Annotated in this window: 92 protein-coding genes, 1 tRNA gene and 1 pseudogene (1 of these 94 running past the window's edge); 43 read left to right on the plus strand and 51 right to left on the minus strand. The window is 61.8% G+C overall.

Annotated features, from left to right (window positions below; all coding sequences use genetic code 11):
* Positions 1-115 precede the first annotated feature (115 nt).
* Positions 116-556, minus strand: coding sequence for a hotdog fold domain-containing protein (locus tag HX786_RS00145; protein WP_008435232.1), 441 nt, complete (start codon positions 554-556; stop codon positions 116-118).
* A 145-nt stretch (positions 557-701) separates the two neighbouring features.
* Between HX786_RS00145 and HX786_RS00150 the strand changes: the two genes are divergently transcribed.
* A complete protein-coding gene (locus tag HX786_RS00150) occupies positions 702-1,319 on the plus strand; it encodes a TetR/AcrR family transcriptional regulator (protein ID WP_032899370.1) in 618 nt (205 codons plus the stop codon).
* Positions 1,320-1,332: 13 nt separating this feature from the next.
* Here the strand turns inward: HX786_RS00150 and HX786_RS00155 are convergent, their stop codons facing one another.
* Positions 1,333-1,782, minus strand: a complete 450-nt coding sequence (locus HX786_RS00155) for an Rrf2 family transcriptional regulator (protein ID WP_178911510.1) — start codon at positions 1,780-1,782, stop codon at positions 1,333-1,335.
* 144 nt (positions 1,783-1,926) lie between these two features.
* Between HX786_RS00155 and HX786_RS00160 the strand changes: the two genes are divergently transcribed.
* Positions 1,927-2,814 (plus strand): NAD(P)/FAD-dependent oxidoreductase, encoded by an 888-nt coding sequence (locus HX786_RS00160; RefSeq protein WP_178911511.1) that lies wholly within the window; start codon positions 1,927-1,929, stop codon positions 2,812-2,814.
* Between the two features lie 2 nt (positions 2,815-2,816).
* Here HX786_RS00160 and gudD read toward each other — a convergent pair whose 3' ends face one another.
* Positions 2,817-4,166 carry a glucarate dehydratase gene (gene gudD / locus HX786_RS00165; RefSeq protein ID WP_003207434.1) on the minus strand — a complete coding sequence of 450 codons (1,350 nt, stop codon included), beginning with the start codon at positions 4,164-4,166 and terminating at the stop codon, positions 2,817-2,819.
* A gap of 10 nt (positions 4,167-4,176) precedes the next feature.
* Positions 4,177-5,526, minus strand: coding sequence for an MFS transporter (locus tag HX786_RS00170; protein WP_008435222.1), 1,350 nt, complete (start codon positions 5,524-5,526; stop codon positions 4,177-4,179).
* Positions 5,527-5,814: 288 nt separating this feature from the next.
* On the opposite strand from HX786_RS00170, the gene HX786_RS00175 reads away from it, so the two are divergent.
* A complete protein-coding gene (locus HX786_RS00175; protein WP_003207438.1) occupies positions 5,815-6,525 on the plus strand; it encodes a FadR/GntR family transcriptional regulator in 711 nt (236 codons plus the stop codon).
* A gap of 6 nt (positions 6,526-6,531) precedes the next feature.
* On the opposite strand, the gene HX786_RS00180 is transcribed toward HX786_RS00175, so the two are convergent.
* Positions 6,532-7,374, minus strand: coding sequence for an alpha/beta fold hydrolase (locus HX786_RS00180; protein ID WP_003207440.1), 843 nt, complete (start codon positions 7,372-7,374; stop codon positions 6,532-6,534).
* 288 nt (positions 7,375-7,662) lie between these two features.
* Here HX786_RS00180 and HX786_RS00185 point away from each other — a divergent pair, with 288 nt between their 5' ends.
* Positions 7,663-8,250, plus strand: coding sequence for a LysE family translocator (locus HX786_RS00185; RefSeq protein ID WP_177044788.1), 588 nt, complete (start codon positions 7,663-7,665; stop codon positions 8,248-8,250).
* 1 nt (position 8,251) lies between these two features.
* Here the strand turns inward: HX786_RS00185 and HX786_RS00190 are convergent, their stop codons facing one another.
* The 6 genes from HX786_RS00190 to HX786_RS00215 all read right to left on the minus strand — a co-directional run bounded on the left by HX786_RS00190 (position 8,252) and on the right by HX786_RS00215 (position 17,799).
* On the minus strand, positions 8,252-9,076 hold the full coding sequence (locus tag HX786_RS00190) for an AraC family transcriptional regulator (protein WP_003207444.1): 825 nt from the start codon (positions 9,074-9,076) through the stop codon (positions 8,252-8,254).
* A gap of 63 nt (positions 9,077-9,139) precedes the next feature.
* Positions 9,140-12,583: a hypothetical protein gene (locus tag HX786_RS00195; RefSeq protein WP_178911512.1), complete on the minus strand. Its 3,444-nt coding sequence runs from the start codon at positions 12,581-12,583 to the stop codon at positions 9,140-9,142.
* Between the two features lie 156 nt (positions 12,584-12,739).
* Positions 12,740-15,208 (minus strand): TonB-dependent receptor, encoded by a 2,469-nt coding sequence (locus HX786_RS00200; protein ID WP_177081472.1) that lies wholly within the window; start codon positions 15,206-15,208, stop codon positions 12,740-12,742.
* A 96-nt stretch (positions 15,209-15,304) separates the two neighbouring features.
* Positions 15,305-16,264 (minus strand): FecR domain-containing protein, encoded by a 960-nt coding sequence (locus HX786_RS00205; protein ID WP_178911514.1) that lies wholly within the window; start codon positions 16,262-16,264, stop codon positions 15,305-15,307.
* Positions 16,261-16,791: a sigma-70 family RNA polymerase sigma factor gene (locus tag HX786_RS00210; protein ID WP_134326409.1), complete on the minus strand. Its 531-nt coding sequence runs from the start codon at positions 16,789-16,791 to the stop codon at positions 16,261-16,263. Before HX786_RS00210 ends, HX786_RS00205 begins: the two co-directional genes overlap by 4 nt.
* 96 nt (positions 16,792-16,887) lie before the next feature.
* Complete coding sequence (locus HX786_RS00215) at positions 16,888-17,799, minus strand: LysR family transcriptional regulator (RefSeq protein ID WP_177021972.1); 912 nt, start codon at positions 17,797-17,799, stop codon at positions 16,888-16,890.
* A 110-nt stretch (positions 17,800-17,909) separates the two neighbouring features.
* On the opposite strand from HX786_RS00215, the gene HX786_RS00220 reads away from it, so the two are divergent.
* Entirely contained in the window at positions 17,910-18,755 is an 846-nt protein-coding gene (locus HX786_RS00220) for an oxidoreductase (RefSeq protein WP_178911515.1), read from the plus strand.
* A 71-nt stretch (positions 18,756-18,826) separates the two neighbouring features.
* Here the strand turns inward: HX786_RS00220 and HX786_RS00225 are convergent, their stop codons facing one another.
* The 7 genes from HX786_RS00225 to gloB all read right to left on the minus strand — a co-directional run bounded on the left by HX786_RS00225 (position 18,827) and on the right by gloB (position 28,640).
* Entirely contained in the window at positions 18,827-20,431 is a 1,605-nt protein-coding gene (locus HX786_RS00225; RefSeq protein WP_087692395.1) for an ABC transporter ATP-binding protein, read from the minus strand.
* A gap of 1 nt (position 20,432) precedes the next feature.
* Positions 20,433-21,452: an ABC transporter permease gene (locus tag HX786_RS00230; protein WP_178911516.1), complete on the minus strand. Its 1,020-nt coding sequence runs from the start codon at positions 21,450-21,452 to the stop codon at positions 20,433-20,435.
* A 1-nt stretch (position 21,453) separates the two neighbouring features.
* A complete protein-coding gene (locus HX786_RS00235) occupies positions 21,454-22,527 on the minus strand; it encodes a microcin C ABC transporter permease YejB (protein WP_177008574.1) in 1,074 nt (357 codons plus the stop codon).
* 1 nt (position 22,528) lies between these two features.
* Positions 22,529-24,367, minus strand: a complete 1,839-nt coding sequence (locus tag HX786_RS00240; protein WP_102605660.1) for an extracellular solute-binding protein — start codon at positions 24,365-24,367, stop codon at positions 22,529-22,531.
* Positions 24,364-26,193 carry an extracellular solute-binding protein gene (locus HX786_RS00245; RefSeq protein ID WP_008435204.1) on the minus strand — a complete coding sequence of 610 codons (1,830 nt, stop codon included), beginning with the start codon at positions 26,191-26,193 and terminating at the stop codon, positions 24,364-24,366. The genes HX786_RS00240 and HX786_RS00245 overlap by 4 nt, the downstream gene beginning before the upstream one ends.
* A 168-nt stretch (positions 26,194-26,361) precedes the next feature.
* Positions 26,362-27,774 (minus strand): lytic transglycosylase domain-containing protein, encoded by a 1,413-nt coding sequence (locus HX786_RS00250; protein ID WP_008435202.1) that lies wholly within the window; start codon positions 27,772-27,774, stop codon positions 26,362-26,364.
* 98 nt (positions 27,775-27,872) lie between these two features.
* Positions 27,873-28,640 (minus strand): hydroxyacylglutathione hydrolase, encoded by a 768-nt coding sequence (gene gloB / locus HX786_RS00255; RefSeq protein ID WP_003207471.1) that lies wholly within the window; start codon positions 28,638-28,640, stop codon positions 27,873-27,875.
* Between the two features lie 65 nt (positions 28,641-28,705).
* On the opposite strand from gloB, the gene HX786_RS00260 reads away from it, so the two are divergent.
* The 3 genes from HX786_RS00260 to dnaQ all read left to right on the plus strand — a co-directional run bounded on the left by HX786_RS00260 (position 28,706) and on the right by dnaQ (position 30,829).
* Entirely contained in the window at positions 28,706-29,464 is a 759-nt protein-coding gene (locus HX786_RS00260; protein WP_008435200.1) for a class I SAM-dependent methyltransferase, read from the plus strand.
* Between the two features lie 101 nt (positions 29,465-29,565).
* The gene (gene rnhA, locus HX786_RS00265; protein WP_003207474.1) at positions 29,566-30,018 is read left to right on the plus strand and encodes a ribonuclease HI; all 453 of its coding nucleotides are present in this window, start codon (positions 29,566-29,568) and stop codon (positions 30,016-30,018) included.
* A 70-nt stretch (positions 30,019-30,088) separates the two neighbouring features.
* Positions 30,089-30,829 carry a DNA polymerase III subunit epsilon gene (gene dnaQ, locus HX786_RS00270; protein WP_162835175.1) on the plus strand — a complete coding sequence of 247 codons (741 nt, stop codon included), beginning with the start codon at positions 30,089-30,091 and terminating at the stop codon, positions 30,827-30,829.
* Between the two features lie 3 nt (positions 30,830-30,832).
* Here dnaQ and HX786_RS00275 read toward each other — a convergent pair whose 3' ends face one another.
* Positions 30,833-31,693: a LysR substrate-binding domain-containing protein gene (locus HX786_RS00275; RefSeq protein WP_003207477.1), complete on the minus strand. Its 861-nt coding sequence runs from the start codon at positions 31,691-31,693 to the stop codon at positions 30,833-30,835.
* A gap of 239 nt (positions 31,694-31,932) precedes the next feature.
* On the opposite strand from HX786_RS00275, the gene HX786_RS00280 reads away from it, so the two are divergent.
* The 17 genes from HX786_RS00280 to HX786_RS00360 all read left to right on the plus strand — a co-directional run bounded on the left by HX786_RS00280 (position 31,933) and on the right by HX786_RS00360 (position 55,575).
* Positions 31,933-32,769, plus strand: coding sequence for a transporter substrate-binding domain-containing protein (locus HX786_RS00280; protein ID WP_177068285.1), 837 nt, complete (start codon positions 31,933-31,935; stop codon positions 32,767-32,769).
* Between the two features lie 3 nt (positions 32,770-32,772).
* Positions 32,773-33,579, plus strand: a complete 807-nt coding sequence (locus tag HX786_RS00285; RefSeq protein WP_177117094.1) for a transporter substrate-binding domain-containing protein — start codon at positions 32,773-32,775, stop codon at positions 33,577-33,579.
* Positions 33,572-34,993: an FAD-binding oxidoreductase gene (locus tag HX786_RS00290; protein WP_178911517.1), complete on the plus strand. Its 1,422-nt coding sequence runs from the start codon at positions 33,572-33,574 to the stop codon at positions 34,991-34,993. The genes HX786_RS00285 and HX786_RS00290 overlap by 8 nt, the downstream gene beginning before the upstream one ends.
* Positions 34,990-36,201: an aminotransferase class I/II-fold pyridoxal phosphate-dependent enzyme gene (locus HX786_RS00295; protein WP_178911518.1), complete on the plus strand. Its 1,212-nt coding sequence runs from the start codon at positions 34,990-34,992 to the stop codon at positions 36,199-36,201. Before HX786_RS00290 ends, HX786_RS00295 begins: the two co-directional genes overlap by 4 nt.
* Entirely contained in the window at positions 36,198-36,932 is a 735-nt protein-coding gene (locus HX786_RS00300) for an amino acid ABC transporter permease (RefSeq protein WP_003207485.1), read from the plus strand. Before HX786_RS00295 ends, HX786_RS00300 begins: the two co-directional genes overlap by 4 nt.
* Positions 36,922-37,614, plus strand: coding sequence for an amino acid ABC transporter permease (locus HX786_RS00305; RefSeq protein WP_003207487.1), 693 nt, complete (start codon positions 36,922-36,924; stop codon positions 37,612-37,614). The genes HX786_RS00300 and HX786_RS00305 overlap by 11 nt, the downstream gene beginning before the upstream one ends.
* Entirely contained in the window at positions 37,601-38,425 is an 825-nt protein-coding gene (locus HX786_RS00310) for an amino acid ABC transporter ATP-binding protein (protein ID WP_003207489.1), read from the plus strand. The genes HX786_RS00305 and HX786_RS00310 overlap by 14 nt, the downstream gene beginning before the upstream one ends.
* Before the next feature lie 16 nt (positions 38,426-38,441).
* The gene (locus HX786_RS00315; protein WP_102368879.1) at positions 38,442-39,038 is read left to right on the plus strand and encodes a cysteine dioxygenase; all 597 of its coding nucleotides are present in this window, start codon (positions 38,442-38,444) and stop codon (positions 39,036-39,038) included.
* Positions 39,039-39,173: 135 nt separating this feature from the next.
* Complete coding sequence (locus tag HX786_RS00320) at positions 39,174-39,821, plus strand: glutathione S-transferase family protein (protein WP_032899376.1); 648 nt, start codon at positions 39,174-39,176, stop codon at positions 39,819-39,821.
* Between the two features lie 25 nt (positions 39,822-39,846).
* Positions 39,847-42,561 carry a cystathionine beta-lyase gene (gene metC, locus HX786_RS00325; protein WP_178911519.1) on the plus strand — a complete coding sequence of 905 codons (2,715 nt, stop codon included), beginning with the start codon at positions 39,847-39,849 and terminating at the stop codon, positions 42,559-42,561.
* 108 nt (positions 42,562-42,669) lie between these two features.
* The gene (gene tpx, locus HX786_RS00330; protein ID WP_178911520.1) at positions 42,670-43,170 is read left to right on the plus strand and encodes a thiol peroxidase; all 501 of its coding nucleotides are present in this window, start codon (positions 42,670-42,672) and stop codon (positions 43,168-43,170) included.
* A 230-nt stretch (positions 43,171-43,400) separates the two neighbouring features.
* Complete coding sequence (locus HX786_RS00335) at positions 43,401-44,711, plus strand: MdtA/MuxA family multidrug efflux RND transporter periplasmic adaptor subunit (RefSeq protein WP_178911521.1); 1,311 nt, start codon at positions 43,401-43,403, stop codon at positions 44,709-44,711.
* On the plus strand, positions 44,708-47,809 hold the full coding sequence (locus tag HX786_RS00340) for an MdtB/MuxB family multidrug efflux RND transporter permease subunit (protein WP_177019994.1): 3,102 nt from the start codon (positions 44,708-44,710) through the stop codon (positions 47,807-47,809). The genes HX786_RS00335 and HX786_RS00340 overlap by 4 nt, the downstream gene beginning before the upstream one ends.
* A complete protein-coding gene (locus HX786_RS00345; RefSeq protein ID WP_102605669.1) occupies positions 47,806-50,913 on the plus strand; it encodes an efflux RND transporter permease subunit in 3,108 nt (1,035 codons plus the stop codon). Before HX786_RS00340 ends, HX786_RS00345 begins: the two co-directional genes overlap by 4 nt.
* Entirely contained in the window at positions 50,910-52,388 is a 1,479-nt protein-coding gene (locus HX786_RS00350) for an efflux transporter outer membrane subunit (protein ID WP_003207503.1), read from the plus strand. The genes HX786_RS00345 and HX786_RS00350 overlap by 4 nt, the downstream gene beginning before the upstream one ends.
* A 274-nt stretch (positions 52,389-52,662) precedes the next feature.
* Positions 52,663-54,756 (plus strand): bifunctional diguanylate cyclase/phosphodiesterase, encoded by a 2,094-nt coding sequence (locus HX786_RS00355; RefSeq protein WP_178911522.1) that lies wholly within the window; start codon positions 52,663-52,665, stop codon positions 54,754-54,756.
* Between the two features lie 72 nt (positions 54,757-54,828).
* Entirely contained in the window at positions 54,829-55,575 is a 747-nt protein-coding gene (locus HX786_RS00360; protein WP_178911523.1) for an SDR family oxidoreductase, read from the plus strand.
* Positions 55,576-55,624: 49 nt separating this feature from the next.
* Here the strand turns inward: HX786_RS00360 and HX786_RS00365 are convergent, their stop codons facing one another.
* The 4 genes from HX786_RS00365 to HX786_RS00380 form a co-directional block, all read right to left on the minus strand.
* Positions 55,625-55,996, minus strand: a complete 372-nt coding sequence (locus HX786_RS00365; RefSeq protein WP_178911524.1) for a hypothetical protein — start codon at positions 55,994-55,996, stop codon at positions 55,625-55,627.
* 188 nt (positions 55,997-56,184) lie between these two features.
* Complete coding sequence (gene mapR, locus HX786_RS00370; protein WP_178911525.1) at positions 56,185-57,594, minus strand: GntR family transcriptional regulator MpaR; 1,410 nt, start codon at positions 57,592-57,594, stop codon at positions 56,185-56,187.
* 169 nt (positions 57,595-57,763) lie between these two features.
* Positions 57,764-59,179 carry a cytochrome c oxidase accessory protein CcoG gene (ccoG, locus tag HX786_RS00375; protein WP_178911526.1) on the minus strand — a complete coding sequence of 472 codons (1,416 nt, stop codon included), beginning with the start codon at positions 59,177-59,179 and terminating at the stop codon, positions 57,764-57,766.
* Between the two features lie 184 nt (positions 59,180-59,363).
* On the minus strand, positions 59,364-59,603 hold the full coding sequence (locus HX786_RS00380; protein ID WP_003207514.1) for a DUF3203 family protein: 240 nt from the start codon (positions 59,601-59,603) through the stop codon (positions 59,364-59,366).
* A 120-nt stretch (positions 59,604-59,723) separates the two neighbouring features.
* Between HX786_RS00380 and HX786_RS00385 the strand changes: the two genes are divergently transcribed.
* Complete coding sequence (locus tag HX786_RS00385; protein ID WP_087692384.1) at positions 59,724-60,218, plus strand: MgtC/SapB family protein; 495 nt, start codon at positions 59,724-59,726, stop codon at positions 60,216-60,218.
* A gap of 86 nt (positions 60,219-60,304) precedes the next feature.
* Here the strand turns inward: HX786_RS00385 and HX786_RS00390 are convergent, their stop codons facing one another.
* Positions 60,305-61,141: a hypothetical protein gene (locus HX786_RS00390; RefSeq protein ID WP_178911527.1), complete on the minus strand. Its 837-nt coding sequence runs from the start codon at positions 61,139-61,141 to the stop codon at positions 60,305-60,307.
* 195 nt (positions 61,142-61,336) lie between these two features.
* Positions 61,337-61,495: a hypothetical protein gene (locus HX786_RS00395; RefSeq protein ID WP_166742161.1), complete on the minus strand. Its 159-nt coding sequence runs from the start codon at positions 61,493-61,495 to the stop codon at positions 61,337-61,339.
* Between the two features lie 205 nt (positions 61,496-61,700).
* Between HX786_RS00395 and HX786_RS00400 the strand changes: the two genes are divergently transcribed.
* The 3 genes from HX786_RS00400 (at position 61,701) to glgB (ending at position 69,450) form a co-directional block, all read left to right on the plus strand.
* Entirely contained in the window at positions 61,701-63,698 is a 1,998-nt protein-coding gene (locus tag HX786_RS00400; RefSeq protein WP_178911528.1) for an alpha-1,4-glucan--maltose-1-phosphate maltosyltransferase, read from the plus strand.
* 173 nt (positions 63,699-63,871) lie between these two features.
* A complete protein-coding gene (gene treS, locus HX786_RS00405; RefSeq protein WP_178911529.1) occupies positions 63,872-67,219 on the plus strand; it encodes a maltose alpha-D-glucosyltransferase in 3,348 nt (1,115 codons plus the stop codon).
* On the plus strand, positions 67,216-69,450 hold the full coding sequence (glgB, locus tag HX786_RS00410; RefSeq protein WP_003207521.1) for a 1,4-alpha-glucan branching protein GlgB: 2,235 nt from the start codon (positions 67,216-67,218) through the stop codon (positions 69,448-69,450). The genes treS and glgB overlap by 4 nt, the downstream gene beginning before the upstream one ends.
* 129 nt (positions 69,451-69,579) lie before the next feature.
* On the opposite strand, the gene HX786_RS00415 is transcribed toward glgB, so the two are convergent.
* The 19 genes from HX786_RS00415 to HX786_RS00505 all read right to left on the minus strand — a co-directional run bounded on the left by HX786_RS00415 (position 69,580) and on the right by HX786_RS00505 (position 94,189).
* Positions 69,580-72,165 (minus strand): autotransporter outer membrane beta-barrel domain-containing protein, encoded by a 2,586-nt coding sequence (locus HX786_RS00415; protein ID WP_178911530.1) that lies wholly within the window; start codon positions 72,163-72,165, stop codon positions 69,580-69,582.
* Positions 72,166-72,260: 95 nt separating this feature from the next.
* Positions 72,261-73,022, minus strand: a complete 762-nt coding sequence (locus tag HX786_RS00420; protein WP_003207524.1) for a PIG-L deacetylase family protein — start codon at positions 73,020-73,022, stop codon at positions 72,261-72,263.
* Between the two features lie 187 nt (positions 73,023-73,209).
* Entirely contained in the window at positions 73,210-73,869 is a 660-nt protein-coding gene (locus tag HX786_RS00425; protein ID WP_003207526.1) for a glycosyltransferase family 2 protein, read from the minus strand.
* Positions 73,866-74,465 carry an SAM-dependent methyltransferase gene (locus tag HX786_RS00430; RefSeq protein WP_177039914.1) on the minus strand — a complete coding sequence of 200 codons (600 nt, stop codon included), beginning with the start codon at positions 74,463-74,465 and terminating at the stop codon, positions 73,866-73,868. Before HX786_RS00430 ends, HX786_RS00425 begins: the two co-directional genes overlap by 4 nt.
* Entirely contained in the window at positions 74,462-75,220 is a 759-nt protein-coding gene (locus tag HX786_RS00435) for a PIG-L deacetylase family protein (protein WP_076013886.1), read from the minus strand. Before HX786_RS00435 ends, HX786_RS00430 begins: the two co-directional genes overlap by 4 nt.
* Positions 75,217-76,215 carry an acyl-CoA dehydrogenase family protein gene (locus tag HX786_RS00440; RefSeq protein WP_177035482.1) on the minus strand — a complete coding sequence of 333 codons (999 nt, stop codon included), beginning with the start codon at positions 76,213-76,215 and terminating at the stop codon, positions 75,217-75,219. Before HX786_RS00440 ends, HX786_RS00435 begins: the two co-directional genes overlap by 4 nt.
* Position 76,216: 1 nt before the next feature.
* A complete protein-coding gene (glgX, locus tag HX786_RS00445) occupies positions 76,217-78,376 on the minus strand; it encodes a glycogen debranching protein GlgX (protein ID WP_003207536.1) in 2,160 nt (719 codons plus the stop codon).
* Between the two features lie 123 nt (positions 78,377-78,499).
* Positions 78,500-78,766: a DUF2934 domain-containing protein gene (locus HX786_RS00450; protein ID WP_003207537.1), complete on the minus strand. Its 267-nt coding sequence runs from the start codon at positions 78,764-78,766 to the stop codon at positions 78,500-78,502.
* 23 nt (positions 78,767-78,789) lie between these two features.
* Complete coding sequence (locus tag HX786_RS00455) at positions 78,790-81,546, minus strand: malto-oligosyltrehalose synthase (RefSeq protein ID WP_178911531.1); 2,757 nt, start codon at positions 81,544-81,546, stop codon at positions 78,790-78,792.
* Positions 81,543-83,627 (minus strand): 4-alpha-glucanotransferase, encoded by a 2,085-nt coding sequence (gene malQ, locus HX786_RS00460; RefSeq protein ID WP_178911532.1) that lies wholly within the window; start codon positions 83,625-83,627, stop codon positions 81,543-81,545. The genes HX786_RS00455 and malQ overlap by 4 nt, the downstream gene beginning before the upstream one ends.
* The gene (gene treZ, locus HX786_RS00465) at positions 83,624-85,375 is read right to left on the minus strand and encodes a malto-oligosyltrehalose trehalohydrolase (protein WP_178911533.1); all 1,752 of its coding nucleotides are present in this window, start codon (positions 85,373-85,375) and stop codon (positions 83,624-83,626) included. The genes malQ and treZ overlap by 4 nt, the downstream gene beginning before the upstream one ends.
* A gap of 16 nt (positions 85,376-85,391) precedes the next feature.
* Positions 85,392-86,951, minus strand: coding sequence for a glycogen synthase GlgA (gene glgA, locus HX786_RS00470; RefSeq protein WP_177020003.1), 1,560 nt, complete (start codon positions 86,949-86,951; stop codon positions 85,392-85,394).
* A 460-nt stretch (positions 86,952-87,411) separates the two neighbouring features.
* A complete protein-coding gene (locus HX786_RS00475) occupies positions 87,412-88,365 on the minus strand; it encodes a D-2-hydroxyacid dehydrogenase family protein (protein WP_178911534.1) in 954 nt (317 codons plus the stop codon).
* 26 nt (positions 88,366-88,391) lie between these two features.
* Positions 88,392-89,405, minus strand: coding sequence for an alpha/beta fold hydrolase (locus tag HX786_RS00480; protein ID WP_178911535.1), 1,014 nt, complete (start codon positions 89,403-89,405; stop codon positions 88,392-88,394).
* 55 nt (positions 89,406-89,460) lie between these two features.
* Entirely contained in the window at positions 89,461-89,892 is a 432-nt protein-coding gene (locus HX786_RS00485) for a YqaA family protein (RefSeq protein ID WP_178911536.1), read from the minus strand.
* A 3-nt stretch (positions 89,893-89,895) separates the two neighbouring features.
* Positions 89,896-90,342: a DUF411 domain-containing protein gene (locus HX786_RS00490; RefSeq protein ID WP_003207550.1), complete on the minus strand. Its 447-nt coding sequence runs from the start codon at positions 90,340-90,342 to the stop codon at positions 89,896-89,898.
* A gap of 154 nt (positions 90,343-90,496) precedes the next feature.
* Positions 90,497-90,952 (minus strand): SRPBCC family protein, encoded by a 456-nt coding sequence (locus tag HX786_RS00495; RefSeq protein WP_003207553.1) that lies wholly within the window; start codon positions 90,950-90,952, stop codon positions 90,497-90,499.
* A gap of 81 nt (positions 90,953-91,033) precedes the next feature.
* On the minus strand, positions 91,034-93,028 hold the full coding sequence (locus HX786_RS00500; RefSeq protein ID WP_087692367.1) for a methyl-accepting chemotaxis protein: 1,995 nt from the start codon (positions 93,026-93,028) through the stop codon (positions 91,034-91,036).
* A gap of 165 nt (positions 93,029-93,193) precedes the next feature.
* Positions 93,194-94,189: an aldo/keto reductase gene (locus HX786_RS00505; protein WP_177044730.1), complete on the minus strand. Its 996-nt coding sequence runs from the start codon at positions 94,187-94,189 to the stop codon at positions 93,194-93,196.
* A gap of 118 nt (positions 94,190-94,307) precedes the next feature.
* Between HX786_RS00505 and HX786_RS00510 the strand changes: the two genes are divergently transcribed.
* Entirely contained in the window at positions 94,308-95,225 is a 918-nt protein-coding gene (locus HX786_RS00510; protein ID WP_177067445.1) for a LysR family transcriptional regulator, read from the plus strand.
* On the opposite strand, the gene HX786_RS00515 is transcribed toward HX786_RS00510, so the two are convergent.
* Positions 95,216-96,121: an AraC family transcriptional regulator gene (locus HX786_RS00515; protein WP_087692364.1), complete on the minus strand. Its 906-nt coding sequence runs from the start codon at positions 96,119-96,121 to the stop codon at positions 95,216-95,218. The genes HX786_RS00510 and HX786_RS00515 overlap by 10 nt on opposite strands.
* 102 nt (positions 96,122-96,223) lie before the next feature.
* Here HX786_RS00515 and HX786_RS00520 point away from each other — a divergent pair, with 102 nt between their 5' ends.
* From HX786_RS00520 to HX786_RS00540, 5 genes are read left to right on the plus strand one after another with little or no spacing between them, the layout of a single operon-like run.
* On the plus strand, positions 96,224-96,784 hold the full coding sequence (locus HX786_RS00520) for a carboxymuconolactone decarboxylase family protein (protein ID WP_178911537.1): 561 nt from the start codon (positions 96,224-96,226) through the stop codon (positions 96,782-96,784).
* A 52-nt stretch (positions 96,785-96,836) separates the two neighbouring features.
* Complete coding sequence (locus tag HX786_RS00525) at positions 96,837-97,898, plus strand: acyl-CoA dehydrogenase family protein (protein ID WP_003207563.1); 1,062 nt, start codon at positions 96,837-96,839, stop codon at positions 97,896-97,898.
* A complete protein-coding gene (locus HX786_RS00530; RefSeq protein ID WP_003207565.1) occupies positions 97,895-98,698 on the plus strand; it encodes an ABC transporter ATP-binding protein in 804 nt (267 codons plus the stop codon). The genes HX786_RS00525 and HX786_RS00530 overlap by 4 nt, the downstream gene beginning before the upstream one ends.
* The gene (locus tag HX786_RS00535) at positions 98,685-99,884 is read left to right on the plus strand and encodes an ABC transporter substrate-binding protein (protein ID WP_010171568.1); all 1,200 of its coding nucleotides are present in this window, start codon (positions 98,685-98,687) and stop codon (positions 99,882-99,884) included. The genes HX786_RS00530 and HX786_RS00535 overlap by 14 nt, the downstream gene beginning before the upstream one ends.
* Positions 99,885-99,898: 14 nt before the next feature.
* On the plus strand, positions 99,899-100,651 hold the full coding sequence (locus HX786_RS00540; protein ID WP_172834573.1) for an ABC transporter permease: 753 nt from the start codon (positions 99,899-99,901) through the stop codon (positions 100,649-100,651).
* A 47-nt stretch (positions 100,652-100,698) separates the two neighbouring features.
* Here the strand turns inward: HX786_RS00540 and HX786_RS00545 are convergent, their stop codons facing one another.
* Positions 100,699-104,061 carry a membrane-targeted effector domain-containing toxin gene (locus tag HX786_RS00545; protein ID WP_256734766.1) on the minus strand — a complete coding sequence of 1,121 codons (3,363 nt, stop codon included), beginning with the start codon at positions 104,059-104,061 and terminating at the stop codon, positions 100,699-100,701.
* 313 nt (positions 104,062-104,374) lie between these two features.
* On the minus strand, positions 104,375-104,512 hold the full coding sequence (locus HX786_RS00550; RefSeq protein ID WP_003207572.1) for a hypothetical protein: 138 nt from the start codon (positions 104,510-104,512) through the stop codon (positions 104,375-104,377).
* Between the two features lie 173 nt (positions 104,513-104,685).
* Here HX786_RS00550 and HX786_RS00555 point away from each other — a divergent pair, with 173 nt between their 5' ends.
* On the plus strand, positions 104,686-104,880 hold the full coding sequence (locus HX786_RS00555) for a hypothetical protein (protein WP_003207574.1): 195 nt from the start codon (positions 104,686-104,688) through the stop codon (positions 104,878-104,880).
* A gap of 1 nt (position 104,881) precedes the next feature.
* Here HX786_RS00555 and HX786_RS00560 read toward each other — a convergent pair whose 3' ends face one another.
* The gene (locus tag HX786_RS00560) at positions 104,882-105,259 is read right to left on the minus strand and encodes a hypothetical protein (protein ID WP_032899365.1); all 378 of its coding nucleotides are present in this window, start codon (positions 105,257-105,259) and stop codon (positions 104,882-104,884) included.
* Positions 105,260-105,502: 243 nt separating this feature from the next.
* Between HX786_RS00560 and HX786_RS00565 the strand changes: the two genes are divergently transcribed.
* The 5 genes from HX786_RS00565 to HX786_RS00585 all read left to right on the plus strand — a co-directional run bounded on the left by HX786_RS00565 (position 105,503) and on the right by HX786_RS00585 (position 112,233).
* Positions 105,503-107,800 carry an acylase gene (locus HX786_RS00565; protein ID WP_178911539.1) on the plus strand — a complete coding sequence of 766 codons (2,298 nt, stop codon included), beginning with the start codon at positions 105,503-105,505 and terminating at the stop codon, positions 107,798-107,800.
* Positions 107,801-108,014: 214 nt separating this feature from the next.
* Positions 108,015-108,088: transfer RNA gene (locus HX786_RS00570), tRNA-Cys, on the plus strand.
* Between the two features lie 642 nt (positions 108,089-108,730).
* Positions 108,731-110,833: a TonB-dependent siderophore receptor gene (locus HX786_RS00575; protein WP_003207678.1), complete on the plus strand. Its 2,103-nt coding sequence runs from the start codon at positions 108,731-108,733 to the stop codon at positions 110,831-110,833.
* A gap of 69 nt (positions 110,834-110,902) precedes the next feature.
* Entirely contained in the window at positions 110,903-112,054 is a 1,152-nt protein-coding gene (locus HX786_RS00580; protein WP_177044639.1) for a PepSY domain-containing protein, read from the plus strand.
* Positions 112,051-112,233, plus strand: a complete 183-nt coding sequence (locus HX786_RS00585; protein ID WP_023658797.1) for a hypothetical protein — start codon at positions 112,051-112,053, stop codon at positions 112,231-112,233. The genes HX786_RS00580 and HX786_RS00585 overlap by 4 nt, the downstream gene beginning before the upstream one ends.
* A 25-nt stretch (positions 112,234-112,258) precedes the next feature.
* Here the strand turns inward: HX786_RS00585 and HX786_RS31780 are convergent.
* The 3 genes and pseudogenes from HX786_RS31780 to HX786_RS00595 form a co-directional block, all read right to left on the minus strand.
* A pseudogene (locus HX786_RS31780) lies at positions 112,259-112,397 on the minus strand (DUF159 family protein); the annotation flags it as partial.
* Positions 112,398-112,425: 28 nt separating this feature from the next.
* Positions 112,426-112,764, minus strand: a complete 339-nt coding sequence (locus tag HX786_RS00590; protein WP_178911540.1) for a hypothetical protein — start codon at positions 112,762-112,764, stop codon at positions 112,426-112,428.
* 121 nt (positions 112,765-112,885) lie between these two features.
* Positions 112,886-113,818 carry an alpha/beta fold hydrolase gene (locus tag HX786_RS00595; RefSeq protein WP_256734767.1) on the minus strand — a complete coding sequence of 311 codons (933 nt, stop codon included), beginning with the start codon at positions 113,816-113,818 and terminating at the stop codon, positions 112,886-112,888.
* A 173-nt stretch (positions 113,819-113,991) separates the two neighbouring features.
* Between HX786_RS00595 and HX786_RS00600 the strand changes: the two genes are divergently transcribed.
* Together HX786_RS00600 and HX786_RS00605 are read left to right on the plus strand one after the other, a co-directional pair.
* Complete coding sequence (locus HX786_RS00600; protein WP_218647688.1) at positions 113,992-114,948, plus strand: GlxA family transcriptional regulator; 957 nt, start codon at positions 113,992-113,994, stop codon at positions 114,946-114,948.
* Between the two features lie 263 nt (positions 114,949-115,211).
* Positions 115,212-115,343: the start of a spore coat protein U domain-containing protein gene (locus tag HX786_RS00605; RefSeq protein ID WP_178911541.1), read on the plus strand. It continues 405 nt past the right edge of the window; only the first 132 of its 537 coding nucleotides appear in the window; its start codon is at positions 115,212-115,214; its stop codon lies beyond the right edge, outside the window.

Below are 115,343 nucleotides of genomic sequence, written 5' to 3' on the forward strand. Positions count from 1 at the left end.
TGTCCGCCTTTGATTTTGCGGTTGCTTCACCCCACTCAAGTCGGCTGGTAGGCCGCTGTGAGAGCGCAACCCGATAGCGGCCATAACCGCAGCAACGGATATGCCCCCAACCCCATCACCCCAATTTCACATTCATAATAATCCGCGCGGTAAACACCAATTTCCCCTCCGCATCCAGCATCTCCACCGGCACCACCTTGTCACCCGCCGTTTGCCAGTCGATACCTTCGCCATTGGCCGTCGCCGTCACGCTGCTCTTGGCCTTGGCCAGATACTCCACCGTCATCCCCTTGGGAATCCACCGCGCACCCGCCGGCACGGAAACGTCCGTCATGGTTCCCGCCGCCAACTCCGCAGCGTTGCACATGGCAATGGCGTGCACCGTGCCCAGGTGGTTGGTGATGGCCTTGCTGAACGGCACTTCCACCGAGGCAAACCCCGGACGCAACTGGGTCATCAACGGATTGATGGTGCTGAAGTAGGGCGCCATCTGGCACGCCAGTTTGCTGAACGCTTCGGGGCCAACGCTGTTGAACATGCTCAGGGCCTGACTCATGGTGCTGCCTCGCTGATTAAATGAATTTTACGGAATATTGTTCCGTTACAGAATAATGTTCTGTAACGGAACAGTATTCTGCCCATGGGAAATCTGTCAAGCTGCCCGGGCTTGTTCTTCTTCACTGACTGAGTTCCTGTTCAGCATGCAAACCCCGGATCTGCTTCAGCGTTGCTTCCCTGGCCGAAGGGCCGAATTGAAGCGCGATATCTTCAAGGCAGCCCTGGACCTGTTCAACGAGCAGGGCCTTGAAGCCACCACCATCGAGATGATCCGCGCGCGCTGCGATACCAGCGTCGGCGCCATTTATCATCACTTCGGCAACAAGGAAGGCCTGGTCGCCGCGCTGTTTTTTACCGCGCTGGAGGATCAGGCCGAATTGCGTGGGCGCTACCTTGAATCGGCCAAAACGGCGAAGGAGGGGGTGTACGCACTGGTCCACAGCTATGTCGATTGGGTAGACAGCGAACCGCAGTGGGCGCGCTTCCAGTACCACGCGCATTTCGCGGTGACCAAGGGCCCGTTCGCCGCTGAACTGGAAAGCCGCAACCAGGCGCGCAATGCGTTGCTGAAGGAGTGGATGGTGCTGCCTGGACGGGGTGATCAGCTCAGCCAGGTGCCCGCCGAACTCTTGCCATCACTGATCATCGGCCAGGCCGACAGCTACTGCCGTGCCTGGCTGGCCGGGCGCTCGGCCAGCAGCCCTCGGGTGTACCGGGAAACCCTGGCCGAGGCAGCGTGGCGCTCGGTGGGCGGCGCTTAGGGCGTCGCGTGCATCACGCACAGGGTGCGGGCGTCATCGCCACCCGATAGCGCTCGTCAAAATCATCCGCCAACTGTGCCAGCGTCACCTCTCCCAAACGCTGCAGCAGCAACACCTGGGCATCGTCAAACGCCTGGTTCAGCGCCGCATTGACGGCCTGTTCCACCAGGCATTGCGGATGATCGGTGGACAGGCCGACGGCAAAGATCGACGACGTGCCAAGGGCATTGTGGATGTCCAGCAGGGTGATTTCACTCAGCGGCTTGCCCAGCATCCAGCCGCCCTGATGGCCTTTTTCCGAACGCACATAACCTTTCTCCTTGAGCAGGCCCAGAGTGCGGCGTACCACCACCGCGTTGGTACCAAGCATCTGCCCGATGGTCTCCGAGGTGGCGCGTTCCTCGTGGCGGCCCATGTGGATCAGCACATGGAGCATGCGCGAAAGCCGGGTGTCGTTTCTCATCTGCAAGCCTCTGGATTTCCTTCCCGAAAGTATCGTTCGTAACGATTGGAGTTGCGAGACGCTTGACGAGGTATTTTTATGTAACTTATGGTGTGTCGTGAGTGCCCGGCAACCGATGCAAGGGCCACCAGAGAGGTCATCTTCATGGTTTACGACGTGATTATCGTGGGCGGCAGCTACGCCGGAATGTCTGCCGGGCTGCAACTGGCGCGGGCTCGGCGCAAGGTGCTGGTGATTGACGCCGGGCAGCGGCGCAACCGGTTTGCGGCCACGTCCCACGGTTTCCTCAGCCAGGATGGCCAGCCGCCGGAGCTGATCGCTGCCGAAGGGCGAGGGCAGTTGATGGAATATCCGACGGTGACCTGGGTGCAGGACACCGCCGTTGAAGCGACTCGAAACCAGGATGGCTTCGTGGTGCGAACCCGTTGCAAGGGTGAGTTCAACGCTAAACGCTTGATTCTCGCTACCGGCGTGGTGGATGAGTTACCCGAGGTCGAGGGGTTGAAGGAGCGCTGGGGCAAGCATGTGTTCCATTGCCCGTATTGCCACGGCTATGAACTGGATCAAGGCCGCATCGGCGTGCTGGCGACGTCGCCGCTGGCCATGCATCACGCGATGCTGCTGCCGGACTGGGGCACCACCACGCTCTTTACCAACGGCGCATTTGTGCCGGATGCCGAGCAGCAGGCGCAACTGGATCGGCGCGGGGTCAGCGTCGAAAGCTCGGCGGTGCGGCGGATTGTCGGTGAGCGGGCGGATGTGGAATTGGCAGACGGGCGGATGATCGCGCTGGACTGTATTTTCACCCTGTCCCGTACGCGCATGGCCAGCCCATTGGCCGAGCAGTTGGGCTGTGAGTTTGTCGAAGGGCCGACCGGGCCCTACCTGCTGACCAACGAGACGCGCCAGACCACCGTGCCCGGTGTGTTTGCCTGCGGCGATGCCAACCTGGCCGGCGGCTCGGTGGCGCTGGCGGTCGGCGAGGGTGTGCGCGCCGGGGTGGGCGCGCACTTTTCGATGATCTTCAGCTGAGGTCAGCGCACCAGGCACGGCCGCTTGTTATCGAACGTCCAGCCCGGAATCATGAACTGCATCGCCACGCTGTCATTGCGCGCACCCAGGCCCATGCCTTTGTACAGTTCATGGGCGTGGGCCACGGCGTCCATGTCGATGTCCACGCCCAGGCCCGGTTTGGCCGGCACCTTGATGTGGCCGTCGACAATCTTCAGCGGAGCCTTGGTCAACCGCTGGCCGTCCTGCCAGATCCAGTGGGTGTCGATGGCCGTGATTTCCCCCGGCGCGGCGGCGGCCACCTGGGTGAACATCGCCAGGGAAATATCGAAGTGATTATTGGAGTGCGAGCCCCAGGTCAGGCCCCATTCGTGGCACATCTGCGCCACGCGCACCGAGCCCTGCATGGTCCAGAAGTGCGGGTCGGCCAGGGGAATATCCACGGATTGCAACTGGATCGCATGCCCCATTTCACGCCAGTCGGTGGCGATCATGTTGGTGGCGGTGGGCAGCCCGGTGGCACGGCGGAATTCGGCCATGACTTCGCGCCCGGAGTAACCGTTTTCCGCGCCGCAAGGATCTTCGGCATAGGCCAGCACATGATGCTGGTCGCGGCACAGGGCGATGGCTTCTTTCAGTGACCAGGCGCCGTTGGGGTCCAGGGTGATGCGCGCATCGGGGAAGCGTTCGGCCAGTGCAGTCACCGCCTCGATTTCGTCGCCGCCGCGCAGTACGCCGCCTTTGAGCTTGAAGTCATTGAAGCCGTATTGCGCCTTGGCCGCCTCTGCCAGACGCACGATGGCTTCGGGCGTCATGGCCTGTTCATGACGCAGGCGGAACCAGTCTTCGGCATCGTCTTCACTGCGATAGGCCAGGTCGGTTTGCTGGCGATCACCGATGTAGAACAGGTAGCCGAGCATCTTCACCGCGTCGCGCTGCTGGCCTTCGCCGAGAAGGGCCGCCACCGGGACTTCGAGGAATTGGCCGAGCAAATCCAGCAGTGCGGCTTCCATCGCCGTGACGGCATGGATGGTGATGCGCAGGTCAAACGTCTGCAAACCCCGGCCCGCCGAATCCCGCGCGGCGAAGGTCTGGCGCATGGCATTGAGAATGCTCTGGTACTGGCCGATGGGCTTGCCGATCACCAGGCTGCGGGCGTCTTCCAGGGTCTCGCGGATGCGTTCGCCGCCGGGTACCTCACCGACGCCGGTACGGCCGGCGCTGTCGGTAAGGATCACGATGTTGCGCGTGAAAAACGGCCCGTGGGCACCGCTGAGGTTGAGCAGCATGCTGTCGTGACCGGCCACCGGGATGACTTGCAGGCCGGTCACGACCGGGGCGCTGTTGGCGTGGTGCTGGTGTTCTGTGTTCATCGTGTAGTCCTTATTTGCTCAAGACGGGGGCGGGTTGCAGCACGCTGCTGGTGGTCGGGCCGGGCAGTGTCCTGGCGAAAAACACCAGGATGGCCGCAAGGATCGAAGTGCCCGCCAGGCCATACAAACCGCCCTGGATCGAGCCGGTGGTCTGTTCCAGGAAACCAAAGGTGGTGGGCGCGACAAACCCGCCGAGGTTGCCGATGGAGTTGATCAATGCGATCACCGCCGCGGCGATGCGTGCATCCAGGTAACCCTGGGGAATCGGCCAGAACAGCGAGGACGCCGACTTGAAGCCGATCGCCGCGAAGCAGATGGCGATAAAGGCAAAGATCGGCCCGCCGGTAGTGGAGAGGAACATGCCGACGGCGGCGATCAACAGCGCCGCAGCGACCCAGGCTTGCTGGAACTTGAATTTGCCCGCCAGTGCCGCGAAGGCGTACATCGCGATGATCGAGATCAACCACGGGATGGAGTTGTAGAAACCCACCTGGATGTCGCTCAGGTCGCCCATCTTTTTAATGATGCTCGGCAACCAGAAAGTGGCGGCATAGATCGTCAGTTGGATGCAGAAATACAGGGCGCAGAACAGCATGATCTGACGGTCCTTGAGCAGCTTGCCCAGGGTCGGCTTGACCGTGGTCGCGGCGTCACGCTCGCGCTGTTCGCGGTCGATCTCGCCCACCAGCGCATCCTTTTCTTCAAGGCTGAGCCACTTGGCGTCGTGGGGTTTGGAGTCCAGCCAGAACCACACGAAAAAGCACAGCAGCACCGACGCCATGCCTTCGATGATGTACATCCACTGCCAGCCATGCAGGCCCAGCCCGGTGATTTGCAGCAGCACGCCGGACAAGGGGCCGGAGATCAGCGAGGCGAGGGCCGAGCCGCTGAGGAAGATTGCAATCGCCTTGCCGCGTTCGACGCCGGGCAACCAGCGGGTGAAGTAGTAGATCACCCCGGGAAAGAAGCCCGCTTCGGCCACGCCCAGCAGAAAGCGCAGGATGTAGAAGTGGGTTTCGTTCTGGATAAAGGCCATCAATGTGGCGGTGATGCCCCAGGTGAACATGATGCGAGTCAGCCAGATGCGCGCGCCGACTTTTTGCAGGAGCATGTTGGACGGCACTTCGAACAGCGCGTAGCCGATGAAAAACAACCCGGCGCCGAAGCCGTAGGCGGCCGCACCAATGCCCAGGTCGTGCTCCATATGGGTACGCACAAAGCCGATGTTGACGCGGTCGATGTAGTTAACGATGAACATGATCACGAACAGTGGGAGCACATGGCTCTTCACCTTCTTGATCGCGCGGGCCAGGACCGGGTCGGTGGCAGGCGCAGCTGTCGCAGGGCTGGAAGGGGTCACGAGGTCAAACTCCCACTGATTATTGTTGTGCGGGGACGTATTTGGGTTGCCAGAGATGTCAGACAACTTGATAGACATCATACAACTGCATTTTCAAAGATGGCAACCCTCTGTAGGAGCGAGCTTGCTCGCGAAAATCGTCAACGATTGCGCGGTTTTGTGCAATGTTTGCGCTGCGACGGGGTTTTTCGCGGGCAGGTTCGCTCCTACAGGTATTTGTTTGTTGTCATACAAGTTGGCTCGTCTAAGAATGCTAGTATTGCCAAGCGCCCCAGAACGGAATTCCTGATGCAAAACCCCAGCTCGGCACCTCATCGCAAGCGCTCCCCGGGCCTTGCCCACGACATCGTCACCGCGCTGACCCAGCAGATTCTCCTGGGGCAGATGGCGCCGGGTGAAAAGCTGCCGTCGGAGTCGGCCATCGTGGGCGAGTACGGCGTCAGCCGCACGGTGGTGCGCGAAGCGCTTTCCAAATTGCAGGCCGCCGGGCTGGTGGAAACCCGCCACGGTGTCGGCACCTTTGTGCTGGAGCGCGACGAGCGCCACGGCCTGCACCTGACCCACGACACCGCCGCCAGCGTGCGCGGCATTCTTGAACTGCGCATGGGCCTGGAAACCCAGGCAGCCGCCCTGGCAGCCTTGCGCCGTACCGATGAACAACTGCAGCAGATGCGCCAGGCACTGGATGATTACCAGGACTCGCTGGCCAACAACGACAGTGCCGTTGAGCCTGACGTGCGCTTCCATCGCCTGATCGCCCAGGCCACTGGCAATACCTATTTCACCGACGTGATTTATCACCTGGGCCACTCGGTAATCCCACGCACCCGGATCAATGCCGAGGAACGCGGCGACGCGGACCTGATGGCGCTGGGGCGCCTGGCGAACCTTGAGCACGAGGCGATCCTGAAAGCCATCCGCCGCCAGGACCCGGACGCGGCCCGGGCCGCCATGCTGTTGCACTTGAGCAACAGCCTGGAGCGGATGACAGGAGAGTAGGCGGGGCTATTTGCTGTCCAGGAAGTCCAGCAGCGCGGCATTGAACAGCGTCGGGTCCTGCAGGAATGCGAAGTGGCTGGTGTTCGGCAGAATCAGCAGGCCCGCTCCCGGAATGGTCGCCGCGATGTATTCGGTGTGTTCTCGCTTGATCGCCTCATCGTGGTCGCCGTCGACAATCAGGATCGGAGTCTTGATGGACGCCAGTTGCGCGTCGGTCCAGTTGGGTTGGCTGGCCCACATATGGCTGATCTGCTCGACGAAGGCGTCGTACTCTTTTGGCGTCGGCGAGTGCCTGGCGTACTCCTTGCCGGCGCGCTCGATGAAGGCGGCGAAGGTCGGGTTTTTCTCTACGCCATCCTTGACCCCGGAGGTCTGGGTGTTGGCGGCAAAGGCAAACACCTTGCCGATACGGTCGGGATGGCGCAGGGCAAGATCGATACCGATGATTGCGCCGTCGCTCCAGCCGACGATATCGGCGCGGGGGATTTTCAGGCTGTCGAGTACGGCGACCACATCATCGGCCATCAAGTCGTAACCGAAGGGGTTCTCGTCCCGGGAACTGCGCCCGTGGCCACGGCTGTCGAGGCTGATGACCGTGTGTTTGGCGGCCAGCGCCTTGACCTGGTTGCCCCAGTAATCGGAATTGGACAGGCCGCCGTGCAGCAGGATCACCGGCGAACCATGTCCGGTCTTGGTGTAGTAGACCTTGATGCCGTTGACGGCGGCATAGCCGGTCTTGGCCCCCGCAATCGGCGCTGGGGTGGGCGGAAGGGTTTCCCAGCGTTCCGCGGCCTGAACCCCGGAGAGGGACAGCAACAGGCAGGCAGCTGCCAATAAGCGACGTGACATGGCGATTCCTTTTTTGTGAGCAGGTTGAGGTCATCCGGCCAGATGTGCGCTCGACTCTAGCACCGTGCCTACCTTGGGAAACACGCATTTTTTCCTATCAAAAACGCCCTTTGGAAAGAGAAAAATACAGTTATATCAATGGAATAAATTTGTCTTTTGCAGCGGGTGGGCTAAGGGTTTCAACTGGTGGTTTTTTCGGTCATTCCCGGCAGGGGCATTTTCTTCAATACCGCGATCCGTCTTCTCCTTAAGGTTCAGCTCATACCCGCACAACAAAAAGGAATTGCAATGAGCTTGATCATTTCCATGGCCGCTTTCGCTTTGGCCACCTCAATCACGCCGGGACCGGTGAATGTGGTGGCCATCAGTTCGGGGGCGCGCTTTGGGTTTGCCGCCAGTCAAAAGCACGTGGCTGGAGCCGCGTTGGGATTCACCTTGCTGCTGGTGCTGATTGGCCTGGGGCTGCATGAGGTGCTGGTGCGCTGGCCGCTGCTGACCCAACTGATTCAATGGGGCGGGGTGGCGTTCCTGTTGTACATGGCCTGGAAGCTGGCAGTGGACGATGGGCGCCTGGACGCTGAAGGCACGGCCGCGGCGCCGTCGATGCTCTATGGGGCGATCATGCAATGGCTCAACCCCAAGGCCTGGTTGGCGTGCGTGGCAGGCATGGGGCTGTTTGTCGCCGATGGCGATGCGCAGCAAGTCTGGCTGTTTGCGACGATCTACCTGGTGATTTGCTACTTGTCGGTGGCGTGCTGGGCGTACGCCGGGACGTTCCTGCGCCGCTACCTGAGCAACCCCCGGGGCATGCGCCTGTTCAATCGCTCGATGGCCGCCTTGTTGGTGGCCAGCGTGGGGTATCTGCTGCTGGCCTGAGTCAGCCGCGATATTGCCCGGGCGTCGCCGCCAGGTGCTGTTTGAACGTGCGCTGGAAATGCGCCTGATCAGAAAAGCCGGCCGCCAGTGCGACGTCGGCGATCAACTGGCCGCTGCGCAACTGGGTGCGGGCAAACTGAATACGGCGATTGACCAGGAATGCGTGGGGCGTCATGCCGTAATACTGCTTGAACGCACGAATCAGGTACGACGGTGATAGTTCAGCCGCCTGGCAAATGTCTTCGAGCTTCAAGGCCTCGGTGCAATGTTCGCGGATATAGTCGGCGGCCCGCTCCAGCTTGTGATTGACCTCGCGCACCGGGGTCTCCGACGGGTTGAGGCGTTGTTGCACCTCGGTGAAAAAACTCACCACCGCACTCTGCTTGTGCAGGTGTTCGGCGTGGTTGTCCACCAGCACCTCATACAGCTCGTTCAGCCCGCGGTACAGCGCGACATCCGTGGTGTGGGTGGCGGTGAACGGACGAAAGTCCTGGTCCTTGCTGAAACCCAACTGATGCTGCAGGTCGGTCAGCCAGGCCGTATCGATATACAGCATGTGATAGGACCAGGGCAGATCATCAATGGGGTTGCAGGCGTGGACATCCCCGGGATTCATCAAGACCACGGTGCCGGTGCTGATCTTGAAGGTCGATGCCCCATGGATGTACAGGCTCTGCCCGGCCGTGATCGCGCCGATGGAAAAGTGCTCGTGGGCGTGGCGGGTGTAGCAGACCTTCCGCCCGTCGGCGATGGTGCGAGCCTCAATGAACGGCAGGCGTTCGTCGCGCCAGAAGGACGGGGCAGTCGGTTCGAGGGGCGATCGCATCACTACAAGTCTCACCGGGAAACAATCCAGTGAATGATTACACAGAAACCGGCCTGCAACGTTTCATTTCATGGTTTCGGGTTCCATTCTGCGCAGGAAGCCGATCCGCGGATCTACGCCGTTGATGGCGTCTGCCAGGGAAAGGGGTTGCTTCGCCGCCGCTCGCGCCTCATCGGCGCCTACCAGCAAGTGCTGGTCAATCACGATGCTGGCAATGGCCAGGCTGCGTGGCGAGGTGAAGGTGTTGGGTACCACAGGGCCCGGCCCATAGACGGCAGGCAGCTCGGCAAAACGTTGGGCAATGACCGTCGCGTGTTGCTGCCCGTTGGGAATGGTGCCGCGCGCGTACGCTGACCAATCGATCGGCAGCGGGCTGCCTTGGGTATTGCCGGTGCGCAGGGCCTGTTCGAATATTTGCAGGGTCAGGCCCGGTAATGGGGCAACCTTCAGTTGCTTTGGGAGAAATTCGTAGAAGCGCTTGTCGCCGGCGTACCTGCACAACACCAGCACCCCGAATCTCCCGATGCCCGATGTCTGCCCGCCAGCACTGGTGCGTGACGTTTGCAGGCGATGGAATTCCAGGCTGCCATATTCCATGCCTTTACGGCTAAGCAGGGGCAGTTGTGACATCCAATACACGATCGACTGTAGCAGCGCGGCGCGCACCGCCGTGTAGCGCTTCTCGAACTCGGCCGCGAAAGTGGAATGGATTGACCCCAACTCATCGAACCGTGACGCCATGCTGGCGAAATCAACGTCCTTGAGGGGCGAGCGCCATTGCGTTGTGCCTTTGGTCAGCTTGCCTGCCATGTGCAACTGAACCAGGGAAACGGCGGTATTGGCGGCGATACCCGGCTCCGAGCGGTTACCAGTCCTGGCCTGCCATTGTATGACCATTCGCTCCAGATCGGTGCTACCGGCAAACACCCGCTGAAGATCCTGCAAGGCTATCTCATACAGGCTGGTATGCCCGTTCTTCTTCAACTCGGAACTGATCTGCAACTGGTTGAGCTGCTCGTTCAACGCGGCAATGGCGCGATTCTTCTGCGTGGTACTGTGCCCATCAACGTTTTTGGCCAGTACTCCGTTGGCCACGGCCCAGTCGACGATCGGCAGACTGCCTCGGCGAACCCGGCGGGAGGGCATGATGAAGTAGATCACCGCCATGAAGTCGGTGAAGCGCATGGCCCGTGATGCACCCGGTGTTTCAGCTTCGATCAGGTCCACGTATTGCTTGAAATGTACCCAGGTATGGGAACTCATGTACGACACCTCATCAGGGATGTCCCGCACCAGGAATTCCGGGGCGATGCCCGCCAGCAACAGGTGCGCGGCCATGGGTACGGCGCTGGTGCGCAGGACCTTGAACTGGACCATGGCTTCTACGGCGTTACGGACTTCATGGAAGGTCAGGCCCCAGTTGTAGGAATCGGTCAGGTCATAGCCGGCGACAGTGGCCCGCTGCTTACCAGCATTCGCGTCCAGGCTGAGAATCAGTGCGGCAAACAACAGTGCGTTTCTGCTGGCACGGGTGTTTGCAGCGCTGGCGTGTTCACCGTACCAGCCCACGGTTTCCGATAGCCGCGCGGCCAGTGCCTGGGCCGGGGGCGATGCCAATAGTTGGTGCAGCAGCAGATCAGCCTCGGCGCGCACCTGGTCACGGTTTTTTTCGCCGACGATTGTTTCGCTCAGGTAGTCGAACAGTTTTACGTCCTGGTTGGGCAGGAAGGCGGCGACGGTCTGCAGCACCTGTTTGCGTTGCGCCGCCAGCAGTGGCATCACCTGCAATGCCCGCCAGTAGTTGCCGTGGCGTGGCTGTTTGGTTGTCGGGATGCGCAGGATGCGTGCCGTGGCATGGGCTTCGTCACGGGTAGCCGGTAGCGCCATCTGGTAGAGGTTGAGTAACTGGCGCAAGCTGACCTGGCCATTGGTGCTGATGCGCCCGCCGGATTGGCGGGCCAGTTCCAACAGGGGTTCGGCCATCGAGGTCAGGCTTGAAAGCGGTGTGTCCGCACGGGTGAGTACCTTGGGCGCATCGTCCAGCGCGTAACCACTGAGTTCGCCGTCCGCGTTCAGTACATACACCCGGGCAAGGTTAAATTGGCGGGTGGCGCTCACGCGTTGAAAGGCCGATTCCTGGCGCAAACCTGCGAGCAGTTGCGCCCCTTTGTCCACCAGCATGGCAAAGGGCGAGTCAGCCGCCAGGTTGAACGTCATGTCCAGGGTGCTAGTGAGCTGCGTATCGAGGGTGATCGACTTGAGTGCTGCTTGCATGGTGTAACGGTCATTGAGGACCGCGATATGGCGCATGTGTTTGCTGACGGCCACCAACGAGTGGGCGGCCGAGCTGACATAGGGAAACGTCGCTGCGCTGGTGGCGCGCAGTTGTTCCACCAGGACCTGAACGTCCCCTGCACTGGCAGGACGGGGTAGCCGATACGCCGTCATCAGCGCGGCCAGGCTGAGGCTGGCGTCCGGCAATATGTCGGTATGGGCGAGATTGGCCAGGCGCTCCAGCTCATCCCATTGCTGATTCAGCGCTGAGTTGTTGGAGCGATCCAGAGGTGAGGTATTGGCCTCGCGGCCGTCGGTCACGGCGATCACTACTTTTTGGTCGACGGAATAGCGGTAAGTGGGGGCAGCGCCTTGACTGGCAGGGTTGAGGCTCGCGAACTCTTCGCCCTGCGTCACGGCGTAAAGCAGCTGTGCCGCGTACTTTAAGGTGCTCGACAACATTGAGTCCGAGTCCAGCGTGCATCGTTGCAGGTAGAGCTGCAGCCAATCGAAAGGCGGGCTGCCGTTTGTACTTTGTTCCAGGAGCGTCTGCAGCGCATCGGCCAGTTGTTGGTAATCCCGCTGCTCTTCGGTCAAGCGCTTGCGCAGGGTGGATTTGAGCCGCCCGCTTTCATCGACACCGGGCAGCGTGTCGAGGGTATGGATCTCTTCGAGAATCACCTGAGCCTGCAAATGATTGGTCGGTAACGGGTAGCCATAGAAGGGCAATACCAGGTTCAGAGGCAGTGTCCTCGAATGAGGTTCGACGAGGTTTTCCATGAATGGCAAGCCGGCGTTGACCGTATCGATAATCTGCACCACCTCCAGGATCGGATTCGCGACGCGCCACCAATCAGAGTCTTTGTCCAGGGTGAAGGTGTACGGTGTTTTGACCGTGCCTTCCAGGATCGTGGCCTGCAGATCGCCGCCCCGAAACACCAGGCTCGCCAGTTCCAGGTCATGGCGTGAGGCCCACTCACGGAAGGCCGGGCGGCCGATGGCGTCACAGAAGAGCCGCACCCAGCGACCGAGCATGGTATTTTCCGGCACGCTGATCAAGATGGGTTCGGTTGCCGGGGTGGTGCCTTGGGCAACCAGTCTGATCAAACCGGCGATCAGTTCGGCGATCAGCACTTGATCGTCCTTGAGGCGCAATGCCTGGTGCTTGATCAGGTCCAGGGCGGAGGGAGAAATATTCTTCAACAGGTGGGACAGAAAGGGTAAGTCATCCATGGCGTTCAGGCTCTGTGCAAGGTCGCCCACGTGCTATGGGCGACCGGAGCCTGCATCGTCGGATGGGCCGGGCCAGAACAAAAGACGTACCTTCCTGACGGGGTGTAGCCCGAGTCGACTGCCGTTGCGGGCGCTACGGCAGTCTGGCGTTTGGGCTCAAAAATCCCAGCGGGTCGCCAATTGCAGGCTGCGCGGCTCGCCGTAGAAACCGGTACCGAAGTTGCCCAAGCCGGTGTAGTACTTTTTGTCGAACAGGTTTTTCACGTTCAACGTGGTGCTCAGGTGCTCGTTGAAGCGGTAGCGCGCCATGACGTCCACCAGGAAGTAGCTGTCCTGGGTAATGCGTGAGTTGTGGCCGAAATTCACCGAGTCGTTGGGATCGGGCTGGAACACATTGCCGAAGAACTCGCTCTGCCAATTCACGCCGCCACCCACGGTCAGGTTCTCCAGGGCGCCGGGCAGGCGATAGGTGTTGAACAACCGCACCACTTGCTGGGGCGTGGTGGTTTGCAGCACGGAGCCGTAGACGTAATCGCCGTTGGCGTCACGGCTGTGCTGGTAGGTGTAGCCCGCCGATACGTTCCAGCCGTCCAGCACTTCACCGGCCAGTTCGACTTCAAAGCCCTTGGTGGTGGCGCCGGCAATCGGGCGATACACCGAGTCGGTCTCAAACCCGGAAACGTACTGCGCAACGTTGTCCTGTTCGATGCGGAATGCGGCGAAGCTGGCGTTCAGGCGGCCGTCGAAGAAAGCGGCCTTGAGCCCGGCTTCGTAGGTGTCGCCTTCAATCGGATCGAGCAACTTGCGGTCGGCGTCCTTGCTGTTTTGCGGTTTGTAGATCTTGGTGTAGCTGGTGTACACCGACCAGATGTCATTCAGGTCGTAGACGATACCGGCATAGGGCGTGACGACGCCGGTCTGGCGGTAGGTGAAACGGTTGTCGGCCTTGGTCGGGTCGTAGAAGTCGGTGTTGTCGGTGCCGCTGAAGTTGCTGACGCGGGTGCCAAGGATCACCGACAGGTCATCGGTGGGTCTCAAGCGCGTGGCCAGGTACGCGCCGGTCTGGCGTTGCACGATGTCGTTCTGGCCGCTGCGGGGAATGTCAGGCTTCGGGTATTCGCCGCGCCAGTCGTAAATGCTGCCGCCCACGGGCGGGTAGATCGAGCCGTACACCGGCACGTCCTGTTTCGAGCGGGTGGCCATGAAGCCCATGATCAACTCATGCTCGCGCCCGAACAGGCTGAAGGGGCCATTGAGGTTGATGTCCAGGGTGTTTTGCACCTGGTCACCCTTGTATTTGCCCATGAACATGTACATCCCGCCGCCCGTGGCCGGGTCCGGGTTGCCGCCGCTGGCGGAGGCGAGCAGGGTGTCGTGTTGGCTGCGCTTGCGGTCGAGGCTGACTTTCAGCGACCAGTCGTTCGCGAGCTTTTGTTGCACCGAGGCAAACAGGGTCTGGTTCTGGAAGTCGCGGCGGCTCCAGTCGGCGGCCGGGTTGAAGGACCGCGAGAAGTCGGTGCGTGAACCGTTGCTGAAGTACATCGGGAAGCCGGTCCAGCTGGCGCCACGGGAGCGGGTGTCCTGCTGGTCGATGCCGAAGGTCAGCAGGGTGTCCGGCGTCAGGTCGGCTTCGAGGATGCCGTAGGCAATGTCCTTGGTGTTCTGGTAGTGGTCCAGGTACGACTGGCGATCCTGATACACGCCGACGAAGCGCCCGCGCACGTTGCCGGAGTCGGTCAAAGGCCCGGAAATATCGCCTTCGGTGCGGTAGTTGTCCCACGAGCCGAAGGTCTGCGTGACCGAGGCCTTGAAGTCCCGGGTGGGCTTTTTGCGAATCAGGTTGACCGTGGCCGAAGGGTCGCCCGAACCGGACATCAGGCCGGCTGAGCCCTTGATGATTTCCAGGCGGTCATACACCGCCATGTCGGTGCTGGTGGTGCCGTAGTCATACACGCCGTCGTAGGTGGAGTTGACCCCGTCGTACTGGAAGTTGGTGATCGGCAGGCCGCGGCTGGAAAACTCCCAGCGTTCGCTGTCGTAGTTCTGCACGCTCACACCGGGCGCACGGCGCAGGGTGTCGGCGATGCTGGTAGAGCCTTGGTCGTCCATTTGTTGGCGGGTGATCACTGTTACCGACTGCGGCGTCTCGCGCATCGACAGCGCCAGGCCGGTGGCCGAAGCCATGGCGCCGGTGGTGTAGGAGTGCGTATCTTCGGTGGTGGCGCCCAGGCCTTCGCCGGAGATGGTGGTGGCGCCCAGTTCCAGGGCGCCGGTGTTGGCCGGGACCAACTCCAGCACGTAGCCGTTGTTGCCCTGGGGCACGGCCTGCAAGCCGCTGCCTTGCAACAGCCGTTGCAAACCGCTGGCTGGGGTGTAGCTGCCGTTGAGGCCCGGGCTGGTTTTGCCGCTGGCCAGGCTGTTGTGGCCGGCGAAAAAGATCCCGGACTGCTCGGCGAAGCTGTTCAGCACGTTGACCAACGAACCCGCGGCGATGGTGTAGTGGCGGGCCGTTTCCTGAGTAGACGGTGACTCGGCGGCTTGCGCGTCGAGCGCGCCCAGGCACAACAGGGTAGCAGTAACGGCCAGCGCCAGCGGGCGCAAAGTGAAGCGAACGGGTTGCGACATGAACATTCCCTTTGGATCAAATCGATCGGCGAATTGAAAGCATCTGCAGGGTTTACCGAACGAGTTTTGGAAAAGGGAACTGACGGCTGAAAGTTTTTATGTGCCTGGGTGTTTGGGCCTGACCGTGACCCACCACGGCATGAGCGTGTCGACCTGAATCGGCAGCGCGGCCTGTAGCAGGCGCAATGCGTGGTCGCTGTCTTTGAGGGGGAACGAACCCATTACCGGCAATTGCGCCACGGCTGGATCACAACCCAGGTGGCCGGGGCGAAAACGATTGAGTTCGGCGACCAGTTGGCCAAGCGGCAGGTTGTCGGCCAGCAGTACGCCACGGCTCCAGGCCTCACGGGTGGCGGATGCGGGTGAATGGAGATTGAACCCATCGCGGGTGAAGGCCACTTGTTGCCCGGCCTCGATGATTCGTTGTTGCCGGCTGGCGGCGGTGCGCACTTCAACCCTGCCTTCAAACACATTGAGCAAAGTGCTGTCGCCGTCCTGCAACACGCTGAAGCGGGTGCCGAGTGCCCGCAGGCGACCCTGCTCAGTCTCCACCAGAAACGGGCGGTTCGGGTCCTTTGCGGTCTCGATCAGCACTTCGCCGAAACGCAGGTGCAGCAAGCGCTGGACCCGGTCAAAACGTACATCCAGGGCGCTCAAGGCGTTCAGCCACAGGCGGCTGCCATCGTCCAGCAGCGCTTCGCGGGTTTCACCGCCGGAGGTTGCGTAATCCGCACTCCAGCCTCCCACCAACCGGGGCAGGGCGGTGTTGCGCCAGGTGCCCCAGGCCAGCGTTGAACCGGCACACAGCACCAGCAGGGTCTTGAGCGTCTGGCGCCGAGAGCTGCGCAACGCACGGCTGGCGCTGTGGGATTGCTCGGCCAACGGCGCAAAGCGTTGGCTGACCCGTTCTACATAGCCCCAGGCGGCCTGGTGTTCCGGACTTTGCCCGAGCCATGCCTGCCAGTGCTGGGCAGCCTCTGGCTGATCCTGCAGGCGTATGTACCATTGGGCCGCTTGCTCAAGGCTGGCATGGCTGAGCTTTCCGGGTCTGTTCACTCCACGAGCATCCCGTCCAGTTCGGCTTCCAGCACCGCACAATGCAGCAGCGCCTGGGCCAGGTATTTTTTCACCATCCGTTCGCCTACCCCGAGCTGTTCGCCGATCTGCTTGTAGGGCGTACCGTGCAACTGCGCCAGCAGGAACGCTTCGCGCACCTTGTGGGGCAGCCGCGCGAGCATGGCGTCCACTTCGTACAGGGTTTCGACAATGATTGCCCGCTGCTCCGGCGACGGTTGCAGGGCTTGCGGCCGGTCCGCGAGGCTTTGCAGCCACGCTTGTTCCAGTTGGCGCCGACGCCAGTGATCAATGCACAACCCCCGGGCGATGGTGGCCAGGTAGGAGCGCTCCCGCGTCTCATCGGCGCCGGCCGGCGGGCGCTTGAGTACCCGGATGAAGGTGTCATGGGCCAGGTCCGCCGCATCCCAGCGATTGCTCAGGCGCCGGCGCAGCAGCCCCAGCAGCCAGGAATGGTGATTGCCGTAGAGGTCGCTGAACGAGGTGGACGGGGTCGACACAGTATCCATGTGGCGCAGAAGCCTTGGCGTAAATAAGAATTGGTCGCGATTAAACCAAAGGGCCGGGCACTGCGCAAATGATATTGGTTTGCTTTTGCGGCGTTGTCAGAGCCCACGCTTTTCGGCAATCCATGCGGTGGCCAGGTCGATAAAGGCCCGCAGTTTCGGTTGGCTCTGGGTTCGGGCGGGGAAATACAGGTACAGCCCGCTGCTTGGCGGTACGAAAGATTGCAGCACGGGCTCCAGTGCGCCTGAAGCCAGGTCCTCCATGACCTCGAAATCACTCACGTACGCCAGGCCCTGGCCGGCCCGCGCGGCGGCGATCATCAGGTTGCGGTCATTGACGATCAACCCGCCTTGAACGCCGACCGTAAATTCCCGGCCCGCCCGCTCGAATTCCCAGCGGTGTGCCATGCCCGAGGTCAGGAAGCGATAACCGATGGTTTGATGGGCCGTGAGCGCTTCCGGCGTTGTCGGCTTGCCGGCCTTGGCAAAGTAGGCGGGAGAGCCCACTACCGACCAGTTCAGGTCCGGGGTCAGGCGCACGGCAACCATGTCTTTGTCGATGGATTCCCCCAGGCGAATACCGGCGTCGAAGCCCTCGGTCACCAGGTCCACCGTGGCATCATCGAGGGAAATATCCAGCACCACATCGGGAAAGGCCTCGCGAAAACGCGGGATCAACGGCTCGATCAGCAACTTGCCCGACAACCTTGGCACCGTCAGCCGCAGAGTGCCCATGGGCCGGTCGCGGTAGCCACTGAGGGCCGCCAGCGCATCGTCAATCTCCCCGGCGGCGGGGCGCAGGCGGCTGTAAAGCGTCATGCCGGCCTCGGTCAGCGCTACCCGGCGCGTGGTGCGCTGGAACAGCACCACACCCGTGCGCTTCTCCAGGGTCTTCACCGCATGGCTGACCGCCGTCGGTGTTACGCCGAGGCGTGCAGCGGCCTGGGTGAAGCTCTTCAGTTCGGCCACGGCGAGAAATTCGGTCAAGCCATTGAAGGGATCAAGGTTCATCAGTCAGCCATTATGAAATTCTGTTTCAGAGTGCTTGTAGCACGAGACGGTTTTTCAGGCTAATGCCTCAGCGTACCTTGGCTCCACATTCACTCCATCAGGTACGGATCATGACAACGGCACATTCCTTCAAGCGTGTTTGGCTGGTAACCGGGGCTTCCCGGGGCATCGGCGCGAAAATCGTCGCGGCAGCTCTGGCCCACGGTGATGCGGTGGTGGCGACGGCCCGCAACGCCCATACCGTTACCGAACGCTTCGGTGAGCAACCCGGGCTGCTGGCGGTGCAACTGGACGTGACCGACGAATCCCAGGCTGCCGACGTTGCCCGTGCCGCCATTGAGCACTTCGGGCACATTGATGTGTTGGTCAACAATGCCGGTTTTGGCCTGCTGGGCGCGGTGGAGGAGGCGTCTGCCGATGAGGTTCGCCGCTTGTATGAAACCAACGTGTTCGGGCTGCTCAATGTCACTCGCGGTGTATTGCCGTTCATGCGCCAGGCGCGCAGCGGGCACGTGATCAATATTTCGTCGGTGGGCGGCTTCCGTTCGGGTGCGGGATTCGGCACGTACTGCTCGACCAAGTTTGCCGTTGAAGGGTTGAGCGAGGCGCTGCACGCAGAGCTGGCACCCTTGGGCGTCAAGGTGACGGTGGTGGAGCCGGGTTATTTCCGTACCGACTTCCTGGATGGCAACTCCCTGGTGGAGTCGCCCTTGATCATCGACGATTACGCCGCCACGTCCGGCGAGGTGCGCAAGCTGGCCAAGGTCTACAACCAGCAGCAACCGGGTAACCCGGAGCTGCTGGCAGTGGCCATGATCAAGCTGGTGGAAGCGCTGCATCCGCCGATGCGCCTGGCCCTGGGCACCGACACGTTGCAGGCGATTGAGGACAAGCTGGCCTACGTCAAGGAAGAGACCGCTGCCTGGCGTGAATTGTCGGCCTCAACCGATTTCTGACACCCAATGGCGTAGCAGCTGTCGAGCCGCAGCCTCGCTGGGGCTCGACAGCTGCTACGGTGGTTCTACTGCTAGGGGCCGGGCACCAAAAACGCCGCCTCCAGCAGTTGCCGGGTGTAGGCATGCTGGGGGTTGGCGAAGATCGCGGGTGCATCTCCCTGTTCAACCGCCTGCCCGTGTTTTACTACCATCAGTTGGTGACTCAAGGCCTTGACCACCGCCAGGTCGTGGCTGATGAACAGGTAGGTCAGGTTGTACTTGGCCTGCAGGTTGCGCAGCAGGTCCACCACCTGGCGCTGCACGGTACGGTCGAGGGCCGAGGTCGGCTCATCCAGCAAAATCAGCCGGGGCTTGAGCACCAGGGCGCGGGCAATAGCGATGCGCTGGCGTTGGCCGCCGGAAAATTCGTGAGGGTAGCGATTGCGGGTTTCCGGGTCCAGGCCCACTTCCTTCAGCGCGGCGATAATCGCCGCTTCCTGCTCGGCGGCAGTGCCCATCTTGTGAATACGCAGGCCTTCGCCGACGATCTCGCTCACGCACATGCGCGGGCTCAGGCTGCCAAACGGATCCTGGAACACCACCTGCATTTCCCGGCGCAGCGGGCGCACCTGTTGCTGGCTGAGCTTGTCCATCTGATGGCCTTCGAAGCGAATGCCACCCTTGCTCGCAATCAGCCGCAAAATTGCCAGGCCCAGGGTGGATTTGCCCGAGCCGCTTTCACCGACGATGCCCAGCGTCTGGCCCTGGGGCAGGCTGAAGTTGATGCCATCCACCGCCTTGACGTAATCGACGGTATTGCGCAGGAAGCCTTTCTTGATTGGGAACCAGACCTTCAGGTCATCGACTTCCAGCAACGGTGGGCCGACTTCATTGGTGGCGGGGCCGCCGCTGGGTTCCGCTGCCAGCAGCTCCTGGGTGTAAGGGTGCTGCGGCGCCTGGAACAGGCTTTCGCATTCGGCCTGCTCGACGATGCAGCCTTTTTGCATCACGCATACCCGGTGGGCAATGCGCCTTACCAGGTTCAAGTCATGGCTGATCAACAGCAAGGCCATGCCCAGGCGCGCCTGCAATTCCTTGAGCAGCTCCAGGATCTTCAGCTGCACGGTGACGTCGAGTGCCGTGGTCGGTTCGTCGGCAATCAACAGCTCCGGCTCATTGGCCAGGGCCATGGCGATCATCACCCGCTGGCGCTGGCCGCCGGACAGCTCGTGGGGCAGGGCCTTGAGGCGTTTATGGGGCTCGGGGATGCCTACCAGTTCCAGCAGCTCCAGGGTGCGTTTGGTGGCCACCTTGCCGGTAAGCCCCTTGTGCAGGCCGAGCACTTCGTTGATCTGCTTCTCGATGGAGTGCAGCGGGTTCAACGAGGTCATCGGTTCCTGGAAAATCATCGCAATCCGGTTGCCGCGGATATGCCGGATGGTCTTTTCCTTCAGGGTCAGCAAATCGTGGTTGGCGTACTGGATCGTGCCCGACGGGTGACGTGCCAGCGGGTAGGGCAACAGGCGCAGGATCGAGTGCGCCGTGACCGACTTGCCCGAGCCGCTTTCGCCCACCAATGCCAGCGTTTCGCCGCGCTTGATATCGAAGCTGACGTTGTTCACCACCCGCTGGTGGCTGTTGCCTACGACGAACTCGACGGAGAGGTCGCGGACTTCGATCAGATTGTCCTGATTCATCTCATTTCCTCGGGTCGAAGGCATCGCGAGCGGACTCGCCGATAAACACCAGCAGACTCAACATGATCGCCAGCACGGCAAACGCACTCATGCCCAGCCACGGCGCCTGCAGGTTGGATTTGCCCTGGGCCACCAGTTCACCCAGGGACGGCGAGCCGGCCGGCAGGCCAAAACCCAGGAAGTCCAGCGCAGTGAGGGTGCCGATCGCCCCGGTCAGGATGAACGGCATGAAGGTCAAGGTGGAGACCATGGCGTTGGGCAGGATATGGCGGAACATGATCGCGCCGTTCTGCATCCCCAGCGCCCGGGCCGCCCGCACATATTCCAGGTTACGCCCACGCAGGAACTCGGCGCGCACCACGTCCACCAGGCTCATCCAGGAAAACAGCAGCATGATCCCCAGCAGCCACCAGAAGTTGGGTTGCACGAAGCTGGCGAGGATGATCAGCAGATACAGCACCGGCAAGCCGGACCAGATTTCCAGGAAACGCTGGCCGGCCAGGTCGACCCAACCACCGTAGAAGCCCTGCAACGCGCCGGCGATCACGCCGATGATCGAGCTGAGCACGGTGAGCGTCAGGGCAAACAGCACGGAAATCCTGAAGCCGTAGATCACCCGCGCCAGCACATCGCGGCCCTGGTCGTCGGTGCCCAGCAGGTTGTCCCGTGACGGCGGTGCGGGGGCCGGAACTTTCAGGTCGTAGTTGATGCTCTGGTAGCTGTACGGAATCGGCGCCCACAAGGTCCAGGCATTCTTGGCCTTGAGCAGCTCCTGGATATACGGGCTCTTGTAGTTGGCTTCCAGCGGGAATTCGCCGCCGAAGGTGGTCTCGGGGTAGCGCTTGAGCGCCGGGAAATACCAGTCGCCGTCGTAGTGCACCGCCAGCGGCTTGTCGTTGGCGATCAGCTCGGCGCCCAGGCTCAGGCCGAACAGGATCAAAAACAGCCACAGCGACCACCAGCCACGCTTGTTGGCCTTGAAACGCTCGAACCGGCGACGATTGAGGGGGGATAGATTCATCTCAATGCTCCCGGCTGGCGAAGTCGATGCGCGGATCGACCAGGGTGTAGGTGAGGTCGCCGATCAGCTTCACCACCAATCCCAGCAGGGTGAAGATAAACAGGGTGCCGAACACCACCGGGTAGTCGCGGTTGATCGCCGCTTCAAAGCTCATCAGGCCCAGGCCGTCGAGGGAGAAGATCACTTCCACCAGCAACGAGCCGGTGAAGAAAATGCCGATGAAGGCCGACGGGAAGCCGGCAATCACCAGCAGCATCGCGTTGCGAAACACATGGCCGTACAGCACGCGGTGGTTGGTCAGGCCCTTGGCCTTGGCGGTGACCACGTACTGCTTGTTGATCTCGTCGAGGAAGCTGTTTTTGGTCAGCAGGGTCATGGTGGCGAAGTTGCCGATCACCAGGGCGGTCACCGGCAGGGCAAGGTGCCAGAAGTAATCGAGGATCTTGCCGCCCCAGCTCAATTCATCAAAGTTGTTGGACGTGAGTCCGCGTAACGGAAACCAGTCGAAGTAACTGCCGCCGGCGAACACCACGATCAGCAGGATCGCAAACAGGAACGCCGGGATCGCGTAGCCGACGATGATCGCCGAGCTGGTCCAGACGTCGAAGTGGCTGCCGTGCCGCGTAGCCTTGGCGATTCCCAGGGGGATCGACACCAGGTACATGATCAGGGTGCTCCACAACCCGAGGGAGATGGACACCGGCATCTTTTCCTTGATCAGGTCGATGACCTTCGCATCGCGAAAGAAGCTGTCGCCAAAATCCAGCCGGGCGTAGTTCTTGACCATGATCCACAAGCGTTCCGGCGCCGACTTGTCGAAGCCGTACATCTTCTCGATTTCCTTCACCAGCGCCGGGTCCAGGCCCTGGGCGCCGCGGTAGCTGGAACCGGCCACCGAGACTTCGGCACCGCCCCCGGCAATCCGGCTGGTGGCGCCTTCAAAGCCTTCGAGCTTGGCGATCATCTGCTCCACCGGGCCACCCGGGGCGGCCTGGATGATCACAAAGTTGATCAGCAAAATGCCGAACAGGGTCGGGATGATCAGCAGCAGTCGACGAAAAATATAGGCCAGCATCTCAGTCGCCCCCGCTCGCCGGATCGGCGCTCTGGTTGGTGTCCACGGTTATCGCAGGTTTCACGTCGGGTTTGCTCCACCAGGTGGCGGTGCCGACGTCATACCGTGGCGAGACCTTCGGATGGCCGAGGTGGTCCCAATACGCCACGCGGAAGGTCTTGATGTGCCAGTTGGGGATCACGTAGTAGCCGAACTGCAGCACGCGGTCCAGGGCCTTGGCGTGGGCCACCAGGCTCTTGCGCGAGTCGGAGTCGATGAGTTCTTCCACCAACTGGTCGATGGCCGGGTCTTTCAGGCCGATGTAGTTGCGGCTGCCGGGCTTGTCGGCGCTGGATGACTTCCAGTACTCGCGCTGCTCGTTACCGGGCGATGAGGATTGCGGGAAGCTGCCCACCACCATGTCGAAATCCCGCGAACGGATGCGGTTGATGTACTGCGAGATGTCGACCCGGCGAATCACCAGGTCGATCCCCAGGTCTGCCAGGTTGCGCTTGAACGGCAACAGGATGCGTTCGAACTCGGTCTGTGCCAGCAGGAACTCGATGGTCACGGGCTTGCCGGTGGTGTCGACCATCTTGTCGTCGACGATCTTCCAGCCGGCCTCTTGCAGCAGTTGATAGGCCTCGCGCTGCTGGGTGCGGATCATGCCGCTGGCGTCGGTCTTCGATGGCTCGAAGGCTTCGGTAAACACCTGGGGCGGGATCTTGTCCCGCAGCGGTTCAAGAATCGCCAGCTCATCCGGGCCGGGCAGGCCGGTGGCGGCCATCTCGGAGTTTTCGAAATAGCTGCGGCTGCGGGTGTAGGCGCCGTTGAACAGTTGCTTGTTGCTCCATTCAAAGTCCAGCAACAGGCTGATGGCCTTGCGCACCCGCACATCCTGGAACATCGGTTTGCGGGTGTTGAACACGAAGCCCTGCATGCCGGTGGGGTTGCCGTTGGGGATTTCTTCCTTGATCAGGCGGCCCTGGGTGACGGCGGGGGTGTTGTAGGCATTGGCCCAGTTTTTCGCGCTGATTTCCAGCCAGTAATCGAACTGCCCGGCCTTGAGGGCTTCGAGGGCCACGGTGTTGTCGCGGTAGTAATCGGTGACCCGGTAATCGAAGTTGTAGAAACCCTTGTTGATCGGCAGGTCCTTGGCCCAGTAGTCCTTGACCCGCTCGTAGCGGACCGAGCGCCCGGCCTTGACCTCGGCCACCTTGTACGGGCCGCTGCCCAGCGGAATCTCCAGGTTGCCCTTGGAGAAGTCGCGGCCCTCCCAGTAATGCTTGGGCAACACTGTCAGTTGCCCAAGGATCAGCGGCAGTTCGCGGTTGTTGGTGCGCTTGAACTTGAACAGCACCCGCAGCGGGTCTTCGGCGATCACTTCGTCGACATCCGCGTAGTAGGTCTTGAAGATCGGCGAGCCGTCCTTCATCAGCGTCTGGAAGCTGAACACCACGTCTTCGGCACGGATCGGGTGGCCGTCGTGGAAGCGCGCTTCAGGGCGGATGTAGAAGCGCACCCAGCTGTTGTCCGGGGCCTTTTCGATCTTGCCGGCTACCAGGCCGTATTCGGTGATGGGTTCGTCCAGGCTTTGCTGGGCGAGGGTGTCGTAGATCAGGCCGATATCATCTGCCGGCACGCCCTTGCTGATGAATGGGTTGAGGCTGTCGAAGCTGCCCATGCTGGATACGCGGAAGGTGCCACCCTTGGGGGCATCCGGATTTACGTAGTCGACGTGTTTGAAATCGGCGGGGTACTTGGGCGGTTCGTTGTAGAGGGTCAGGGCATGTTGCGGGGCCGCATTGGCCGCGGCGCAAAACAGCAGGCTGCCAAGGATCGCAGTACGCAAAGGTATCATTGGGCTTTCTCCGAAGCTTTCAGCCACCATGCGCTCAGGCCCAGGCTGTAGGGCGGCGTGGTGACGAAGGCGAACCGGTTGCGGTACGCCAGGCGATGATAGTTGAGGTACCAGTTGGGAATACTGTAGTGCTGCCACAGCAGGACGCGGTCCAGCGCCCGGCCGGCGGCCAACTGTTCTTCACGGGTTTGCGCCGCCAGCAGTTGGTCCAGCAGGTGGTCGACCACCGGGTTGGCGATGCCTGCGTAATTCTTGCTGCCCTTGATCCCCGCCTGGCTGGAGTGGAAATACTGCCACTGCTCAAGGCCGGGGCTGAGGGTCTGGTTGAGGGTCATCAGAATCATGTCGAAGTCGAACTGATCGAGGCGTTGTTTGTACTGCGCGCGGTCTACCGTGCGCAAGCGGGCATCGACGCCGATGCTTGTCAGATTCTCGACATAGGGCTGCAGGATGCGCTCCAGGTTCGGGTTCACCAGCAGAATCTCCAGCCTCAGCGGCTGCCCGTCACTGTTGAGCAAGCGTTGCCCGGACAGCTTCCAGCCGGCGTCCGCCAACAATGCGAGGGCGCGGCGCATCGTGTCGCGAGGAATGCCGCGACCGTCGGTCTGGGGCAGGCTGAAGGGCTGGGTAAACAGGTTGGCCGGCAGTTGGTCGCGATAGGGCGACAGCATCAGCCACTCGTGGCCGGTCGGCACGCCGGTGGCGGAGAACTCGCTGTTGGGGTAATAGCTGAGGCTGCGTTTATAGGCGCCGCTGAACAGGGTGCGGTTGGTCCACTCGAAATCGAACATCAGCCCCAACGCTTCGCGGACCTTGGCCTGGCTGAAGGCCGGGCGCCGGCTGTTCATGAACAGGCCCTGGCTCTGGGTCGGTATCTGGTGGGCGATCTGCGCCTTGATCACATCGCCACGGTTGACCGCCGGGAAGTTGTAGCCGTTGGCCCAGTTCTTCGCCTGGTGCTCGATATAGATATCGAACTCGCCGGCCTTGAACGCTTCGAAGGCCACGTCGCTGTCGCGGTAGAACTCCACCTCGACCTTGTCGTAGTTATACAAACCACGGTTGACCGCCAGGTCCTTGCCCCAGTAATCCTTGACCCGCTCGAACACCAGTTGTCGCCCGGGGCTGACCTTGCTGATGCGGTAAGGCCCGCTGCCCAGCGGCGGTTCGAAGGTGGTGGCCTTGAAGTCGCGGTTTTTCCAGTAATGCTGGGGCAATACCGGTAGCTCGCCCAGGCGCAGGATCAGCAACGGGTTGCCGGCGCGCTTGAACACAAAACGAATGCGATGCCGGTTAAGAATGTCGACCCGGGCCACTTCCTGCAGGTTGGTGCGGTACTGCGGGTGGCCTTCGGTCAGCAGCGTGCGATAGGAAAACGCCACGTCGTAGGCGGTGATCGGCTTGCCATCGTGAAACCGCGCTTCAGGGCGCAGGTTGAACACTACCCAGCTACGGTCCTCGCTGTATTCCACCGATTGGGCAATCAGGCCGTAGCTGGAAGTCGGCTCATCGCCAGAGGGGGCGTACTGACCGGTGCCTACCATCAGCGGCTCATTGAGCTCGTTGACGCCGTATTGCAGGAAGTTGGCGGTGGAGACCGGGCTGGAACCCTTGAAGGTGTACGGGTTGAGGGTGTCGAAAGTGCCAAACGCCATGACCCGCAAGGTGCCGCCCTTGGGCGCTGCGGGGTTTACCCAGTCGAAGTGGGTGAATTTGGCCGGGTACTTGAGCGTGCCGAACTGCGCATAACCGTGGCTCTCGGTAATGGTCGCGTTCGCGGAAAAGCTCAAGGCCAGACTTATTAGTAGAAGGAGGGGACGCTTCAAGTCAGGGATCCGATCCAGGCGGCTTGGGCTTTATGAACCGTACAGTAACAGCTTGTTCCGATTGGAAAAAGGCTGGCGCCGCAGGAGGGAGACTACAGGCTTGGATGGGGGTTGGCAGGGTGAAGAACAAAGGGGGAGCTGTTGCCAGTTCCCCCTCGTGTTTGCTGCTTAGCGCGGCCCGGAAACCACCAGCATCTGCCCAGGTTTCAGCGCCTGGCCAGTGCGTGGGTTCCAGCGCTTGAGATGTTGCATCTCGACGTTGAAGCGCTTGGCGACGATGTACAGCGAATCGCCTTTCTTGACCTTGTACTGCACCGGTTTCTTGCTGTCGGCCTTGGCCACCAGCTTGCGGGTGTCCTGCATCACCAGGGTCTGGCCGACCTTGAGCGCCTGCCCGTTGAGCTTGTTCCAGCGCTGCAGGTCATGTACATCGACCTTGTTGGCCTTGGCGATCAGCGTCAGGTTGTCGCCGCTGCGTACCTTGTAGTTGCGGGTGCGACCGGCAATGGCCTTGTGCTCAACGTCGTCGAACACCGGCTTTTTCGGGCGCATGCTCAACAATTCTTCGGGCTTCATCGCCGAAAGGCTGCTGGCCAGCAGCTGCGCCTTGGACGTCGGCACCAGCAAATGCTGCGGGCCGTCCAGGGTGGTGCGCTGTTTCAAGGCCGGGTTGAGCTGGAACAGTTCGTCTTCGTCAATCTCGGCCAGCGCGGCGACCCGTGACAGGTCCATGCTGGTCTTGATTTCTACCACTTCGAAGTACGGCGTGTTGGCGATCGGGTTCAAGTTGACGCCATACGCCTCGGGGGCCAGCACCACCTGGGACAGCGCCAGGAACTTGGGCACGTAGTCCTTGGTTTCCTGGGGCAGTGGCAGGTTCCAGTAGTCCGTCGGCAAACCGAGCTTCTCGTTACGCTCGATGGCCCGGCTGACCGTGCCCTCACCGGCGTTGTAAGCCGCCAGGGCCAGCAACCAGTCGCCGTTGAACATGTCATGCAGGCGAGTCAGGTAGTCGAGGGCAGCGGTGGTGGAGGCGGTGATGTCGCGGCGGCCGTCGTAGGCGCGGGTCTGGCGCAGGTTGAAATAGCGCCCGGTGGCGGGAACGAACTGCCACAGGCCGACCGCATCGCTGCGGGAATAGGCCATTGGGTTGTAGGCACTTTCAATCACTGGCAGCAGCGCCAGCTCCAGGGGCATGTTGCGTTCTTCAAGGCGTTCGACGATGTAATGAATGTAGAGGCTGCCGCGTTCGCCGGCGTTCTCGAGGAAGGATGGGTTGCTGGCAAACCACAATCGTTGCTGTTCAATGCGCGGGTTGACGCCTAACCCGTCCTGCAATTGAAAGCCCCGGCGCATGCGTTCCCAGACATCCTGGGGCACTTCCGGGCTTGGCTTCTCTGATAGCCAAAGGGGTTTTTGCTTGATCTTGGCGGTAAGGTTTGGCTTGGGTTGCACGGTGGATTGTGCGGCAAAATGGGTCGATTGGCAGCCCGCCAGAGTAGCGGACACAGCCACCGCCACGGCTTGAGCCAGGCGGGTCAATGCGTCTGAATGGTTGGTTTTACGAATAGATGACGACATTGGCTGGAAGTAAGTTCCGGGCAAAAATGTCGGGCGATTCTAGAAAGCGCGTGGGTTGCGGTCAACCATTCAGAAATTACGTACTAAATTCCGCGCGCTTAGAACGTATCTTTCCACGACCTCAAGCTAGCAAACACCTCACTCCCGGCCCGGTTATCGCGGCCATTCCGTTCGTCCGCTTTTTCTTTAACGGATGTTTCAGAGGTCCGCAGAAAAGGGTTGGTGCGTTTTTCCAGGGCCAAAGTCGAAGGCAATGTTATCTGGCCGTTCGCCCGCAGTTGCCGCACGTTCTCCACCCGTTCGGCGATATCCGCGTTATGCGGTTCCACGGCCTGGGCGAATTTCAGGTTACTTTGTGTGTATTCGTGGGTGCAGTACACCAGCGTGTTGGCCGGCAAGGCCGCCAGGCGCTCCAGTGAGGTGTGCATTTGCTGCGGGGTGCCTTCGAACAGGCGGCCACAACCGGCGGCGAAGAGGGTGTCGCCACAGAACAGCACGCCCTCGTGATAAAAGGCGATGTGCCCCAGGGTATGGCCGGGTACGGCAAACACCTCGAAGTCCCAACCCAGCACGTTGATGCGGTCGTTATCCTGGAGTGCCACGTCCCGCGCCGGGATCTTTTCATTTGCCGGGCCGTAGACCGTGGCGCCTGAAACACTTTTAAGTTGCTCGACGCCGCCGACATGATCATGGTGATGGTGCGTCACCAGGATGTCGCTGAGGGTCCACTCGGGATGCTGCTGGAGCCAGGCCAGCACGGGCGCGGCATCACCGGGATCGACCACCGCGCAGCGCTTGTTCGGCTGATCCTGTAACAACCAGATGTAGTTATCGGTGAAGGCGGGCAGGGCACTGATCTGTATCATTCTTTGATTCGCCAAGCTGAACACATTGGTGCATCTTAGAGCTTCTTGGCGCGTTGGAGAATGCAATGACTGATAAAGCGTTCGCCCAGGCCGATCCCGAGTGGCTGGCACTGATCGGTGCCGCCCGTGAATGGCTGTCCGGGCCTGTCGGGCAATTTTTACTGGATGAAGAACGGCGCATGCTCGAAGACGAGCTGGGTCGGTTCTTTGGTGGTTACCTGGTGCATTACGGGCCGTCGGCACAAACCCCGCCGTCGGCACCCCAGGTGCAACGCAATGTGCGCCTGGGGGCGCCGCTGCCGGGGGTTGAAATCGTCTGCGAGGAGCAGGCCTGGCCGTTGAGCGAGCATGCGGCCGATGTGGTGGTGATGCAGCATGGCCTGGATTTCTGCCTGTCGCCCCACGGTTTGCTGCGCGAAGCGGCCAGCAGCGTGCGCCCTGGTGGCCATTTGCTGATCATTGGCATCAACCCCTGGAGCAGTTGGGGCTTGCGCCATGTGTTCGCCCATGACGGGCTGCGCCAGGCGCGCTGCATCTCGCCGTCGCGAGTCGGCGACTGGTTGAACCTGCTGGGCTTTGCGCTGGAGAAACGCCGCTTCGGGTGCTATCGTCCGCCGCTTGCGTCTGCCAAGTGGCAAGGCCGGCTGGCCGGCTGGGAACGCAGGGCCGGTGCCTGGCAATTGTCCGGCGGGGGTTTCTACCTGTTGGTGGCGCGCAAGATCGTCGTTGGCCTGCGCCCGGTGCGCCAGGTGCGTCGCGAGCCAATGGGCAAGCTGGTGCCGATGCCGATGGCCAAGGTCAATCGCAAGCAGAGCGAACAGTAAACATACCTTTTTGATTTCAGGTCGAGCCTCTCGACCTCGGGCACTTGTCGGTCGATTATCGGCAACCCGCTTTGATGGATCCCGCTTTAATGGACAGTGAAATGACCGATACCGTAGAACTCTTCACCGATGGCGCCTGCAAGGGCAACCCCGGCCCCGGCGGATGGGGCGCCTTGCTGGTGTGCAAGGGCGTGGAGAAGGAACTGTGGGGCGGCGAAGCCAACACCACCAACAACCGCATGGAACTGATGGGCGCGATCCGTGGCCTGGAAGAGCTCAAGCGCCGTTGCGACGTATTGCTGGTGACCGACTCCCAGTACGTGATGAAGGGCATCAACGAGTGGATGGTCAACTGGAAGAAGCGCGGCTGGAAGACTGCGGCCAAGGAGCCGGTGAAAAACGCCGACCTGTGGCAATTGCTCGATGAGCAATGCAATCGGCACAACATCACCTGGAAATGGGTGCGCGGGCACATCGGCCATCCCGGCAACGAGCGGGCCGACCAACTGGCCAACCGCGGTGTGGATGAAGTGCGCGGCTACAAACAGAGCTGATGCCCGCTGACGTGTTAAGATCCCGCCCCTTGAAATGTACCAAACCGTTGAGAGCTGAACCCTGATGGCCATCCGATCTGTTGTACTCGATACCGAAACCACCGGCATGCCGGTGACCGACGGCCACCGGATCATTGAAATCGGCTGTGTCGAACTGATGGGCCGCCGCCTCACCGGCCGGCACTTCCACGTCTACCTGCAACCGGATCGGGAGAGTGACGAAGGCGCCATCGGCGTCCACGGCATCACCAACGAATTCCTGGTGGGCAAGCCACGGTTTGCCGAAGTGGCGGATGAGTTCTTCGAGTTCATCAACGGCGCGCAACTGATCATCCATAACGCGGCGTTCGACGTTGGCTTCATCAACAACGAATTCGCGCTGATGGGGCAGACCGACCGGGCCGATATCACCCGGCACTGCTCGATCCTCGACACCTTGATGATGGCGCGTGAGCGTCACCCGGGCCAGCGCAACAGCCTCGATGCGTTGTGCAAACGCTATGGCGTCGACAACTCCGGCCGTGAACTCCACGGCGCGTTGCTCGACTCCGAGATTCTCGCCGACGTCTACCTGACCATGACCGGTGGCCAGACCAGCCTGTCCCTGGCCGGTAATGCCTCGGACGGCAATGGTTCGGCGGAAGGCTCGGGCAATCGTCCTTCGGAAATCCGCCGCCTGCCAGCGGATCGCCAGCCCACTACGATCATTCGCGCCAGCGAGCAGGACATGGCCGAACACGCGGCGCGCCTTGAGGCGATCGCCAAGTCTGCCGGCGCACCCGCGCTGTGGACCCAATTGACCCAGCAATAACCTTTACCCCAGCGCCAGCCCCTGGCTGGCCCTGATCAGGTCATATGCCTTGCGCGCAATCGGGTTCGCCGTGTTCGGACGGATCCACAGGTAGTACGTGACCTCCGGCATCCTCGGCAATCCATCGTTTTCCCCCAATACTCGCATATCCGGCCCGAGCATCTCCATGCTCCGTGGGGTCACGCCGAGCCCTGCGCGGGTTGCCGCCTTGATACCGATCAGGTTCGATGCCAGGTACGCCTGGCGCCACGGGATATTCGCCCGTTCCAGCGCCTCAAGGGCGTAGCGCCGATAAATGCTCGGCTCATCCACCAGAATCAATGGCAGCGGCTCGCTTGGCGAGTGAATGTATTGCGCCGAACAAATCCACCACACCGGCGAGGTGCGCAGTGCAAAGCCCTCCAGGTTGGCATCGGCGCGGGTGGAAATCACCATGTCGACCTTGCCCCGGTGCAGGTCATCCATCAGGAACGGGCTGCGCCCGACGTCGATCTCCAGGCGCAGGCGCGGTGCCGAGCGGGCGATGTGGCTGAGGATCGGCGGCAGGATGGTGTCGGCGATGTCGTGGGGCGAGCCGATACGCAGTACGCCGCTGAGGCTGCTTTCCCGCAGGGAATTGAGTGCATCGTCATTCAGCGAGAGCATCTGCCGCGCATGCCGCAACAGCTGCATCCCGGGTTCTGTCAGTTGTTTTTGCCGGCCACGTTTTTCAAACAGGCTGACGCCCACTTGTTGTTCCAGACGCTGCATATGCTGGGTGACGGAAGATTGTGTGCGTGCCAGGTGAGTGCCGGCTTCGGCAAAGCTGTGGTGGTCGACCACGGCGATAAAGGTGCGGAGCAGTTCAAGATCGAGGGTCGACATGGCCATTCCAGGGCGTTTTTATATCAAGGGTGCGAAGATAAACATTACAAATGTTTATGTTTTGTCGCGCCGGGTTTTTACGAGGGCTAATGAATTCGAGTATATGGCCAAAAGTCAGCGCGTCCATATACGGGAAGTTATAACGATATTAGATATTTGAATTTCCGTTAGCCCGGCACTCTCCCTAGCATGCCCCCACATCAGGTCGGGGTACGCCGATCGCTAATGAGGGGAGTTCCATGGGGTTTGTGCGCGCGGCGGTAAAACGAAGGTTGCCTGTGGTCCTGGGCGCGTTGATAGCCCTGGGCGGCAGCGCAGTGGCTCAGGCCGATGCGACCCTGGACAAGATCCAGCAGCGCCATGTGCTGGTGGTCGGCGTGCTGCTGTCTGGCGGGCCGTTTGGCGGCATCGACCCCACCACCCAGAAGCCCAGGGGCTTGAACGTCGACCTGGCCAACGAGCTGGGCCGTCAGTTGGGCGCCGAGGTGCAGCTGGTGCCGGTATTGCCGGCCAACCGTGTGCAGTTCCTGCAACAGGGCAAGGTCGACCTGCTGATCGCCAATATGGAATGGACCGCCGAGCGTGGCGAGATCCTCGGGTTCGTGCCGACGCCGTTCTACAAGATCGGCGGCACTGCTGCCGTACTCAAGGACAGCAAGATCACCCGCTGGGAAGATCTCAAGGACCAGCCGGTGTGCACCTCCCAGGGCAGCAGCTACGTCAAGCCGCTGACCGAACTGGGCGCGCAGATCAAGGCCTTCAAGAGCTCTTCGGAATCCCTGCTGGCCCTGCGCGGCAACAACTGCGTCGCTGCGGTGCATGACTCCACCCTGGTCAACCCGCTGATCAACGACAGCGCCGAATGGAAGGATTACCGCACCCTCAGTCCCGAGCTGAACCCGGCGCCATCGGTAATCTGGACCCGCCGTGGCGAGAACGACACCCAGGCCAAACTCGACCCGATCGTCAAGGACCTGCACCGCAGCGGCTGGCTGATCGAAGCCCAGACCCGCAACCACATCACCCCGGCGTCCCCGGCGCTGGTGGAGTTGCAAAAACAGTTCAAGGGCGCCTGACACATGACATTGAGAACCCTGACCGCCTTGGGCCTGGCACTGTGCGCCAGCCTGGTCCACGCCGACGCCACCCTCGACAAGATCCAGCAACGCCACGCCATCAGCGTCGGCGTGATCCTCAGCGGTCCGCCGTTTGGCACCATCGACCCCAAGACCGGCGAACACCTGGGCTACAACGTCGAACTGGCCAAGGGCCTGGGCCAGGCGCTGGGTGTGGAGACCAGGACCGTTTCGGTACTGGCGCCCAACCGCGTGCAGTTCCTGCAACAGGGCAAGGTCGACGTGCTGATCGCCAACATGCAGTACACCGACGAACGCGCCGAGATTCTCGACTACGTGCCCACGCCCTATGAAGAAGTCGGCGGCGCGGCGTTGATCCGCAAAGGCGCTGGCATCACCCAGTGGGCCGACCTCAAGGACAAGCCGGTGTGCGTGTCCCAGGGCAGCAACTTCATCAAGCCGTTGCAGGAAACCTACGGCGCGCAGATCAAGGCGTTCCGCAGCCAGTCCGAATCCCTGCTGTCGTTGCGCGGCAATGGCTGCGTGGCGGCGGTGCACGTCAGCCCGACCATGCACGCGCTACTCGGCGATGCCGAATGGTCCGGCTACGAGATCCCGTTGCCGGGGGATTTGATCCCGTCCAAATCCGTGATCTGGATCCGCAAAGGCGAACACGACACCCAGGCCAGGCTCGACGCCATCGTGCGCGACTGGCATCGCAGCGGCTGGTTGATCGCCCTCGGCGAACGTACCGGCATGGCTCCGTCCCAAGCCCTGCGTGATCTGCACGAGCAGTACAGCCATGAGTGAAGCGCTATTCGCCACCCTGCAACAACTGCTCGGCGCCGCCCATGTGCAGCGCAGCGAAGACGCCGCCCAGTACCTGACCGACAAACAGGGCCGCTACACCGGCCAGGTGATCGCCGTGGTGCACCCGGCCAACACCGAGGAAGTGGCCGCCGTGGTGCGTGCGTGTGTCGCCCTGGAAGCGCCCATCGTGGTCCAGGGCGGCAACACCGGCCTGATGGCGGGTGCCACACCGGATGCCAGCGGCCGCGCGGTATTGTTGCTGCTCGACCGCATGAACCGGGTGCGCGTGATCGATACCGACAACGACACCCTGACCGTCGAAGCCGGCTGCATCCTGCAAAACATCCAGGACGTGGCCCGTGAAGCCGGTCGCCTGTTTCCATTGAGTCTGGGCGCCGAAGGCAGTTGCACCATCGGCGGCAACCTTGGCACCAATGCAGGCGGCACCGCCGTGCTGCGTTATGGCAACACCCGCGAGTTGACCCTGGGCCTGGAAGTGGTGACCGCCGAAGGCGAAATCTGGAATGGCCTGCGAGGGTTGCGCAAGGACAACACCGGCTACGACCTGCGGGATTTGTACGTGGGCAGCGAAGGTACCCTCGGGATTATCACCGCTGCGACCCTGAAGCTGTTCCCGCTGCCCAAGGCCCAGGCGACAGCGCTGCTGGCGTTTGACGAGTTGGCCCAGGCGGTGGCGTTCCTGTCCCATGCCCGCGCCGGTTTTGGTGCAAACCTCACTGCATTCGAATTGCTCAGCGCCGATTGCCTGGCGTTGTTGCGCGAGCAATTTCCCGAGGGCCCGCAACCGTTTCTCAACGCCAGCCAACCCTGGTTTGCCTTGCTGGAGCTGTCGGATAACCACGGTGAAACCCACGCCCGCGAAGCCTTCGAAACGGTCCTCGGTGAAGCCTTCGAACAGTCACTGCTGGCCGACGCACTGATCGCCGAAAGCCTGGCGCAAAGCGAAGCGCTATGGCTGCTGCGGGAGAACATGAGCGAAGCGCAGAAGCGTGCCGGACGCAATATGAAGCACGATATCTCGGTGCCCATTTCGCAAATCGTCGCCTTCGTCGCCCATACCGATGCGCTGTTGCAGACGCATTTCCCCGGTGTTCGCAACTTCACGTTCGGGCACCTGGGGGACGGCAACCTGCATTACAACGTGGCCCATCCGCTGAATTCAACGGTCGACGCGCACATGCGCAACTACGCCGCATTGAGCTTGCTGGTACACGACAGCGCCCATGCCCACGGCGGCTCCATCAGCGCCGAACACGGAATTGGCCAGCGCAAGGTCGGCCTGCTGGGCCGCTACAAAAGCCCGGTGGAACTGGACCTGATGCGCCGCATCAAGCGGGCCCTCGACCCGAAAAACCTGCTCAATCCCGGCAAAGTCCTGGAGGTACAGCCATGACCGTTCGCCTGTCCAAGCGGGTGCAGCGCGTGTCGCTGTCGGCCAATGCGGCGGCCAAATCCCGCGCCACGGAACTGCGTGACGCCGGCCGCGACATTCTGGACCTGACCACCGGCGAGCCGGATTTCGATACCCCGGAGCACATCAAGCAAGCCGCCTGCGCAGCCATTGCTGCGGGCGCCACCAAGTACACGCCGACACCCGGGGTAAAAGCCTTGCGCATGGCCGTGCAGCGAAAACTGGCCGAAGAAAACCATCTGGACTATTCGCTGCCGAATATCGTGATCGCCAACGGCGCGAAACAGATCATCTTCAACGCCTTCGCCGCAACCCTCGACGACGGCGATCAAGTGCTGGTGCCGACGCCTTACTGGCCGTCGTTCCCCGACAGCGTGCGCTTCAACGGTGGCGAGCCGGTTTTTATCGAGTGCGGGCTGGAGCAGGGCTGCAAACTGCTGCCCGCCCAGCTGGAGCATCACATCAATCAACGCACGCGCTGGCTGATCCTTAACGGCCCGGGCAACCCGAGCGGTGCGGTGTATGGCGAGGCTGAACTGCATGCGCTGGCCGAGGTGCTGCGTCGCCATCCCCAGGTGCTGGTGCTGCTGGATGAACTCTACGAACACATCCGCTTCGACGGGCGCCCGGCCCAGAGCCTGCTGAACGTCGCGCCGGATTTGCAGGACCGTTGCCTGCTGGTGGGCGGCGTGTCCAAGACCTACGCCATGACCGGCTGGCGCATCGGTTTCGGCGCCGGGCCGCAGGCCTTGACCCATGCAATGGCGGTTGTTCAGTCGCAATCCACCTCCGGTGCTTCCTCCGTGGGCCAGGCTGCTGCATTGGCGGCATTCACCGGCGGACTGGGCTTTTTGGCCGAGCAGGTAGCGGCCTATCAGCTGCGCCGGGACCTGTTGATGATGGCCCTCGGCACCGTCGAGGGCCTGGAAGTACTCGAACCCCAGGGCGGCTTTTTCGTGTTCGTGCGTTGCGCCGGGTTGCTTGGTCGCTATCGCCCGGACGGTCAGCGCCTGGACGATGATGGCGATGTCGTCGCGTACTTGCTGGAGGAGGGCGTCGCCGGAGTAGCGGGCAGTGCCTACGGCCTGTCGCCGTGGTTTCGCCTGTCCATCGCCACCGCGACCGACAGCGTGGCCGAGGCCGGCCGCCGTATCGCTGTCGCCTGCGGCAAGCTGCGGGGCGTCGAATGAGTCATTGGCTGGAGCTTTTTGTGCACTGGGCCGCCGGTATCGGCCTCAACTACAGCTTCCTGCTGGATGCCTATCAGCGCGGCACCCTGGAGCAGGGCGCGCTGACCACGGTGCTGTTGTGCCTGTTCACCATCGTCGGCAGCCTGCTGGCCGGGATCAGCCTGGCGGCGCTGCTGACTTCCGGCAACCCGTGGCTGGCCAAACCGGCGCGGGTGTTTATCGAAGTCACCCGCAACACGCCGACCCTGGTGCAGCTGTACTGCGCATTCCTGGTGTTGAACATGCTGCTGACCCAGGCCGTCGGCGCGGCCAACCCGCTGACGCCGTTTGCCTGGGTGGTGATCGTGATTTCGCTGCACAAGGGCGCGTTCCACGCCGAAGCCCTGCGCGCCGGCATCGAGGCGGTGCCCGCCGTGACCCTGGAAGCCGCCAGCTCCCTGGCGTTCAGCAGCCGGCAATTGCTGTGGAATGTGCAGTTGCCGTTGGCCCTGCGTTTCGCGCTGCCGTCGCTGATCAACAACCTGATCGACCTGGTGAAAATGACCGCCGTGGCCTCGGCCATCGCCGTGGGCGATATCACCTACGCCTCGATCATGATCTGGACCCAGAGCGACAACGTGCTGGAGCTGATGATTCTGATCCTGAGCTTTTTCGGCTTGCTGAGTTTTACCGTCAATTGTGTGGGGCGCTGGCTGGAAGCGCGCCTGAGGATGCCCGGCTATGGCCATTGATTCATTCCCGGTGCTGTCGGCGTTGCTGCAATGGTCGCCGGCGCTGGTGACTGGTTTCGGCCAGAACATCCTGATCAGCCTGGTGGCGATTGGTCTCGGCTCGCTGCTGGGCCTGATGGTGGGCGCGTTGGCCCTGTCGCCGTTGCGCCTGCTGCGGTTGCCCGCGCGGATCTGGGTGCAGGTTTTCCGCAATGCACCGTGGCTGGTGCTGATCTATTTCACCACCTACGTGTTCCCGTTCGAGATCCATATCGGCAGCAGCTACGTGTCGTTCCCGGACTGGGTCAAGGTGACGATTGGCCTGGCATTGCCGGCCAGCGCCAACGTGGCGGAGATCTTTCGCGGCGCCATCGGCTCGATCCCCAGCACCCAATGGGAAGCGGCGCGCTCACTGGCATTCACCCGCGGCCAGATATTCAGCTCGATCATCCTGCCCCAGTGCTTCAAGCGCATGTTGCCGCCGTGGATGAACCTCTACGCGGTGGTCACCATGGGCACCGCCCTGGCGTCGCTGGTGGGCGTGCACGACGTGATCGACACCGCACAGATCGCCAGCAACACCGTGAACATGACCGGCTTTACCGTGGTGATCTACCTGAGTTTGCTGGTGCTGTTCTTTGCCTACTGCTACCCGATTTCCCGTTTGACCCAACGCCTGGAGCGCCGTTATGCCTTCTATTGAACCCCTGGTCAGCCTGCGGGATTTGCAGCTGTCGTTCGGTGACAACCGGGTGCTCAAGGGCATCGACCTCGATGTGCATCGCGGCCAGGCGGTGTCGATCATCGGCCCGTCGGGCTCGGGCAAGTCGACCATCCTGCGCTGTATCACCGGCCTGTTGCAGCCCCAGCGCGGCACCATTCGCGTGGGCGAAACCCGGGTCGATACGCTGACCCAGGAAGCCCAGCGCATCGAGTTGCGCAAGCGTGTGGGTTTTGTATTCCAGCAATACAACCTGTTCCCGCATTTGTCCGTGCTGGAAAACCTGGTGATCGCCCCGCGCAAGGTGCTCGGTCGCAACCGTGCCGATGCCGAGAAAGATGCCCGGGCGCTGTTGGCCAAGGTGCGCATGGAGCACAAGGCCGATGCCTATCCGGGCCAATTGTCCGGCGGCCAACAGCAGCGGGTGGCGATTGCCCGGGCGTTGGCGATGCGCCCCGAGCTGATCCTGTTCGATGAAGTGACCTCGGCCCTGGACCCGGAAACCGTCGGTGAAGTACTGACGGTGATTCGCGAGCTGACCGAAGAAGGCATGACCTGCGTGCTGGTGACCCACGAAATGCGCTTTGCCGAAGAGATCAGCGACATCGTCTATTTCACCGAAAACGGCGTGATCGTCGAGCACGGCAGCGCCGAGCAGATCTTCCAGCGCCCCACCAGTGAACGGACCCAGGAATTCCTGCGCCATGCCTTGGGCGATCCCGGCCGTCGGCCACCGATCGCCAATGATCCGTACCTGTTGACCAACCTGAGCCGCTACACCCTGTCCGTCTAACAAGAGGAACCTCGTCATGAGTACCGCAAACCGTGCCGCCGTTATCGAAGACTTCCTGCAGCAGATCCGCGTCATCAACCAGCGTGGCGTAGACCGCGCGGCCCTGGTGGAAATCGTCGGGCTGCTGGAAACCCTGGCCGAGCGCCGGGACCTGTTCAACTTCAGCGAATTCCCCGCGCCGGTGCCGGGCCAGGGCAGTACCGCGTTCCGCTATCGCCTGAACGACGACGGCGACACGCCGACCCTGTACCTGAACTCGTTGCTGCCGGGCAAAAGCACCATCCCGCACAACCACGAAACCTGGGCGATCATCAGTGCCGTTGAAGGCCAGGAAATCAACTACGTGTATGGCCGCAACGATGAAGGGCGTGAGGAAGGCTTCACCACCCTGACCCTTGAGAAAGAAGTCGTCGTGCAGCCGGGCACCTCTATCTCGTTCCTCGGTGAAGACCTGCACGGGATTCGCGTTGAGGGTGAGCAGGCGACCTTGCATTTCCACCTGTACGGCTTGCCGCTGGAATCCCTCAATGGCCGTTATGGCGTTGAAGCAGACGGCCGGATCCTCAACTACAACGCCTCGCAGATGGCGCCTTCAATCCGGGCGTATTCCTGAGCACAACACACATCAAATGTGGGAGCGGGCTTGCTCGCGAATGCGATGGGGCAGAAACCCATCCATTGACTGACACACCGCATTCGCGAGCAAGCCCGCTCCCACAATTGGATCAGCGTTCATCCAGGGTTTTTTATGATTGATCTGTATTACTGGCCTACGGGCAACGGCCTGAAAGTCGGCATCCTGCTGGAAGAGCTGGAGGCGGAGTACCGCCTGATTCCGGTCAACATCCGCGAAGGCGCGCAGAAGCAGGAAAGCTTCCAGCGCATCAGCGCCAATGGGCGGATTCCGGCGATTGTCGACCACCGCCTTGAAGCACCCCTGAGCCTGTTCGAGTCCGGGGCGATCCTGAACTACCTGGCGGACAAGGCCGGGCGCTTCCTGCCGCCCGCCGGTACCGCCGAGCGCCAGAAGGTCCAGGAATGGCTGTTCTGGCAGGTAGGGCATATCACCCCGTACCTGAGCCAGTTGCAGCTGTTCAAGGAGAAGGCCCCGGAACCGATTCCCTTTGCCCTGGACCTGCTGAACGCCGAAGCCACGCGCCTGTATCGGGTGCTGGAGCAGCGCCTGGCGGAGGTGCCGTATGTGGCGGGCGAATACTCGGTGGCCGACATGGCGATCTTCCCGTGGATCCAGCCCCTGCGCCAAGGCCAGGACCTGGCGGACTACCCGAACATCCAGGCCTGGCGTCTGCGCATCAAGGCGCGCCCGGCAGTCCAGCGGGCCTATGCCAAGGGCCGTGAAGTGGCCGCCGGCGAGCGTTCGCTGGCCTTGCAGTAACCCATCTATTTTTTGCGGGACTTCCATGAGCCAGACCATCACACCCGGGCAATTGCAACAATGGCTGTTTGACGGCCAGGAAATCGCCCTGTTCGACGTACGCGAGCACGGCCAATACGGCGAGGCCCACCTGTTTCACGGGGTGAACCTGCCCTATAGCCGCCTGGAACTGGAGGTGCAGCGCCTGGCACCGAATCCCCGGGTGCGCCTGGTGATCTACGACCAGGACGGCGGCGATGTGGCTGCGCGCACGGTGCTGCGTTTGCAAGCGCTGGGCTACCGCCATGTGCATGTGCTGGAAGGGGGTGCGAACGCTTGGCAGGCGGCGGGTTTGCAGTTGTTCGCCGGGGTGCATGTGCCGTCGAAAGCCTTTGGCGAATTGGTGGAAGAGGCCAGCCACACGCCCCACGTCACCGCGCAGCAACTGGCGGACTGGCAGGCCACGGGCGAGCCGCTGGTGGTGCTGGACGGTCGGCCGTTCGATGAATACCGCAAGATGACCATTCCCGGTTCGATCTGCTGCCCCAATGGTGAGCTGGGCTACCGCGTGCACGACCTGGTGCCGGATGAAACCACGCCGATCGTGGTCAACTGCGCCGGGCGTACCCGCAGCATTATCGGCGCCCAGACGTTGATCAACCTCGGGGTGAAGAACCCGGTTTATGCCCTGGAAAACGGTACCCAGGGTTGGTACCTGGCGGATTTCAAGCTGGAGCATGGCAGTACCCGGCGTTATGCCGATCAGGTCTCGACGGATCTGGCCCGACAGCGCGCGGCTGCCCGGCAATTGGCGGAGCGGGCAGGGGTGGTCAGTGTCAAGGCGGAGCAGGTCCGGCAATGGGCGGCGGACCCGGCCCGTAGCCTGTTCCTGTGCGATGTGCGTACCGCTGAAGAATTTGCCGCCGGCACTTTGCCGGGGGCGCAACACACGCCGGGCGGGCAGTTGATCCAGTCCACTGACCTGTACATCGGCGTGCGTCAGGCGCGGGTGGTGCTGTTGGACAGTGATGGTGTGCGTGCGCCGATTGTCGCCAGTTGGCTGCGGCAGTTGGGGCATGAGGCGTATGTGCTGGAGGGTGGCGTCCACAGTGGATTGGCGCTGGAGGCCAAGGAGGCCGTGCCCTTTGACGCGCTGCCGCTGATCTCGGTGCAGGCGCTGGCCGATGCGCTGAAGGACGACACCGTGGACCTGGTGGACCTGCGCCCGAGCATGATCCATCGCAAGGGCCGGATTGTCGGTTCGCGCTGGTCGATTCGTTCGCGGTTGACCGCTGGTGGGCGTCCACTGGTGCTGCTGGCTGATGATCCGGCACTGGCCGCTTTTGCTGCGTTGGGCTTGGGCGGCGATGTGCGTTTGCTCGACGGCGGCTATTCCGCGTGGGTTGCGGCCGGTTTGCCGGTGATCGAGGATGCGCAAACGCCTCCGGACAACCAGTGCATCGACTTCCTGTTCTTCACCCACGACCGTCACAGCGGCAACAAGGACGCTGCCCGCCAATATCTCGCCTGGGAAATTGGCCTGTTGGCACAGATGAGCGAAGCGGAAATCGCCAGTCTCAAGCCGTTGTTGCCCGCGTCACGCGTGCGTACCCGGCTGATTCACGCGGCGCGTACCGAAGGCGGCAATGGTGGTCGGGCGGTGAACGTACCGATCACCCGCCTGAGCACCGTGCTGTTCGACAACCTGGCCCAGATGCGTGACGCCCGCTCCCGACGCGACAGTGAGCGGGTCCTGAGTTACGGCGCACGCGGCAATCCCACCGCTTTTGCCCTTGAAGACCTGGTCACCGAACTTGAGGGGGGCTATCGCACACGGCTGTATGGCACCGGGCTCGCCGCCGCGGCGCAGACGTTCCTGGCCTACCTGCGGCCCGGCGACCATGTGTTGATCACCGACGCCGTCTATTCGCCGGTGCGCAAACTGGCCCGGGAGTTCCTCCAGCCATTCGGCATCGAAGTCAGCTATTTCGCCCCGGACGGCAGCGGCCTGGAAGCGCAACTGCAGGCCAACACCAAAATGGTCTACGCCGAAGTGCCGGGTTCGCTGCTGTATGAGCTGTGTGACCTGCCCGCGCTAGCCGCACTGTGCAAGCCGCGGGGCATTCTGTTGGCGGTGGACAACACCTGGGGCTCGGCGTACCTGTACCGCCCGCTGGCGCTGGGTGCCGACATCTCGATCATGGCCTTGACCAAGTACCTTGGCGGCCACAGTGACGTGATGATGGGCAGCGTCTGCGCCACCGAAGCGGCATGGCCGGCCCTGGCGAAAATGAGCGATACCTTTGGCAATGCAGTGAGTGCCGACGATGCCTACCTGATCCTGCGTGGCGCACGCACCCTGGCTTCCCGGCTGGACGTGCACGAGCGCCAGGCGTTGAAGATTGCCCAGTGGTTGCAGGGGCAGCAGCAGGTCAAGCGGGTGTTTCATCCGGCACTGGCGGAGCATCCTGGCCACGCGCTGTGGAAGCGTGACTTCAGCGGGAGCAACGGTTTGCTGTCCTTCGAACTCGACCGCGCGGATGCCGGCTACGTCGAACGGTTTATCGACGGCCTGCAGCTGTTTGGCCTGGGCGCATCCTGGGGCGGCTTTGAAAGCCTGGTGACCCTGGCCGATACACAGGATCGCCAGAGCACCGCCGACCGCGGGTTGAACCCGGTGGTGCGCCTGCATGTGGGGCTGGAGGATGTGGAGGCGTTGATCGAGGATCTGCAGCGCGGGTTCGTGGCGGCGGGGCGTTGAGCCTCGCACCATGACAATTTGCGTCCGCCCATAGGTGCCAATCGAACTTTGTGTTTAACTTCGGCACCTGAAATTCGTTTCACTACCACCACTAGAAGGATTCCGTTCATGGCTCAAGTTACCCTCCGAGGCAACCCTGTCCAGGTCGAAGGCGATTTGCCGAAAGTCGGCGCCAAGGCGCCAGACTTCACCCTGACTGCCGGCGACCTGTCTGACGCGACCCTGGCGACTTTCGCCGGCAAGCGCAAAGTGCTGAACATTTTCCCAAGCGTTGATACCCCGACCTGCGCCACTTCGGTTCGCAAGTTCAACGCTCAGGTCAACAGCGTGGACAACGCCGTGGTGCTGTGCATCTCCACTGACCTGCCATTTGCCCAGGCACGTTTCTGCGGCGCCGAAGGCCTGGAAAACGTTAAGAACCTGTCGGACTTCCGCGATGCCGGCTTTGCCGTTGACTACGGCGTTGCGATCGCCGCAGGCCCGCTGCGCGGCCTGACCGCCCGTGCCGTCGTGGTACTGGACGAGAACGACAACGTGCTGCACAGCGAACTGGTCAGCGAAATCGGCCAAGAGCCGAACTACGAGGCAGCCCTGGCTGTTTTGAAGTAACTGTTACTACGCATTACTGTCGTTTTGCAGTAACACGCGTGATGCAGTATTACGGCCTGGCCTAGTCCAGGCCGTTTTTATTTGTGCTTCAGAGGCTTAGCCAGATAGCGAATGGACTAAGCACAGAAGTTAAAAGTTGTAATCCAAGGTAAATAGCCGGTAAAGGCGCTTTTCTTAACGCGCCCCAGTGCTTATCTTTCAGCCTCCCGAAGAAGAAGCTCTCGCACCCAATGGTTGATCACTCCATGCAATCCACCCCTCGTCACTCCCGCCGCTGGCTGTTCGGCCTGCTCGTGCTGCTGGTCATTGCCGGCCTGTGCTGGAAGTTCTGGCCTGGCACCAGCCACAAGGACAGCGCCGAGAAGAAGCCCGCCGGGCATGCCGGCAAGTCGGGGATGATGCGCCCGGGCTTTGGGGGTTCTACTGGCCCGGTGCCGGTGCGTGTGGCGCCGGCGGTGCTGGGCGAATTCCCGGTGTACTACAAGGCGCTGGGTACGGTGACGGCACTCAACACCATCAATGTGCGCAGCCGGGTTGGCGGAGAGCTGGTCAAGATCGCCTTTGAAGAGGGGCAGATGGTCAAGGCCGGTGACCTGCTGGCGGAAATCGACCCGCGCAGTTACCAGAATGCCTTGCTCCAGGCCCAGGGCACGTTGCTGCAGAACCAGGCCCAGCTGAAAAACGCCCAGGTCGACGTGCAGCGTTATCGCGACCTGTATGCCCAGGACAGTATCGCCAAGCAGACCCTGGACACCGCCGAAGCGCTGGTGCTGCAGTACCAGGGCACGGTCAAGACCAACCAGGGCGCGGTGGATGACGCCAAGCTCAACCTCGAATTCACCAAGATCCGCGCACCGATTACCGGGCGTGTCGGCCTGCGCCAGGTGGACGTGGGCAACCTCGTCGCCGCCAACGACACCACCTTCCTGGCGGTGATCACCCAGACCCAACCCATCAGCGTGGTCTTCACGTTGCCGGAAAACACCCTGGAAACCGTGCTGGCGCGTTATCACGCCGGCAACAAGCTGCCGGTGGAAGCCTGGGACCGTGGCGATGTCGCGGTGAAAGCCACGGGCGTGCTGCAGAGCCTCGATAACCAGATCGACGTCACCACCGGCACCCTGAAATTCAAGGCGCGGTTCGATAACAAGGACCAGGCGCTGTTCCCCAACCAGTTCGTGAACGTGCACTTGCTGGCCGACACCCTGCACAACGTGGTGCTGGCGCCGTCGGCAGCGATTCAGTTCGGCAATACCGGCACCTTCGTCTACGTGCTCGATGGCGACAAGAAGGTCAAGGTGCGTCCGCTGGTGATCGGTGATTCCGACGGCGACAACACCGTGATCAAGCAAGGCCTGGCCGCCGGCGACCGCGTGGTGCTGGAAGGCACCGACCGCCTGAAGGACGGCAGCGACATTGAAGTGGTCAACGACAGCACTGAAGTGCCGACCACGCCGACCGAACACCTCCAGGGCCAGCCGGCAGCCAAGACGCAACAAGGCCCGGCTGATGCCGCCAAGGCGCAAAAGGGCGGCGCATGAACCTCTCGCGGCTGTTCATCCTTCGCCCGGTAGCCACTACCCTGAGCATGCTGGCCATTGTCCTGGCTGGCGTGATCGCTTATCGCCTGCTGCCGGTCTCGGCCTTGCCCCAAGTGGATTACCCGACCATCCGGGTGATGACCCTGTACCCCGGCGCCAGTCCGGACGTAATGACCAGCGCGGTCACGGCGCCCCTTGAGCGTCAGTTCGGGCAGATGCCCGGCCTGACCCAGATGGCGTCCACCAGCTCCGGCGGCGCCTCGGTGCTGACCCTGCGTTTCAACCTCGACATCAACATGGATGTCGCCGAGCAACAGGTGCAGGCCGCGATCAACGCCGCCACCAACCTGCTGCCCAAGGACCTGCCGGCGCCGCCGGTGTACAACAAGGTCAACCCGGCGGATACCCCGGTGCTGACCCTGGCCATCACCTCCAAGACCATGTTGCTGCCCAAGCTCAATGACCTGGTCGACACGCGCATGGCGCAGAAGATCGCGCAGATCAGCGGCGTCGGCATGGTCAGCATCGCCGGCGGCCAGCGCCAGGCGGTGCGGATCAAGGTCAATCCCGAGGCCCTGGCGGCCAACGGCCTGAACCTGTCGGACGTGCGCACCCTGATCGCCGCCTCCAACGTCAACCAGCCCAAGGGTAACTTTGACGGCCCCACGCGGGTGTCGATGCTCGACGCCAACGACCAGTTGGTCTCGCCCAAGGAATACGCCGAACTGATCCTCGCCTACAACAACGGCGCGCCGTTGCGGCTCAAGGATGTGGCGCAGATCGTCGACGGCGCCGAGAACGAACGCCTCGCGGCCTGGGCCAACGAAAACCAGGCGGTCCTGCTGAACATCCAGCGCCAGCCCGGGGCCAACGTCATCGAGGTGGTGGACCGGATCAAGGCGCTGTTGCCAAGCATCACCGACAACCTGCCGGCGGGCCTGGACGTGACGGTGCTTACCGACCGTACCCAGACCATCCGGGCCTCGGTCAAGGATGTACAACACGAATTGCTGATCGCCATTGCCCTGGTGGTGATGGTGACGTTCCTGTTCCTGCGCCGCTTCAGCGCGACCATTATTCCGTCCATCGCCGTGCCGCTGTCCCTGGTGGGCACCTTCGGCGTGATGTACCTCGCCGGTTTCTCCATCAACAACCTGACGCTGATGGCGCTGACCATCGCCACCGGTTTCGTGGTGGACGACGCCATCGTGATGCTGGAGAACATTTCCCGCTACATCGAGGAAGGCGATACACCGCTCAATGCGGCGCTCAAGGGCGCCAAGCAGATCGGCTTCACCCTGATTTCCCTGACCCTGTCGCTGATCGCGGTATTGATCCCGCTGCTGTTCATGGCGGACGTGGTGGGGCGGCTGTTCCGTGAATTCGCGATCACCCTGGCGGTGGCGATCCTGATTTCCCTGGTGGTGTCCCTGACCCTGACGCCGATGATGTGCGCGCGGTTGCTCAAGCGTGAGCCGAAAGAGGAAGAGCAGGGCCGTTTCTACAAGGCCAGCGGCGCCTGGATCGACTGGCTGATCGAGGCCTACGGGCGCAAGTTGCAGTGGGTGCTCAGGCATCAGCCGCTGACCCTGCTGGTGGCCATCGCCACCCTGGGCCTGACCGTGGTGTTGTACATGGTGGTGCCCAAGGGCTTCTTCCCGGTGCAGGACACCGGTGTGATCCAGGGCATTTCCGAAGCGCCACAGTCGATTTCCTTTGCGGCGATGAGCCAGCGCCAGCAGGAACTGGCGAAGATCATCCTCGAAGACCCGGCGGTGGAGAGCCTGTCGTCCTATATCGGGGTAGACGGTGATAACGCCACCCTCAACAGTGGTCGCCTGCTGATCAACCTCAAGCCCCACGGCGAACGGGACCTGAGCGCGGCACAGATCATCACGCGTCTGCAGCCGCAACTGGACAAGCTGGTGGGGATTCGCCTGTTCATGCAGCCGGTGCAGGACCTGACCATCGAAGACCGCGTCAGCCGTACCCAGTACCAGTTCAGCATGTCCTCGCCGGACGCCGAGCTGCTGGCCTTGTGGAGTGAAAAGCTGGTACACGCCCTCAGCCAGTTGCCGGAACTCTCCGACGTCGCCAGCGACCTGCAGGACAAGGGCCTGCAGGTGTACCTGGTGATCGACCGTGACGCCGCATCGCGCCTTGGTGTGTCGGTGTCGACCATCACCGACGCGCTGTACGACGCGTTCGGCCAGCGGCAGATATCCACCATCTACACCCAGGCCAGCCAGTACCGCGTGGTATTGCAGGCCCAGTCCGGTGAAACCCTCGGCCCGGACGCCCTGAACCAGATCCATGTGAAAACCACCGACGGTGGCCAGGTGCGGCTGTCGAGCCTGGCCCATGTGGAACAGCGCCAGGCCCAGTTGGCAATCGCGCATATCGGTCAGTTCCCGGCGGTGATGATGTCGTTCAACCTGGCCCCCGGCGTGGCGCTGGGCAAGGGCGTCGACCTGATCAACCAGACCCAGAAAGACATCGGCATGCCGGTGGGCGTGCAGACCCAGTTCCAGGGCGCGGCCCAGGCATTCGAGGCTTCGCTGTCGAGTACCTTGCTGCTGATCCTGGCGGCGGTGGTGACCATGTACATCGTGCTCGGGGTGCTCTACGAGAGCTACATCCACCCGATCACCATCCTCTCCACCCTGCCGTCGGCAGCGGTGGGCGCCTTGCTGGCCTTGCTGCTCAGTGGCAACGACCTGGGGATGATCGCGATCATCGGCATCATCCTGCTGATCGGCATCGTAAAGAAGAACGCGATCATGATGATCGACTTTGCCCTCGACGCTGAGCGCAACCAGGGCCTGGACCCGCAAACCGCGATCTACCAGGCGGCGCTGTTGCGCTTCCGGCCGATCCTGATGACCACCCTGGCGGCGCTGTTCGGTGCCGTGCCGTTGATGCTCGCCACCGGCTCCGGCGCCGAGTTGCGCCAGCCCCTGGGCCTGGTGATGGTGGGCGGGTTGCTGGTGAGCCAGGTGTTGACCCTGTTTACCACCCCGGTGATCTACCTGTATTTCGACCGCCTCGGCCGTCGCTGGCGCAAAGAGCCGGTGCGCCTGGAGCCGGTTGAGTCATGAACCTGTCCGGACCTTTCATTCGCCGGCCGGTAGCCACCATGCTGCTGAGCCTGGCGATCATGTTGCTGGGCGGCGTCAGCTTCAACCTGTTGCCGGTGTCGCCATTGCCGCAGATCGATTTCCCGGTGATCGTGGTGTCGGCCAGCTTGCCGGGGGCCAGCCCCGAGGTGATGGCGTCTACGGTGGCCACGCCGCTGGAGCGCTCCTTCGGCGCGATTGCCGGCATTACCACCATGAGCAGTTCGTCGAGCCAGGGTTCGACCCGGGTGATCCTGGCGTTCGACTCCAATCGCGACATCAACGGCGCGGCGCGGGAAGTGCAGGCGGCGATCAACGCCTCGCGTAACCTGCTGCCCAGTGGCATGCGCAGCATGCCCACCTACAAGAAGATCAACCCGTCCCAGGCGCCCATCATGGTGCTGTCCCTGACCTCGGACGTGTTGCCCAAGGGCCAGCTGTACGACCTGGCCTCGACCATCCTGTCCCAGAGCCTGTCCCAGGTGCCGGGCGTGGGTGAAGTGCAGATCGGCGGCAGCTCCTTGCCCGCCGTGCGTATCGAACTGGAACCCAAGGCCCTCGACCAGTACGGCGTGGCCCTGGACGATGTGCGTAATACCATCGCCAATGCCAACGTGCGCCGGCCCAAGGGTTCGCTGGAGGACAGCCAGCGCAACTGGCAGATCCAGGCTAACGACCAGCTGGAAAAGGCCAAGGACTACGAACCGCTGCTGATCCGCTACCAGAATGGCGCGGCCTTGCGCCTGGGGGATGTGGCGAAGATCAGCGACGGCGTCGAGGACCGCTACAACAGCGGCTTCTTCAACAATGACTCGGCGGTGCTGCTGGTGATCAACCGCCAGTCCGGCGCCAACATCATCGAGACGGTGAAGCAGATCAAGGCACAACTGCCGGCCTTGCAGGCGGTGTTGCCGTCCAGCGTCAAGCTGAACCTGGCCATGGACCGTTCGCCGGTGATCACCGCCACCTTGCACGAAGCCGAGATGACCCTGCTAATTGCCGTGGCCCTGGTGATCCTGGTGGTTTACCTGTTCCTCGGCAACTTCCGCGCCTCGCTGATTCCCACCCTGGCGGTGCCGGTGTCGCTGGTGGGCACGTTTGCAGTGATGTACCTGTTCGGCTTTTCCCTGAACAACCTGTCGCTGATGGCGCTGATCCTCGCCACCGGCCTGGTGGTGGACGATGCCATCGTGGTGCTGGAGAACATTTCCCGGCACATCGACGAGGGTGTGCCGCCGATGAGGGCGGCGTATCTGGGGGCCCAGGAAGTCGGCTTCACCTTGCTGTCGATGAACGTCTCGCTGGTGGCGGTGTTCCTCTCGATCCTGTTCATGGGCGGGATCGTCACCAGCCTGTTCCGCGAGTTTTCCATCACCCTGGCGGCGGCGATCATCGTCTCGCTGGTGGTGTCGCTGACCCTGACCCCGATGCTCTGCGCCCGCTGGCTCAAGCCCCATGTCAAAGGCCAGGAAACAGGCTTGCAGCGCTGGAGCCAGAAGATCAACGACCGCATGGTGGCAGGCTACGCCCGCAGCCTGGACTGGGTGCTGCGCCACAAGCGTCTGACGCTGCTCAGCCTGTTGGTGACCATCGGAGTCAACGTCGCGCTGTATGTGGTGGTGCCGAAAACCTTCATGCCCCAGCAGGACACCGGGCAACTGATCGGCTTTGTGCGTGGCGACGACGGGCTGTCATTCAGTGTGATGCAGCCGAAGATGGAAATTTTCCGCAAGGCGGTCCTGCAGGACCCCGCGGTGTTGAGCGTGGCAGGCTTTATTGGCGGCAACAGCGGCACCAACAACGCGGTGATGCTGGTGCGGCTCAAGCCCATCAGCGAACGCAAGATTTCTGCCCAGGCGGTGATCGAGCGCATGCGCAAGAATGTGCCACTGGTGCCCGGCGGGCGCCTGATGCTGATGGCTGACCAGGACCTGCAATTCGGCGGCGGCCGCGACCAGACCACCTCGCAGTATTCCTACATCCTGCAGAGCGGCGACCTGGCGGCCTTGCGCCTGTGGTACCCGAAAGTGGTTGCCGCGTTGCGTGAGCTGCCGGAGCTGACCGCCATCGATGCCCGTGAAGGACGTGGGGCGGCCCAGGTGACGTTGATTGTCGACCGCGACCAGGCCAAGCGCCTGGGCATTGACATGGACATGGTCACTGCCGTGCTCAACAACGCCTACAGCCAGCGGCAGATTTCCACCATCTACGACAGCCTCAACCAGTACCAAGTGGTGATGGAGGTCAATCCGAAGTACGCCCAGGACCCGATCACCCTCAATCAGATGCAGGTGATCACGTCCACCGGTGCGCGCGTGCCGCTGTCGGCCATCGCTCACTATGAGAACAGCCTGGCGGACGACCGGGTCAGCCATGAAGGCCAGTTCGCCTCGGAAAACATTGCCTTTGATATGTCGCCCGGCGTCACGGTGGAGCAGGGCACGGCTGCCATTGAGCGGGCGATTGCCAAGGTCGGCCTGCCGGAAGAGGTGATCGCGAAGATGGCCGGTACGGCCGACGCCTTCGCCGCCACCCAGAAAGGCCAGCCGTTCATGATCCTCGGTGCACTGGTAGCGGTGTACCTGGTATTGGGGATTCTGTATGAGAGCTATATCCACCCGCTGACCATTCTGTCGACCTTGCCGTCGGCGGGGGTGGGCGCCTTGCTTTCGATTTACCTGCTGGGGGGCGAGTTCAGCCTGATCTCGCTGCTGGGGCTGTTCCTGCTGATCGGGGTGGTGAAGAAAAACGCGATCCTGATGATCGACCTTGCGCTGCAACTGGAACGCAAGGACGGCATGAGCCCGCTGGAATCGATCCGCGCCGCCTGCCTGGTGCGGCTGCGCCCGATCCTGATGACCACGCTGGCGGCGATTCTTGGCGCCGTGCCGCTGCTGCTCAGCACGGCCGAAGGCGCGGAAATGCGCCAGCCCCTGGGCCTGACGATTATCGGCGGGCTGGTGTTCAGCCAGATCCTGACCCTCTACACCACGCCTGTGGTTTACCTTTATCTCGACCGCCTGCGCCACCGTTTCAACGGTTGGCGCGGAGTGCGTACCGATGCTGCCCTGGACACTGCGCTATGACCGATTCAACGTTTCCCACCGTGCAACGTCTGGCGATGACTCGCGGCTCAAAGCTGCTGAGCCTGGCCCTGTGCGGCGTGATGCTCAGCGCCTGCGCCGTCGGCCCGGACTACAAACGCCCCGAATTGACCGAGCCGGCCCAGTACAAAGAGGCCCAGGGCTGGCGCCAGGCCGCGCCCAGCGACTCGCTGGCCCGGGGCGCCTGGTGGGAGCTGTACGGCGACAAACAACTGAATGAGCTGGTAGAAAAACTCAACAGCTCCAACCAGACCGTGGCCCAGGCCGAGGCGCGTTATCGCCAGGCCGCCTCGCAGGTGCGCAGTGCCCGTGGGGCGTTCTTCCCCACGGTTGACCTGAGTGCCTCGAAAAGCCGGGCCAGCCAGGGTACCGGCAGCAGTAACGCCAGCCTCAGCAGCTCCAGCAGCGGTATTCGCGACACCCTCAACACCCAGTTGGGCGTGAGCTGGGAAGCCGATATCTGGGGCAAACTGCGCCGGGGCCTGGAAGCCAATGAAGCCAGCGCCGAAGCCAGCGCGGCGGATCTTGCGGCGATGCGCCTGAGCCAGCAATCGGAACTGGTGCAGGATTACCTGCAACTGCGGGTCATGGACGAACAGACCCGTTTGCTGCAAGCCACGGTGGACACCTACCAGCGCTCCCTGCAGATGACCCAGAACCAATACCGCGCCGGTGTCTCGGGCAAGGACGCCATCGCCCAGGCCCAGACCCAGCTGAAAAGCACCCAGGCCAGCATGATCGACCTGATCTGGCAGCGGGCGCAGCTGGAAAACGCAATTGCCGTGCTGATCGGTGTGCCGCCGGCTAACTTCAACCTGGCGGTGAGCAAGGACATTCCGGCGCTGCCGCAGATTCCGGTGAGCCTGCCGTCGCAACTGCTGGAGCGCCGCCCGGATATCGCCCAGGCGGAGCGCTCGGTGATCGCGGCCAATGCCAACATCGGCGTGGCCAAGACCGCTTACTACCCGGACCTGACCCTGAGCCTGGCCGGCGGCTATTCCAGCAGCACCTACGCCGACTGGATCAGCCTGCCGAACCGCTTCTGGTCGGTGGGGCCGAAACTCGCCATGACCCTGTTCGACGGGGGCCAGCGTTCGGCCGAAGTTGACCGCGCCGAGGCGTCCTACGATGAAACCGTGGCCAAGTACCGCCAGACCGTACTCGATGGGTTCCGTGAGGTGGAAAACTACATGGTCCAGCTCAAGGTCCTGGAAGACGAGGCGGTCGTGAGTAACGAGGCCCTCGAAGCGGCCCGGGAATCCCTGCGCCTGACCCAGAACCAGTACAAGGCCGGGTTGATCGCCTATCTCGATGTGGTCACCGTGCAAGCCACCGCCCTGAGCAACGAGCGTACGGTGCTGACCCTGCTGCAAACCCGGCTGGTTGCCAGTGTGCAACTGATCGCTGCACTGGGCGGTGGCTGGGATGGCCAAATGCAGCTGAGCGACAAGAAGTAAACACCGCTCTGGCTGGTGTACGGGCTTGTGTGGGAGCGGGCTTGCTCGCGAAAACGGCGGGTCAGTCAACTGTGTATGAACTGACCCGCCGCTTTCGCGGGCAAGCCCGCTCCCACAAGGGTTCTGCGGTGTTTTTGAGCCAGCGGATTGGCGTCAAATTTTGAATGATGGCTATACGACAATATTTCAGGTGTACAAGATTTATTCTCGCTACAATCCCTGACTTTTCAGCCCGGCACGGATGCCGTTCGGCCCATAGGTCACGAGAAGTCCCATGCTCACCGGTAGTTATTCCCCCGCCCTGGTCCTGATTTCCCTGTTCGTCGCGATCCTCGCATCCTATACGGCGTTGGACCTGACCGGCCGCATCGCCACTGCCAGGGGCCGCGCGGTGTACCTGTGGATGGGCGGCGGCGCGCTGGCGATGGGCGTGGGCATCTGGTCGATGCACTTTATCGGCATGCTCGCCTTCCGCCTGCCCATCAGCCTCGGCTATGACGTCGGCATCACGGCGCTGTCGTTGTTGATCGCGATCCTGTCCAGCGGTTTTGCCTTGTGGCTGGTGAGCCAGCCGCGTTTGCCGGCGTGGCAACTGGCATTTGGCGCATTGATCATGGGCGCCGGCATCAGCGCCATGCACTACACCGGCATGGCCGCCATGCGCATGACCCCCGGCATCGACTACGACCCCACGCTGTTCACCGCCTCGTTGCTGATTGCCGTGGGTGCGTCGGCGGCGGCGTTGTGGATTGCCTTCAACCTGCGGCGCAACACGCCGTATGTGCGGTTGGCCCGAGGCGGGGCGGCGATGGTGATGGGCGTGGCGATTGTCGGCATGCACTACACCGGCATGGCCGCCGCGCGTTTCGCCGATGGCAGCTTCTGCGGCGCGGCCCTGGACGGCTTGAGTGGCAAGGGCCTGGATAACCTGGTGCTGGTCACCACCCTGGCAGTGTTGATCATCGCGCTGCTGACCTCCCTGGCCGATGCCCGCCTGGAAGCCCGCACCGCGGTGTTGGCCGACTCCCTGACCCAGGCCAACCAGGAACTCACCCACCTGGCCCTGCACGACATGCTCACCGGCTTGCCCAATCGCACCCTGCTCGCCGACCGGATCCAGCAGGCGATACAGCGGGTGAACGAAGAGGGCGGCTGCTTCGCGCTGATGTTTATCGACCTGGACGGCTTCAAGCCGGTGAATGACGCTTTTGGTCACCACATGGGCGACCAGCTGTTGCAGCAAGTCGGCCTGCGCCTGCGCGAAGACTTGCGCAGCCAGGACACCCTGGCCCGCATCGGCGGTGACGAGTTTGTATTGCTGGTGCAATTGGGCCAGCCCGACGATGCGTTGCGCCTGGCCGAGCGCCAGGTGGGCATGATCAACCAGGCCTTCCACGTCGCCGAGCATGAGCTGAAAATCTCCGCCAGCATCGGCATCGCACTGTTCCCCGGCAACGGCGCCACGCCCCAGGAACTGCTGATGAACGCCGACGCGGCGATGTATCACGCCAAGGGCATGGGCAAGAACGGCTACAGCTTTTTCGACGTGTCGATGAACACCAATGCGCGCAAGCAACTGCAACTGCTGCAGGACTTGCGCAATGCCGTGGAGCACGAGCAGTTCCGGCTTTATTACCAGCCCAAGTTCGACGCCATCAGCGGCCGCCCGGTCGGTGCCGAGGCGCTGCTGCGCTGGGAGCACCCGCAACAAGGCCTGTTGTTGCCGGACAAGTTTATCGAGCTGGCGGAAAAGACCGGGCTGATCATCCCCATCGGCGAATGGGTACTCAACGAAGCCTGCCGCCAGATGCAGGGGTGGTATGCCCAGGGCTATCACGACTGGCGCATTGCCGTGAACCTGTCGGCGTTGCAGTTCTGCCACGCCGGGCTGGTCAAGAGTGTCGCCGCTGCCCTGGAACGCCACCGCTTGCCAGCCAACAGCCTGACCCTGGAAATCACCGAAACCACCGCCATGAGCGATGCCGACGCGAGCATGACGGTGTTGCAGAAGCTTTCGGACATGGGCGTCGACCTGTCCATCGACGACTTCGGTACCGGCTATTCGAGCCTGATGTACCTCAAGCGTCTGCCGGCCAATGAGCTGAAGATCGACCGGGGATTTGTGCGTGACCTGGAGCACGACAGCGACGACGCCGCCATCGTCTCGGCCATCGTTGCCCTCGGTCAGGCCCTGGGCCTGCGTATTGTGGCCGAGGGTGTAGAGACCGACTCACAGCAGAGCTTCCTCACCCGGCTGGGCTGCGATTCGCTTCAGGGGTATCTGCTGGGGCATCCGTTGCCGGCCGAGGGTTTCATGGCCGACATCCAGCGCGCCGAGCAGGTGGTGAGTGTGCATTCGGTGATGTGAGCCCATGCAAAACCTGCAGGGCGCAGGTAGTATTGGATCCATCAGCTCACGTTGAACCAGGAGACCTTACACATGGACAAAGTCGTCGTCATCACCGGTGGCAGTCGTGGGATCGGCGCCGCCACGGCGCTGCTGGCCGCCGCCCAGGGCTATCGCATCTGTATCAATTACCAGGCCGATGAAGACGCCGCCCACCGCGTACTTGAGCAAGTGCGTGCCCTCGGCGCCCAGGCGATTGCCGTGCGGGCTGATGTCAGCATTGAAGACGAAGTGATTGGCCTGTTCCACCGGGTCGATACCGAACTGGGCCGGGTGACGGCACTGGTCAACAACGCAGGTACCGTCGGGCACAAGTCGCGGGTCGATGAGATGTCCGAGTTCCGCATCCTGAAGACCCTCAGGACCAATGTGTTGGGGCCGATCCTGTGTGCCAAGCATGCGCTGCTGCGCATGTCGCCCAAGCATGGCGGGCAGGGCGGCAGCATCGTCAACGTTTCATCGGCCGCCGCCCGGTTGGGCTCGCCGGGGGAATATGTGGATTACGCCGCGTCCAGGGGCGCGCTGGATACCTTCACTCTCGGGCTCTCCAAGGAAGTGGCGGGCGAGGGGATCCGGGTCAATGGCGTGCGTCCCGGGTTTATTTTCACCGACTTCCACGCCCTGAGCGGCGACCCGGATCGGGTCAGCAAGCTTGAGCCGGGCATCCCCATGGCCCGTGGCGGGCGTGCAGAGGAAGTCGCGGAAGGGATTATCTGGCTGCTCTCGGACAAGGCGTCCTATGCGACGGGAACCTTTCTTGACCTGGCGGGCGGTCGGTAGTTTTGTACCGCCTGTGGCGAGGGGCACGCCGCTCACCACAGCCCAGGTATCAAGCGCCGCGCAGCGCTTCATAGCCCCTGAGGGAAAACGCCTTGAGCAGGCTGGCCTCCGAGTCTGGATGAATGGTGTAGCCGTGATTCGAAAAACCGTCCAGGACACCGTTGCGGCTATGGCTGGCGCTTAATTTGAGATCGTCCACGTTGTCGATAAATCGCAGTACCTTATCCAGGTTGTAGGTGGCGTCGGCGCGAGAGTCCGGGTCTTGGTTGGCCGCGCTCCAGTCACCCACCTGGCGCTTCAGGTCATCGCTCACTTCGTAATGGTCGCGGTTATCCAGGAAGTTCTTCAGCACAGGGCTTTGTTCGGTAATCTGGTCACTTGATCGATGATCTCCCGCGGGGCGCCCGGTAGCGCCTGTCATTTCGCGCACCTGTTGCTGCTCTGCGGCACGCATATAGTGGGGAGGAACGGGAAGGGGTCGCAGGCCGGCAGCTGAAGAAATAGTCATAAGGCGTCTCTGATGTGAACCAAGTGAATGCGCTCTTTCTATCGTAAGAAATAGCGCACTCCTGTGTGGTTCTTAGCCCGGCTACGGTTCCCATCCGTAGGTTAAAACGACCGCACAATCTTCCCCAGCGTCTCCATCGCCTTCTCACACGACTCATCCCACGGGCTGCCGTAGTTCAAGCGAATGCAGTTCCTGAAGCGCTGTGTCGGTGAGAAGATCGGCCCCGGTGCAATGCTGATGCCCTGGGCCAGCGCCATCTGGAACAACTTCAACGAGTCGGTCTGCTCCGGCAATTCCAGCCACAGGAAGTACCCGCCGGCAGGCTGGCTGACCCGTGTCTGCGCCGGGAAATAGCGCGCGATGGCGGCGAGCATGGCGCTTTGCTGTTCTTCCAGCGCGTAACGCAATTTACGCAGGTGCCGGTCGTACCCGCCGTGTTGCAGGTAATCGGCAATCGCCGCCTGGGCGGGCATCGAGGCACACAGCGACGTCATCAATTTCAGCCGCTCGATCTTCTGCGCATAACGTCCGGCGGCGACCCAGCCGATGCGGTAGCCCGGAGCCAGGCTCTTGGCGAACGAGCCGCAATGCATCACCAGGCCTTCGGTGTCGAACGCCTTCGCCGGTTTGGGCGCCTGTTGACCGTAGTACAACTCGGCGTACACGTCGTCTTCGATCAGCGGCACCTGGTGGCTGCGCAGTAACTCCACCAGTTCCTGTTTCCGGGCCTCGGGCATGGTTGCGCCCATCGGGTTCTGGAAACTGGTCATGCACCAGCAAGCCTTGATCGGGTAACGCTCCAGGCTGTGCGCCAGCACCTTGAGGTCGATGCCATCGCGTGGGTGTACGGGGATTTCCACCGCCTTGAGTTTCAGGCGCTCGAGGATTTGCAGGCTGGCGTAGAACGCCGGTGCTTCGATGGCCACCAGGTCGCCCGGCTCGGTCACGGCTTGCAGGCACAGGTTCAGTGCTTCAAGGGCGCCGTTGGTGATCAACAGTTCTTCCATGGGCAGCATCAGCCCGCCCACCATGTAGCGCAAGGCAATTTGCCGGCGCAGTTGCGGGTTGCCCGGCGACATGTCGGTGACCACCATGCGCGGGTCCATTTCCCGGCTGGCGCTGGCCAGGGAACGGGCCAGGCGTTGCAGCGGGAACAGCGTCGGGCTGGGGAAGGCCGAGCCGAAGGGCACGGTTTGCGGGTCCTTGATGGAATCGAGCACCGAGAACACCAATTCGCTGACGTCCACCTCGGTGGACTCGTGCACATGGGCACTCACCACCGGCTCGGAAAACGGGCTGGGCGCATGGGTGTTGACGAAGTACCCGGAGCGCGGCCGGGCGCGGATCAGCCCGCGTCGCTCCAGCAGGTAGTACGCCTGGAACACCGTGGACGGGCTGACACCGTAGGTCTGGCTGGCATAACGCACCGAAGGCACGCGCTGGCCGGGCCCGAGCACGCCGGAGCGGATCAGTTCTGCGATGTCGTCGGCGAATTTTTCGTAGCGTTTCATTGGGGCTCAGTGCTTTGAACAGATTTTGCTGATTGAACACAGATCAAACGGTGGGAGCGGGCTTGCTCGCGAAAGCAATCTTTCAGTTGATGTATCCATTGACTGGCACACCGCTTTCGCGAGCAAGCCCGCTCCCACATTTGATCTCCAGTGTTGCTGAAAGCTGGGCTCAGCGATTCAATGGCGCCACAAACCGGCTGTCCGCCGCGCTGTAAATCCACGGCTCATCCACGTCCGAGACCTTGAAGCGGATCGTCTGCGAACTGCTGGCGGGCTTCTCTGCGGTCATCGCCACCGACACCGGCACATCGGTAATCTCACCTGGTGCCAGGCTGATCTCGGTCTTGCCCTGCAGCTGGAAGCCGTCGCCGTCCATCAGCTCCAGGCGGTAATCCTGGCGCTGCTGGGTCTTGTTGATGACCTTGAGGCTGTAGATGTTCTCGATCAAGCCGTCACTGTTCTCGCGGAACATCCCCCGGTCCTTGGTCACGTCCAGCGACACCATCGGGCGTTCCACCAGCGCCACCACCAGCGCGCCGATCATCACCAGCAGCACGGCACTGTAGCCGATCAGGCGTGGCCTGAGCAGATGGGTCTTGCCACCTTGCAACTGATGCTCCGAGGTGTAGCTGACCAGGCCGCGGGCATAGCCCATTTTATCCATGATCGAATCACAGGCATCGATACACGCGGCGCAGCCGATGCATTCCATTTGCAGGCCGTCACGGATGTCGATGCCGGTGGGGCATACCTGCACGCACAGCTGGCAGTCGATGCAATCACCCAGGCCGACGTCCGCCGGTTGCACGTCTCGTTTGCGCGGGCCACGGTTCTCGCCGCGGGCTACGTCGTAGGAAATGGTCAGGGTGTCCTTGTCGAACATCACACTCTGGAACCGCGCATACGGGCACATGTGCATGCACACCGCTTCACGCAGCCAGCCGGCGTTGATGTAGGTGGCGCCGGTGAAGAACAGCACCCAGAACAGGCTTACGCCACCCATCTGCCAGGTCAGCAGCTCCTCGGCCAGCGGCCGGATCGGCGTGAAGTAGCCGACAAATGTCAGCCCGGTCAGCACGCTGATCCCCAGCCACAGCGTGTGCTTGGCCGAGCGCCGCGCCAGCTTGTCCAGGCTCCAGGGCGCAGCTTGCAGCTTGATGCGTTGGTTTCGCTCGCCTTCAGTGACCTTTTCGCACCACATGAACAACCAGGTAAACGAGCTTTGCGGGCAGGTATAGCCACACCACACACGCCCTGCGAATACGGTGATGGCGAACAGGCCGAACGCGCAGATGATCAACAGCGCCGACAGCAGGATGAAATCCTGGGGCCAGAACGTGGCACCGAAGATGTGGAATTTGCTTTCAGCCAGGTCCCATAACACCGCCTGCCGTCCGCCCCAGTTCAGCCACACGGTGCCGAAAAATGCCAGGAACAGAAAGCCTGCGCCGGCCACGCGCAAGGTACGGAACAGTCCGGTAAAACTGCGGGTGTGAATCGGGTTGTCGCTGGATTTGGCCTTCATCTTCTTTGGATGTGCAGGCTCAAACACTTCTACGGTTCGGACGGGGATTCTATCGCTCATGGTCTTTCGCTCATCAGCCTCCATCAGGCAGATGAACTATGACCGGCGCTCTGTTTGCATAACAGACTCAGGTATGGCGATAAAAAGCGGATCAGATGGGCCGCCCGTGCATGCCTGCGACAATGTGCTGCACCCGGTGGTGCGCGGGGTGCAGCGCTTTTGAGGCGGGGCTGATCCAGGTCAATCAAATCACCGAATCACCGTCGGTAGCTTTCAAGTGCTTACGGCCGTCTTTGGCACCCGCTACGGTCAATGCGTCGGCTTCGGCTTCGGTGATATAGGTGCGGTCACCGTTCAGCTTCACGAACGACATGGATTTCTCGCTGTCGGTTTCGACCGTGACATGGGTGGCTTCCAGTTGTTTCTCGTGGCCGTCCACATCGACGGTGAAGAAACATTGCTGACCTTCGATACGTACGGGCATATCGATCTCCTTTTTGTGGGCTATTACTGATTAGGGTGGGATGCGCAGGCAATGGTTCTGCGCAACTGACTGACGGTCGATGCTGTCCATGTTCTATCGACCCCCAACAAGGAAACGTCCATGGACGCCTGGTGGCATGAAGTCTGGGTAACCCTGCAAGCGGAATTTGCCGATATCGGCGATGCCCGGCAACTCACGCAAATCACCGTTCGGCTGCTGATTGCCGCGATATTGGGCGGGATCCTGGGTTACGAGCGCGAACAGAAAGGCAAGGCCGCCGGGGTACGCACCCACATGCTCGTGGCCCTGGGCGCCGCGCTGTTCGTGTTGGTGCCGAGCATGTCCGGCTCCCAGGCAGACGCCATGAGCCGTGTGCTGCAGGGCGTGATCGCGGGTATCGGCTTTCTTGGCGCCGGCACCATCCTAAAGGGCAAGGAAGACGAGGAGGGTCAGCACGTCAAAGGCCTGACCACCGCCGCCGGCTTGTGGATGACCGCCGCCATTGGGGTGGCGGCGGGAATGGGGCGGGAATCCACGGCGGTACTCAGCACGTTGTTGGCCTTGGCGGTGTTCAGTGTGATGCCAAGAATCGTCAGGCTATTGGAAAAGAATTAGTCGCCGTATGTTTCATCAGGTCGCGCGTGAATGGGCTGACAGCGTGATATCGAGGCGTGTGCAACTTCACGCTCCTGCTGGACTGATCACTGTACCGGAATGGTGATTTGATCTTCTTTGTGATACGCGAATATGCGTTGGTCTTGAGCGAGCAAGTCAACACGAACCACCGGAAGCAGGCGCTGCGTATAGCCGTAATACTCGCGCTGAAGTTTCTTGGCCGCATCTCTTCCTGGCAGGTTGGCAGCGTTATAGAAGAAAGCCTGGAAGGGGACTTTATCAATCTCGGACACTGTCCAGGCTGAGGTGACGACTTCATTCCAATCTTCAATATAGTTTGCCGGCATCAGTTTTCTGACAGTGATGCTTAGAGAAAACTGCTGCACCGATCCACGAAACGCACACATAAAAAAATAAGCCGGTTTGACTTTGTTGAAGTGGGCCAGCCAGGTGGCGCCATCCACCACGCCTTGCTCATCGCAGTGCCGGCTCCATTCACGCTGGTAGCCTGGCAGCTCCCTGGAAGTTTCGCCGCATCCATCCGGGCGGTCACCTGTCGCACCATTGGTGGGAAAAGAGCAGCGCACGCTGATTGGGCCCGCTGCGGTGGAGGGCAATGCCGACATTATTACGCCAGCGTCCCGTGCAAACAGCTTCCTGATACCCAGGTCGGCTCGCAGGTAAGAGAATGCGGCGGCATTGCGCTCAAGCTCGCCGGGCGATGCTATGAGGCTGTCAGTGACGCGAATAAGCACCCCATTGCAGTGATACAGGGCCAGGCCATTGGCACACTGAGCAGCGGTGTCCTGGTAGCGGTTGTTTAATTTGCTTGCGATTTCCGTATCGAACGGGCCGGAGGGTTCGGTGGTGCAGGCGGTCAAGGTGCAAAGGGAAAGCAGCAGGTAGGCGGCTGTTCTTTTCATGAGGTATCTCCGAGAGGTTTTATTGTTCTGTTGTTCGCGCGTCGCACACTTTGATCATGGGCGGCGTTCGTCTCGGCTGATACTGTCGGTTTTGACAGTTCTTTATAATTTTTTGTGAATGAAGTTGCAGCTTATAGATTCAAGTAAACGCGGAAGCCTGAAGCTTCCGCTTTTTACTTCCTGTGATCGGTCTCTTCAGACAATCACCGGCGGCATCGTCGTCGGTGGTTCCTCCACCGGTGGTGGCTGTGTGCCTGGCGGTTCCTGCTCGGGAACCGGGTCGGGTTCGGTCGGCGGTAATGTGGGCTTATCTATATTGGGATCAGGCGTTTCAGCCGGAATAGGGATATTCATCGGTGTGGCCTCCTTTGTGCTTTGCTCTATCGGTGGACAATCGCGTGGTGGATTTGATTCCCCGCCCGATGGCGGGATATCCGCCTGAACTTTTCACTCGTCGGCATGCTCGGAACCTAGACGGCCCTGCTCAGGGAGAGTGGCGTCGTTTCAGAATTTGAATCAAGCACAAGAGCGTCCACTGGGCGTTAAGGGGAGATGCTCGATGACTGCTGAAACACTGACTCAAGACGATTCAACCTCCACATTACCGCTGTCCCAGGCACTGTTGCTGCCAAGGATCGCGATTGAAAGCACGACCCCGGTGATCGATGGCGGCGAGTTCGCGGTCAAGGCTGTGGTTGGCCAGCGCGTGCAGGTTGCCAGCAAGGTGTTCGCTGATGGCCACGACAAGCTTGCGGTGATGATCCGCTGGCGCCCGCGCAGTGAAGAAAGCTGGCACAGCGTGGTGATGACCGATGTCGGCAACAACGGCTGGAAGGGCGCATTCACCGTGACCGCCCAGGGCCCGCATGAGTATTGCATCGAAGCCTGGATCGACACGTTTGCCAGCTTTCGCTACGAACTGAGCAAGAAACACGAGGCCGGGGTGCCGGTCAGCCTGGAGTTGCAGGAAGGCCGCAGCCAGGTGTTGCAAGCCGCCGAGCGCAGTGACAATGAGCTGCGTGACCGCTTGATGTTGCTGCACCACGAACTCTCCGGTTTGCTGGAAACCGAGCAGGTCGCGTTGTTCCTGCACGAAGACAGTGCACACCTGATGACCCAGGCCGATCACCGCGCCTATTTGAGCATCAGCCCGGTGTATCCGATTGATGTAGAGCGCGAGGCTGCGCAATTTGCCAGCTGGTACGAGTTGTTTCCCCGCTCGATCACCGACGATCCCGCGCGCCATGGCACATTCAACGATGTGCACTCACGGCTGTCGATGATCCACGACATGGGCTTTGACGTGCTGTACTTCCCGCCGATCCATCCGATCGGTCGCAGCCACCGCAAGGGCAAGAACAATTCCCTGACCGCCGGGCCGGACGACCCGGGCAGCCCGTATGCCATCGGCAGCGAAGAGGGCGGCCACGAGGCGATCCATTCGCAGTTGGGCACCCGTGAGGATTTCCGCAACCTGGTCAAGGCCGCCGCCGACCATGGCCTGGAAATCGCCCTGGATTTTGCCATCCAGTGCTCCCAGGACCACCCGTGGCTCAAACAGCATCCGGGCTGGTTCAACTGGCGGCCCGACGGCACGATCAAATACGCCGAGAACCCGCCGAAGAAGTACCAGGACATCGTCAACGTCGACTTCTATGCGGCCGACGCGATTCCCAGCCTGTGGGTCGAGTTGCGCGACATCGTGGTCGGTTGGGTGGAAGAGGGCGTGAAGACCTTTCGCGTCGACAACCCCCACACCAAGCCGCTGCCGTTCTGGCAATGGCTGATCAGCGATGTGCGTTCTAAATACCCCGAAGTGATCTTCCTCGCCGAAGCCTTCACCACCCCGGCGATGATGGCGCGCCTGGGCAAGGTTGGTTACTCCCAGAGCTACACCTACTTCACCTGGCGCAACACCAAGGCCGAGTTGAGCGAGTACCTGAGCGAACTGAACGAGTCGCCGTGGCGCGAGTGCTTCCGGCCGAACTTCTTCGTCAACACCCCGGACATCAACCCCGGCTTCCTGCATGAATCCGGCCGCGCCGGCTTCTTGATCCGCGCCGCGTTGGCCACCATGGGCTCAGGCCTGTGGGGCATGTACTCGGGTTTTGAACTGTGCGAAGCGGCACCGGTGCCGGGCAAGGAAGAGTACCTGGACTCGGAGAAGTACGAGATCCGCCCACGAGACTTCACGGCGCCGGGCAACATCATTGCCGAGATCGCCCAGCTCAACCGCATCCGCCGGCAGAACCCGGCCTTGCAGACGCACCTGGGGCTCAAACTCTACAACGCGTGGAACGACAACATCCTGTACTTCGGCAAACGCAGCGAGGACGGCAGCAACTTTATCCTGGTGGCCGTGAGTCTCGACCCGTTCAACGCCCAGGAGGCCAATTTCGAGTTGCCGCTGTGGGAGATGGGCCTGCCGGACGACGCCCAGACCCAGGGCGAAGACCTGATGACCGGCCACCGCTGGACCTGGTACGGCAAGACCCAGTGGATGCGCATCGAACCGTGGCATCAGCCGTTTGGCATCTGGCGCATTACCGTTTCCTGAATCGACACCGATCTCCAAACCACTGGAGATCAAAGGTGGGAGCGGGCTTGCTCGCGAAAGCGGAGTGTCAGTCTCCGAATCGGTCCACTGATATACCGCTTTCGCGAGCAAGCCCGCTCCCACATTGACCGAGTTCCTTCAGGCAGAATTTTTCGAATTCCCAGGAGTTTCCAATGGCGAAGAAACCCAAGGCTGCCACCTTTATCAAAGATCCGCTCTGGTACAAAGACGCGGTGATTTATCAGGTTCACGTCAAATCCTATTTCGACTCCAACAACGACGGCATCGGTGATTTTCCCGGGCTGATCGCCAAGCTCGACTACATCGCCGACCTTGGTGTGAACACCATCTGGCTACTACCGTTCTACCCCTCGCCACGCCGTGACGATGGCTACGACATCGCCGAATACCGCGGTGTGCACAGCGACTACGGGACCATGGCCGACGCCAAGCGCTTTATCGCCGAAGCCCATAAACGCGGGCTGCGGGTGATCACCGAGCTGGTGATCAACCACACCTCCGACCAGCACCCCTGGTTCCAGCGGGCCCGCAAGGCCAAGCCCGGCTCGGCGGCGCGGGATTTCTACGTTTGGTCCGATGACGACCAGAAATACGACGGCACCCGGATCATTTTCCTCGACACCGAAAAGTCCAACTGGACCTGGGACCCTGTCGCCGGCCAATACTTCTGGCACCGCTTTTACTCCCACCAGCCGGACCTCAACTTCGATAACCCGCAGGTCATGAAAGCCGTCCTGTCGGTGATGCGCTACTGGCTCGACATGGGCATCGACGGCCTGCGCCTGGACGCCATTCCGTACCTGATCGAGCGCGACGGTACCAACAACGAAAACCTCCCCGAAACCCACGACGTGCTCAAGCAGATCCGCGCCGAGATCGACGCCAACTACCCCGACCGCATGCTCCTGGCCGAAGCCAACCAATGGCCGGAAGACACCCAGCTTTACTTCGGGGACAAAAAGGGCGACGACGGCGATGAGTGCCACATGGCGTTCCACTTCCCGCTGATGCCGCGCATGTACATGGCGCTGGCCCAGGAAGACCGTTTCCCGATCACCGACATCCTGCGCCAGACCCCGGAGATCCCGGCCAATTGCCAATGGGCAATCTTCCTGCGCAACCACGATGAACTGACCCTGGAAATGGTCACCGACAAAGAGCGCGACTACCTCTGGAACTATTACGCTGCCGACCGCCGTGCACGTATCAACCTGGGGATTCGCCGCCGCCTGGCGCCGCTGATGGAACGCGACCGCCGGCGCATCGAGCTGCTCAACAGCCTGCTGCTGTCGATGCCGGGCACGCCGACCCTGTACTACGGCGATGAGATCGGCATGGGCGACAACATCTACCTCGGTGACCGCGACGGCGTGCGTACGCCGATGCAATGGTCCATCGACCGCAACGGCGGCTTCTCCCGCGCCGACCCGGCCAGCCTGGTATTGCCGCCGATCATGGACCCGCAATACGGCTACCAGTCGGTCAACGTCGAAACCCAGACCCAGGACCCGCACTCGTTGCTGAACTGGACGCGGCGCATGCTCGCGGTGCGTAAACAGTCCAAGGCGTTCGGTCGCGGCAGCCTGAAAATGCTCTCGCCCAGCAACCGCCGCATCCTGGCGTATACCCGCGAATACGCAGGCGCCGATGGCAAGAATGAAATCATCCTGTGCGTCGCCAACGTGTCCCGCAGTGCCCAGGCCGCAGAACTGGACCTCTCGGCGTTTGCCGGCATGGTTCCGGTGGAGATGCTCGGTGGCAATGCCTTCCCACCGATTGGCCAGCTGAATTTCCTGCTGACCCTGGCGCCGTATGGCTTCTATTGGTTCGTGCTGGCGGCGGAAAACCAGATGCCAAGCTGGCACGTGGAACCGGCGCAAAGCATCCCGGACTTCACCACCCTGGTGCTGAAGAAGCGCATGGAAGAATTGCTCGAAGCACCGTGCCGCACCACCCTGGAACAGAATGCGTTGCCGGCGTGGCTGCCCAAGCGCCGCTGGTTTGCCAGCAAGGATACGACAATCGACAGCGTGCACATCGCTTATGGCGTGCGCTTCGGCGACCCGCAGCATCCGGTGCTGCTCAGTGAAATCGAAGTCACCAGCGCCGGCCAGGTCAGCCGCTATCAACTGCCGTTCGGCTTCCTTGGCGAAGACCAGTTCACCAGCGCCTTGCCGCAACAACTCGCGCTTGCCCGTGTACGGCGAGTGCGTCAGGTAGGTTTGGTGACCGATGCCTTCAGCCTCGACACTTATATCCGCGGCGTGATCCAAGGCCTGCAGGCCAAAACCGTCCTCGACTCCACCGATGGCGAGATTCGCTTCGAGCCCACGGCGCAGTTGGCCAAACTGGAATTGAACGACGAGTCGGAAGTGCGCTACCTCGCGGCGGAGCAGTCCAACAGTTCCGTGGTGGTGGGCGGCAGCCTGGTGCTCAAGCTGATCCGAAAAGTCAGCGCCGGGGTTCACCCGGAACTGGAAATGGGCGCCTACCTGACCGAAGCCGGCTACGAGCATATCTCGCCGCTGTTGGGCTCGGTGATCCGCCACGATGCCGATGGCCAGGACAACCTGCTGATGATCGCCCAGGGTTACCTGAGCAACCAGGGCGACGCTTGGGGCTGGACCCAGAATAACCTGGAGCGAGCGATTCGCGACGAACTGGCCGAAGCCATGTCCGAGCAGGAACAGCACTACAACGCCCTTGGCGAGCTGGCGGATTTCGCCGGCTTGCTCGGCCAGCGCCTGGGCGAGATGCACCTGGTGCTGGCGGCGCCCACCACTAACAAGGCGTTCAAGCCCGAGGTCACAACCCTCAAGGACAGCCAGGGCTGGGCCAGGCACGTAGGCGCACAAATCGACCACGCCTTGCAGTTGCTCAAACAGCATCAAACCAAGTTGAACCCTGCCGATCAGGCGTTGGTCAGTGCTTTACTGGAGCAGAAAAAGGCCATCGCCAGTCACGTTCAGGACCTGGCGAAAGCCACGGTGGGCGGGTTGCGCATTCGCGTGCACGGCGACCTGCACCTGGGCCAGGTACTGGTGGTCAAGGGCGATGCCTACCTCATCGACTTCGAGGGCGAACCGGCGCGGCCGCTGCCTGAACGTCGCGGCAAACACAGCCCGTACAAGGATGTGAGCGGGGTGCTGCGCTCGTTTGATTACGCGGCGGCCATGGCGGTGAATGTGCAGGGCGTTGACCAGTCGCCCGAGGCCAATGCGTCCCGGCAACGTGTGGCGGATCGCTACTTGCATGAGGCCAGGCAGGCATTTATCCAGGCCTATCACGCTGCCACGACTACACTGGCCCATGACTGGCAGGATGCCAAAGGCCAGGACGCAGCGCTGGCGTTGTTCAGCCTGGAGAAGGCCGCGTACGAAGTGGCCTACGAAGCAGAGAATCGCCCGAGCTGGTTGCCGGTGCCGTTGCAAGGTTTGCACGGGCTGCTCAGTGGGTTGAAACCAATATCGAAAACTGCACGCGGTGGGGAGACGTCATGAGTTTTACAAGCAAAGAACCGCTGCAGGAAAAGTTGAGTGTGATGCCCAAGCCTGCTGATATCGAAGCCCTGGTGCGGGCCGAGCACCATGATCCATTCTCGATCCTGGGTCCCCATGACGACGAGCAGGGAGGCCAGTTCATTCGCGCCTTCCTGCCGGAAGCACTGAGTGTCCAGGTCCTGGCCCGCGACAGCGGCGAGCACATCGGCAGCCTCGATGCGACCCAGGTGCCGGGCTTGTTTGTCGGGCATTTCGGCAGCCGTCAGGCGTACTTGCTGAAGATCCAGTGGGCCGGTGGTGAACAGATCACCGAAGACCCTTACAGCTTCCAGCAACTGCTGCTGGGGGAGATGGACCTGTACCTGTTTGCCGAAGGCAATCACCGCGACCTGAGCAGTTGCCTCGGGGCACAAGTGACCAGCGTCGACGGTGTCCAGGGCGTGCGTTTTGCGGTATGGGCACCGAATGCCCGCCGGGTCTCGGTGGTGGGCGACTTCAATATCTGGGACGGGCGCCGTCATCCGATGCGCCTGCGCCATCCGTCCGGTGTGTGGGAGATTTTCATCCCGCGCCTGCAACCCGGCGCGGCCTACAAGTATGAAATCCTCGGTGCCCACGGGATTCTGCCGCTCAAGGCCGACCCCATGGCCCTGGCCACGCAGTTGCCGCCGGATACTGCGTCCAAGGTCGCTTCGCCGCTGCAGGTCGACTGGCAGGACCACGACTGGATGCAATCGCGCAGCGAGCGACAAAAGCCCAGCGCACCCTTGTCGATCTACGAGTTGCATGCCGGTTCCTGGCAGTGCGAGCTGGATGAAGTCGGCGAGGTGTCCCGCCAGTACAGTTGGCGCGAGCTGACCGAACGGTTGATCCCTTATGTACAGCAGTTGGGCTTCACCCATATCGAACTGATGCCGATCATGGAGCACCCGTTCGGCGGCTCATGGGGTTATCAGGCGCTGTCGCAATTTGCCCCGACGGCACGTTTCGGCTCGCCGGAGGATTTCGCGTTTTTCGTCAACGCCTGCCATCAGGCCGACATCGGCGTGATCCTGGATTGGGTGCCGGCGCATTTCCCCACCGACACCCACGGCCTGGCGCAATTCGACGGCACCGCGCTGTACGAATACGCCAACCCGCTGGAAGGCTTCCACCAGGATTGGGACACCCTGATCTACAACCTCGGCCGCACCGAAGTCCACGGCTTCATGCTGGCGTCGGCGTTGCACTGGCTCAAGCATTTCCATATCGATGGCCTGCGGGTGGATGCGGTGGCCTCGATGCTGTACCGCGACTATTCGCGCAAGGCCGGTGAATGGGTACCCAACCGCCACGGCGGGCGGGAGAACCTCGAGGCCATCGACTTCCTGCGCCACCTCAACGATGTCGTTGCCCTTGAGGCCCCCGGCGCGCTGGTGATCGCCGAGGAGTCCACCGCATGGCCGGGCGTAAGCCAGCCGACCCAACAGGGCGGCCTGGGGTTCAACTACAAGTGGAACATGGGCTGGATGCACGATTCGCTGCACTACATCCAGCAGGACCCGGTGTACCGTGCCCATCACCACAACGAGCTGAGTTTCGGCCTGGTGTATGCCTGGTCCGAGCGGTTTATCCTGCCGATTTCCCACGATGAAGTGGTGCACGGCAAACACTCGTTGATCGACAAGATGCCCGGCGACCGCTGGCAGAAATTTGCCAACCTGCGGGCGTACCTGAGCTTCATGTGGATGCACCCGGGCAAGAAGCTGCTGTTCATGGGCTGCGAGTTCGGCCAATGGCGCGAGTGGAACCACGATCAGCAACTGGACTGGTACCTGCTGCAATACCCCGAACACCGGGGCGTGCAGAAACTGGTGGGCGACCTGAACCGCCTGTACCGCGAAGAGCCGGCGCTGCATGACCAGGACGACGCACCACAGGGCTTCCAGTGGTTGATTGGGGATGACGCGATCAACAGCGTCTACGCCTGGTTGCGCTGGAGCAAGGATGGCAGGCCGGTGCTGGTGGTGGCCAACTTCACGCCGGTGCCGCGTGAGGCCTACAAGGTCGGCGTGCCGTTTGCCGGGCGCTGGAGCGAGGTGATCAACAGCGATGCCGACACCTATGCCGGTTCCAACTTCGGCAACGGTGGCGGGGCGTTTACGGAGGAGGAGCCCAGGCATGGGCAGCCGTTGTCGCTGTCGTTGAACCTGCCGCCATTGGGCGTGCTGATCCTGCGACCGGACGCCTGACTTCCAGCCGATGAAGACCCCATGTGGGAGCGGGCTTGCTCGCGAATGCGCAGTACCAGTGCCAGATTTTTTGGCTGACACACTGCATTCGCGAGCAAGCCCGCTCCCACAGTGGGGATGTGTTGTGGCTTAGAAGTCGACCCTTATGCCAATCGTGCCTTTGCGCCCATTCAGCTGATTACTGTCCAGATTGCTGTTGTACCCCACCTCGCCATACACACTGACCGTGCTCGATACCTGCAGCGTTGCCCCGGTGCTGACGTCCAGCGTGGTGGACTTCTGTTCGGTGTTGATGTCCGTGCTGTCATTGAACGTGACGGTGTTATTCCCGGCGCTGGCGTGCCACACGTTGGTACGCACGTAAGGCTGCAGGGGCATGCCGCTCACGCTGTAGCTGCCCTTGAGGCGGACACCGAGACGAGTGACGACGTTAGTGTCGGCGTGGAATGAGACATCCGAGATTCCGTCGTTCTGGCTGTCCACATAGCTTCGATCGACAATCACCTGGGCCTGCGGCTCAACCTCCCACTGTTCAGACACCGCAAACGGCATTCCCACCTCCACAGACCCCAGCACGTTGTGGCCCTTGGTTGGGAGTTTGACGCCCCGGTCGGATTCACTGTGGCCATCGAACCGCGTGCCCATCAGCACGACATCGATATAGGCGCAGTTGGCGCCGATGAGCGTCCAATACGCGCCCAGGCTGTCACCGCGCAGGGTGGTGTTGCCGGCGTCCTTGCCCTGAAAACCGCCATTGAAGCCCGCCACATTGCCGGTCAGGCGGCTGTGGCCGACAAAGAAGCCGAAGCGTTGGGTCAGGCCAGCGTCGTTGGTCCAGGCATACAGGTCAGTGCCAACCTGGACACCGGACAGGGAGCTGTCCAGCGACGGGCTGACGGTGCCGGCGAATGATTGCCGCGTGCTGCTGCCATACACCCGGCCCCAACCGGCCGCTAGTGCACCAGGTTGGCGTTGCAGGCTTTGGTCGCCCATGCGTTCGTGGTAGGTGCCCAGCATGCCCTGGACCATCTGCTGCACGGCGGGAAACAACACGGCATACACCGGGACTTCCGGGCGATAGATGGGTATGGGTTCTTCTCCCGGGAAAATCCCCGGGAGGTCCGGCGTGCCGTCGGCGGGGACGGGGGGGAGAATGCCCACTGGGTCGTCAGGATCCTCAGGGTTGGGCAGCGGCGGCGCCACCACCGAGGACCGCAGGAACCAGTTTTGCCCGGTGCCCGGCGTTACGCCTCCTTTGAACAGGTAGTACTCATAGGCGCCTGCGGAAACGGATCCACCGCGCAGGGTAAACGCCAGGTCGCTGCTCGTGGCACCGTTAAGCGCTTCAACCACCTGGATGCCGTTCTGCAGGGTCATGGCACCGGGGCCGGCAAGGTTGGTGACGGTGATGGTAGTGCCGCCTTGCAGCGTGCCCTGGCTGACTACCAGCTTGTCACTGGCCGAGCCGTCGGCGCCGAGTACCGATTGCAGCGCGAGTTCGCCACCATTGCCGGTGTAGTTGCCGTCGACCGTCAGGCTGTCGGTGGCGCTGGAGCTGCCGGTGGTCATGTCGATCAGGCCACCGTTGTTCAGGTTGGCTGGTTGCCCGGCCGTGAAGGGGCTGATGCTGCCCTGTGTTACCTGCAGGGCGGCGCTGCCAAAAATATTCAGGGTACCGGTGGCCGTAGCGCTGTCACCGAGCTTGAAGTCGCCGCCCAGGGTCAGGCGCGAATTGTTGTCCAGGTTGACGGTTTCCCAGTTGACATAGCGGGTTGGCGTGGCGGATCGGGTGTTGTCGAAGGTCAGGGTGTCGTTACCCAAACCACCATCCAGAAGCGGAGTGGAAGCCAGGGTGGTTTCGGTCAGGTTGAGCAGGAAACCCCTGTCAGCGCCATCACCCATGAGGATTTCCTTATGGATCAGACCGCCGCCTTCCCAAGTGAACTCATCGTTGCCAAAGCTGGCGAGGATCTGCCCACTTATTTCCCCTCCGCTGACTTTGATGATGTCGTCGCCGCCGCTGACGCTGATGTTGCCACCAACCGTTCCTCCGGAAACCAGGATGGTGTCGTTTCCGAAGCCAGTAACGAGGTTGCCGATGATCGCTCCACCCCGCAGGTCAAACAGGTTGTTGTCGAGCTTCATGTCGACCCGTCCGATGCTGCCACCGGTCATCAGCGCTACATCTCCATCTTCAAAGGCGCCGACAATCCTGCCACTGCTCATGGTGAACTCGTCACGGCCGTCGCCCTGAGCCAGTGAGGCGACGGTGCCACCGCTCTGGAAGTACTGGTCTACCCCGTCACCCTGGGAGATTGCACCGGAGCTGCCGCCGCTGATTTGCGCAATATCACCGCCCGCGCCTTGAGTCACCGTGCCGGAGATATTGCCATTGAACAGTTGGAAAATATTTCTTCCGTCACCTTGATTGATCGCACCGTTGATCGCGCCGGAATCCATCGTGACCCGATCATCTCCCGCGCCATAAGTCACGTTGCCGACGATGATGCCGGTGCCGCCGACGGGGAACTCAAGGATGTTGCTTCCTTGTAAATCCGTCAGCGCGCCAGCACTGCCATCGCTGCACAGGGTGGTGTCGTTGCCTGCGGTTATGACCAACGTACAGGCGGCCTGCGCGGGGAGAGGCCAATTGAGCAACAGCGTCGTCACGCTGCAGACGCTCAGATACGTCACTGATGAAAACCGCGTGCTCATGATTCGCCCTCCCTGCAAGCCGGTGTTCCAAGCTAGCCACACAGAGAGAGCGTTCGCTACTGTCAGAAGTTACAGGTATAGACGAGTGGGTGCGCCTACAAAAATACAATCTCATAGGGCTCGCGCATGCGCTCCAGCAGCACCTGCGCCAGGATCGGCGCCAGGCCGATTTCCGGGTCGCCTGCCAGTTGGCTGGCATAGGCGTGGGCGGCGTGCAGCTTGCGGGCGACGCTCCAGGTGTCGAGCCGCACCTTGCGCGCGCGCTGCCAGGGGATGGCGGCGGTTTCCCGAAGCGGCCAGTGCCACGCCCAGATCGGCAGTTCGTGCAAGCGCACGCCCTTGACTGCGCAGGCTTTGGCAGCGGCACGGCCGACGGCGTCGTGGTCGTCATTGCCGTCGTTGCGCCAGGTGGTGAACACCACGTCGCCGGGTTGCAGGTAGCGCGCAATGAACTGGCTCATTTGCTGTTCCCGCGCGGCCAGGGCGTTGTCGGCGAAACCGCCGCGGATCCATTTCAGGCTGTGCAGGGGCACGCCCAGGCGGCGCAGGGCTTCGACACTTTCCTGGGGCCGCACCACGCTCAAGCGTTTGGCCGGCCACACGGCAGACCCCGGATGGCTGGCGCTGCCGTCGGTGATGGAGATCAGTTGCAGGGAGTATTCAAGGGTGCTGAGCAATTGCAGCAGACCGCCGCAGGCGATCACTTCGTCGCCGGGATGCGGGGCGATGATCACCACGCGGGCGCCCTTGGGCACCAGGGTTGCGGGGTTGATGGCAGGGATTTGCGCGAGTTGCGGGGCGCTGTTCCAGATTTGCGCGGGGCCCCGGCGGTTGTCACTTAACAGTGCAGGCTTCATGGGTGTCACGTCCTTGTTTATCGGTGGTGCAGGCCGTACCCCGTTGACGGGACGGCTCTTGTGGTACGCGAGCGTCAGGTACTGCACGCTCGCGGCGCGACGGCGTTCCAACCCTGGATTGCCGTGCAAGGAATAGTGATGATAGTTATGAATCGCCGCTTTAACACCGCCGGGTGTCGCAATTTTTTCAGGAGGCCTGCATCAGGCTCTTCAGGTAATCACCGAAGCCGCCCTGGGCGCGACAATCCAGGCGGGCACTGGTAATCACCTGGGGCGAGTGGCTCCAGGCAATGGAAGCCCCGCAGCGCTCCAACTGGCGCACCAGCTCCACGTCTTCATGGCAGGGCAGGGGCTCGAAACCGCCGGCCCGCACGTAGGCGCCGGCACTGACGCCCAGGTTGGCGCCGTGGATATGCCGATGCCCGTCCCGGGCGGTGTAGGCCTGGTGATAGCGGATCTGCGCCGCCGGGTCGAAGCCCTCGCTCCAGGCGTCCACCGTCACCGTGCCGCACACCGCATCCACGCCCAGGGCCAGTTGCGCCACCAGCCAATCGGGAGCGACGCGGCTGTCGGCGTCGGTGCAGGAAATCCACCGCGCGCCGTTGTTAAGCAGGTGCCGCGCACCCACACCGCGCACGTGGCCCACGTTTCGCGCCTGCACTTCCAGGCTGTGCACCTGGTATTCGCGGGCGATCATGGCGCTGCGGTCGCTGCAGCTGTCGAGCACTGTCAGAATCTGCACCTCTTCACCCAGCAGGCCCGGATGACTGGCGGCGACCATCGCAGCTTTCAGGCATTCGGGCAGCAGTTTTTCTTCGTTATGCACGGGTATCAGGATGCCGATCATCGCAGTCCCTCCAGGGTCGCAACCGTGGTGCCGTCGCGGCTCCACAAATCCAGTAGAAAATCGCTTTCGTGATGCTGCGCCAGATGTGGCATGCCCAGGCGCTGGCCGAGGCGCGCATGCACCTGTTCGGCGGTCTGCGGGCAGCCTTCGATGATCGGGCGCCAGTGGCAGGCGAGGATTTGTCCATCAGGCGTCAGGGAGGCGAGGGCGCGATCGATCAGCCCATCGAAATCCTTCGGGTCCAGGTAGTAGCAAAGCTCGCTGAGCACGATCAGCTCGAAGGTTTCGCTGGGCCATTGCTGCGGCAGGCGGCTCTGCTGCACGGTGGCATGGCTGAAACCCCGCAGCCGCGCCTGTGCCAGGCTGACCGCCGCTTGCGCCGTGTCACAGCAGAGCAGGCGGTCACAGCGCGGGGCCAGCTCGAAGCTCAGTTCGCCGTTGGCGCAGCCGGGTTCAAAGATCGAGGCATAGCGCGGCCGGGTCAGCAGCGCCAGGGTCAGGGCCCGCTTGCGCTGTTCATACCAGCGTTGCCGAAAGGCCCAAGGGTCGTCGTTGCCGGCAAACAGCTCGTCGAAATAGGGCGTGGCGACACTCATACGAACACCACTTCAAAAGGTTGCAGCAGGCGCTCCAGCACATAGGGCGCGAGCACCGGTGGCAGGCCGATCTGCGGGTCGCCTTCCAACTGGCTGGCGAAGGCATGGATGGCGTGCCGTTTACGGGCCACGGCTTCAGGTGTCAGGAGAATTTTTCGAGCGCGATCCCAGGGCACCTGGCTGTCTTCCGGGGTTGCCCAATGCCAGGTCCACACGGGCAGCTCGAGCAAGGTTGCGCCCACCGCCCGGGTCGCCTTGGCACTGGCACGGCCCACGGCCTCGTGGTCGCAATGGCCGTCTTCGCGCCAGGTGGTGAAGACTACGTCGCCGGGCTTGAGGTAACGCTCGATAAAGCGGCTCAGGTCTTCTTCACCTGCGGCGACCTGGCTGTCGCTGAACCCGGCCCGCAACCATTTCAGGCTGTGCAACGGCAATCCCAGCCGGTGCAGGGCCTGCGCCGACTCTTGCGGCCGCACCACGCTCAGGCGTTCCACCGGCCAGCGGCGCGAGCCGGGATGACTGGCGCTGCCGTCTGTGACGGAGATCAGCAGGATAGGGCGATCCAGCGCGGCAAGGCCTTGCAACAGGCCGCCGCAGCCAAGGACTTCGTCATCCGGATGTGGCGCGATGATCACGGCGCGGCTGCCTTCAGGCACCAGTTCGGCAATGTCTACGCAAGGCAGCTCGGCCAGTCGCGACGAGCTTTGCCACAAATGCAAGGGCGTGCCCTGGCCGACGATTGGATTGATCTTCATAGTTCCCATCTCCCTGGGCGCTCATCGGCGACTTGTTGACCAAGGGCGGCCAGGTCGCGCTCGGCGTGACTTTGCCGCAGGTACACCGGCAAGTCGGCCATCAACTGGGCAAAATGCGGGTCCTTGCAATACGGCCCGGCGCCCAGTGCTCGGCCGACATGGTGAATCACCTGGTCGACGGTTTCTTCGATACAGGCCCGTGCCTGTTGTGCCAACAGCCGGGCATCTGCCTTGGGCTGCCGGTCGATATGGGTGGCGCTGTCGCGCAGCACACAGGCCGCGCTGTGCAAGGCACTGTCGACGCTGCCAAGGTGCGCCAGGGCGTGGGGCTCCGGGCGTTTTGCGCACTGCTCGCGCAAGGCCTCCGCCAAGCGTTGTGCCGCGCCGTACCAGCAGGCGGCGATGCCGATGCCGCCTTGCCAGAAGCCTGGGCGCGCCAAATAGTCCCCAGGCTTGCCGATGGCCAGGCCAACGGTGTCCTGGAAAAGCACTTCAACACTGCCCGTAGCGGCCATGCCCACGGCCGCCCAGCCCTCATCGGTGACGGTTACGCCGGGCTGGTGCATTTGCACTGCAACCAGTTGCTGGCGATCCTCTTCATCCCACGCCGTGAGCAACCCGTGGCTGACCACCGCCGCGCCCGAGCACCAGGCCTTGCGGCCCTCCAGCCGCACACGTTGGCCGTCACGCCGGATCCGCACCTTGGCGGTGGGCGGCTCGGCCGCCCACATGCCCCACGTGCTGCCAACCGGCGGCAAGGGGCTGTCGAGTTCAGCGATGATCGCCAGGGCGTCCGTGTGGCCCTCGAACAACTTGCACAACCGCAGGTCATGGCCGGCGACTTGCGCCAGCCGGCTGAAGCGTTCCAACGTTTGCCCGCTGCCCGGCAAGGGCAACTGGTCCAGGCCTTCCTCCACCAAAGCCCTCAGCGCAGCGCCAAGGGCCTGGGTGTCCGGGTAATCCCGGTAGCCGCGAAGAAACTCATGCAAGGCCATGTCACACCTCGTCCTCATGCTGCAATTCAAACAGCAGCAGCGAACGCCCGGTGACCGCGTATTCGTGATCGAAATCGAAGCGTTCCTGGCCACGCACTGCCGGCTGGTTGGTGTCGAGCATGCAGGTCCAGAAGCCGCCATCCGGCACCGGTGGCAGGCGGAAATTGACCATGTCGTGGTGGGCATTGACCACCAGCAACAACGTGGCATCGGCCCCCGGGCGGCGAATCCCGGTTTCCTGGGCGCGGCCATCCATCAGCATGCCCAGGCAACGGCCATGGCTGTCCTGCCATTGCTCGATGGTCATTTCATCGCCGCTCGGCGCGAGCCAGGTGACGTCCTTGACCCCGATATCTTCGTTGTAGTCGCCCACCAGGAAGCGCCCGCGACGCAGGATCGGGTACGCCAGGCGCAACTTGATCAGGCGCTTGACGAACTTGAGCAGGGCCTTCCCGTCTTCATCCAGTTCCCAATTGATCCAGCCGATCTCGCTGTCCTGGCAGTAGGCGTTGTTGTTGCCGTGCTGGGTCCGGGCGAACTCGTCACCGGCCACCAGCATTGGCGTGCCCTGGGCCAGCAGCAGGGTGGCGAAGAAATTGCGCATCTGGCGCAGGCGCAGCGCGTTGATTTCCGGGTCGTCGGTAGGGCCTTCGACACCGTGGTTCCACGACAGGTTGTTGTTGCTGCCGTCCTGGTTGTTCTCGTCGTTGGCTTCGTTGTGTTTGTCGTTGTAGGACACAAGGTCGTGCAGGGTGAAACCGTCGTGGGCGGTGATGAAGTTCACCGAGCTGTACGGCCGGCGGCCGCGCTGGTTGAACATCTCGCCCGAGGCGGTCATGCGTCCGGCGAAGTCGGCCAGTTGGCCGTCGTCACCTTTCCAGAACGAGCGCACGGTGTCGCGGAAACGGTCGTTCCATTCCACCCAGCCCGGCGGGAAACCGCCGACCTGATAGCCGCCGGGTCCACAGTCCCAAGGCTCGGCAATCATTTTCACCTGGCGCAGCACCGGGTCCTGGCGGCAGGCCACGAGGAAGCTGTGGCGCTCGTCGAAACCGTCGCGGTAGCGGCCAAGGATGGTCGCCAGGTCGAAGCGGAAACCGTCGACATGCATCTCGGTCGCCCAGTAGCGCAACGAGTCGGTGACCATTTGCAGCACGCACGGGTGGCTCAGGTCGAGGGTGTTGCCGGTGCCGGAATCGTTGATGTAGAAGCGCTTGTCATCGGGCATCAGGCGATAGTACGAGGCGTTGTCGATGCCGCGCATGGACAGCGTCGGGCCTTGCTCGTTGCCTTCGGCGGTGTGGTTGTAGACCACGTCCAGGATCACTTCCAGCTTGGCTTCGTGCAGGTGCGCGACCATTTCCTTGAACTCGGCGATCTTGCCGCTGGCCAGGTAGCGCGGGTCCGGGGCGAAGAAGGCGATGCTGTTGTAGCCCCAGTAGTTGGTCATGCCTTTTTGCAGCAGGTGCTGGTCGTTGACGAAGGCGTGCACCGGCAGCAACTCGACCGATGACACACCCAACTGGCGAATGTGCTTGAGCACATCGTCGACCATCAGCCCGGCGCAGGTGCCGCGCACTTCCTCAGGCACCGAAGGGTGGCGCATGGTGATGCCGCGCAGGTGGGTTTCATAAATGATCGTGCGATCCCACGGCGTGCGCACTGGCTGGTCGTTGCCCCAGGTGTGGGCCGGGTCGATGACTTTGCACTTGGGCACGAAGGGCGCGCTGTCGCGTTCGTCGAAACTGAGGTCGGCGTCCGGATGGCCGATGGTGTAGCCAAACAGGGCCTCGGACCATTTGAGCTCGCCCACCAGCTGTTTGGCGTAGGGGTCGATCAGCAATTTGTTGTGGTTGAAGCGATGACCGTTGGCCGGGTCATAGGGACCGTACACGCGGTAGCCGTAGATCAGCCCGGGGTGGGCGTCGGGCAGGTAGCCGTGGAAGGTTTCGTCGGTGTATTCCGGCAGTTCGATGCGCTCCAGCTCGACTTCGCCGCTGTCGTCGAAGATGCACAGTTCGACTTTGGTGGCGTTGGCCGAGAACAGCGCAAAGTTGACCCCCAGACCGTCCCAGGTCGCGCCGAGAGGGAAGGGCAAACCTTCACGAATCCGCGACGGCTCGTTTTCCGGCGTCGAGTTGGGCTTGTTGGGTTTGCTCATTGAGATGCTCCTGCAAAAGGGTTTTTCCGGGCCGAACGGGGCCATTCCGGCGTGATGCCGGGTAGATATCGGTAGTTGGATAGCCTCCTGCGGTGCGGGCGCACCTGCAGGAGGATCTTTGGGTCAGGGTGCCTTGGGCTTCTTCGCAGCAGGCTTCTTCGCCGCCGGCACTGCGCTTGGCTTGGCTGCCGGTTTGGGCGCTGCCGCTGCGGGCTTGGCTTTTGGCTTGGCCTTGGCGGCGGCCTTCGGTGCCTTGGATGGCGTCAGCGCTTCGGCTTCCGCCAGTTTGCGCGCCATTTCCCAGTGTCGTGCGTCCTCGCCATGGGGTTTACCTTCAGATTCCCAGATCTGATGTGCCAGTTCGCGGATGCGTTTGTCTTCAGTACTCATCGCAATGCTCCTCACAGAAAATTTCAGCTTTCTTGATCATCAGGATTGATAAAGACATTGACCGGGAAATCCCCCAGGGCAGCGCTGATCATGAGCTCCTTGTTTGGTGTGACTGCGCCTGTTCGGAAAAGTCCCTTCCAATTTTGTGTTGGAGCGGCGAACGGTAATCGGACCCGAGTATCGCCCCAAATCTGCGCGTTGATCAGGGGATACACACCGTTTTCAAGCAGCCGGTGAGGCCAGCGTGGCACCACCACCAGCAGCTGTTTGCCCTGGTATTCGCGGTAGAAAGCGACCACCCGCTCGGCGTGTTCGCCCACCACTTCCAGAGGCTCGTACGTGCCCTGGCGAAACAGTTGCGGATGCGCCTTGCGCAACCCCAGGACCAGGCTGATCAACGCCTGTTTTATACGCCCGTCATGCCAGTTGAACATCAGCTCGCCGATGTCCGGCGGCGTGTGCAGCCCCTGTTGCCGTGCGGGGTAGTCCACCGGGCGGCGGTTGTCAGGGTCTACCAATGTGAAGTCCCAGAACTCATCGCCCTGGTACAGGTCCGGCACGCCCGGCACGGTGAGGCGAAGCAAGGATTGCGCCAGCCCGTTGAGCGCGCCGGCCGGGGCGATGGCCTGGGCGGCCTCGCCGATGGCATCGCGCAGGGTCTTGCCGGCGTCCTCCAGCAGCAGCCGTGACAGGAACGCTTCGACACCTTGCTCGTACAACTCGTTGGGTGCGCTCCAGCTGCTGTTGAGCTTGGCTTCACGCAGGGCTTTCTGCTGCCATTGCCACAGGCGCTGGTGATAGTCCGCCAGGCCCTCGGTATCGTCGCGGTGCAGGTCCAGCGGCCAACTGCCCAGCAGCACCTGATAGAGGATCAGTTCGTCACCCGCGGACGGCGTGTTGGCATCGCTGCGCAGGCGGGCGGCGAGGGGGCGCCATTGCTCCACCTGCTCGGCATACCAGTCGGCGGCCTCGCTGAGCACGGCCAGGCGCGCACGGGTGTCTTCGCCGCGCTTGTGGTCGTGGGTGGCGGTGGCCAGCAGGTTGTCGGGGAAGGTGCGCAGTCGTTGCTGATTGACCGCGTGGAAGTCTTCCAGCGGGGCGCTGAATTGTTCGGTGCTGAAACCCACGTCATTGCGCGACAACAACACACCCGAGCGGTAGAACGCAGTGTCTTCCACGGCTTTGGCCGCCGCCGGCGAGGTCAGTTGCTGGAAGCGTACGCAGGCGTGCTTGAGCATCTTGCGTTTGCGGCCCAGGGGGCGGTCGCGCCAGGGTTGGCCGCCGAGCCATTTTTCCAGGTAGTCGAGCACCGGCCAGTCGCCTTCGCTCAAGGTGCTGCGGGCACCGGCCAGGGCTTGCAGGAAAAACACGTCATCCAGTTCGCTGCGGCCCCGGGCGCTGATGTAGGTGCGGTACACCGGGAAATGCACGATCAATTCCTGCAACGCGCGGCGAATTGCACCCAGGGTCAGGTCGCGGCTCATCACATCGTCCCGGGCCACTTGCAGCAGGGCCTGGGCCACACTTTCAAAATCCCCGGCCAGGGAACCGTTGAGGATCTGCTGCCGGGCCAGCCAGGCTTCTTCGATAAATGAACACGGGCGTTCGGTGTGGCGGGTCCATAACTCGGCCAGGGGTTCGAAGCCCTTCGGGTCATGTTGCAGCAATGACAGCTGGTTCATGAATTCGTAGCCGGTGGTGCCGTCCACGCGCCAGTCTTCACGCAAGGTTTCGCCTTCGCCGAGGATCTTCTCGACGAAGATCGGCAAGTGCCGCCCACTCGCCAGCGAGTCCACCCGGCGGCGCAGCTTGCGGCAGTAACCGCGCGGGTCGGCGAGGCCGTCGATGTGGTCGATGCGCAGGCCGTCGATCAGGCCTTCGCTGATCAGCTGGAAGATCTTGCCGTGGGTCGCTTCGAACACCGCGCTGCGTTCAACCCGCAGGCCGCCCAGCTCGTTGACGTCGAAGAACCGCCGCCAGTTGATATCGTCCGCTGCCGTGCGCCAGCTGGCCAGGCGATAGCTTTGTTGTTCCAGCAGGTGGTGCAGGCGGGCGAAACCTTCGGGCTGGCGGGCGTCGTAGAGGTCGAGGTTCGCTTCGATGGCCTTCAGGGTTTCGGGATCGCGGGCGGCCTCGATCAGTTCCTGTTTCAGCGCGGCGGCCTGGGGATAGGCGTCCGGCTGGTAGGCCAGGCTGCTGAAGCGATCGGCCAGTGACTTGACGGGCACCAGCTCGCCGTATTCCCGCGGGCAGATCGGGAAGCGATGTTCGTAATGCTCGACGTAGAAGCTGCCGTGCTGCGGGTCGAAGCGCAGCGGCAGGGCACCCGACTGCAGGGCTTCGCCGTAGTCGCTGCCAAGGAACGGCATCAGCAGTTGGCCCTTGAGCAGCGGGTCTGGCGAGTGCCATTGAATGTCGAAGAATTCGCTGTAGGGACTCAGGCGACCCCATTCCAGCAAGTCCAGCCACCACAGATTATCGGCACCGCCGACGGCCATGTGGTTGGACACGATATCGAGGATCAGCCCCATGTCATGTTCGCGCAACGCCGCAACCAATCGCCGCAGCGCCGGTTCGCCGCCCAGCTCGGGATTGACGGTGGTGGGATCGACCACGTCATAGCCGTGCATCGAACCGGCGCGGGCGCTCAGCAATGGCGAGGCGTAGAGGTGGCTGATGCCCAGCTCGGCGAAGTACGGCACCAGCGGCACGGCGTCGTCGAGGGTGAAGCCCTTATGAAATTGCAGGCGCTGGGTAGCCCGAAGCGTCAATGCTTTCATCGGTCACGCTCTTGGGCCTGGATGCGCGCCACGGCCAGCAGCTCAAGGCGGCGGGCGGCATTGTCATCATCGAGCAGGGTGGCGGCATCGCCCGGCAGGCGGCGGCGCCAGTTCGGGTGGGTGTCGGTGGTGCCGGGCAGGTTGGATTGTTCCTCGACCCCCAGGGCGTCCTCCAGCGGCAACAATACCAAGGGTGCGCGGGTGTGGCCCAGGTAGCGCACGCTGGCGTCGATGACGTGGTCGGTTTCGTTGCGCACTTCGTCGATGAAGTTCTGCGGGTCCTGGCTCAAGGCCTGGCGCAGCGCCTGGCGTTCCCGCAGGCGGTGTTCGCTCCATTGCTCGACGGTGGGTGCATCGATCAGGCCCAGCTGGACATTCCAGTCGATATCGCGGCTGTGCCACCAACCGTTGAGGGTCGGCAGGTCGTGGGTGCTGGTGGTGGCCAGCGCGTTGTCCGGCCAATCGAGGATCGGCTTGAACTGGCCGCCGTGGTCTTGTTCGAACAGCAGCACGCGCATCCCAAGGATTGAGCGCGCGATGAGTTTTTCCCGCAGGCCGTCGGGTACGGTGCCGAGGTCTTCACCGAGGACGATCGCCTGGTGGCGGCTCGACTCCAGGGCCAACAGCCGCAGCAGGTCATCCACCGGGTAATACAGGTAGGCGCCGTCCCGTGGCGAGGCGTCCATCGGGATCACCCACAGGCGTTGCAGGCCCATCACATGGTCGATGCGCAAGCCGCCGGCGTGGGCGAAGTTGGCCCGCAGCATTTCGATAAACGCGCGAAAGCCGTTGCGCTTGAGGCCTTCGGGGGAAAACGCGGAAATACCCCAGCCCTGGCCGGCACGGTTGAGGATGTCAGGTGGCGCACCCACGGTCAGTTCCGCCAACAGTTCATCCTGGCGGCTCCAGGCCTGGCTGCCGCCGCCGTCGGCGCCCACTGCGAGGTCGGCGATCAGGCCGACACCCATGCCGCTGCCGCGCGCCGCTTGTTGCGCGCGTTCCAGGCACCGAGCAATCAGCCATTGGCTGAAGGCGTAGAAGCCGATTTCGTCCCGATTGGCTTCGGCAAACTGCAACAGGGCCGGGCTTTGCGGGCTGTGCCAGTCCTCTGGCCAGTGGCGCCAGTCGAGGCTCTCGCCGTTGGCCGCGCGTTCGGCTTGTACGGCTTCGAAGCGGCAGTGGTTTTCCAGGGCTTCACCGCCAGCCTGGCGGAAGCTCAGGAAGTCGGCATGTTGCGGGTGGTCGCCCTGGCGGAAGTCGTCATACAGGGTGCGCAACAGGCGCTGCTTGGCTTTGGCCGCGGCCGGCCAGTCGATCAGGCTTTGTTGCTCAAGGTCATTCAATTCGTCGGCCAGCCCGCTGGCTTCGATGGCAGTTTGCACCGCACGTTCGCCGAGGATGCAGCCGGGGGACGCGTACAAACTGTTGAGGAACAGGCGGCTGGACGGGGAATAGGGGCTGAAGCGCTCGGTGTCGGCGCTGAACATCGCGTGCATCGGGCTGATGGCCAGGGCGTCGGCGCCGCGTTCGGCGGCGGCGCGGGCCAGTTGTTCCAGGGCCTGGGTATCGCCAAAGCCGCCGTCGCCGCTGCGGCGCAGGGAATACAACTGGGCGCTCAGGCCCCAGGCGCGGGCGGTCTGGGTGTCGACCGCTTCTGCAACGGTGTAGCAATGCGTCGGCGCCACGGCCAGGGTGAAATGCTGGTCGGCAATATGCACTTGTTGGTAGCCGACCGGAATCGAGCCGGGCAACACCGCGTTCTCGTCCAGGCTCAGGTCCAGCACGCTGGAATCTTCGAGGTGAATCTGGCACGGCGTACCGGGAGCGAAGTAGCGCGCCAGGTCCAGGCCGGCGCCGCTGTCGACGGTCATCAGGGGCGGCAGGTGCTTGTCTTGTTGCACGCGTTCGAGGTCCAGCAGGCTGGCTTCGATCTCGGCGTCGCTGTCGGCCGGGTGGCCCAGGCCTTTGAGCACGGCGCGCAGGGCGTCGGGCTTTACATGTTGCGGGCGGCCATTCGCGTCGATCCAATCGACGGCCAGGCCCGCTCGGCTGGCGAGTATTTCCAATTGCGCGTCGCTCAAGGGTGCTCTCCAACAGGGGAATGGGTGAGGCTGACGCGGGCGCTGAGGGGAGCCAATTGTTCGGCCCCGCTGGCCTGCGTCACAAATAGGAGGTGCTCGGCAGCCGGGTAGTTCAGAGAATCGGCGCTCAGGTTGAGGTCGATCTGCAACAGGCTGCCATTGCCCAGGCGCCAGCGCGCCGTGACCGCGCCCTCCGCCAGCACGTGCGCACCCAGGGCCATGCTGCCGGGCAGGTGCGGCACGATATGTTGGTGGCGCAGGCTCAACAGGTGCCGGTAGAGCTGCGAGTCGCCGCAGTCGGCGAGGGCGGGTGCCGAGCGGCGGAAGGTCTGCAGGGAGTTGGGGTCGGGAATGCGTTCGCGGCGTTCGGGGTCGCTGAACGCGGCAAAGTCGGCAAACTCGTTGCGCCGGCCTTCACGTACCGCCTCGGCCAGTTCGCCGTGATGGTCGGTGAAGAACAGGAACGGCTCCTCGGCGTTGACTTCATCGCCCATGAACATCAGCGGGATCATCGGCGACATCAGCAGCAAGGTCGTCGCGGCGCTCAGGGCCTGGGGCGAACACAGTTGATGCAGGCGTTCGCCCAGGGCGCGGTTGCCGATCTGGTCGTGGTTCTGCAGGAACAGCACAAAGGCGCTGGGCGGCAGGTGCCCGCTGGGCTCGCCGCGCGCGTGGCCGTGGCGCGTGGTGTGGCCCTGGTAGATAAATCCTTCGCTCAGGCAGCGCGCCAGTTTTCCCGTGGGGTCCTGGGCGAAATCGCTGTAGTAGGCGTCGGTTTCGCCGGTGAGCAGCACGTGCAGGGCGTTGTGGCCGTCATCGTTCCACTGGGCGTCGAAACCGCTTTCCAGCAGGCTGGCCTGGTTGAATTCGTTTTCCAGCACCAGCCACACATGCCGCCCCGTGTCGACTTGCTGGCGTACTTTTTGCGCCAGCTCCTGCAGAAATTCGGGATCGTTGATGGCGTGCACGGCGTCCAGGCGCAGGCCGTCGAAGCGGTATTCCAGCAGCCACATCAGGGCGTTGTCGATGAAGAAATCCCGGACCTCCCGGCGATCAAAGTCGATGCCCGCGCCCCAGGGCGTGTGCACGTCTTCGCGAAAGAAACCCTTGGCGTAGGTGCCGAGGTAGTTGCCGTCGGGGCCGAAGTGGTTGTAGACCACATCGAGGATTACCGCGAGGCCATAGTGGTGCGCACTGTCGATCAGCTGTTTGAGCTGCTCGGGCGAACCGTAGGAGGATTGGGGAGCGTAGGGCAGGACACCGTCGTAACCCCAGTTGCGTTCGCCGGGGAATTGCGCGATGGGCATCAGCTCAATGGCGGTGACCCCCAGTTCGGCGAGGCGCGGCAGTTGTTTCTCGACCTCGGCGTAGCCCCCCAGTACGCCCACGTGTATCTCGTAGATCACCGCTTCGTGCCACGGCCGGCCTTGCCAGTGGCTTTGGCGCCACTGATAGGCCAGGGGGTCGACCACCACGCTGAAGCCGTGAACGTCCGTGGCCTGTGCCCGGGAAGCCGGGTCGGGAACGTCCTGTTCGCCGTCGATGTTGTAGCGGTAGCGGGTGCCCGGCGGGCATTGCAGCTGCACCACAAACCAGCCATCGGCCTGGGGCAGCATCGCTACCGATTTTCCTTCCTCAAATTCAACGCTGACATAAAACGCGTCTGGCGCCCATAACGCGAAGCGGGTGTGTTCCGCATCCAGCATGATCGCGCCGTGGGGCCAGGTTTCCAGAGTCCGTGACGGCATCTATGAAGACCTCTTTTTACTGTTTCCCCGATCTTCCCAGCGCTTTCGCTACCAGTTGCTCATAAAGTTCGGCATAGGGTTCCACTGCCTGGCACCAGTTGAACGGTGCGGCCATAGCCCGGCAACGCATGGCGTTGAGCAAGCCTGGGAAGGCGAAGACCTTGAACGCGCGGCTCAGGGCCGCTTCGTAGCTTTCGACAGTGGATTCGTTGAACAGGAAGCCGGTGACGCCATCCTCGATGGTGTCGGCCAGGCCGCCGGTGTTGCGTGCAACCGGCAACGAGCCGAAGCGCTGGGCATACATCTGGCTCAGGCCGCAGGGTTCGTAACGGGATGGCATCAACAGGAAGTCGCTGCCGGCGAACATGCGGCGCGCGTCGGTCTCGTTGAAGCCGATGCGCACGCCGATCTGGCCGGGAAAGCGCAGGGCCAGGGCACGCATGGCTTGTTCTTCTTCCGGCTCGCCGCGACCGATGATCGCGATCTGGCCGCCATTTTCGACGATGAAACTGGCGACCGCCTCGGTCAGGTCCAGGCCTTTCTGGTAGACCAGGCGCGATACCACGGCGAACAGCGGGCCGGTGGAGTCGTGCAAGCCAAACAGGTTGCGCACATGGGCGGCGTTCAGGGCCTTGCCTTCCCAGTCACCAATGTTGAAAGGGTGGGTCAGGTGCGGGTCGGTGGACGACTCCCAGCTTTCATCAATGCCGTTGGGAATGCCGCTGAGCAAGCCTTGCTGGGTCTTGCTGGCGAGGAAGCCATCCAGACCGCAGCCAAATTCGGGGGTGGTGATTTCCTGGGCGTAGGTGGCGCTGACCGTGGTGATATGGCTGGAATACGCCATGCCGGCCTTGAGGAATGACAGCTTGCCGTAGAACTCCATGCCTTCTTGCTGCAAGGCGTGTTCGGGAATGCCCAGCTCCGGGCACGAGGCCAGGCTGACCACGCCCTGGTAGGCGAGGTTATGAATGGTGAACAGCGTTGGAGTGCGTGACCCACGCCAGTGCATATAGGCTGGCGCCAGGCCTGCTGGCCAGTCATGGGCGTGCACCAGGTCCGGGCACCAGTGGATCTGCGCCAGGTTGGCGGCAATATCGGCGGCGGCCAGGCCCAGGCGGGCGAAGCGGATATGGTTGTCGGGCCAGTCACGGCCGTTGTTGGCGCCGTAGGGCGTACCTTCGCGCTCGTAAAGCTCGGGGCAGATCAGCACGTAGATAACCAGGCCGTCCTTGAGGTCCATGCGCCCGATCTTGCACGGTGGCAGCGCGGCGTGGCCCCCCAGCTCACCGATGATATGAATAGGGTTGTCGCTGTCCAGCACCTGCGGGTAGCCGGGGATCAGCACGCGCACATCGTGCAGGTGCGCCATGGCGCGGGGCAGTGCGGCGGAAACGTCGCCCAGGCCGCCGGTTTTCACCAGGTCGGCCAGTTCGGAAGTGACAAACAGCACTTTTTTGCGATTGGGATTCACACGTGGGACCGGCCGCACCGTGTTGGGAAGGTCGGCCAATGAGGTCGGCCCGCCAACCGGCTGACTAAAACGCTCTCCCTGAGTATCTACAGCGGCACTGATCATAGTTCTCTCCCGAGTTCTGGTCGGCTGATGGCATATGGCAATCAGCGAAGGTTGACCGCGTCCTGCGGCCAGGCGCACAAGCGCTACACAGACTGGCAAGCCTTATGCCAGTTGTGCTGGAGTCTTAAATAGAGTGGATGGACGGGCGTTCGGTGGGAACCGTCAGCACTCGCCTTACCTTAAACCTGACCTGTGGCAGAGTTGGAAAGTTTCGATTTTTTGCGGGGTTTTTGTTTTGGATCGGACCCATCGGTCATGAGTCTAGGACAGATCCCAGAGCCTGTGGGGTCTGTGGGGTATTTTTGTAGGACAAATTTTTTTCATGAGCCCCGTAGCAGCTGTCGAGCCCCAGCGAGGCTGCGTCGGGCGCACTGCCGATCCTGAACCAGGGCGCGCCCGACGCAGCCTCGCTGGGGCTCGACAGCTGCTACAGGGGGGAGTGGGAGGTGAAATGTGTGCACTAGCTTAGTGCGCGAAGGGGCACTCCTTTGGCCCAGGCTTGGATGTCTTCGATCATTTGCTGGTAGAACTGGCGGTAGTTCTGCTCGCTGACGTACCCCACATGAGGGGTGGCCAATACGTTGGGCAACTGGCGGAATGGATGCCCGGCTGGCAGCGGCTCCTGGGCGTACACGTCCAGTGCTGCGCCCGCCAGCCGGCCATTGGCCAGGGCGTCAATCAAGGCGGCCTCATCGACAATCGGCCCGCGTGCCGTGTTCACCAAATGCGCCGTAGGTTTCATCCAGCCCAACGCTTCGGCGTCCACCAGCCCGCGGCTGCGGTCGCTGAGCACCAGGTGAATCGACAACACGTCCGCCTGTTCAAACAACTCGCGCTTGCTGACCCAGGTCACGCCGCTTTCGGCAGCGCGCTCTGGGGTAAGGTTTTCGCTCCAGGCAATCACGCGCATGCCGAAGGCCTGGCCAAATTTGGCGACCTTCTGGCCAATGCTGCCCAGTCCGAGAATCCCCAGGGTCTTGCCGTACAAATCGCCGCCCAGGCCCACTTGCCAACCCCCGGCGCGCAGGGAATTGGCTTCGGCCAGCAGGTTGCGGGTAGACGCCATGATCAGCGCCCAGGTCAGTTCCGGGGCCGCGTGCTTGTAACTGTCAGTGCCGCCTACCTGGATACCCAGGGCCTTGGCCGCAGGAATGTCGATGGCGGCGTTGCGCATGCCGCCGGTCACCAGCAACTTGAGCCTGGGCAAGCCTTGCAACAGAACCCGGTCGAAGGTGGTGCGTTCGCGCATCACGCAGATCACCTCGAACCCCTGCAAACGCTCTATCAACGTGGCGGTGTCCGCCGGGTAATCGTGGAGGAAGTGCACCTGGCCGACCGACGCCAGGACTGACCAGTCCACCACGCCACTGGCCACATTCTGCCAATCATCAATCACTGCGATCTGTACCGACATTCACGCATGCCTCGAAAAAGGTTGGATTAAAGGGCGTTCAGCCCTTGCAACAGTGCCTTGTGAAACTGTGCCGGCTCTTCCATTTGCGGTGCATGGCCCAGGCCCGGGAATTCCACCAGGGTGGCGTGGGGAATCAGCTTGGTCACTTGCTTGCCCAGCACCGCGTAGTTGCCGAGCTTCGCCTTGACCGCCGGTGGCGCCAGGTCCTTGCCAATGGCGGTGTTGTCGGAGGTGCCGATCAGCAGCAGGGTGGGCATCTGCAGGTCCTTGAACTCGTAGTACACCGGCTGGGTGAAGATCATGTCGTAAATCAGCGCCGAGTTCCACGCCACCTGGGTGTGGCCGGGGCCTTTGTTCATGCCGGCGAGCATATCGACCCAGCGGTCGTATTCAGGCTTCCAGCGGCCGACGTAGTAGGTGTCGAGCTCGTATTTGCGGATGCCTTCGGCGGTCAGTTTCAACTCGCGCTCGTACCATTGGTCAACGCTGCGGTAGGGCACGCCGATGGCCTTCCAGTCTTCCAGGCCAATAGGGTTTACCAGTGCAAGTTGTTCGGTTTGCTGCGGATAGAGCAGGGCGTAGCGTGTGGCAAGCATGCCGCCGGTGGAATGGCCGAGCAGGGTAGCCTTCTGAATACCAAGTTTTTCCAGGAGTTGATGGGTGTTGATCGCCAGTTGCTGGAAGCTGTACTGGTAATTGTCCGGCTTGCTGGAGGTGCAGAAACCGATCTGGTCGGGAGCGATCACCCGGTAGCCGGCGTCGCTCAGGGCCTTGATCGATTCATCCCAGGTGGCGCCGCAGAAGTTCTTGCCGTGCATCAGCACGATGCTGCGCCCGTTGGCCTTGCCCTTGGCCGGCACGTCCATGTAGCCCATCTGCAGGGATTTGCCCTGGGACTGGAAGGTGAAGTGCTCTACCGGGTACGGGTATTGGAAGCCTTGCAGCTCGGGGCCGTAGGTCGGACCTTCTTCGGCGGCGAAGGCGGGCAGGGCGCTGCCGAGCAACAGGCTGGCGACGCACAGAGAGCGGATCTTGGACATGGTTAGAGCTCCGGGAACAGTGCCCGGATGCTGTGGCGAGGGGATTAACGGGAGATTAAATCCAGTGCAGGGTGAGCATGGCCAGTACCCCGTAGCGCGCCCCTTTGGCCAGGGTCACCAGCACCAGGAACCGCCAGAACGGTTCGCGCATGACCCCGGCCACCAGGGTCAGCGGGTCACCAATGATCGGCACCCAACTGAGCAGCAACGACCAATGGCCCCAGCGCTGGTAGTGGGTACGGGTCTTTTCCAGGTGCCTGGGGCTGACCGGAAACCAGCGTCGATCCTTGAAGCGCTCGACCGAGCGGCCCAGCAGCCAGTTCACCACCGAGCCCAATACGTTGCCGGCCGTTGCAACCCCGAGCAGCAGCCACACGCTGTAATGCCCGCTGATCAACAGTCCCACCAGCACCGCCTCCGATTGCATCGGCAACAGCGTGGCGGCGCCGAAGGCGGCGAAAAACAGTCCCAGGTAACCGGCAAGCATCAATCAGCGTGCCGGATAGTCAGCCACTACCACGTCTTTGCCATCGCGAGTCAGGCCGATGACCTGATAGGCATCGCTGCTGCCGTCCATCTCCATGCCTGGCGAGCCCATGGGCATGCCCGGTGCTGCAATGCCCAGCAAGTCGTCGCGCTTGCGCAGGGCCAAGACCTGGTCGGCTGGCACATGGCCTTCGACGAACTTGCCGTCGATCACGCCGGTATGGCAAGACGCCAGGCGTGGCGCCACGCCCAGGCGCTGCTTGACCTCGCTCATGTTGCTTTCCACATGGTCGTTGACCTTGAACCCGTTGCTTTCCAGGTGGGCAATCCACTTTTTGCAGCAACCGCAGTTGGCATCACGGTGCACGTCAATCGGGATCAGCTCGGCAGCCTGGGCCAGGGTGCTCATGAGCAGGGCCGACAGTGCGGCCAGTCGCAGGGTGGTTTTCATCGTCATCTCGTCGGATAAAGGGCAACAGCGGGGCATTCTCCCTGCTTTTTGGAAAAGGGTTTCCCGGGAGTGTTACGAGGTTTTACGAAAAACCGACAGCACCAGAATAACCGCCTGGTGCTGTCGGAAAACTGAGAGGGATATGACGGTTTTGTCAGGCTGGCGGGGATTCCAGGCGCTGCTTGAGCTGATCAAGGGCCTGGTTGGACAGTGCGATCATGCGCTCATGCAGGGTGGTCAGTTGCAGTTCGGTTTCATAGGTCAGGATGCGCTTGAACAGCGTGCCGTTGCCCTGTACTTGCAGCAGATAATGAATACAGCCATCGACCGCCAATGAGGTGAACGCGGTCTTGAACTCCCGCGGTCGCTGCGCAATCTGCACGCGATAGCTCATGGGAACCCGCACACCCAGCAGGTCGATGGTTTCAGTGAAACGATGACCGGCAGGCAATGAGCCGGCGATACCGGTGTCGGCGCCCAGGGATGTCGGATGCCATTCATGCCAGCGATCCGGTTGGGTAACGTAGTCGTAAACATCGTCGATAGAGGCTTGTATATAGCGTTCCTGACTGATCCGCTCCAGACGGATCGGGTGCTCAACTGCGTGCATGACACACCTCCTGTGTGGCGGAGCGAACTGTCAGAATAGTCCGGCTCCCGCGCATTGCACGGGAGCTTTCAGGCTATTTTTTCAACGCACCTTGAAGCGACCCATCAATGCAATAACCCGGCCATTGGCATCCAGCAGGCTCTGGGTGTTGTGCTCGGTGGCGTGGCCGCTTTGCACCAGCTCTTCGACCATGTGGCGGATGTGCACCATGCTGCGGTTGATTTCCTCGGTCACTGCGCTTTGCTGTTCGGCGGCGGTGGCGATCTGGGTGCTGAGGTTGTTGATATGGCTGACGGAGCCGGCCATCTCGTCCAATCCTGTGTTCACCCGGGCCGTGGCGTCAGCCGCAGACTGGCAGCTGGCCTGGGTGGCTTCCATGGCCGTCACCGAGGAACTCACGCCCGTGGTCAGGCGCGCCAGCATCTCATTGATCTGCGAGGTGCTGGCCTGGGTGCGGGCGGCGAGGGCGCGGACTTCGTCGGCCACCACCGCAAAACCCCGGCCTTGTTCGCCGGCCCGGGCGGCTTCGATGGCCGCGTTGAGTGCCAGCAGGTTGGTCTGGCCGGCGATGGCGCCGATCACGCCGAGGGTTTCGGTGATGCGGGCGGCATCCTGGCGCATGTTTTCCACGGTGTGGGTGGCGCTGGAGACCTCGCCGATCAACGCGCTGACGCTGCGGGAAGCTTCCCCGACCACCACCCGCGAACGGTCGGCGTGCTCATTGGCGCGCTGGGTGAACGCAGCCGTTTCGGCGGCGTTCTCGGCCACGGTGTCGGCGGTGGAACTCATCTCGGTGATGGCCGTGACGGTCTGGTCGGTTTCCGAGGCATGGCGCACCAGGATCTGGTTGGTCTGGGCCGACGTCTGCTGCAATTGCGCCAGGCTCGACGACATGGCGCCGGTGGCCAGGGTCACTTCTCCGATCATGTTTTGCAGGTAGACGATAAAGCGGTTCACCGAATGGCCAATCGCCCCCAGTTCATCCTCGGCGCGGATGGTGATGCGCCGGGTCAGGTCGGCATCGCCGTTGGACAGTGCGTCGATATTGGTCTTCAGCGCGGTCATCCGGTGCACCAGCTGGCGGATGGCGTACACCGCCAACAGCACCAACAGCAGGATCATCGGGATTTGCAGCATCGCCAACGTGCCCAGTACGTCATCACGTTGGGCGGTGATCAGCGAGGTCGGCAGCGCAGTGGCGAGGAACCACGGGGTGCCTTCGATCGGGCGCATGAAGAACGTGCTGGCCACGCCCTGGTTGTCGAACTCGCTGCGTTGCAGGGTTTGATCACGATGGGCCAGGCCGGCGCTGACCTGGGCGGCAAAGGCCGAGGTGCCGGCCAATTCGCTGATGTTCTTCAACACCACGGGGCCGCTGATGCGCGTGCTGTTGCTGATGATCTTGCCGTCGCCTTCGACGATCAGCATTTGCCCGCCGAGGTCTTTTTCCTTGCTGGCCACCAGGTCGTTAAAGAAGCCCAGGGTCACGTCGATGGTGGCGACGCCATAGGCTGCGCCGTCACGCTGGATCGCCATCGCGCAGTTGGTGCGTGGCTCCTGGCTGGCGTCATCCTTGTAGGCCGCCGCCCAGGCGCACTGGCCGCGGGGCGAAGCGAGGCCGCCCTTGTACCAGCTCTGGTCGTAGTAGTTGGGGGCCGCGTCGCTGTTCCAGAAGGTGTTCACCGCCAGCTTGCCCGAGGCATCGCGGTGCCAGAAGGTGCTGTGCTTGTTGCGCCCCGGCGTGCGCTGGTTGGGCAAGGGCCAGATGCCGCCGCCGAACACTTTCAATTCGCCGTACTGGTCCACCAGGCCTGGCAGCACCTTGTCGATGGCGTCGCTGTCCAGCAGCGGGATGGTTTGGGTGATGCTGCGTTGCTGGGCCTGAACCTTGTTCAGTTCGCCCTGGATCTGCTCGGCCACTTCGGCAATGCGATTGAGGGCCACCTGTTCTTCGGTGTGGCGCAGCTTGGGGGCCACCAACTGTCCGATGCCCACCACCGTCAAGACGAATAACAACAGGACGAACAGCACCAGGAACAGGGTGTAGCGGGCTTGGATAGAGCGCAATGAGGGCATGGGGTCGTCCTTACGAAGCGTTTATTGTGCGACGCGGCTTTGTTAGAGCTTCGAAGGGCTATCGGCTTGGGACGGGCGAGCTTGAGGCACTATCGTGCAAGAAAAACCAGGGCAGGGATTCAAGGAGCGGAGCTGGCGAGCCAGCCCCGATCCGGCGTGGCAGGATTATTTGTCCAGCATCTGCATGACCGCTTCCGGGTAGCGCAGCCCGGCTGTAGCGTTGGCCGGGAAGATGGCCTCCAGCGCCGCCAACTCGGTCGGGCTCAGCTTGACCTCCAGTGCCGCGACGTTCTCTTCCAGGTATTTGCGTTGCTTGGTCCCCGGGATCGGGATCAGGTAATCCCCTTGCGCCAGCACCCAGGCCAACGCCAGTTGCCCGGCGGTCACGCCCTTGTCGGCGGCCAGGGCTTGTACCTGTTTCACCAGCAGCAGGTTCTTCGCAAAGTTTTCACCCTGGAAACGCGGGCTGAACCGGCGATAGTCATCCGCCGCAAAGTCATCCGGGCTTTTCAGCGCGCCGGTCAGGAAGCCTCGGCCCAGTGGGCTGTAGGGCACAAACGCGATTCCCAGGCGTTGGCAGGCCGCGAGGCAACCGTTGTCTTCCTGATCGCGGCTCCATAACGAATATTCGCTTTGCAGGGCGCTGATGGGATGCACCTTGTGGGCGCGCTCCAGGGTAGCCGCCGACGCTTCACTCAAGCCCAGGTAACGCACCTTGCCTTGCTTGACCAGTTCGGCCATGGCGCCAACGGTTTCTTCAATCGCCACTTCGGGGTCGATGCGGTGCTGGTAATACAGGTCCAGGGTTTCCACGCCCAGGCGCTTCAAGGTGCCGTCGATGGCCTCGCGAATGTATTCCGGGCGGCCGTTGACGCCACGCAGTGCCGGGTTCGCCGGGTCGCGCACGATGCCGAACTTGCTGGCGAGGAACACCTGGTCGCGCTTGCCGGCGATGGCCTTGCCGATCAGCGCTTCGTTGGTGTGGGGGCCATACATGTCGGCGGTGTCGAGCAGGTTGATCCCCAGTTCCAGGGCGCGGTGCAGGGTGTATATGGCTTCAGTGGTGTCGGTGCCGGTGGTGTAGAAATCGGTCATGCCCATGCAGCCGAGGCCGATGGCGGAAACCTGAGGGCCGTTCTTGCCGAGTTGACGTGTGTGCATGGGTCCAGCTCCTGTGTGGGAAGGGCTCCATTGTTGCCCTCGACAAAAGCGGGATAAACCGGCTAAAACCACTATCACTATTATGAAATTCTAAATAATCCCTGAAGGAAACCAGCCAGTGGACCGTTTCAACGCCATGCGCGTGTTTGTGCGGATTGTCGAGTTGGGCGGCTTTGCCAGGGCGGCCGACAGCCTGCAACTGCCGCGTGCCTCGGTGACCATCCTGATCAAGCAACTGGAGGCGCACCTTGGGGTGCAACTGTTGCAGCGCACCACGCGCCAGGTCAGCCCGACCCTGGACGGCGCCGCTTACTACCAGCGTTGCGTGAGCCTGTTGGCGGACCTTGAGGAAACCGAGGCGGTGTTCTCCACCAGCCGGCGCAACCCGCGCGGCACGTTGCGCATTGATATGCCGTCGGGGATCGGGCGCTTCCTGGTAATTCCGGCAATGCCCGAGTTCACCACGCGTTACCCGCAGATCGATCTGGAAATCGGCCTCAATGACCGCCCGGTGGACCTGATCCGCGAAGGCGTGGATTGCGTGTTGCGCGGCGGCCTGGCGCTGGACGAGTCGCTGGTGGCCCGGCCGCTGGCGATGATGGATCAGGTGACCTGCGCCAGCCCCGGCTACTTGCAGCAGTTCGGCGTGCCATCGACGCTGGATGAGTTGGCCGGCCATCAAGTGGTGGAGTATTTCTCCAGCACCAGCGGCAAACGCTATGGCCTGGAGTTTCAGATCGGCAGCGACATCCGCTTGGTCGACCTGCCCAAGCAAGTGGCGGTCAACAGTGCCGATGGTTACCTGGCGGCCTGTGAGGCGGGTTACGGCCTGGTACAGACGCCGTACTACCACGCCGTTCGCCAGTTGGAAGCGGGCACGCTGGTGGAGGTGCTGGCGCATCAGCCGCCGCCCAGGTTACCGCTGACGGCGCTGTACCCGCCGCATCGCCAGCTGTCGCAACGGGTGCGGGTGTTTGTCGATTGGCTGGTGGAGTTGTGTGCCCGGCCGGGCAATGGGTTGCAGCGTCAACCTTGAGCCTTTCGGTAGGCGCCGGGCTGGAAGCCGGTGACCTTATGGAAGGCCCGGGTAAACGCCGCCACCGATTGATAACCCACGGCGAGGGACACGTCCGCTACGGTCTGGTCCTGCTTGAACAGTTGGCAGGCGTGGCGCACACGCATCATCAGCAGCACTTGCCCCGGCGACTGCCCGCACAGTTCATTGAAGCGCTTGAAGAACGCCGAGCGCGACAGGCCGGTGCAGGCGGCCATGCTTTCCAGGGTCCAGGGCTCGGCCGGGCGTGCGATCAACTGCTCCAGCAGGTTGGCAAATGCCGGTTGTCGAGCCAACGCCGCGAGGCCGCCGAGGTCGGTGTTGTCCAGCACCTGTTGGCGCAGCACATACAGGAACAGCAGGTGGCACAGGCGCTCCAGCAGGGCGGGCGAGGGCGCCGGCGTGCGCTCGCATTCCTGCAGGATCAATTCGAACAGGTTGCGCGCGGCGGTCAGCGATGGATCACCGGCCCGCAGGATGATCCAGGCGGGCAGGGTGTCGACAATCATCGCCGACAGCCCGGACTGGAAGTGAAAGAACCCGCACACCAGGCCCACGCCGTCACTGGCCTGGCTGTCCAGTGGCAGCATCGGTTTGCGCGGGCATTCCTGGGCGCCGGTGGCGGTGCCATCGCTGGACAAGCGGTACGCCAGGTCTCGCAGCAGGAAGACTGCATCGCCGTTGTTCAATGGGTAAGGGGTCGAGTCGCCGTCGATGTGCATCCAGCACTGCCCTTGCACCACCAGATGAAAACTCGCGCTTGCCAGGCCATGGGTGCTGGCGTGCCAGTCGCCGCAGTAACGCCCGACGTGAAACAGGCTGGTGTTGAGTTCAAGGCTATCTAATAACCAATCGACGAGTGAACTGGACGAATTCATCTAACGGAAAGACTCTAGAGCAAGTAATCGCTACTTTAGACTATTGAGCGGATTTTTTATAACCAACAGACTTGGTACACGAATCCATGAGGAGACCACTCCATGTCCCGCGTACCGATGCTAACCCTGGAAACCGCTCCTGAGGCGGCCAAGCCCTTTCTGGAAAATGCCCTGAAGGGTTCCGGGTTCATCCCCAATCTGTTGGCGGTGCTGGCCAACGCCCCGGCAGCCCTGGAAACCTACATCACCGTGTCGGGCCTGAACGCCAAGTCTGACCTGAGCCTGGCCGACCGCGAAGTGGTGCAACTGATTGCCGCCACCAACCACGGTTGCGATTTCTGCGTCGCCGGGCACACTGCCGTAGCGCGCAACAAGACCAAGCTGCCGGAAGACGTGATCGACGCCCTGCGCCAGCGCGGCGAACTGCCCAACGAGCGTTATGAGACACTGGCCGCGTTCACCCGTGAAGTGATTGCCACCCGCGGTGATGTCAGCGACGCCGGCTACACCGCGTTCCGTGAGGCAGGCTACACCGACGGTCATGCCCTTGAGGTTATTCTGGGTGTGAGCCTGGCCACCCTGTGCAACTTCGCCAACGTGTTTGCCCGTACCCCGTTGAATCCGGAACTGGCGCAATACCGTTGGGAAAAACCGGCTAGCTGAAGGCGCGCAAGCGTTCGCGATGGTAAACATGCTGCAACAAGGAGAAACATGAATGCTTGACCCAATCTTGAGCCGTTGGCTCGATGTTCAAGCGCAGGCCCTGGATGTGGGCAGTTGCGATCCGCAGGAAGTGCTGCCACGGCTGGCAGAGGCCAATGTATTACGTATCGGTGTGCCCAAGGACCTCGGTGGCCTGGGCGGCGATGTCACCGGCGCGGTGGAAGCTATCGCCGACGTAGCTAGCCATTCCCTGGCGTCGGCGTTTGTGTGCTGGGGCCAACGCTCGTTTATCGAATACCTGCTGCAAAGCCCGAACCAGCGCCTGCGCGAGCAACTGCTGCCGGACCTGCTGAGCGGCAAGCTGGCCGGGGCGACCGGGCTGTCCAACGCGATGAAGTTTTTGTCTGGCATCGAGTCGCTGCAAATCAGCGCCGAGCCGACCGACGACGGCTGGAATCTCAATGGCCGCCTGCACTGGGTGACCAACCTGCGCAAGAACGGGTTTGTGGTGGCTGCCGCCATCGAGCATGCCCAGGGCGGCGCGCCGTTTATCCTGGCGATCCCGGACTCGGTGTCCGGCCTGCAACGTTCCCGCGACCTGGAACTGCTGGGCCTGCAATCGAGCAATACCGCGGCCCTCGGCTTTGAAGCCGTGGAGCTGAGCCGCGACTGGTTGTTGCATGAGGATGCACGCAAGTTCCTGCCGGCCGTGCGCCCGGCGTTTCTGGGCTTGCAATGCGGCATGTCCATCGGCCTGGCGCGGCGCTCGCTGGCGGAGGTGGCCAATCACCTGGGCTCCAGCCGCACCGTATTGCGTGAAGAGCTGGAAGTGTTGCGTACCTCCTTGGAACAGGCGGTCAACGACCTGAAGAAAGGCCTGCTGGCCGGCCGCTTCGGCACTGAGCCGGTACCGTTGTTCCGCCTGCGCATCGCCCTCGCGGAAATCGCTGCCAGCGCTGTGCAACTGGAGCTGCAAGCCAGCGGCGGCAAGGCCTACCTGACGGCCCACGGCAGCGGTTTTGCCCGGCGCTGGCGCGAGTCGGCATTTGTGCCGATCGTGACCCCGAGCCTGGTGCAGTTGCGCACCGAGTTGAACCGTCAGGCCAATCTATGAGCCAGGCGGTATTGCACGCCCAGGGAATTTGCCTGGGCTATGCGGGCAATTCGGTGCTGGAAGGTTTCGACCTGCAATTGCAGCCCGGCGAAGTGGTGTCGATCCTCGGCCCCAGCGGCGTTGGCAAGTCCAGCCTGCTGCGGGTGCTCGCCGGTTTGCAAGCGCCCCAGGGCGGCAGCATCCGCCTGTTGGGCGAGCCGTTGAATGGCCCGCACCCGCGCGTGGCGGTGGCGTTCCAGGACCCCAGCCTGCTGCCGTGGCTGAGCCTGGAAAAGAACGTCGCCTTCGGCCTGGACTTTGCCCGCCAGCCGCACCTCAGCCCTGAAGAACGTCGCAGCCGGGTCGACCATGCGATCCACGCCGTAGGCCTGGAACATGCCCGCCAGCAATTCCCGGCGGCGCTGTCCGGCGGCATGGCCCAGCGCACGGCGCTGGCGCGTTGCCTGGCACGCCAGCCGCAGGTATTGCTGCTGGACGAGCCCTTCGGTGCCCTGGATGAAGTGACCCGTGCCGACATGCAGCACCTGCTGCTCAAGGTCAATCGCGAGCAAGGTTCGGCGGCGGTGCTGATCACCCACGATATCGACGAAGCGCTGCTGTTGTCCGACCGGATTCTGCTACTGGGTAACCGCCCGGCGCGGACCCTCGGCGAATGGCGCATCGACTTGCCGCAACCGCGGGAAGAACAGGTGGAAGCCATCGGCACCCTGCGCATCGAGATTCTCAAAACCCTACGGCGGGCGAGCCGCACTGACCCCCAACCCCCTGAACTGCTGGAGCCTTGCCATGTGTCTGGATGACCTCACTCACTCGCGCCGTGACTTTCTCAAACTCTCGGCCGTGCTCAGTGCCGCCGGAGCCTTGCCACTGCTGAGCAGCTTGCAGGCCCGGGCGGCCAGTGAGCCGGACGCACCGGTACGCATCGGCTATTTGCCGATCACCGACGCCACGCCGTTGCTGGTGGCCCACAACAATGGCCTGTTCGAGGCCGAAGGCATCAAGGCCGAGCGCCCGGTGCTGCTGCGCAGTTGGGCCCAGGTGATCGAGGCGTTCATTTCCGGGCAGGTCAACGTGATTCACCTGCTGTCGCCGATGACCGTATGGGCGCGGTATGGCAGCAAGGTCCCGGCCAAGGTCGTGGCCTGGAACCATGTGGGTGGCTCGGGTTTGACCGTATCCCCAGGCATTACCGATGTGAAGCAACTGGGCGGCAAGTCGGTGGCGATTCCGTTCTGGTACTCGATCCACAACGTGGTGGTGCAGCAGCTGTTCCGCGACAACGGCCTGACCCCGGTGGCCCGCGCCGCCGGGAGTGCGATTGCCGCCAACGAGGTCAACCTGATCGTGTTGCCGCCTTCGGACATGCCGCCGGCCCTGGCCAGCAAGCGCATCGACGGCTACATCGTCGCCGAGCCGTTCAACGCCCTGGCGGAAAACCTCAACGTGGGCCGCGTACAGCGCTTTACCGGCGATGTGTGGCGCAACCATGCGTGCTGCGTGGTGTTCATGCACGAGCATGACCTGACCAACCGCCCGGAATGGTCGCAGAAGGTGGTGAATGCAATCGTCAAGGCCCAGGTCTGGACCCGCGACAACCGTGAAGAGGCGGTGAAGCTGCTGTCCAAGGACGGCGAGAACCGCTACACCCCGCATGCCGAACCAGTGCTGCGCAAAGTCCTGGCGCCGGCTGCCAGCGACCGTGCGGCTTACCTGGCTGACGGCGCGATCCAGCACGCCAACTGGGACGAGCACCGCATCGACTTCCAGCCGTATCCATTCCCCAGCTACACCGAGGAACTGGTACGCCGCCTGAAAGACACGCTGATCGAGGGCGACAAGAAATTCCTCGCCGACCTGGACCCGGCGTTTGTCGCCAAGGACCTGGTGGACGACCGCTTCGTGCGTAATGCGATCGCGGCGGTGGGCGGCATGAAGACCTTCGGCTTGCCTGAGGGCTTTGAGCGAAACGAGGAGATTGGCGTTTGAACAACGGCAAAACCTTGGGGTTGCCGGGCTGGTTGCTTGGCTTGAGCGGGTTGGCGGGGTTGTTGTTGCTCTGGTGGCTGGGGGTGAAGGTCTTTGGCAGCGCGGACGGTTTGTCTGCGCGGTTTTCGCTGTCGGCGACCCTCGCCAGCCTGTGGGAGTTGCTGGGCCGCAGCGAGCTGTACCTGAACATAGCCGTGAGCCTCAAGCGGATCTTCGTCGGGCTGTTCCTGGCATTGCTGATTGGTGTACCGCTGGGCTTGCTGGTGGGTAGTTCGCGCAAGCTGGAGGCGGCAACCACGCCGGCGTTCCAGTTTCTGCGGATGATCTCGCCGCTGTCGTGGATGCCCATCGTGGTGATGTTGATGGGCGTGGGCGACCAGCCGATCTACTTCCTGCTTGCGTTCGCTGCAGTGTGGCCGATTCTGCTGAATACGGCGGCGGGTGTGCGTCAGCTCGATCCGCGCTGGTTGCAACTGAGCAAGAGCCTGAGCGCCACGCGCTGGGAAACCTTGCGCCGGGTGATTATTCCCGGGGTGATGGGGCACGTACTGACCGGCGTGCGCCTGGCCATCGGGATCCTGTGGATCGTGCTGGTGCCGTGCGAGATGCTCGGGGTCAGTGCCGGGCTGGGTTATTACATCCTCGACACTCGCGACCGGCTGGCCTACTCGGAGCTGATGGCGATGGTGCTGCTGATCGGCTTGTTGGGCTTTGCCCTGGATGCGTTTGCGCGCTGGTTGCATCAGCGCTGGGTGCATGGAGGGTGAACACCTCATGCAAAGGCTCGGAGGCTTTCCGGGCCTTTGCGATGTGCTCAGGGTTTCACGTAGATGCGCAGGTCGCCTGGAATATCGTTGGGCTGTAATGGCCGGTTCGGGTCTGGCGCAGGGTTTTTTGCTTTAAGCCCGATGCTGCTGTGGGTCATGTTCCTGTTGTCAAAAACCCCGATGCCGATGCTTTCCGTCAGTTCCGCCAAGCCCGGAACACCTTCGGAGGTGTTCATGTGTGCGCTTCCCACTAACGCGACCCACTTTTCGGTGCCGGAGTTTGCCTGGATGGTTTCCGCAGCGTAGTAGTTGAACTCCTTGAGCCGCTTTTCAGAGTTGACGCCAGTGCGGGTGCGATCACGGGATTTGTCGTGTCTATGTCGCGTCAGGTAATAGTGATCGAGGGGTAAAAGCTCTATTCCATTGTCTTCAAATTTTTTCTTGAGTTGCTCCAGTGTTGGATTCGTGCGGCGAGTGTTGCTGTTTCCGAGCATTCCGATTCCATCATCAACGGGGCCACCGATGTAGTCGATATACCCTTCGAAATAGACTTTTTTGACACCCTGGCTTTTTAGCGTATCGACGTTGTCGAACAGCATTTTAAAGCTGGCCATCTGCGAGTGAGACTCTCCAAACACCACGCCGTTTGATGCTTTCAATGCCTCTGTGATCAGATCGGCTGCGGGGATCGGTACGGGGATATCGGGGATTGTAGGGCGCGGCGGAAGGCCTCCATCCTTGATCGCCTCATAATAGTCCTCCATTTCCACCCGAAACTTATCCAGCGTTGCCTCGCGGGTGTCGAGCTTGAAATGGTCGACTTCGAGCCGTCCTTTCAAACTTTCCACGTATTGGCCCTCGGGTAACGGCTTCCTGATTCGAGGTGGGCGGTTGACAGTGTTTATCGGGTTAAACCGGTGAGTGCTCTTGCTCGAAGAGGCATAGGCGTTGGGGGAGGGCTCCAGCGTATCAGCGCTACTGAACGCTTGCAGGGGGCTGCCGTACGACTGGTGCTTTTGTGCGTCGAAAGCGTACCACTTGCCCTTGATCTGCACCGCGCTGCCCTCGACCGTCTGCTCGCCCATCTGGAATGAGCCGGTAGCGGCTGCGTCATATCGAGTGCCGGCGGCGGCAAGCTCGCTGTTGCTCGCTGTACCCTTGAGCGTTTTCAAGCCCTGGGTGGCTGCGTTTGCGCCGTCGATGGCGAGTTTTCCCGCGCCGACTACCAGGTCGCCAAGTCCGCTCAGCGGATTGAGTTCCGAGAGTGCGGTAACCCCGAAAATCTTGCTCAGCTTGAGGGCTTTGCTGGCCGCGCTGCTGGCAGTGCTCAGGGTTTTTCCGACCTTCGCGGCGACGCCTGCACCTGCCGTGAGAAAGCCGAACGCATCAAATGCCAGGTCGGAGAACCCATCTTTATAGTTGCCATTACTGAAGTTGACGATGGCCGACCTGAGCGGAACAAGGTCGAGAAAAAAGTTGCCGATGGTGCTGGCGACCGTCCTTCTATGCTCATCCGGCGTACTTCCGGCCGCTTGTTGCCTGACGGTTTCCAGATCGAGCCCCTCGACAATTGAATCCGCAAGGTACTCCGCCCGGAAATTCCTGAACAGGTTGGGATTGGATCCCTCGAGCGGGTTCTCTTGCTTTATATAGTCGCGCTTGGCATCGAAGGTGGAGAACTCTTCTATTCGGGTTACTTCGTTGGCGATCTTCTGGTCCTGGCGCGTGATAACTGCGTTGCTGACTTTCCTGATGCTGCCTTTTTCGGTATCGAACTCATAGGTGGACGGCTTGTTCTGGTGTTTTGTGGTGACCAGTATTTTTTTGCTTGTATGGAAGAGGGTTTCTCCCGCGAATGGTGTCCAGCTGACTCTGTAGGATTTTTCTTTGTAGAAGTTCAGCTTTCCTAACCGCCAGTTTTCTTTGTCCTCCGGTGGAAGGTTGGCGAGGGCGTTCAAGATGGAATATTTCTTGACGGTTTTATAGTCGCTTATGGTCTGGCTGATGGCTTTGTCAAAGGTGTCGGGGACTTTAAAGCCGGGGCCATGGGTAAAGGTGGCGAAGGCATCAAGGTCGACGCCATGCGTTCCAGGTTTGAGCTCCCAGTCTGATGCCGTTATTTTCTCGCCTTGCATGGTCAGGTCCAGCATGGAATAAGGGCCGCGAGTGGGGATCGTCTTGTTGGCGGTTTTGTTGGGCTTGAGCAACACCTTCTCTTCAAAGGGGACGCCTTCGCCAAATTTTTCCTTGAGCAGGTCCAGCGCCATCTGCTTGCGGCTGGGCATCGGGGTGTCAAGCAAGCCGGAGGCGTGTTTCAGCTTGCCCAATTGATAGTTGAACGCGTCCATGGCGGTATCAATGTCTGGTTTTTCGTAAAGCGTGTCGTCTTTCGCCTCAAGCACCCCATTGACCACGGCCCAGTCCAACAATGCCGCAGTTTGGGCAGCTTCGGGCGCGGGCCCACTTGAGTCGGCGGCGATCATCACTTCGGCAAAACTCATGTTCGCTACGCTGCCAGGGGACCTGGCTTCGATGGCGGCCGCCGCGATGCACAGGTTGGCCCAGGCCAGGCTGCCGTAGACCACGCTGTCGGGAATATCCTTGATCAGCAACTGCGGTGCCGCCCGCATCAACAGCAGATGCGTACCCAGCGAGGCGTTGGCAGGTGAGGTTTTGCCGGTATCACTCAAGTGCTCGCGCAGGCCGGCGACGATCGCCGAGGTGGGTTTGCCCCAATATTGTTTATGTGACAGGTCGAATCCGGCCACTTTGTTGCGATGCGGTTGGGTGATGGATTCCTGATCCAGATCGAGGTTGATGGCCGCCAGTACGTGATCATTCACACTGCTATCAGTCGGAATGCTCTCCAGTTTGGTCTGCAAGGCCTCTCCCAGCGCCTGGCCTCGGGGGGAACGGATGAGGGCTTCCAGCGTTTTGGCCGGATCGCTCGAGGCGTCGCTGGAGAGCGGCAGGTTACCGTTCAGAAACTCCAGGAGCCCCCGCTGCTGGCTTGCTTGCTGAACATCCGGAGCGCCAGCGGCATGTTCTCTGGCGGCGGTGAGCAGTTCGTTCTGCTGAGGTGTGCTCAAGGGCAGGGGCCAGGACAAGGCGCCGCCCAGATTTCCCCATGGATGGGGGTGGGAACGTGTCAGCGATGTGCGCGCCAGGGTCAGCAGCTCATCATGGGTGGTTGGCTCGGGCAGGCCCATAGCCTTGAGAAAGTTTGCAAGACTCACGGCGTTAGCACTATTTGGGGTGTAAGAAGAGTTGGGCGCGAGGTCCATCAGCGTGCTTCCCAGCGCAGATTGCACCACCAGAAACGGCGCGTTCGGTCCTGCCAACGTGGCGACATGAGTGAGCTGCTGCGCCAGTGCCTGCCAGTTTTTTCGGTCAGCCAGCGCGGTCTCCAAGGCTTTCGGGCCATTGGGGGGCGGTGTGTCAGCCGCGGGGTCCGGAATGTCCGTTGCGCTTTGCAATATTTCATCGGGGAATGACGGTATATCGGGGAGTGGTATCGGAGGAGGGGGCGGTGGTGGGTATGCAGTGGAGGAAGGAACCGAGTTGCTGACTATCATCGTGAACACCTTTAGGCACGCTCATTCAGGAATGCGCCTTTCAGGAAAACCTCCCTGCTTCCTGGACGCTCTTGCTGAGTGTCGGAAGCAGGGGGAATGGCTCCGCCTGTAAAGTGTTCAAGATGTCAGAAAATGTACGGATGACCGATCAGCGATGGTAATACCCCGGTCCGCCTTCGCTGTAGCGATGGTCATGCCAACCGCCGCCGCCGTGGGGGAAAATAATGCAGCCGCTCATGCTCAACATGATCAGCAAGGGAATCAGCAGTGTGATTCGACGAAGCATTTCAAAATCCTCTAGGGTGCTCTCAGGTTCAATCAGGCGTTGGGCAAGCCAAAGTTTTTCATCGCCTGTAACATGAGACCCCGCCGACCCCAATCCATCCCCGCTAACAGGTATGTGCTTGGTGTGGTAGTCGATACAAAGTGGACACAATTTTTTAGCTTCAGGAACCCGTCATGACCCAAAAGCAACGTTTGAAATACTCGATTCTGATCTCCCTGCTGGTGCTGGGGACGATGTTTGGCCTGTCCTACTTGCAGAACAACGGGGTCATCAGCGAAAAGACGTTCCAGTACATCGCGATTGCGGTAGCGGTAACCGTGGTGGTGATCAACGGTGTGATGCGTCGCAAGGTCAAGCCTAACCTTTGAGTCAGGCCCGGCCTTCCAGGACTTTGGCAGCCTGCTCGTGCAGGCTGTAGCTCTTGTCGGCGTTCAGGGTGATCACGCCTTCGGTGCACAGGCGCTTGAGCACCTCGCGCACGCTGAGAAACGACAACGGGATGCCCAGCTCCAGCAAATGGCTGTGCACGCCGCGCACGCCGAGGGTGCGCTGGTTGTCGGCGGCGGTCAGCAGGGCGTCGATGACCTTCAGCCGGATCAGGCTGGTGCGCAGGCCAAAGCATTTGAGCAAATGACGAATGCGCTGGTTGCCATGTTCCGGCGCCTTGCCGAACGCCTGGTTGCCGGTGGCAAAACCTCCGTCATGCATGGGTGAGTGTCCTTCCGTGGGCAGTTGCGAGTTGTACATGCAGAAACTCCTTATCAGAGCCTGATCAGGAAAATGATGGCGCTCTTAGTTAATAAGACGTACGAGCTGCACAAATCATGAAGCGGGGGATGTAGAAATTTTGTCGGTAACATCCTGGAGACATACCGACCTGTCCGAATAAACGCCTGCGGCTGCTAAAATTATTCCCGGTATTTACGTCTTAACTGAGGTGTTGGCGAAGCTGTCCCTCGTCGCGGTGTTTAATTTGGCTGTGGAGTCTGCGTGATTATTTCCAACGGGTTGTTCAGGGTGTGTGTGGCAGGGGCGTTGCTGGGGCTGAGTCTTTCGGCCGCGGCGCGGGTGCAGGAGCAACAGGCCACCGCCGAGATCCGTCGCACCAGCTTTGGTGTACCGCATATCCGGGCCAACGATGAGCGTGGGCTGGGGTTCGGCATCGGTTATGCCTATGCCCAGGACAACCTGTGCCTGCTGGCCAATGAGGTGGTAACGGTCAATGGCGAGCGTGCCAGGTACTTTGGTCCCGAGCAGGCGACCCTGGAAGGGCGTAACAACCTTGCCAACGACGTGTTCTTCACCTGGCTGAACACCCCCCAGGCCGTTGCGGCATTCTGGAAGGCCCAGCCCCCGGCGATGCAGCAGCGCATTGAAGGGTATGTTGCCGGTTACAACCACTACCTCAAGGAGCGCACTGCCCAGGGTTTGCCGGCGCAGTGCCAGGCGGCCTGGGTACGGCCGATCACGGCCGAAGACCTGGTCAAGCTGACCCGCCGGCTGCTGGTGGAAGGTGGCGTCGGGCAATTTGCCGAGGCCCTGGTGGGGGCCACGCCGCCCAACACCGTCGCCCAGGTGGACAGCAAGGCGTTTGAGGTCGCGGCGGCCAACCAGCAACGTTTCGCCCTGGACCGTGGCAGCAACGCGGTGGCGGTGGGGCGTGACCGTTCGTTCAACGGCCGCGGCATGCTGCTGGCCAACCCGCATTTTCCGTGGGTGGGCGGCATGCGTTTCTACGAGATGCACCTGACCATCCCCGGCCAGCTGGATGTGATGGGCGCTGCGTTGCCGGGCCTGCCGGTGATCAATATCGGCTTCAACCAGCACGTTGCGTGGACGCACACCGTTGATACGTCCAAGCACTTCACCCTGTATCGCCTGACTCTGGACCCCAAGGACCCGACTCGCTATTTGCTGGACGGCAAGTCCGTGCCCATGGATAAAACCACGATCAAGGTAGCGGTAAAAACTGCCGACGGCGGTACCCGGGAACAGTCCCGCACGGTCTACAGCTCGCAGTTCGGCCCCATCGTGCAATGGCCGGGCAAACTCGACTGGGACGCCAAATATGCCTTCAGCCTGCGGGATGCCAACCTGGGCAACGACCGTGTGCTGCAACAGTGGTACGCGATGAACCGCGCGGCGAACCTCAAGGAACTGCAAACCTCGGTACACACCCTGCAAGGTATCCCGTGGGTCAACACGGTGGCAGCGGATGACCAGGGTCAAAGCCTGTACATGAACCTGTCGGTGGTGCCGAACGTCAGCGCGAAAAAGCTCGCACAGTGCAGTGACCCACGGGTCGGGCTGCAATTCATCATGCTCGACGGCTCTCGCAGCGCCTGCGCCTGGGACGTGGACCCGCGTGCCGCCCAGGCCGGGATCTTCCCCGCCGAGCAACTGCCGCAACTGGAGCGCACCGACTACGTGCAGCACTCCAATGACTCGGCCTGGCTGGTCAACCCCAAGGCACCCTTGACCGGGTTCTCGCCCGTTATCAGCCAGGACAAGATCGGCTTGGGCCCGCGTGCGCGCTTTGCCTTGCAACGCTTGCAGGAGCTCGACAAGCAACCGATCAAGGTCGCCGACCTGCAGAATATGGTCATGGACAACCAGGTGTATCTTGCCAGCCAGGTGATGCCGGACTTGCTGAAGTTCTGCGCGGGTGCCGATGCCAGCGTGAAATCGGTGTGCGACAGCCTGAAAAACTGGGACCAGCGCGCCAACCTCGACAGCGGCCTGGGCCTGGTGCACTTCATCAACCTGGCGGAGCAACTGGCGCAAGCGCCGGACGCGTGGAAGGTGGGTTTCGATCCGGCACAACCCCTGACCACACCACGTGGGCTGGCGGTCGATCGGGCAAACGTGGCCAAGGCACTGCATGAAGCGATGCTCGCGTCAGCCGCCGACGTGGCCAAGCGCGGGCTGACGGCGGACAGCCGCTGGGGTGATATTCAGGTCTCGGGTCAGACACCGATCCACGGCGGCCCGCAAGAGCTGGGCGTTTATAACGCCATGCAAAGCGTGCCTCGGGCCGATGGCAAGCGCGAGGTAGTCAGCGGCAGCAGTTACCTGCAGATCGTGACGTTCGACGAGAAGGGGCCCAATGCCGAAGGTGTGCTGGCATTCTCCTTGTCCAGCGACCCCGCGTCGAAATACTTCAAGGACCAGACCCAGGCGTTTTCCGAGAAAAAACTCAGCCCGCTGCCGTTTACCGAACAGCAGATCAAGGCGGACCCGCAGTATCAATTGCAGGTTATCCGTGACAAGGAAGAAGCCGGGCGGTAGGGTAGCCCACCAGGAATGCCTGCCCCTTGAGAGAATATTTTTTGAAATCAAGGGGTTGCAAGCCCTGGCAAATGAGTACATAATTGCGCCCATCGAACGCACTGAAGCATTAAAAACTTCAATGTTTTCAATGAGATAGAGTAGAGGCAAGCTTCACATAGCCCACTCAAGTTTGTATGCGGTGAATGTCGGTTGTAAGGCATTGATCGTTTGAGGCCGAGTAGCAAAATGGTTATGCAGCGGATTGCAAATCCGCCTACGCCGGTTCGATTCCGACCTCGGCCTCCACTCTTAAAAACCCCGTAGATCAATGATCTACGGGGTTTTTTATTGAGCTCGAAAAAAGAGCCGCCCCCCGGATCTTTTCCATTTTGTCGTTTAGCGATAGCTCCAACGCAGGCATCAATCTTCTTTGCGGTCTTCGGCCGGAGTTCATGAATTGACCCCGGCGATTCCTTCCACGACTACGGTACTAGCGCCCTGGCTCCCCAGCCAATCTCAGTCAGACGCTGTTCCTGAACCTTCTTTCTGAGGCATGTGAATACCCTTGTGCCCATAAAAAGGAGTGTGCGGATGGGTTCTTACTGGAGTGAGGTTGCTGACAGGCCTTCGCGCTTCATCAGCTTCAGCTCCCGACGAATCTACTGGGTAGTACATGGCTCGATGTGGAGTCGGAGCCACTCGGTGCAGAATCAGTCGCCCTCATTCAATCTCGCGGCCTGAGCCGCGGCCGAAACCTCCTCAAGGGCGAATCTTCAGTGTTCCGCACCTCCTCATTTTGAAACGCCAAAATGTAGCCAAATGTACCCGACGGTAAATGTTTCGAAATGTGAAAAAAATGTCCGACATAACTTGGTAATTGAGTTAGATTCCTATTAGCATTCTCGAAATGTTAACGCGCTTGACCCACTCGTCGTAGGAATCCTCGTTTTGAAACATCACTTTTCTGCCAGTCTGTTGCTTGCTGGCGCTTGCAGCGCTGCGTCCCTCGTTCACGCCACCGAAGACTTGACGTTGCCGACTACCCAGATCGAAGCGAGTAGTGAACCTATTGACGGTCCAACCGTGGGCTACAAAAGCAACCCGTCGTCCAGCACTACCCGTCTGGGCTTGACGGACAAGGAAACCCCGCAGGCCGTGACCACCATCACTCGGCAAGCCCTGGATGACTTCAAGATCACGGGCATCAAGGATGCGCTGCGTGCTGCGCCCTCGGTGACCGTGGAGCAAACCGAAACCGATCGTACGGAATTCACCTCGCGCGGCTTCGATATCAACAACTTTGAATACGATGGCGTGGGCATGCCCTTCGTGGGAACCGTATTGGTCGGTGATCAGGACTTGGCCGAGTTCGAGCAGATCGACATCCTGCATGGCGCCAATGGTTTGATGAGCGGGGCTGGCAACCCGTCGGCCACGGTCAATTTCGTACGCAAACGTCCGACCGAGACCTTCCAGGCGCAAATCGATACCAGCGTCAGCTCATGGGATGGCCGTCGTGTGGACGTGGACGTTTCCGGGCCGTTGACGGATACCGGCAACGTACGCGGCCGCTTCATTTACTCCCACGACAAAGGCAACTCGTGGATGGATCGATACAGCCATGAGCGCAACGTCGCTGCCGGGTTGTTGGCGTTCGATGTGTCCGATGCCGACACCGTAACCGTGGGTTTCTCCCAGCACGACAGCAATTCAAACGGCAGCACCTGGGGTAACTTGCCGTTGGTGGATAACGATGGCAACGCCATTCACTATGGCAGCCGCAGCTCCAGCATCGGCCAGCCATGGACCTATTGGAACCTGCGTACCCAGCGCACATTCGCTGAGCTCAAGCATGATTTTGGCAACGGCTGGAACGCTACGGTCACCGCCACGGGCATCACCGAAAAGCAAGACACCAACATGATGTATGTCGCCGGGGTCAGCGGTGATGACGCCTCAGTGTTTGCCGCCAATACCACCAGCGAGGCTCATCAGTTGCTGGGCGAGGCCAAGGTCTCCGGCCCGTTCAGCCTGTTTGGCCGAGAGCATGAGTTGACCCTCGGTGCCGCCTATGGCCGCACCCATCAGAAGGCCCGGGAATACGATGCGGCTGCAGATGGCTACTACGACGTTTCATTCTCGGATGTGCTGGCGGGCAATCTGGCGCATCCGTCGTTCCTGTTTACCAGCGACGCCAATACGCAGAATTTCACGGACACTCAGAAAAGCGTGTACGCCGGTGCCCGATTCAGTCTGGCCGATGATCTTCACTGGATCGCCGGCGCGCGGATGATCAGCCTGGACGCTTCCGGCGACAGCTATGGTTCCGACTACTACACCCGCGCACATGGCAAGGTGACGCCTTACACCGGCCTGGTCTACGACCTGGACAAGCAGTGGAGCGTGTATGGCAGCTGGACGAAAATCTACAGCGCTCAGTACAACCTGGGCAGGGACGGCAAACTGCTTGCTCCGCTTGAAGGCAAAAGCATGGAAGCCGGTGTGAAGGGCAGCTTGCTGGATGACCGCCTCAACGTCACCGCCGCGGCGTTCAAGACCGAACAGCAGAATGTCGCGGAGTATGTCGGCCTGGTGGGTGGCCGGTCCGTTTACGACCCCATGGATTACAAGAGTCACGGAGTAGAGCTGCAAGCCTCTGGCGAAGCGCTACCCGGCCTGGACGTGCTCGCCGGGTATACCTACGTGCGCATCGACAACGACGATGGCGACAAGGCCCGTAAGTATGTGCCAACTCATAGCGTGCGCGGCATGCTCACCTATCGCTTGCCAAGTTTGCCCCAAGCCAAGATCGGTACACGGGTAAGCTGGCAGAGTGCAGTGGAAAACGACACGAACAGTGCCATCCACCAGAACGCCTACGCGTTGCTCGATTTCATGGCCAGCTATGACATCGACAGCAACTGGAGCACGTCGCTGAACCTGAACAACGTCACCGATCGCAAATACCTGCTATCGCTGTACAACAGTGCCACGACCGCCAGCTACGGCGCCCCGCGTAACCTGGTAGCTTCCGTTACCTGGAAATACTGATACCGCCTGGGGGCTCGCTGTGCCCCGTGACGCGCGGCGAGCCTGGCGCTTTAAGGAAAACCACCGAGCATGACTGCACGCACCTTGCGTATCTGGTTTCTGGTCCACAAATGGACCAGCCTGATCGCTACCGTTTTCCTGTTGTTGCTGTGCCTGACGGGGCTGCCACTGATCTTTCATGAAGAGATTGAGCACTACTTCGAGCCGCCGCCGCCCCTGCGCCCGCTGACCGCCGATACACCACCAATCGACTACGACACCGTCATTGCCAGTGCATTGGTGGCGCAGCCGGGGGAGGTCGTGCGTTTTGTCGGTTTCGATCCGGAAAGTCCGCTCGGTACGGTGTACACGGCAACGAGCATTATGCCGCCACCGATCGAGGGGCATTCGCAGTCGTTTGATACACGCACTGGCGAGTTATTTCCTGCGGTACCGCCAGACGATGGATTCATGAACCTTATGTTGCGCCTGCATACCGATTTATTCATGGGGTTGCCCGGTTATCTGTTTCTCGGTTTCATGGGACTGCTGTTGGTCGCGGCGCTGGTGTCCGGCGTGGTGGTGTACACACCGTTCATGCGCAAGCTGGACTTCGCCACCGTGCGCAACGGGCGCAGTTCACGCTTGAAGTGGCTGGACCTGCATAACGTGCTCGGCATCGTCACCCTCGCCTGGGTGTTGGTGGTGGGGCTGACAGGCGTGATCAATACGCTGGCATTGCCCATTTTCGACTTTTGGCAGAGTGACCAGTTGGCGCAGATGACCGCGCCCTACAAGGATGCGCCGCCGCTGGAGCGCCTCGGGTCGTTGCAAAAAGCGCTGGATACCGCGCGTAAGGCGGCGCCAGGCATGGAGCCCAGCTTCATCGCCTTTCCCGGTACTCAGTTCAGCAGCCAGCACCATTACGCAGTGTTCATGCGCGGCACCACGCCGCTCACTGCGCGATTGCTCAAGCCGGCCCTGGTGGATGCGAGTACCGGCGAGCTGACCGACATGCGTGAGATGCCGTTGTACGTGAAAACCTTGCTGGTTTCGCAGCCGCTGCATTTTGGTGATTACGGTGGTGTGCCGCTGAAGATCATCTGGACGCTGCTCGATCTCATCAGCATCGTCATCCTCGGCAGTGGGCTCTACCTGTGGCTGAGCCGTCGCAAGGTACCGTTGCAAAAACGCTTGGATGAATTGCATGCCAGCGGGCCGGAAATGGGGGGCCGATCATGAGGCGCGGACTGTGGATGATCTTTCGCTGGCCGCTGTTGCTCTTTGTTTTAAGCCTGTTCGGATTGCTCTCGGCGCTGATCGGTGACGGCGTCTATGACCTGCTTTCATGGCTCAGCCTGGGGGTGCCGTTGGGGCTGGTCGGGGTGGTTTGGCTGCGTTTGCGTTCAGCCAAACGATGATTGGCGCGATCCTCAGCGCCGTCATCAACAGCGTCAGCTGCCACTCGGTTGCAGGTCGATTTTCTCCCAGCGGCAACTCACCCACGGAGTTCGCCAGGGCATTGCATGCTCAGCGCCGCGACGAAGTCGTGAATGCCGCTGTACTGGGAAAGTCTTCCGCACATGGCCAAGCCCTCAACCTGAAACCTGAGCTTAGACGATGGTTTTCGGGTGAGACATCAGTTCGTTCAGCACACTGCGCAGCCTCTCGGCCTCGCGCGTGCTGAGTCGATCTGAAGTGGTGAGGTTGGCGATCTGCTTCCTCATCGCTGCAGCTTCGGCACCGCGCAGCCTGAGGTATCCGGCAAACTCTTCGTTCTTTGCCTGTGCTTCTGTCAGCATCGCGACCAGGCCGAAGATATCCGCCCGGGCCTTGCGCAGTTGCAGGTTCAGTGCCTGGATCTCGTTCTCGAGCAGCCGGGCATGTTGTTTGTGCATTTCGAGAGGCGTGGGGATGCCAAGCCACCCGCAGGTGTCTTCGTCGATATTCATAGGAGGTATTTCGAGTGCTGTATGTGTATACAGTATTCGAGATTGGGTGAAGTGGAATGCTTGAGGCGACGAACTGCAGGGTTACCCGACGATCAGTCGGGCGCGGGCCTCCCACTCTTTACTATTTACCGGCGGTGATACGCGCCATGAACTGACGCGTCAGGCTGGCGATCTGCTCGGTTTTTTCATCGAGCGCGAAATGCCCCGCGTCCAGAATATGAACCTCGGCCCCCGGCACATCATCCTTGTAGCGCATGGCTCCCGGCACAATGAACGACGGGTCGTATTTTCCCCACATGACCAACATCGGCGGTTGATTGTCTTTCAACCATTGCTGCCATTTTGGGTAAGAGGCCACGTTGTTCTGGTAGTCCAGCAACAACGCCGACTGTATCGCCCGCTGGCCCGGACGGGATAAGGCGGCAAACTCGTCCTCCCAGGCATCAGGGTTGTAACGCTCGGGATGAGGGCTGGTGCCCAGGTGGCGCTGCTTCGTGCCTTCGTACCCCGTGAACCCATCGACTTGTTCGGGATGTTCGGCGGGAGCCTTCCAGTACTTGGCGATGTTCGCCCATTTGGCACCCAGGCCTTCGTCATAGGCATTGGCGTTCTGGATGATGATGCCGTGCAGTTTTTGCGGCGCGTTGAGGATCATCCGAAAGCCTACCGGGCCGCCGTAGTCCTGCATAAACAGGGTGTATTCATGGATCTGCAATTGCGTGAGCAGCTTGCTCATGGTGTCGGCCAGATGGTCAAACGTGTAGGTGTAGGTCGCGGCCGAGGGCGCGTCGCTTCTGCCGAACCCGGGGTAGTCGGGTGCGATCACGTGATACCGGTCAGCAAGCAGCGGGATCAGCGAATCCCACATGCGCGAGGACGAAGGGTAGCCATGGAGCAGCACCAGGGTCGGCGCGTCCCTGGGGCCGGCCTCGCGATAAAAAACCCTCACGCCGTCCACGCTGGACCAATGATAGCCAGTGGACTCGCTGGTATAGGGGATGGAGGGCACCGGTTCGCTGGCGTGTGCCGGTGCGGTCATCGAAAGAGTGGTCATAAGTGCTCCCAGCGTGCAAAAGGTGGCGATGTTCATTGAGGCCCTGAGCTCTGATTTGCGCATTTCCCGGTGAAATGCAGCTGCGATCAGAGTGAACGCATCCGGGAACTCACACCATTGGCCCAATGACCATTTTTCATTAGAATCGGGCCAATCTCGATCAGGCCCGCCCTATGAAAAAAAGTGTGAAAGTTGCAGTCATCGCCTTTAACGGCATCAGCCCCTTTCACCTTTCTGTGCCGTGCCTCGTATTTGGTAAAGATCGCCGAGTGGGGGATTCGCCCTGGTTCGAATTGGTGGTGTGTGCGGGTGAAGAAGGGGCGCTGGTTACCAACGCCGGTTTCGCGATCCACTGTGACCATGGTTTGGACCAGGTTGCAGGAGCTGACATCGTCATCATTCCCAGCTGGCGGGACGTCACCGAAAGGCCGCCGAGCGCACTCCTCGAAACGCTTCAGGCAGCCCATGAACGGGGCGCGCTGGTGGTCGGCCTGTGCCTGGGGGCGTTCGTGCTTGCCCATGCGGGCCTGCTGTGCGACAAGCGGGCAACCACGCACTGGGCGTGGGCGGCGCATCTGGCGCGAGATTTCCCACGCATTGAAGTGGACCCCAAAGTGCTCTATGTCGAGGCGCAGCAAATCCTGACCTCTGCAGGCGTGGCCGCGGGGCTCGATTGCTGTATTCATATCGTCAGGCGGATCTACGGGCGGGGGGTTGCCAACGCGTTGGCGCGTCAGCTGCTGGTTTCCCCCCATCGCGACGGAGGCCAGGCCCAGTTCATCAGCCAGCCTGTTCCTCAAGGCGCAAGCGACCAGCGTCTCGGCCAGTTGCTGGACTGGCTTCGGGCAAACCTGGGACAACCGTTGTCAATCGATCAGGTGGCGACGAGGCTGGCGATGAGTCGACGCAGTTTCACCCGGCACTTCAAGCAACTGACCGGCTCGACGTTTGGCAAGTGGCTCACGAATGAGCGAATCAAGGCCGTCCAACTGCAACTTGAAACAACCGACCACAGCGTCGAGTCGATCGCTGACGCTTGCGGGTTTGGTACAAGCCTGTCGTTACGCCAGCACTTTTTCTCGATCGTGGGCGTGAGCCCCACAACCTACCGGAAGGCTTATCATCGATAGGGAGCTACCTGTAATTTCCGGTTCCGATACCCGTTCGCTGACGTGCAGCGACGGAGCGAAAACTGGCCAGTGACTCCTGCGGGTACAAGGCCGAAAAGCTCTCCAGGCAACCGCCTGCAAGTGAAAGCGATTTGGCCTCGGGCTGGCAGTTTCCTCCTGACTGACTAACCTTCTACGCAACGGCCATCCTTGTACAAGTGTCAAGGGTCCACCTCAGGGACCTGAACCGGCGCGCTGGGTTGGCAAGTCATAAGGAGAGCTTCATGAATGGACTTATCTCAAGAGTCTTACTGGCGTTGACGACACTGGCCTGGATGTCCGGCTCCCAGGCCGCGACCACTGTCACCGGTCAAATCAGTGCGTCGCTGATATTGATCAACAGTTGCCTGGTCAAC

This window comes from Pseudomonas sp. 21615526 (genome assembly GCF_013386245.1).
Classification (GTDB): domain Bacteria; phylum Pseudomonadota; class Gammaproteobacteria; order Pseudomonadales; family Pseudomonadaceae; genus Aquipseudomonas.

Bases quoted from the DNA above. Each gene is read 5' to 3' on its own strand.
- HX786_RS00145 (WP_008435232.1), bottom strand. From the start codon at position 556: ATGAGTCAGGCCCTGAGCATGTTCAACAGCGTTGGCCCCGAAGCGTTC.
- HX786_RS00150 (WP_032899370.1), top strand. From the start codon at position 702: ATGCAAACCCCGGATCTGCTTCAGCGTTGCTTCCCTGGCCGAAGGGCC.
- HX786_RS00155 (WP_178911510.1), bottom strand. From the start codon at position 1,782: ATGAGAAACGACACCCGGCTTTCGCGCATGCTCCATGTGCTGATCCAC.
- HX786_RS00160 (WP_178911511.1), top strand. From the start codon at position 1,927: ATGGTTTACGACGTGATTATCGTGGGCGGCAGCTACGCCGGAATGTCT.
- gudD (WP_003207434.1), bottom strand. From the start codon at position 4,166: ATGAACACAGAACACCAGCACCACGCCAACAGCGCCCCGGTCGTGACC.
- HX786_RS00175 (WP_003207438.1), top strand. From the start codon at position 5,815: ATGCAAAACCCCAGCTCGGCACCTCATCGCAAGCGCTCCCCGGGCCTT.
- HX786_RS00180 (WP_003207440.1), bottom strand. From the start codon at position 7,374: ATGTCACGTCGCTTATTGGCAGCTGCCTGCCTGTTGCTGTCCCTCTCC.
- HX786_RS00185 (WP_177044788.1), top strand. From the start codon at position 7,663: ATGAGCTTGATCATTTCCATGGCCGCTTTCGCTTTGGCCACCTCAATC.
- HX786_RS00190 (WP_003207444.1), bottom strand. From the start codon at position 9,076: ATGCGATCGCCCCTCGAACCGACTGCCCCGTCCTTCTGGCGCGACGAA.
- HX786_RS00195 (WP_178911512.1), bottom strand. From the start codon at position 12,583: ATGGATGACTTACCCTTTCTGTCCCACCTGTTGAAGAATATTTCTCCC.
- HX786_RS00200 (WP_177081472.1), bottom strand. From the start codon at position 15,208: ATGTCGCAACCCGTTCGCTTCACTTTGCGCCCGCTGGCGCTGGCCGTT.
- HX786_RS00210 (WP_134326409.1), bottom strand. From the start codon at position 16,791: ATGGATACTGTGTCGACCCCGTCCACCTCGTTCAGCGACCTCTACGGC.
- HX786_RS00215 (WP_177021972.1), bottom strand. From the start codon at position 17,799: ATGAACCTTGATCCCTTCAATGGCTTGACCGAATTTCTCGCCGTGGCC.
- HX786_RS00220 (WP_178911515.1), top strand. From the start codon at position 17,910: ATGACAACGGCACATTCCTTCAAGCGTGTTTGGCTGGTAACCGGGGCT.
- HX786_RS00225 (WP_087692395.1), bottom strand. From the start codon at position 20,431: ATGAATCAGGACAATCTGATCGAAGTCCGCGACCTCTCCGTCGAGTTC.
- HX786_RS00230 (WP_178911516.1), bottom strand. From the start codon at position 21,452: ATGAATCTATCCCCCCTCAATCGTCGCCGGTTCGAGCGTTTCAAGGCC.
- HX786_RS00235 (WP_177008574.1), bottom strand. From the start codon at position 22,527: ATGCTGGCCTATATTTTTCGTCGACTGCTGCTGATCATCCCGACCCTG.
- HX786_RS00240 (WP_102605660.1), bottom strand. From the start codon at position 24,367: ATGATACCTTTGCGTACTGCGATCCTTGGCAGCCTGCTGTTTTGCGCC.
- HX786_RS00250 (WP_008435202.1), bottom strand. From the start codon at position 27,774: ATGTCGTCATCTATTCGTAAAACCAACCATTCAGACGCATTGACCCGC.
- gloB (WP_003207471.1), bottom strand. From the start codon at position 28,640: ATGATACAGATCAGTGCCCTGCCCGCCTTCACCGATAACTACATCTGG.
- HX786_RS00260 (WP_008435200.1), top strand. From the start codon at position 28,706: ATGACTGATAAAGCGTTCGCCCAGGCCGATCCCGAGTGGCTGGCACTG.
- rnhA (WP_003207474.1), top strand. From the start codon at position 29,566: ATGACCGATACCGTAGAACTCTTCACCGATGGCGCCTGCAAGGGCAAC.
- HX786_RS00275 (WP_003207477.1), bottom strand. From the start codon at position 31,693: ATGTCGACCCTCGATCTTGAACTGCTCCGCACCTTTATCGCCGTGGTC.
- HX786_RS00280 (WP_177068285.1), top strand. From the start codon at position 31,933: ATGGGGTTTGTGCGCGCGGCGGTAAAACGAAGGTTGCCTGTGGTCCTG.
- HX786_RS00285 (WP_177117094.1), top strand. From the start codon at position 32,773: ATGACATTGAGAACCCTGACCGCCTTGGGCCTGGCACTGTGCGCCAGC.
- HX786_RS00290 (WP_178911517.1), top strand. From the start codon at position 33,572: ATGAGTGAAGCGCTATTCGCCACCCTGCAACAACTGCTCGGCGCCGCC.
- HX786_RS00295 (WP_178911518.1), top strand. From the start codon at position 34,990: ATGACCGTTCGCCTGTCCAAGCGGGTGCAGCGCGTGTCGCTGTCGGCC.
- HX786_RS00300 (WP_003207485.1), top strand. From the start codon at position 36,198: ATGAGTCATTGGCTGGAGCTTTTTGTGCACTGGGCCGCCGGTATCGGC.
- HX786_RS00305 (WP_003207487.1), top strand. From the start codon at position 36,922: ATGGCCATTGATTCATTCCCGGTGCTGTCGGCGTTGCTGCAATGGTCG.
- HX786_RS00310 (WP_003207489.1), top strand. From the start codon at position 37,601: ATGCCTTCTATTGAACCCCTGGTCAGCCTGCGGGATTTGCAGCTGTCG.
- HX786_RS00315 (WP_102368879.1), top strand. From the start codon at position 38,442: ATGAGTACCGCAAACCGTGCCGCCGTTATCGAAGACTTCCTGCAGCAG.
- HX786_RS00320 (WP_032899376.1), top strand. From the start codon at position 39,174: ATGATTGATCTGTATTACTGGCCTACGGGCAACGGCCTGAAAGTCGGC.
- metC (WP_178911519.1), top strand. From the start codon at position 39,847: ATGAGCCAGACCATCACACCCGGGCAATTGCAACAATGGCTGTTTGAC.
- tpx (WP_178911520.1), top strand. From the start codon at position 42,670: ATGGCTCAAGTTACCCTCCGAGGCAACCCTGTCCAGGTCGAAGGCGAT.
- HX786_RS00335 (WP_178911521.1), top strand. From the start codon at position 43,401: ATGGTTGATCACTCCATGCAATCCACCCCTCGTCACTCCCGCCGCTGG.
- HX786_RS00340 (WP_177019994.1), top strand. From the start codon at position 44,708: ATGAACCTCTCGCGGCTGTTCATCCTTCGCCCGGTAGCCACTACCCTG.
- HX786_RS00345 (WP_102605669.1), top strand. From the start codon at position 47,806: ATGAACCTGTCCGGACCTTTCATTCGCCGGCCGGTAGCCACCATGCTG.
- HX786_RS00350 (WP_003207503.1), top strand. From the start codon at position 50,910: ATGACCGATTCAACGTTTCCCACCGTGCAACGTCTGGCGATGACTCGC.
- HX786_RS00355 (WP_178911522.1), top strand. From the start codon at position 52,663: ATGCTCACCGGTAGTTATTCCCCCGCCCTGGTCCTGATTTCCCTGTTC.
- HX786_RS00360 (WP_178911523.1), top strand. From the start codon at position 54,829: ATGGACAAAGTCGTCGTCATCACCGGTGGCAGTCGTGGGATCGGCGCC.
- HX786_RS00365 (WP_178911524.1), bottom strand. From the start codon at position 55,996: ATGACAGGCGCTACCGGGCGCCCCGCGGGAGATCATCGATCAAGTGAC.
- mapR (WP_178911525.1), bottom strand. From the start codon at position 57,594: ATGAAACGCTACGAAAAATTCGCCGACGACATCGCAGAACTGATCCGC.
- ccoG (WP_178911526.1), bottom strand. From the start codon at position 59,179: ATGAGCGATAGAATCCCCGTCCGAACCGTAGAAGTGTTTGAGCCTGCA.
- HX786_RS00380 (WP_003207514.1), bottom strand. From the start codon at position 59,603: ATGCCCGTACGTATCGAAGGTCAGCAATGTTTCTTCACCGTCGATGTG.
- HX786_RS00385 (WP_087692384.1), top strand. From the start codon at position 59,724: ATGGACGCCTGGTGGCATGAAGTCTGGGTAACCCTGCAAGCGGAATTT.
- HX786_RS00390 (WP_178911527.1), bottom strand. From the start codon at position 61,141: ATGAAAAGAACAGCCGCCTACCTGCTGCTTTCCCTTTGCACCTTGACC.
- HX786_RS00395 (WP_166742161.1), bottom strand. From the start codon at position 61,495: ATGAATATCCCTATTCCGGCTGAAACGCCTGATCCCAATATAGATAAG.
- HX786_RS00400 (WP_178911528.1), top strand. From the start codon at position 61,701: ATGACTGCTGAAACACTGACTCAAGACGATTCAACCTCCACATTACCG.
- treS (WP_178911529.1), top strand. From the start codon at position 63,872: ATGGCGAAGAAACCCAAGGCTGCCACCTTTATCAAAGATCCGCTCTGG.
- glgB (WP_003207521.1), top strand. From the start codon at position 67,216: ATGAGTTTTACAAGCAAAGAACCGCTGCAGGAAAAGTTGAGTGTGATG.
- HX786_RS00415 (WP_178911530.1), bottom strand. From the start codon at position 72,165: ATGAGCACGCGGTTTTCATCAGTGACGTATCTGAGCGTCTGCAGCGTG.
- HX786_RS00420 (WP_003207524.1), bottom strand. From the start codon at position 73,022: ATGAAGCCTGCACTGTTAAGTGACAACCGCCGGGGCCCCGCGCAAATC.
- HX786_RS00425 (WP_003207526.1), bottom strand. From the start codon at position 73,869: ATGATCGGCATCCTGATACCCGTGCATAACGAAGAAAAACTGCTGCCC.
- HX786_RS00430 (WP_177039914.1), bottom strand. From the start codon at position 74,465: ATGAGTGTCGCCACGCCCTATTTCGACGAGCTGTTTGCCGGCAACGAC.
- HX786_RS00435 (WP_076013886.1), bottom strand. From the start codon at position 75,220: ATGAAGATCAATCCAATCGTCGGCCAGGGCACGCCCTTGCATTTGTGG.
- HX786_RS00440 (WP_177035482.1), bottom strand. From the start codon at position 76,215: ATGGCCTTGCATGAGTTTCTTCGCGGCTACCGGGATTACCCGGACACC.
- glgX (WP_003207536.1), bottom strand. From the start codon at position 78,376: ATGAGCAAACCCAACAAGCCCAACTCGACGCCGGAAAACGAGCCGTCG.
- HX786_RS00450 (WP_003207537.1), bottom strand. From the start codon at position 78,766: ATGAGTACTGAAGACAAACGCATCCGCGAACTGGCACATCAGATCTGG.
- HX786_RS00455 (WP_178911531.1), bottom strand. From the start codon at position 81,546: ATGAAAGCATTGACGCTTCGGGCTACCCAGCGCCTGCAATTTCATAAG.
- treZ (WP_178911533.1), bottom strand. From the start codon at position 85,375: ATGCCGTCACGGACTCTGGAAACCTGGCCCCACGGCGCGATCATGCTG.
- glgA (WP_177020003.1), bottom strand. From the start codon at position 86,951: ATGATCAGTGCCGCTGTAGATACTCAGGGAGAGCGTTTTAGTCAGCCG.
- HX786_RS00475 (WP_178911534.1), bottom strand. From the start codon at position 88,365: ATGTCGGTACAGATCGCAGTGATTGATGATTGGCAGAATGTGGCCAGT.
- HX786_RS00480 (WP_178911535.1), bottom strand. From the start codon at position 89,405: ATGTCCAAGATCCGCTCTCTGTGCGTCGCCAGCCTGTTGCTCGGCAGC.
- HX786_RS00485 (WP_178911536.1), bottom strand. From the start codon at position 89,892: ATGCTTGCCGGTTACCTGGGACTGTTTTTCGCCGCCTTCGGCGCCGCC.
- HX786_RS00490 (WP_003207550.1), bottom strand. From the start codon at position 90,342: ATGAAAACCACCCTGCGACTGGCCGCACTGTCGGCCCTGCTCATGAGC.
- HX786_RS00495 (WP_003207553.1), bottom strand. From the start codon at position 90,952: ATGCACGCAGTTGAGCACCCGATCCGTCTGGAGCGGATCAGTCAGGAA.
- HX786_RS00500 (WP_087692367.1), bottom strand. From the start codon at position 93,028: ATGCCCTCATTGCGCTCTATCCAAGCCCGCTACACCCTGTTCCTGGTG.
- HX786_RS00505 (WP_177044730.1), bottom strand. From the start codon at position 94,189: ATGCACACACGTCAACTCGGCAAGAACGGCCCTCAGGTTTCCGCCATC.
- HX786_RS00515 (WP_087692364.1), bottom strand. From the start codon at position 96,121: ATGAATTCGTCCAGTTCACTCGTCGATTGGTTATTAGATAGCCTTGAA.
- HX786_RS00520 (WP_178911537.1), top strand. From the start codon at position 96,224: ATGTCCCGCGTACCGATGCTAACCCTGGAAACCGCTCCTGAGGCGGCC.
- HX786_RS00525 (WP_003207563.1), top strand. From the start codon at position 96,837: ATGCTTGACCCAATCTTGAGCCGTTGGCTCGATGTTCAAGCGCAGGCC.
- HX786_RS00530 (WP_003207565.1), top strand. From the start codon at position 97,895: ATGAGCCAGGCGGTATTGCACGCCCAGGGAATTTGCCTGGGCTATGCG.
- HX786_RS00535 (WP_010171568.1), top strand. From the start codon at position 98,685: ATGTGTCTGGATGACCTCACTCACTCGCGCCGTGACTTTCTCAAACTC.
- HX786_RS00550 (WP_003207572.1), bottom strand. From the start codon at position 104,512: ATGCTTCGTCGAATCACACTGCTGATTCCCTTGCTGATCATGTTGAGC.
- HX786_RS00555 (WP_003207574.1), top strand. From the start codon at position 104,686: ATGACCCAAAAGCAACGTTTGAAATACTCGATTCTGATCTCCCTGCTG.
- HX786_RS00560 (WP_032899365.1), bottom strand. From the start codon at position 105,259: ATGTACAACTCGCAACTGCCCACGGAAGGACACTCACCCATGCATGAC.
- HX786_RS00580 (WP_177044639.1), top strand. From the start codon at position 110,903: ATGACTGCACGCACCTTGCGTATCTGGTTTCTGGTCCACAAATGGACC.
- HX786_RS00585 (WP_023658797.1), top strand. From the start codon at position 112,051: ATGAGGCGCGGACTGTGGATGATCTTTCGCTGGCCGCTGTTGCTCTTT.
- HX786_RS00590 (WP_178911540.1), bottom strand. From the start codon at position 112,764: ATGAATATCGACGAAGACACCTGCGGGTGGCTTGGCATCCCCACGCCT.
- HX786_RS00595 (WP_256734767.1), bottom strand. From the start codon at position 113,818: ATGACCACTCTTTCGATGACCGCACCGGCACACGCCAGCGAACCGGTG.
- HX786_RS00600 (WP_218647688.1), top strand. From the start codon at position 113,992: ATGAAAAAAAGTGTGAAAGTTGCAGTCATCGCCTTTAACGGCATCAGC.